This is a genomic window from Coleofasciculus sp. B1-GNL1-01 (assembly GCF_040220235.1).
GTDB lineage: Bacteria > Cyanobacteriota > Cyanobacteriia > Cyanobacteriales > Coleofasciculaceae > Coleofasciculus.
This window is the reverse complement of record NZ_JAVJTO010000053.1, coordinates 1-113,093: the sequence shown is the minus strand read 5'-3', so window position 1 is coordinate 113,093 and position 113,093 is coordinate 1. Positions and strand designations below refer to the sequence as shown.

Genomic DNA, 113,093 nt, shown 5'->3' with positions numbered 1-113,093 from the left:
TGACTACAATTGTCTCACAGATTTTTCCCCAAGACTATTAAGAAAATCTTAAATATACATGGGTACGATTTGAGGGGGCTAAATTGCTAAAATGCTTATGCAGTAGGGGTTCAGTCCCCTGTAGTACATCTGGACGGGGGGAACTTCAGTTTAGACTGAAGTTCCCCTTTGACAAATCGCTACACTGTATGCATATCCAGACTTAGGGCGATTTTACTTTCGGCTTCACTGGGTACATATCAGGCTTACGCCCAACAAATCTAAAGCCTTCCTTTGTACCGGAGTAGGTTCTGTTATAGCACTACGCACACAGGTTAGGACAAAAGAAGAAAAATTTAAATCGCTCAATCCCTTGATGAGTCAGTGTTTTTCTTCACTATTGCCCATTGCCTATTGCCCATTGCCTATTCCCTATTGCCTCTCCCCACCACAAGACTTATTCAGCAGACCCTAAGTATCTGTATTGACACTTCCCGCCCATGAAGAAAGCATGGACGAAGATTCTTGGTTCAGCGAGTCTCCTTGTTCATCCTCGCCCCACTATGATAAGCGATCTCGTCCACTTCACAGATTCATGACTCCAGCAATAATGTCGCGTGATTATCGATAAACGCAGGTTGACCCTGACTATCCATCGCGCTGAAGGTTTGGAAATAGCGGCGGACAGGCGGCGGAAAATCAGGAAAATCAAAATAGGTGTCACCCACAGCAATATCAGCCCAAAAGTTACGTAAACTGGGGGCAAGTTTATCCGCGTCGTGTTGGGGTAAACATAAAGGTGGGGCGGTAAGTAACTTTACCATAAACGGATAAGAGCGATCGCCCATCCATTTTCGCGAAATTTCCGGCAGATTTTCCCAACCGGGTACAGAGGTGATGTGATGGGATTCTATCTGTAACCAGCGATTTCCTAAATTATCGGTTCGCAGTTCTAAGACTCGGTAGGGATGGGGATAGCTGACTAATGATCCAGTGGTAATATCATAGATTCCCTGGTGATAGGCGATATCCTGGACATGAAGATGACCCGTAAAGATTAAATTCACCCCAGCCGCTTTGAGCAGATTTAACAAAATGGGGGCATTATCCAGCATATAGCGGCGTCCCAAGGGATGTTTGGCTTGATCCGGTAGATGTTCGATGACATTGTGATGTACCATGACCACAATCAACTTATCCTTAGTCTGGGCAAGTACATCCTCAAGCCATGCCAATTGCGGTGCATCCAGACAACCCCGTTGTTTACCCGTCTGGTCAAATTGGTTGGAATTTAAGCCAATAAGCTGCACACCGGGAAAAATTTCATGGGTATAGTAGATTTGGTCGGGATTGTCATAGCCAAATTGATGATAATAGTGGGGAAAGTCTTTCAGTCCAATCGAACGTTCATCGGGTAATAGCGTGGGGACATCATGATTACCAGGTACAACGTAAACTGGGTAGGGTAGCTGGGACAATCGCCTTTGTAGCCAGTCATGGTTAGTTGGTTCGCCGTGCTGGGTTAAGTCTCCTGGAAGCAGGATAAAATCTAGATCAAGACGTTCTAAATGGTTGAATACTAACTCTAGGGCAGGGATACTGATTTCCACTAAATGGAAGCGGGTGGGAGTATCCCATAAGGTTTGAGGTAGAGCAATGTGTAAGTCGCTGATTACTGCAAAGCGGGCATTTAAACTCATGAAATTTTTCCCTCTCTCAGCCCTTGGTTTCCAGGTTGAGTGTCGGATTTGTATTGGCTGCAAAAGTTTCTGTGAAACTTTAGATGTTTCTGGCATCTAGATTTTCACAAAAATTAATTATTCTGTGTATTTTCGAGCCAGATTCCGACACAATCGCTAGATTAGCAAAAAAAGCCGGAAGCCCCACGCCGTCCTGGAAGGCGGCGCTGGGATGGATAGGCGGGATAATTTGGGGATTGAATCCCCCCAAATTATCCCAATTGACCTAACGAGTAAGGTCATCACCCTTCAGGGTGTGGTTTCCTTCGCCAATGTTTATCGAGGTTTTGATGTTTCCACACTTTCCCTACCCAACAGAAATGTTTAATGAAAAACCGCAGAGCGTGGAGCTAGGAAACGGATAGTCAATCCTGCACCCCACGATGCCTATATATTCTCGATAAACGGAGTAGCTCTTACTATTAACGAACTACTAAGGTCCAACAACAGGGCTTAAGAACCCTTATATAGCCCACGCTGTACCGCTTTTATCGGTCAGCGCTGGGTTGTTGACCATCTATAAGCTAGTGCTTTGCCGAAATCGAGCGGCACTATCCAGAGTTGAAATTCATTATACCATTGTCAGAGGGGTAACAACCCTACTATTTACCAGGGTTTTGGAGAAAGTGGTTATGTTTGAAAAGATGCTGGTTGCCATAGATACCTCTGGTATGGGTGATCATGTTTTTGATCAAGCCCTAGAGTTAGCCAAAGCGGTCAAGGGTCATCTATTACTGTTGCATGTTCTGTCTCCGGAGGAAGAGACGAGTCCGGGTATGCCAGGATTTTCCGAAGCGGACTATTATCCGTGGCGATTAGATGATGTGAATATTGCCTACCGCAAGCAGTGGGACGAATTTGAAAGCGAATGTCTGGAGATTTTGCGATCGCGCACAGGTGAAGCAACGGCGGCTGGTGTCATGGCTGAGTTTACCCAGGTGCCAGGAAGTCCGGGGGAAACCATCTGTAAGGTGGCGAAGAATTGGCAAGCTGATCTAATTATTATTGGTCATCGGGGTTTGTCGGGGCTTTCGGAGTTACTTTTGGGGAGTGCCAGTAATTACGTTCTTCACCATGCTCCCTGTTCAGTCCTGACAGTGCAATTACCTACTGTTAAAACGTCTTAATCCTGTAAAAATGATGGAATGGAAGTCTGAATCTTTAGAAAGCCAAATTGGGATTCAATTTAAGCATAGTGATACACTTAGACTTGCTTTAATGCATCGCTCTTATGCTGAACAAATTGGAGAATCAGAACAAAACAACGAGCGATTAAAATTTCTTGGAGATGCTATTGTTAATCTAGTAATTGCTGACTATTTATATCATAACTGCCCCTATTTAGAGGTGAGTAATTTTAAAGGCTTACGGGACAAGTTAGTCGAAGGACAACGGTTAACCAAACTGTGGTATCAATTGGGGTTAGGCGAAGGGTATCCGTTTCTGGGACTGACGCAAGAACGGCATCGCTTGCGTTTACAAAATCGCAATCCCTTTGAAGAAGCATTGATAGCGTTAGTTGGGGCGATTCATCAGGATCGGGGGTTTTCTCAGGCACGGAATTGGTTGGTTAAGCAGTTGATTGCGCCGTTGCTGGAGCGTCATTTAAAAAAGATAAAAGAGCGTTCGTCACCGAATAAACAGTTAAGGTTTCTGGGAGATTCGGTATTGAAGGGGATAGTTGCGAATTATTTGTATAGCTATCTCCCCAATGTCAAAGTAGGCAATTTAAATGACTTATTTAAGGAATTAACCTCTAAAGAGAATCAAGCCAACTATAGCAATCAAATCACGACTGAAGAGTTGACAGCGCTAAATTTGGGGAATGAGAAAGTTTTAGGCAAATCATTTAAGGCATTATTAGCTGCCGTTTATCTGAATCGCAGTGCTGAAAATGATAAACGGGGATTGGCGGAAACCGAAAACTGGTTTGTTGAACGGTTTGTTGATCAGGAGCAGGTGTTAAGGAAAGCGATTCGTTTACTGATGGAGGATGGCAGATCACAAAAGTGGATTGTCCGGCATGTTATGGGGTATGAAAGTAAAGATTATCATGCGGGGAGAGATCGGTTTAATCAGGTGATGGAAGGTTAGGGTGGTAGCCGTAAAACTTATCGATATAACTCCCAGAGAGCAATTAGGTCAAGCAGATTCCCCCTACAGGTGGTTCATCGCCTCTACAGGGAACAGGGATTTGACCTGTAATTTGATTTCTATCTCCCCACATTGATGCAAAAATGCCCCGAATTCAAGGATTCGTCATTGTAAACGCCCCTCTGAAGGATAGTATTACTACTTGAGACTTCATCGTACACAACCATCATTATGAATATTCTGTTTGTTGCCGCCGAGGTAGCGCCCCTGGCAAAAGTCGGCGGTATGGGGGATGTTGTGGGTGCATTGCCTAAGTTCCTGAAGCGCTTGGGACATGATGTGCGGATTTTTATGCCGTATTACGGCTTTTTACCCGACAAGATGGAGATTCCCAAAGAACCTGTCTGGTGGGGATCTGCCATGTTTCAGTCATTCGCTGTCTATGAGACGGTATTACCCGAAACCGATGTCCCCCTCTATCTGTTTGGTCATCTCGCCTTCTCAGGACGCCATATTTACGCCGGAGCGGATGAAGACTGGCGATTTACCCTCTTTGCTAATGGCGCGGCTGAGTTTGCCTGGAACTACTGGAAACCGCAAATTATTCATTGCCATGATTGGCATACAGGCATGATTCCGGTGTGGATGAGCCAGTCACCCGATATTTCTACCGTCTTTACGATTCACAATTTGGCGTATCAAGGTCCCTGGCGCTGGCGCTTACAGCAGATAACCTGGTGTCCCTGGTATATGCAAGGTCATAATACAATGGCAGCAGCGGTACAATTTGCGGATCGAGTGACTGTCGTGTCGCCAACTTATGCCGAACAAATCTGCACGGCTGAATACGGTGAAACTCTAGAAGGGTTAATGTCTTTCATTAGTGGTAAAACCGTCGGCATTCTTAATGGCATTGACACGGATAGTTATGACCCAGAAACCGACAAATATATCGAGCAAAATTTCAGCGTCGATACGCTGGAATTACGTCGCAAAAACAAAGTGACCCTGCAAGAAGAGGTGGGCTTAGAAGTCAACTCCAATGCCTTTTTCATGGGCATGGTCACGCGCCTCGTGGAGCAAAAGGGGATTGACCTATTATTACAAGTCATTGATCGCTTCCTGGCTTACAGCGATGCCCAATTTATATTGCTGGCATCTGGGGAACGCTACTACGAAACCCAAATGTGGCAATTAGCATCTCGCTATCGGGGTCGTATGTCTGTCCAACTCCTTTATAGTGATCCTCTGTCCCGACGCATTTATGCGGGTTGTGATGCATTCCTAATGCCATCCCGCTTTGAACCTTGTGGCATTAGTCAAATGCTCTCTATGCGCTATGGTTGTGTCCCCATTGTCCGGCGCACAGGGGGTCTGGTGGATACGGTTTTTCACCATGAACCTGTTAGCCAAACTGGGACAGGTTACTGCTTTGACCGCTATGAACCCTTAGACTTTTATACCTGTATGGTGCGAGCGTGGGAAGGCTTCCGCTTTAAAGATCAATGGACAACACTACAGCAACGCGGTATGCGTCAGAATTTCAGTTGGGATAAATCAGCTAAACAGTATAGCCGCACCTACCGAGAGGTTTTAGGATTACCGCCAGAGGAGGAAACGGTTCAACCGCAAGAGACTGATTCAACCCTTACAGGTGTTGTCAGTTAAACTGACTTTCTCACCCCATCCCCGATTTAATTAAGGCGTCGGGAATCTCAGGGGAACAGGTGATTCGTGATACTTGTAGGGGCGGGTTTGGGGACTTTCTGTTGGCTATTGATGGTAACATTTGTGCAAAACCCGCCCTTACTCAGTTGGCAGATGAACTACGAGACTTCGCTGCGCCCCCTGTACCTGGAGTCCCTCAGCTTCCCTGCATTTCCACTGAACCACCAGCGTGATCAGTTCATGGTAAAATTCTAGTTAACTGATGCCCAATAAAAATCGGAATAGAAGCTTTTTGTCTGAATCGAATTTTTCACCTATCCATCCTACCAACGATATTGAGATTGACTTTGATCGCTTAGAGGAAGTGAGTCTAGGTGAAGTGGAGTTAAAAAGTGAACTGCTCGTCGCCTTATTGGAGGTCATTCGCCTTAACCTAGACGCGATTAAACAAGCTGAAGCTGTCAATGATTATCCAACGATCGCCAAATGCGCCCATCAGCTCAAAGGAGCGGCGGCTAATGTGGGTGTTTCATCTCTCCAAGCGATCGCCATGGAATTGGAGCGTCAGGCAAAAGCCGAGAACTTGTCCAGTGCTACCGATCTAATTATGGCACTAGAGAGTCAGAGGTTAGGGATACAATCTTATGTTTCTACTCAACTCCCCCAATAGAGCATTGCGGTTAATCGGCTATGGCGAAGATTTTAGTGGTTGATGACGATTTGACGGTTCAGCTTGTGCTGAAAAACCTACTCACGAGTCAAAGTCACGACGTTGCGATCGCCCCAAACGGAGAAGAAGCCCTACGCCAGGTTAAATTGTTCCATCCGGATTTGATTATATGTGATTGGATTATGCCACGTCTAGATGGACTAGAAGTCTGTCGGCAAGTGAAAGGCGATCCAGAATTGGCAACCACGTTTATTATTTTACTCACCATGCGCGATCAAATTACCGATCGCGTTCAAGGCTTAGATGCGGGTGCTGATGAGTTTATCTCCAAACCCATTGATATGGAAGAGTTATTAGCACGGGTTAGGGCGGGGTTGCGATCGCGCCAATTAACTCAACAGTTAAGTCAAGCCCTGCGACAGTTGCAACAAACTCAGGCACAATTAGTGCAAACCGAAAAAATGGCAAGCTTATGGCAGCTTGTCGCCGGATTAGCCCATGAACTCAACAACCCCGTCACCTTTATTTACAGTAATCTCAGTTACGCTGAACGCTACACCCAAGACTTAATTGAACTCCTCAATCTCTACCAAGGAATCACCCCTAACCCTCCCCCCGATGTGATTGACAAAATTGAAACCATCGATCTGAACTTTCTCATTGACGACTTGCCGAAAGTTTTATCATCAATGCGCCGAGGAACCCAACGCATCCAGAAGATGGTTCTTTCTCTACAAGAGTTTTCCCGGCAAAATCGTTCGGGTTTGCAATCGGTTGATATTAATCAAGAACTGGATAACACCTTATTGATGTTGCACTACCGCTTACAATCGAATCAACCGGAATTGAATATTGAGGTAGTCAAAGACTACGGCAACTTACCCTTAGTTCAATGTTATGCTTGTCAGTTAAATCAAGTGTTTCTGAATATTCTGAACAATGCCATTGACGCCATTAGAGATCAGCCAGGTACAATGCCCGCTCGGATTAGTCTCCGGACGGAACAATTCGACAATAAGCGTATTAGGATTCGCATTGCCAATAACGGGTCTCACATCCCCTCAGAGGTTAAAGCCCGTATCTTTGATCCCTTTTTCACCACCAAACCGATTGGTATGGGTACTGGCTTAGGACTAGCTATTAGTTACCAAATTATTGTCGGACAGCATAAAGGTTCACTTCAATGTTTTTCAGAACCCGGTAAGGATACAGAATTTCGGATTGAGCTACCTACCTCTATCACAGCCAAAACCGTGTCTAGTTAGGGCTTGCTGCACAAAGCCGAAACCTTTAGCTATCAAAACTTGGAGCCGTAGAGAAAATGCTCCCTCTGCTTCCTCTGCTTCCTCTGCTCTCTAACCCCACCACAAGACTTATTCAGCAGACCCTAGTTAGGCAACGGGGTAGCAGGCAACCTTTTGTCCGCCGGGCGACCCGCTGGCAACAATCAACAACTGTATTCCCTCAATTGGCAAGGAAACCCCCGTACTCAAAACCCTATGTCATTTTAGCCAAAGCTAGCTTACTATGGTTAAATTAACATTTAATCAGCCTGAAGGTGTCACACCAGATCAAAACGAAATCGGTAATTACGTTCGATAATGCTTGACATTTTAGCTATTATTGTGTATTGACATGGAGACTTCCCTTAAACCCTGTCGGGTTACAACAGAAGTATTCACGCTAATTTTTAGATAAATTAAGGCATTAATCAGCAAAACTCATGTACCTTTGAGTTAACAACTCAGCTTCGGGAGCATAGCAAAAGTGATGAGGAGATATAGGTTTAAGGGTTGTTTTCAGCCAATCGGCAAAACTATGCACCATTGGGGATATATTGTCATTGGTTCAGTGGTGGGCAGCACCTTACTCAGTGTGGCAACTAACATCGCCAGTCCTGAGAGTATTGCCCAAGCGCAAACCAACCCACAAGCCAATCAAAAAGGCTCATTAGGAGAATCACTCCTAAATAACATGCTGGGGGCTGATGCCCTGCGCCCCCAAAACTCTGCCCCAAATACAACTCAACCTGCCCAAACAGCACCGAAATCGACGCCTAGTCGGGGTAGGCAAATCGTTCAAGCTACAACCTTTCCAGATATTCAAGGCAATTGGGCGCAAGCCTTTATCGAAGGTCTAGCTTCACGGGGAATCATTCAGGGATTTCCGGATGGAACATTTCGACCGAACGCCCCCGTTACCCGCGCTCAGTTTGCGGCAATGATTCGTCAGGCGTTTAACCAACCCCTAGAACGTCCAGCCACTCAGTTTTCAGATATCCCAGCTAACTTCTGGGCATTGGAAGCCATTCAAGAAGCATATCGCATGGGATTTATGGAAGGATATCCCAATAATATTTTCCTTCCCGATCAAAATATCCCCCGTGTGCAAGTGCTAGTGGCATTAGTCAGTGGGTTGGATTTATCGGCTCCCGCTCAAACCACAGCCATATTGAATCAAACCTTTCAGGATGCTGCTCAAATTCCTGACTGGGCGCAGAATAACATCGCCGCCGCCACAGTGAATCAGATGGTGGTGAATTATCCGAATGTGGCGTTCTTGAATCCGAATCAGACTGCCACTCGTGCCGATGTAGCTGCCTTTATTTACCAATCCTTAGTCAGCCAAAATCAATTACCCCAAATTCCGCCCACCACTGTGGCAAGTCGTTACATTGTCGGGTACGAACCCATTGCCCAAGAACCACCACCACCGACACCGGAACAAGTTGCGGCTTTGCGACGGCAGTATCTCTTGCCAGCCCCGCCTGTGGAAGAACAATTGCGTCGGATTGTGCGCGGGGGTTCCAGTATTAATACTCCAACAGCGTTTGGCGCTCAAACGGGGAATATATTCTTCGGTGCTACCTATCAAGAGCAAGTGCGGTTTTTCGATGAAGACGATGGTGCTGTTGTGGTCGGTTTTGGCGTCGGTGATGCGAGGAGAATCGTTGCTCTAGAAACCGCTGTTTCAATTTATGACTTATTTGGCGATACCTTTGAAGATGGCGGAGTTAGTTTCAAACTTCACCGCTTAATTGGTGATGATCTCGCTGTAGCAGTTGGTGTAGAGAATGCCATTGTTTGGGGTAACACGGATGGCGACCAGAGTGTTTATGGCGTTGTCAGTAAAGTTTTCCGTTTGCGGGAAAATCCAAATGATCCCTTTGGTCGGCTGACTGCTTCCGTTGGTCTGGGTGGGGGACGTTTCCGTTCTGAAGAAGCTATTGAGGATAAAGACGGTACAACAAATGTCTTCGGTAGTGTTGGTCTACAAGTTGTAGAACCTGTTACTTTAATTGCCGATTGGACGGGTCAAGATTTGTATTTAGGCGCTTCAATTGTACCGATTCAGGGTGTTCCTCTGGTGATTACTCCGGCTGTGGCTGATGTGACGGGTAACGCTGGCGATGAGCCTCGGTTCATTTTGGGGATTGGTTATGGACTATCGTTCTAAAAAGAAAGTACAGATTGATTCACCTCCAATTCTTGGCGTAAGGGCATAGTAAGACTATCCGATTACCTTTCTACTCCCATCCCGCCAGAAGAATACCATTAAGTTTTCCTTCACAATTAGGGTTTGAGCTAGCGGGTGGGAGGTAATCTGAGACCGGGAAGGGAGTAACGATACAAACGTTAGTTAGATCAGGAGTAGAACAATGAGGCATTTTGCGTTTCAGTTTGGACTAGGTTTAGCTGTGGGAGTCGCAGGAATTTTATCGATGACGGCATCGAGCCAAGCCAAGCCTGTCCTATCAGATGTTACGGGCAATATTATTACCACCAGTGACATCGTGGGCGGTTTTGCTCCAGGTGAAGGTGGTGAACTCGTTATCGGATATAGAACATCTGAGATACAAGCGAATGTGGAAGACGCCGCTTGTCTAGTGAATGAACGACTTGCCCAGCAGAATTTGCCTGGTGTTGGTAATGACACGTCTCCCATTCCATCACCAGTTCAGGAAAACTTAGACCTTGTTTTGACTCGAACAGGCAACGTTAATGCAGGAGTCAACCAAATTCAAAATGCCCTAGTGAATGCCGGGGCGAATCCGACCCTGGCTCAGAATTTAGCGACTAGCTTAACCCGATTGACAGAAGGTTGCACCGTTGATCCTGAGCAGTTTGCGGCTGTGGTTGAAGCGTACAATGCTTTAATTAGTGCCAGTAATTTTGAGTTTTTACGGGAACCGCCGGAAGAACTGCGAGCGATTCGTTCTGTTCTGGCTATTTTGTTAAACGCGGCTTTAGCGACTAATTAAACCAGGAAGCCTATAATTTGTAGTGGACTGACACAGCTAAAGTTGTGGATTAGATTTTATCATTGAATCGGGCGCAAGTCTTTGCGCCCCTACAGTTTCCGGGCGTAATTCTAATTCATCAAATAAGGTGTGCTACGCCAGTAGGTTGGGTTCAGGAACTAAACCCAACTCTACTCATTTGGCATGCCTTCTTGGACTTAGTATTCTGAACCTCTAGGCATGTAGTCGTCCTCGTCTTCGTCCTCCAAGGGATCAATGGGTTTATAATCCACATAGTCGTTGGCAGGCGGTTCTACCTCTTGATCTGCCACAGATACCGTTGATGCTTGGGGAGGACGACGCTTTCTTCTGGGCGGATAGTCGGGGTCAGGTTCAGGATTGCGACTTGATGGACGTGAAGGGCGAGAACGACGACTAGGAGGAGTGGGTCTATCATCCCAGTCATTATCTACATCAGCCTCCCATCTGTCCGCAGGCGGTCTTGACGAACGAGTCACAGGGCGTGAACGGCGTTGACGGGTGCGTTCTTCTGGGGGGAAATCATCGTAGACGCTGCGACTTCTCGGACGACGATCCTCGGCTTCGTATCGGTCGCTGCGGCTATAGCGAGAATCGGCTGTTCCCCGCAGGCGACGCCCAATGTAGGGATCTTCCTCTTCTATCGGTTCGAGTTCATCGAGTTCAGCTACCTGACGATAAACGTTGCTCACCGGGCGTTCGTCATCGACAACTTTTGTATTGCGCTTGGCTTGTTCGGTGGTGATCCCCCGTAGACGCAGGGTTTCAACCGCGAAGAAAATCACAGAACCCGTTAACAGAAACTGACCAAACTGGAGAATCGGATCAAGTCGCCATCCCTGAAATACCAAAATAAAGCCGCACAAGAGTCCGACAGCGGCGAAGAATATATCATGATCTCGTGCTAACTCCGGACGTACCGATCGCAGGAAATAAAGCCCTGCTCCGGCAACTGCCAAGAAAATACCCAGAATACTGGCTGAGTTCAGCCCAAAATTTACCATTGCTGCTCTCCTAAGTCAGTCCTATGGTAGCGAGTTTTGCCGATAAATCTCTACCTTAACTGGCTATGTCAAAATTTGTTTACCCAATTGGGATGGTACGGCTTCCTGTCCTAGCTCATTTTACCCAAAAGTCTAGGTTCAGCTAGCTAGAGCGCGAAAACAGGGTAGCGACTGGCTGGGCTACCCTGTTCCTTGACGGGCGGTTAACAAATGACGCTCCCAAGCTTAAGAGCGTTGGATTTTATCCTTCTGGCTGATAAAGATCAAAGCAACGGTGGCGGGAACCACTACAATCACTCCACCCAGAACCAGACTCCATAAAAAATTGGCTAATGAGGGCGTCATAGAACTTTAATCCTTGTAACTATTGTTCATACTCATTTTACCCTAACGGGTTCAAGATGGTTTAGCGGCTACACAAAGCCTGGGTTGGGAGTCCTTTTCCATAACTTGAGAAGCGTAGTGACTTGATTTAGCGATATAAATGCCAAGTAAAACCACAGCAAACGCGAATCCGTTAAACAGACTTAAGTGTTCTGCAAACAGAACCCACGCCACCAAAGCCGCTAGTACCGGATCAAGGAGCAGGAACACACCCACTAAGCCAGAAGACAAGCGTTTGAGGCTATATGCCTGAAGTCCTTGACCAACAACTTGACAGACAACCGCTAAACCGATAACCGATAACCATCCTGAACCCGAAATCGGGAACAGTCTGTCTTCAGCTAGCAGGACAACGGGTAAGGTTACCACTGTTCCCACTAAGCAGCACCACATAATAATATTTGTGGCATCCCACTTAGCACGCAGTTTTTCAATCAGCATCAAGTTGGCGGCGGAAAACAGGGCGGATAACAACGCGGCAATATCTCCGGCAAAGTTATCGGTTGCGACTTGTAAATCATCAAGTCCTAGGGCAGTTGCTCCCACCATTGCCATCATCAACCCAATCAGAAACCGATTGTCAAAGTGTTGACCGAATATCAACCATACTCCCAGGGTCGTAAACAAGGGAGTCAGGTTATGTAAGATGGTGGAATTGGCAACACCTGTTTGGGTGAGAGACCATGCCCAAAGTGCCAAACATCCCCAAAACATAACGCCAGCCGCGATCAACATGATCCAATCGCGAAGCGTATACTCTGACTTAGGTATAGACGATTTTTCATCGTGTTGCGATCGCGCCTTTGACTGGTTCAATAGCCATAAGACGATAAAGGCAATCCAGAAGCGATTAAAGATGGTGGCAAATGGACCAAGTTCTCGTTCACTCAATCGGATAAATATAGCCGCAAGGGATAAAGCCACGATGGCGGTAAATATTGCAATGATCGCCATCATCGTTGGACTAGGATTGAGCTGAGATTTAGATAAGTGTAACGGTTGAGTTTTCTGTATCATTTCAAGTCCATAGAAAGTAATTTGATCGTTATAATTTCGATAAAAATAATTGATAAATTATCTAAATCACTCGTCTTGCTATAGCCTATTACTTAGCCTTTTTCATCGATTTTGTTGTGTTTTCAACATGCAGATATCTATATCCAATGAAATTTCCCTCAGTTGGGAAATAGCACCCTTTTCCGCTGCCTCTGTTTTCACAAATCATTTAAACTCACTGAAGTGGGTCTAATTGGCTTCGTGCCAGAAGGCGCAAAGAAAGACTATCTTTTCAGGAGGATAATCCTTTTTGAGTTTTTGGATCGTAGAAGCGTGGCTTTTCAGCTAACGCTACTAGGTATCTTAAGGTTTAAGAGTGACCTAAACTCCAATTATTTTGTATTTTGTTACTGAAATTAATATTTTGTTATATTACACTGTATTCCTTAAAATACTTGAGTTCAAGGCAAGACTAAAAGTCTGATTGTACAGTTACCAAGATCATCCTCTTCCAGCCAGAAAGTCGGCTCATTTCGCCAAGCCGCTTCTGACATAGAACAGGCGTATTGTTTTAATAAAAACCTGCGATCGCCGCTACAATTTAAACGAATGACAAATGACAATTCTAGCCATTAACGCTAGCCATTAACGTTAAGTATGGCATCACCTTGCTCAGGGAAAATGTACCCTTGCTTCCCCAGCTCCCCCAGCTTCCCCAGCTTCCCCAGCTCCCCCAGCTCCCCCAGCTTCCCCTCACCACAACACTTATTCAGCAGACCCTAATTATCCCCACCGACTGACTGAGCTGGATTATGGGATTGAATCATCACACCCTCTGGTGTATAAACCTCTACTCGCAATTGGGCATTATCGCTAATCACTTCCAACGCTTCTCCCAAGGTCAAAATGTGATTCACAAGACCTGCATGAGTATCTGAGTCGCCTTGGGCTTTAGCTATCATTGCCCCTTGTTGCACCATCTGGACGTAAGCAGGGGTTAACCGCACCTTGATCATCTGATTGTCAATGGTATAGGTACAGATTTTGGGTGTCCCTGAACAGGTTTGATTAAGATCCCGACGGGCTTGTTGCATCTTGACGGCTAACTGAAGCTGGTTTTGAGCCTGTTTAAGCGCACCTCGGTAGGGTTCAACCAAAGATTGTGCCTTAGCATAGTAATAGGTCTCTTGGGGTACCTGATTGACATAGGTTAAGGCATTGCGCCAGTGAACCAGAGCGACTGACCATTGCTTATCGCTTTGAGAATCCGTCGCCAGTTGAGCTAACCGCACGCCTTGATTATAGGCATTGGCAGAAATTTGTTCTTGAGTTTTGCGATCGCGGGCTTTGGCAAGTTTGGGTAAATACAGCGCCAATAACTCTTGGGCTTCTTCATAAGGAGTTGTCCCTTGGGGAATCTGTTTAAGACGCCGCATCGACGCTTGCCAAGTGGCATAAACTAATTGCCAGTCTGATAAGGATTGGGCAATACCTTGACGCACCTCAGCCATCCGCGCCGCTTCTTGAGCCGCGTTTAAATGTTCCTGAGCTTTTCGTTCCTTAAGGAGTCGCTGATTAATTTCCTCTAAATTCGTCTTATACGCCTTAATTTTGGCTTTGGCTAAAGGTTGAAGATTGCTATCGGTGGGTAGCTGTTCCAATTTCGCGATCGCGTCTCGCCAGAGGTTCTGAACTTCCCGCCACTTCGATTCCGGATGCGGCGGGTTTTGGCTCTCATACCCGGCTCTAGCTGCCGTTTTCAGTGCCTCCACCATATCCGCCACGGTTTCGGATTGAGACTGATAGACTTGGAGTTGTTGTTGTGCTTGGCGGCGGTAACCGGACCAAGGCGGAATCGCCGCTACTAATTGAATCGCTTCTTGTAACTGCTCCTGGGCTTCCAAAACCGCTTTTCCCGATTCTGGGTTTTGCAGGGTTTCTGCTGATGTCTGACTTAACTGTTCCGCTTCTGGCAAAACCGTGCATTTACCCATGACACAAGGACGAGTCAGGACATAAAGCGTACTAAAGAAAACCACCAGACTCAACCCAGCACCCGCTACTACCAAAGGTAACCAGGATGATTTTAACCTGAGCTTGACTGACGGCGGTTGTTCAGATTCTGACTCATCGGCTTCCTCTTCATCGTTTACCTCCGGAATCGGTTGATCCCACGGATGGGATGAGGCGGCTTGTGTTTCGTCCGAGTCTGAGTTTTGTGGAGTTTCCGTTTCAGACGGGGGGTTAGTCTCCTCTGTGGCGTTCGTTTCTACCGAATCCGCGTCAGAGGGGGTTGTGGTTTCGGGTTCACGCTCAGAGAAATCAAGGGAAAGCGATCGCGAAATGTAAGGTTTTTTTTCTCCAGCTCGCAGCAGGTTAACTCTTGCTTGTTGAGCCACCAATGGATATTGGCTGCGGATCGTTTGTTCTAAAAAGGCGAGAATCTCATCTTGATCCAGCGTCGCCTCGGCGGGATGCTGTACCCAAATCGCTAACCGTTTATCACTTCGCCGACACCGAACTTGAACAGGAATGCTCTCATGCAGGTATGACTGCAAGTCCTCCTGTAAGCAGTTGCCTAAATCCGTTAATTCCTCTGGGCGCGTCGCTGTTTTCATTTGCTCAAAGCTTGAGCGCTACTCTCAAAATTTACACCCCATTATGACGTATTAGTAATGGAGCTGGGGAAGAAGCGAGATCAGGGCACGATAGTATCGTGCCCCTACGAATCAATTATCCCTAAGCTTTGGTAGGGACACGGCATTGCCGTGTCCGATTATCACCATGGCTTTCCCATCTCCCCTATCTTCCCCATCTTCCCTATCTTCCCCATCTTCCCCATCTTCCAGACGTTCCACCGGAACGTCTCTACTTCTACAACTTAAGATGAAGCCTTCCCACCCCAACCGGGAGCCTTTTGAGCCGCTCTCAGGACAAATGCAGCTAACTTTTCAATTTGCTCCTGTGGCATCCAAGTGTCTGGGACTTGGCGACACCAAAAACTTGGGGCGCTGCCATCATAAGTCATGGGTTCTCTAAGAAAAGAGATAATCCCATCGACATTATCGCGAGGTGGGGTTGCTCCCGCTAATGTTTCTAGTCCCAGGGAAACTCTGGGATCTTGTAGGGTTGTTCCGCCAACATGACAATTGATGCAATGGGCTTTAAACAGTTCTTTCCCCTCAGCCAAATCTTCTGGGGTGAATTGCTGGGTTTGTCCCTGTCCATCTAAATCTAACGCAATGGGTTCAGTCACCTTTAAGAAGCGTTTAACGTAGTCATCTATCGCATAAGCCGGAGAGCTGGCGATAAAGACGATAGAGATAGCCATCAACGTAGCGAAAAGACCGCGAACTGAAAAAAATTTATATCGGTAGGAATGGCTAAGGCGAAATATTTTAATCCAATTAGTCAGCATTAGTTTTTAAGTTTTTTGTCTTTTGTTTTTGGTTTATGAAGGGTTGAATAATAGCCAATTAAACGTTGAATGCTTTTAACTCCAACCTTTTAATCGTCTCCTTTCAACCCTTCAATGAATCATTCAGAAAAAGCCGGATTTAATTGTAAACCTTACCGCCTCCCCACATGATACCTTGGACTTTCGGCTGGACTAGAATATAACCCGCGATCGCTTTGAGATCATCTTCCGTCAGATTTCTCATCTCAGGAAAGATATCGGCGCTGCGAGTACTGGGGTGGAATTCATAAATCTCCGTAAATCCATCGTAGGTTGTCGGGTTTTCCATGTAGTCTACGAGAGCGGCAATGTTGTCCCGAGGCGGGAATGCCAGTTTCAGATCTTCCAGACGTAAGGTTACGTTAGGGTTTGTCTTGGTTCTGCCGCCGATATGACATTGACTACAGCTATCGTTAAACAGACGTTTGCCTTTGGCGACTTCTTCTAGGCTGAGAACAGTGGTATCACCCTGTTCATTCACGGGAACGGTGCGAATGTCCTCACTGAGTTCAAGAGCGGTTGCGCTACTCACCGCTATTTGAAATACAAAGAATACCATTGCCACAGCCAGCAAGATCAATCGTTTCATTCGGGGTTCTCCTTGGAAAATTTGGCTCATTCGTTTTAAATGCATGAAAATTGCTCAACCTGTAGCTTATCCTCTACCTGAAGGGCATCGCCGTCAACCACTCCTGGGGATCAAACCGACAGTCTGCACGTTTAAAGATGTCACACTACGGATTTTCAGTGAACTCTTCACAGAAAACAGGGAATGCACAAGCCGCCCATCGTTTCTTACGTCACCCGCCTTGTCTCTGGCAATCCCTAACCTCAAGCGATAGCTAGGTTAGGGTTGTTGAATTTCAGTCTTTCAATGATTCCCAACGGTTTACCTGGATCGGGTATCTTTTTTGTGGTAACCGTGTATTCAGCAGTAATGTCCAGCTTTGATCGGTCTGAAAACCCCATAATAATTGACTGACGAAATTGAGATTGAGTCATTTCACTATGAATATGATGCCATCCTGGGGACGCCTTTCTCTCAAGAAGTTTTTTACGTCAAAGATTTATAAGTAAAAACTCACAAAACCCTCCCCCTCAAAACTCCGTTGTATGATCAGCGCCTTTCGCCATCAACGTCATCGGTTCTGAATGGGAAACCACAGTAGGTGAGGTGGGAAAGGGTTGATGGAGACGGATAAGCTGTGCTAGCGTCTTTTTCAACTGAGTGCGAGGGACGATCGCATCGACAAAGCCGTACTGGAGTAGATATTCAGAGGTTTGAAAGTCGTCGGGGAGTTTTTCGCGCAAGGTTTGCTCAATCACTCGGCGTCCCGCAAAGCCAATGGTAGCTTTGGGTTCAGCCAGGATAATGTCCCCTAACATGGCAAAACTCGCCGTAACGCCTCCGGTGGTGGGATGGGTTAATACAGGGATATAGAGTAGGTTAGCTTGACGATGCTGTTCCAGCGCCCCAGAGATTTTTGCCATCTGCATCAGGCTTAACATGCCTTCTTGCATTCTCGCCCCGCCAGAGGCGCAGATAATCACCACAGGTAAGCGTTGGCGGGTGGCTTGTTCGATCAGGCGGGTCAGTTTTTCGCCCACTACCGAACCCATACTCCCGCCCATGAATCTGAAATCCATGACGCCAAGGGCGATGGGTAATCCATGAATCTGTCCGATCCCGGTTTGCACGGCGTCAGTCAGTTGAGTCTTGGCTTGGTAGTCTTGTAGGCGATCTGTATAGGATTTGCGATCGCGGAATTTTAGCGGATCAGTGGGGCGAATTTGCTCATCCAGGGGTATCCAGGTATTCCCATCGATAAGCTGGCGAATCCGTTCATCGCTATAAACCCGGATATGATGACCACATTCCGAGCAAACCATTTGATTGGCTCTCAGGTCTTTAGTATAGGTGAGAACCGCACACGCCTCACATTTTGTCCACAATCCATCAGCAATCTCCCGTTCCCGTCGTTGTTGGGGAATCGGTTCTGATTTTCGTCGATTGGCAAACCAGTCAAATAAAGACATGAAATGTTTTAATTCCTTAATAATTATCCGATATTTCTGCTTATTCCTCGTCTGGAGAACTGAGCAATAACAAAGCTGTCCATTGATCGTAGGAGCGAACTTGCAACGCAGCCGGACTTCCCGCCCCAAAATAGGACGGGATACCCTGATCAATAATCCGACTAGGGATGTCGTGAGCTGCCAGAACCTGCTGCATCAGCTCGGCTTCCCAGCGGGTATGAGTTGTTTTCAGCGTGATCCAGGTGGTCAAAATTAAGCAGGATGATCACAAGACAAGAGTTATTTTACTCGTTTGCGATCGTTATTTGTCCTTTGTCTTATGTCATTCGTCATTCGTCTTATGTCATACTCGCTTCCCGAAACGATCAAAGTCCCCCTTTTGAAGGGGGATTTAGGGGGATCTAAACTGTGAAGCACTGCTAACATCCATAACGAAAATCAATCGGGGAGAGGGGTTGAGCTTAAGTTGACACGGGTGGGCAATGCCGTGTCCCTACCATAAATGGCATTTGTGCGTAAGTCCTGTTGAAAGAACTTGTCGGGTGTTGAGTTAATTTTCACCAACCCCCCCAAAGTATCGTAAAATCACAAAATCTCAAGTATCTTCTCGTTTCTTAGCGTTTTATTGCTTGTTGATTTAACCCTTGCCAGCGGGGAGTAAAATTCAACTGAATAGGTCTCAGGTGTATCTCATGAAATCTGCTCCATGGTACTTGAGCTTGCTGTCTGTTACTCCAGCTATTCTTCTGCCCATAGTGGGGAGTCTTGTTGGTTCAGAAACACTCGCACAATCAATTACCCCAGCATCCGATGGAACGGGTACAACTGTTGACCAACAGGGAGATACACATAACATTAATGGCGGCAGTTTGTCAAGTGACGAAACCAATCTATTCCACAGTTTCCAGGAGTTTGGCTTAGATGCAGGTGAAATCGCCAACTTTTTGGCAAATCCACACCTCAACAATATTTTCGGACGAGTGATGGGCGGAAATCCCTCGTTGATTAATGGTTTGATTCAGGTGACAGGGGGAAATGCCAATTTATATTTAATGAATCCGGCGGGAATCGTGTTTGGGCAAAATGCTCAATTAAATGTTCCGGCGGATTTTATGGCGACAACAGCTACAGGGATTGGGTTTGGCGAGAATGGTTGGTTCAATGCCTTTGGCACAAATGAGTATCAGCAATTCGTCGGAAATCCTGGACAGTTTATCTTTGATGTATCTCAGCCTGGAAGTATTATTAATGCCGGAAATTTAGCTATCTCCCAGGGTCAGAATTTAACTTTACTCGGTGGTACGGTTATTAATACGGGAGAACTAACAGCACCGGGAGGAAGAATTACCATTGCAGCCGTTCCCGGTTCTCATCGGGTCAAGATTTCTCAAGCCGGACAATTGCTGTCTTTGGAGGTTGAACCATTGGTGAATAGTTCGGGACAAGTTATTCCCTTTACACCCTTAGATTTAGCTGAATTGTTGACGGGAACAGAGGAAAACCTGGAGACAGGTGTTGAGGTGGATTCAGCCGAAACGGTGAAATTAACCGATTCTGACTTAATTCTTCCCAATGAAACAGACATTACCATTATCTCTGGCACTATTGATGTCTCTAATATTGAAAATGCATCGGCAAACGTCTATTCGCCCTCACCAGCCATTGGCGGCGAGATAAATATTATTGGCAAAACCGTAGGGTTAATTTCTGCCAATATTGACGCATCGGGGACAAATAATGGCGGAACTGTTCGCATTGGTGGCGATTATCAAGGTGAAGGAATAATTCCGAATGCTGATATCACATTAGTTGATGAAAATTCTACGATTCAGGCTGATGCTTTAACCGCAGGTGATGGCGGAACTGTGATTGTCTGGGCGGATGGGCAAACTGCATTTTCTGGCAACATTAGCGCCCGTGGCGGTTTAAACACTGGGGATGGCGGCTTAGTGGAAGTCTCCGGGAAAAAAGAGCTTAAGTTTGGGGGTACAGCAGATACCACTGCTGACAACGGTAACGTTGGTACTTTACTGCTTGACCCCACAGACATTTTAATCCGTGACGATGTGGGAGATGGTGATGACCTAGATACCTCACCTTTTACTTTTTCTGGCAATCCCTTTGGCAGTCCCGGTCAAATACTTTCCAATGACATCACACCAACAATCATTTTTGAGTCAGAGTTAGTTGCCTTAGCGGCTTTCAATGATGTTCTATTAGAAGCAACTAACACCATTACTATTGAAGGCTTAGGTGATGACTTTCTGGGACTTGATCCTATCAATTTTCCCGGTTTTAGTCTTCGGGGTTCAATTACTTTCAACTCAGGCGGATCTTTTTCGATGAATCCAGGGGACACTATCTTCACCCAAGGGAGGATAGAAATTTCAGCAGAGAGCATCAATGCTGGAACATTGGTATCAGGTAGTGGCATTAGCCTCACCGCCGATGGCAATATTACCACGGCTGACCTAGGTAGTTTAGAAAATATTGAAGTCAATGCTGGTGGTGAAATTAGCACAAATCGACTTTTAACGACCAGTAATGTCACTATAGGAGGGGTAGAGTTTAGCTCTCCAAGTCCGAATAGTGGTGCAATTCAACTTGAAGCGAACGGGACAATTACTACGGGAGGAATTAATGCGAGTTCATCAAAGGGTAATGGTGCTAATATTACCCTGATTAGTCAAACAGGAGAAATATTAATCGATTCAACAAGAGGAACTGTAGAAGACACGTCTGGAGCCGTATTTTCCTATTCTGAAAGTTCTGGCAGAGGTGGAAATATCACTCTGCGTGCTTTTGGTAATATTGCAACGGGTCCAATTGTTTCCAGTTCTGATCAAAGCAATGGGGGTCAAATTGAAATCATTAGCCAAAACGGTGCCATCGATACCTCAGCAGGTGAACTTAGAATCGACGATGAGATAGTTCGCGACACAGGATGGATTATTTCGGGTTCTGGAGAAGAGGGAACGGGTGGGGACATTACAGTTACAGCTAGGGATAATATTATTACTGGTCCAGTCGTTTCTGCCTCTCGACTAGGAAATGGAGGATCTATCAACCTCACCAGTACAGTTGGTACTATCAACACGCTGCAAGGACTGACTTCTATTGAAGCATTTGAGACGGCTCTGTCTCTGATCAATGTTTCTCCTGAAGAATTGTCACCACAAACACCTAAAAGTCTTTTTCCTCTGAGTGCAATAATAGCTGGATCGCTTGTCTCTGGATCTGAAGGGGCTGGAAATGGAGGAAATATAACCGTCACAGCCTATGGTTCTCTCTCCAATGGGGGAGTGCTTTCTGGTTCTAGGGAGGGGAATGGAGGTGATGTTCGCTTAACCAGTACGGTTGGTGATGTCGAAACTTTTGTCATCAATACTCAAAGCCTGGGTACAGGTAGAGGGGGAAATGTAGAAGTCAATTCTGCTGGCTTTGTCCAAGTTACAGGTTCTGTATTCGCTGCTTTACAGGAAATTCCTCCCGGTAGGATTGATCCAAACGACATACCACCAAACTTAAATCAAGAAGCTAGCATCTCCACGGCTGGCGGAGTAGAAGACGGTAATATTACTATTCGTCATGGTGGTGGCTTGCGTAACACTCCCTTTGAAGTGGGTAATGCGACAACAAACGGTACAACTTCTGCTATCAGCAGTGGTGACTTTACTATCTCCCCGTTCCAATCCTTTCCAGGTAATTATACTCTTGGCAACATTCGGATTATCACCGACAATCCTACTATCATCGGTCTAGACAATCTCTCTATCATCGGTCTATGTCCTCCATACTGTTATCAGATCAGAGAATCGGTAAATATCTTAGATGATAGTGTGATCAATAATTCCCCGGTTTTCAATTCGGTTTTAGCAATCGAAGGGTCATTCACCAATCAATATGAAAACTATTGGAAACTCAGCAATACGCCAATTATTACTCTGGCACAAACCCAAGCTATTCTACAAAGTATTGAACAGGCGACTGGGGTGAAACCAGCTCTGATTTATGCGGTGTTTGTGCCAGGAAATGGTGTTGGAGATGATGGTGGGAGAGTGGAAGTTGAGACGAGAAAACGCAGAGGTCAAGAGAGGGAAGCGCAGAGGTTCGCAGAGGGGGTTGGTGGTTGGGAGTCTATGGTTTTGGCTGAGGAGGTGTGGGAAGATGGGGCGCAGTTGGAGTTGATTTTGGTTACGGCTGAAGGGGAACCGATTCGATTTGTTGTTCCGGGGGCGACGCGGGAAAGGGTGATGGAAATGGTAAAAGGTTTCCGTCGTGCGGTTACGGATATTCGTATTCCTCGTCCGTATCTTCCTAGCGCCCAACAATTATATCAGTGGTTAATTGCTCCGTTGGAGGAGGAGTTACGAAAGAGGGAGATTAATAATTTGGCTTTTATTATGGATCAGGGTTTGCGCTCATTACCTGTGGCGGCGCTTCATGATGGGAATGGTTTTATTGTTGAACGCTATAGTATTGGGTTTATGCCGAGTTTGTCGCTAACGGATACTCGTTATGTGGATGTGAGGGATTTACAAGTTTTGGCAATGGGAGCGTCTGAATTTACAGAGCAAAATCCCTTACCTGCTGTGCCAGTAGAATTATCCGCGATCGCAGATAAACTATGGCAAGGTGAATCCTTCCTTAATTCTACGTTTACTCCCGCTAATCTAAAAGCAGCACGGGCGGATCAACCCTTTGGTATTGTCCACTTGGCAACTCATGGTGAATTTAAACCAGGTAAACCAGAAAATTCCTACATCCAGTTTTGGAATACGAGACTATCCCTGGATCAAATTCGCCAACTTGGACTACATAATCCACCCGTAGAACTAATGGTATTAAGTGCTTGTCGAACCGCATTAGGAAATCAAGAAGCTGAGTTAGGATTTACCGGATTAGCGGTACAAGCTGGAGTCAAATCAGCTTTAGGAAGCCTCTGGTATGTCAGTGATGAAGGGACATTGGGATTAATGACCACGTTTTATCAAAACTTAAAGCAAGTCCCAATTAAAGCCGAAGCGCTGCGACAAACCCAATTAGCGATGATTCAGGGTCAGGTGAGGATTGAAAATGGGCAATTGATTACTCCCAATAGCACGATTGATTTACCTGAAGAATTAGCGGGAATTGAGGATAAGGCGTTTACTCACCCTTATTTTTGGAGTGCATTTACATTAGTGGGAAGTCCTTGGTAAGGGTGTAGAGACGCGCCATGGTCAAGTATTCCTAGAAACCGGGTTTCTCGTGAGGATGACAACAATATTAACCTTTCACCCAAAGAAACCCGGTTTCTTGACTGATGTCCTACGATATATCCAGGGTTCCGGTGAACCCAAAATCCAGATTTTCACTGCCATTTGTTTTAAATTTGTAGGGGCGGGTTTAGGGACTTGCCTTTGATTATTGATGATAACATTTGTGCAAAACCCGCCCTGACTGAGTATTGACTAAGCTGTCATGCATTTAAATTGGGTATTAGTAGCGAGCAAGATGCTCGCACTAGCACTACAAGGCTTTCGCCGTTATTGATATTAAGGTTTAAATGCCGAACAGCTTACTACTCAACCGGATGCTGACGAAATTGCCAGAAGCGCCACAAAAGAGCGATCGCCAAAATCATAGCAGGTGTGAGTACAGCAATCAGGGCATTCCCAGACGTTGCCGGAATAGGGGGTAAACTAGGACTGGCGTACTTAATCAGCAGGGAAATGCCAAGGGAGAGAATTAAGACTTTGACAATGAAATTGAATTGAATACCCATAAGTTTTTATGCCATCTGGTATGCGGTTGTGATATTATTCCCTTTTTTAGCACCAATGAATCACCTCGACCGATTGGACAATCAAAACCTCCAACGTTTACAGCTATTTGCCTACCTGCTGCCCGTGATCGGGTTTTTTCCGGCACTGTGGACACTCTACCGTCGTCAAGGAACACGAGAACAGCAAGCCGTGAGTCGTTTGTCCGTAACCTTGGCTTTCGCTTGGCTAGTAGGCTACATTTTATTATTGTCAGGGGCGCAGCTCACCGAGTTTTGGAGCTTCCGCCTGTTATTTATGAATACCATGCTCACCTCTGGGTATTTTTTAGCCAGTGTTTGGCTCATGGTGCGCTTGGGGCAAGGGAAGTTACCCCGTCTCCCTGGGATTAGCCAGGTTGCGGAAGGAAAAGTGCGAAAGCATCTATCTGAGTAAACGATTTCAGCGTTTGGGTTGTCCAGTTATAGGAAAATGGTGATGGGCTTTTTGCCTGAAGTTGATCAACTGTTCTCATCTTTTGCCGTATTTGCCTGGTTTTGCCCCAAACGGTGAGAAAACCTGATATGAGTGTTTGTGTCAAACGCTCTAAATCAGACTCAGGGTAAGCAATGAGGGCATCGGCGTGTATCATCTGCCCAAACCCATCCTGATCGCTTATGTGTGTGTGAGGAAACCAAGTGCCAGCTCGAAAAACCTACGAACAACCCCGCCCAAGACAAAAAAAGAGGAGTCAACCGCCGAAAAAGAAATCGGCTAAAGCTAAACGAGGACATTGGCTTTGGCTGTGGTTAGGCTTTACTGGCGTCGCCATGTTATCCGCGACAGCCGGGGCAATGCTTGCTGTTTCGCTATCGAGTATGCCTTTACTGCAAAGCCAACTGAGTGATGATGAGGCAGCCGTCTTTAGCGAAAAAGGCAGTATTACTCGCAATAGTATGCGACTGCCCGAATTAACACGACCTGTCAATATATTAATTTTGGGGACAAAAGTTCTCACCTCTGACTTGGATGAACCCACAGAGGAGGACTTAGGTTACCATGCACTGGTAAATTCCTTTGATGGGCATTCCGACACCATGCTGTTGGTTCGGTTTGACCCCACCAACCAAAAATTAAATGTCCTTTCCATTCCCCGTGATACCAAAACCTACGTTGAAGGGTATGGTTTGATCAAAATCAACGCCGCGAATTACCATGGGGGACCCGCATTAACAGCAAAGGCAGCCAGTGAACTCCTCGATGGTGTAGGGATTGACCGTTATGTGCGAGTGAATGTTCAAGGTGTAGAAAAGCTCGTGGATGCCTTGGGTGGTGTCACCGTGTATGTTCCCCAGGACATGAAATATCAAGATGATTCTCAACATCTTTATATCAACCTCAAGCAAGGCAAACAGCATTTGAATGGCGAGCAGGCAATGCAATTTTTGCGCTTTCGCTATGACAAATATGGGGATGTCGGTCGAGTACAGCGTCAGCAAATACTGATGCGGGCATTAATAGAACAAGCACTCAATCCTACAACGTTAGCCCGACTGCCTAAAATTTTATCGGTGATTCAGTCTCACATTGACACCAACTTAAGCGTTGAAGAATTGGTGGCTTTGATTGGATTCGCTGTTGATAGTAAACGGTCTGATGTACAAATGTTAATGGTTCCGGGGCGGTTTAACGGTACCGGAGAAACTGAAGTCAGTTACTGGTTACCAAACCACCGCCAGATTCGACAAATGGTGGCTCAACATTTCGATCAAGGTTATAGCGAACTCTCCGATATTGATCCAGCTTATTTGCGGGTGGCGATTCAAGATAGTACCGATAATCCAGAAGCGGTTCAATCCCTAATCAGTACCCTAACAGAAGCAGGTTATCGAAATAATTATGTCGGCGAACCCTGGGCAGAACCCTTGCGCGTCACCCGCATCATCGCCCAACAAGGAGACGAAGCCAGCGCTGCGGCTATCCGCGCTGATTTGGGATTTGGTGAGGTTCGGGTTGAAAGTACGGGTTCTCTAGCCTCCGATGTGACCATTCAGTTGGGTCAAGATTGGCTGGAACACCAGGATTTCTCTTCGGATGAGGGATTTTTTAATTTCTAGGTCATTTGTCATTTGTCATTTGTCATTTGTCATTTGTCATTTGGTTGGGGCGGGTTTTGCTGCCAAGCTAGGGATAACAATCAATATTAGTCCCTAAACCCGCCCCTACAGACAGATGCTTCTGTCATCACGCCTGGAACATGACTCCTCTATCTCTCTCATCTCCCCCATCTCCCTCATCTCCCTCACCTTCCCCATCTCCCTCATCTCCCCCAGCTCCCAGACGTAGCATGCTACGTCTCTACACCGCTCCCCCATCTCCCCCTCACCACTAAGCGATCCCCCTTTTCTCGTAAATGTCATGAAACTATGACATTGCGATCCCCGGTAAGCTTGAAAATTCGTCAATTCTTGAAAATTGGCGTCTTGATCTCCTTGACCACACCTAAGGCTTTTCTGGTACATAGATAAATAACAGCGATCCCAAAGAAATACTCAAAGCAGTATTTCTGTGATCCTTACTGGAGAAATCTAAGTGTTATCGGGAGTAATCCCAACGTCAGCCTAAAGAGTAAGTCGTGCGTGAGTTTGTACCTGCCCAAACGAAAGACGAAAGCAATACGTCACCGAGACTGACTTACTCCAAGGCGGTAGGAATCATCAACCTTTATCAAATATCAAATGCGATGTTGTTAAATTATGATCCCCATTTTTTGATTCACCAGGAGAGATACAACCTACCGACCTAACAATTGGAGAGCATATTCATGGCAAAAGAACGCCCACCTTTAGAAGAGATGACCTTACGGCAACTGCGTAGAGTTGCGAGTGAATACGGCATCTCACGGTATAGCCGGATGCGTAAAGCACAGTTACTGGCAGAAATTCAAAAAGTCCAACATACCAAAATCTCACTCAGTCCAACTAGCACAGTGGAGGCACAACCAGAAGTGGAAGCATCTAAATTTGAACTCGGTCAAGACGATCGCACTGGCGGTGATCTAGCATCTGTAGACGAAGGATTACCTGATTTACCCGCTGGCTATGGAGAAAGTCGGATCGTCCTCATGCCCCGCGATCCTCAATGGGCGTATACCTACTGGGATATTCCGAATGAACACAAGGAAGATCTGCGGCGTCAGGGCGGACAGCAATTAGCGCTGCGGATTTATGATGTCACCGATATTAACCTGGAATACCAAAGCGCCCATAGCATTCAGGAATATCCCTGTGACGAATTAGCACGGGAATGGTACTTACCGCTACCCGTTAGCGATCGCGACTACGTAGTGGATATCGGTTATCGTTGTGCCGATGGTCGTTGGTTAATCCTAGCCCGTTCTACACCCGTCCATGTTCCCCCGGTTTATCCCAGTGACTGGATTGAAGATCAATTCATCACCGTTAACTGGGAGGAAGAACTCCAAGGCAAGACGGTATACGAATTGGTTCCTCCCAGCAAGCGCCAACCGATTACCGCAGATACCGCCCATACCGACAACCCCATCTACGACGAAATCTTTGGCATGGCAAAATCTGCCGAAGCTCAGCGCGTCGCGGGTTCTATGTACGGTTCAATGCAGCATGTTCCTGGATCGATGGCTCCGTCTCAATCCGTCAGTTCCTACATCTTCCCCTCTGGGGTAGGGATGTGGGCTGTACCCACCATGTCTGGCTTAACCATGTCCGGTGTTGGCATGTCCGGAGTCGGGATGGGGATGTCTGCTTCTATGCCACCCATTCGTCCTCGTCAGTTCTGGTTGGTTGCCGATGCTGAATTGATTGTCTACGGTGCAACCGAACCCGATGCCACCGTAACCATTGGCGGGCGTCCAATTAAACTAAACCCAGACGGAACCTTCCGCTTCCAGATGTCCTTCCAAGATGGTTTGATCGACTATCCCATCATGGCAGTCGCAGCAGATGGCGAACAAACTCGCTCAATTCAGATGAAATTTACCCGCGAGACGCCCTCACGCAATACCAACACCAAAGAAGAAATGGTTCCCGAATGGCTGTAACGATTACAGGGTGAAGCACAAAGGATAACGAATAACTATCGTCAATCTTGCCACTTCACACTTCATCCCGAATCTTTCATACTTCTAGAAGTGTCCCCTGACCACTGTCGGGGGATTTTTTTACGAAATTCTCTGGAAAAAACAAGATGAAACCCGAAGAAATTACTGTCAAGCTGACAGAACTTTTTAATTCCCAGGCGGTTCAACAGGTAGAATCAGGGACATGGCAGGTGGAAACACCTCAACTGAGAGTGTTAATCCTGCTATCCTCAGACCAGTCTTGGCTAAGAATTTTGGTTCCCATAGCATCAGCTCAAGACGCCCAACCCTTTCTGGAACAACTCCTAGAAGCCAATTTTGATGAAACTCAGGACACTCGCTATGCCCTGAATCAAAATGTGCTTTGGGGCGTCTTTCAACATAAGCGGGAGACGCTTGACCCTGATGATTTTGGTTATGCACTTATACGATTGGTTGCTTTGTGTCAACAGGGTTTAGACTCTAGCTTTGACCAGTTTGTAGACCGTCAAATTCGTCAAATCATTCGAGCGGCAAAGCAGCAAGGGCAATCCTTTGAGACAACCTTGCAAACTCTGGATCGCTTTTATCGGGAAGGTTTGATGGGTGAGATGGAATCCAGAGAACAAACCGAAGAAGTCTTGGCACAATGGCAACGGCGCTTAGAACGGCTTTGGTCAGAGGTAGAACCCTGAAGGAGTGACAAGAAAGCTAAAAGGAAGACTGGGTGTAGGGTATCGGGTGTAAGGTGTCGGGTATGGGAGAAATTCCTTGCTCCTGAAGGGATGACAATACCGCCGTCAAGACGTACCAGGGCGCGTCTGAACTTTGGTCATTGGTAAAAAAACTGTGCGTACAAATGACATAGAGGCGCAAGCGGTTTCTGCTTGGGCTAAACCCTCCTCGAAGAGTAGAGTAGAACATCAGACGCGATATTTAGGCGCTGGACTCTATAGTATGAGCTTAGGAGCAGTTATTCCAGAACAATTAGTCGCTAGGGGCGCTCAACGATGAAAGAGTCGGGGAGTAAGCTTTTCATGCAGATGTTTTTAAAGGGGCAGATTCTGGGACAACTGACACCTGTTTGGGTGGGGATTATGGGTTTACATGCACCAACGGCGCTGGGTACAACTCCGATGTCTGTGTCTCAGATGAGCCAGACACCCGTCAACCCACCCAATCTGATGGAACTCTCTCAGCAGCAATCTCAGGAGGCAGAAGGTTTTCAGAAGGCAGAGGGCAGAGGGCAGAAGGCAGAAGATGACTCTAGGACAGAGGGTAAATGGCTCCCAGGAAAAGAGTCAAGTGGCATAGTAGACGGCAATGATCTCTCTTTAGAGAAACATGAACTAACCCAAGACCTCCCATTCAATACGGTGGAAGTAAAACCCATCCCTATACACTCATCACTCAACCCTATTTTTACCCCAGATTACACTGACCTGGATGATCTCCAGATCGCACAAACCCCGCCCACGATTCCCAACCCCGAAACCATCCAACCCAATCCGGACGATCGTTTTCCTCAACCCACGCCTAGTCCTGAACCCTTACGTCCTGATCAGTCCCCACCATTGACCCAACCTGAACCCACTCCCTCTCGTCCCACGAATTCTAACCTGGAGATGATTCAAATCGAGAAAATCAATGTCACAGGTAGCACTATCTTTGAACCCGAGGACTTCAATCCCATTGTCCAACCCTTGGAAGGCGAAGCGGTTACCCTACAACAATTGCAACAGGCTGCCGATGCCATCACTCAACTCTATTTAAATCGTGGCTACATCACCTCAAGAGCCATTCTAGTAGACCAGGTTATTACTGATGGTGTCGTAGAGATTTTTGTCCTGGAAGGGAGTCTGGAAGAGATTAAAATTGAGGGGATTCGCCGCCTTAAACCCAGTTATATCCAGAATCGGATTCAGCTAGGCGTCAGCACACCCCTAAATACCGCTCGCTTGGAAGATAAATTGCGGCTACTGCGGGCGAATCCCTTGTTTGAGTCTGTAGACGCGAGTCTTCGTGCTGGTAGTCAACCGGGAAAAAGCAATTTAATTATTCGTGTGGTTGAAGCCAATCCCTTTGAAGGTAGCTTCACCGTCGATAACTATTCACCGCCCAGCGTGGGTTCAGAACGATTGGGCGTAAATGGACGCTATCGTAATCTAACCGGGTATGGGGATGAACTGACGGCTAGTTCCTCCTATTCCACCACGGGCGGCTCAAAGGTGATTAACATGGGCTATCGCCTTCCCCTGAATCCGAAAAATGGCACGCTGCAAGTGCAAGCCAGCGTTGATCGCAATCAAGTCACAGCCGAACCCTTTGCTCAATTCGGTATTGAGGGGGAATCAAAACAGTATGAGATTAGTTTTACTCAACCCTTAATTCGCACCGCCCGTGAACGATTCGCCCTATCCCTGGGTTTTAGCCATAGGGAAAGTCAGACATTTTTTTTGAATATGCCTAACCCTTTAAGTCCTGGCGCCAATGCAGACGGGATAACCCGCACCAGTGTGATTCAATTTGGACAAGACTACCTACGTCGTGATTCCAGAGGAGCCTGGTCAGTGCGATCGCTCTTTAGTCTGGGTACAGGCTGGTTGGATGCTACCGTTAATCCCGATCCCACTCCAGATGGACGTTTTTTGAGCTGGCTGGGTCAGATCCAACGAGTTCAAATTTTCAGTGATGGTCATTTTTTAATTATGGGGGCTGACATTCAACTAACCCCCAACACTCTTTTACCGTCGCAACAATTTGTCATTGGTGGCGCTCAATCCGTGCGCGGCTATCGACAGAACATTCGCCTCGGTGATAATGGGGTGCGATTATTCCTAGAAGACCGGATCACCTTAGAGGAAAATGCATCAGGTGCGTCAACGTTCCAAATTGCGCCATTTTTCAATGCGGGTTGGGTGTGGAATAATCCTGATAATCAGAATATTCTGCCTCAAGAACAGTTTTTAGCCAGTCTGGGTATGGGAATACTTTGGCAACCGCTACCTGGATTAGATTTGCGCCTTGACTATGGTTTACCTTTAGTAGAACTGGAGGATCAGGGTAAAAATGCTCAAGATGAGGGATTTCACTTTTCGGTTCGCTATCAGTTTTAAGTAAAAGTTTAAGTACTGGACTTTGGTTTTGAGCGAACAGGAGAAGTTTCATATCATGTCCGGTTGAATACTCATACTTAGGTGAAGACAAGGCAGAGGGCAGAAAGGAAGGAGCAAGGGTGCAAGGAACAACGGAATAATGAACTCCAGTTCTCCGCCTGGTAGGTTAATTCAAGCTAAGCTGTTCGGCATGTAAACCTTAATATCAATAATGGCGAAATCCTTGCCGTAGTGCGAGCATCTTGCTCGCTACCCATTCCCAATTTAAATGCATGACAGCTTAATGCTTAGAGCGACTAGGGGTTGACCCCTAAAATGCTTAACTTTCAACTCGTTTGGTTACAGAATCTAAAAATTTCCCAAATATTAGTAGTCATCTAAGTGAAAATATGTAAGTATATTTGGCTATATATGAAGAATTTCACTTTAACAACTCATACGAGTGTAGTCACAAAGACACAAAAATGAAGGCATTACAACATTCCTGACAGAAGTTTTAACCGTGACCACCAATCCACCCATCCTAAAATCTGCCCTCGAAGCCAGCCTGAATCTGCTAGAGGAGTTTGCTGCTACTGCTGATTTCTTACCCAAGCTCCGACTTGCCTATGGTCAGGATCTAGAGCTTGATGTGATGCAGTTTAGTCAGTTAATCAGCGAACTGCCAAGAATTACAGTGCTATCCTCCACGAAGCTTCATGGAGCGAGGGGAGCCTATGCTCAGACAACCAATCAAATTTATTTATCCTCTGAGTTACTGGCGGAGGGGAATCTAGATCTGATTGTCAGTGTGCTGTTAGAAGAGATTGGGCATTATTTGGATGCTCGCCTCAATGTTGTAGATGCGCCTGGAGATGAGGGCGCAATTTTTTCGGCTTTGGTACGGGGTGAAAGCCTTTCTGCTACAAAATTAGAACAGTTGCAATCCGAGAATGACCACGGTGTTATCCAGGTTAATGGCGAAGTAGTCACCGTTGAGATGGCGACTTTGACTGGAGATGCGGGCAATAACAATCTCACCGGAACTTCTGGCGATGATTTAATCGAAGGATTAGGAGGCAATGATACCCTAGAGGGAAGAGAAGGGAACGACCAAGTTTTCGGAGGGGAGGGAGTTGACTATCTCGATGGTGGCGAAGGGCACGACTCCTTCAGCGAAGGAGCTGAAGCCGACACCATTATTGGCGGAGCCGGACACGACTACCTTTCCCTTTACGCAGGTGATACAGGTTTAACCATCAACTTTATAGATACAACCGTTGAAACCAGTAACGGTGCTGGAGGAACCTTTAAAGAAATTGAAGTTTTCTATTTCGCAGGAGGAACTGGAGATGACAATGTAACCGCTACGGCTGCTCACTTCGATGCGAGCGGAGGAGCCGGAAACGATACCTTAATTGCGGGTGCGGGGAATAACAACATCAAAGGAGATGAAGGCAATGACTCAATTCAAGGGGGAGCCGGGAATGACTCTCTTTATGGCGACGCCGGAGATGACACCCTAGAGGGAGGAGAAGGGAACGACTATGTGTGGGGAGGGGAGGGAGTAGACTATCTCGATGGTGGCGAAGGAAACGACGGGTTCCACGACGGAGCTGAAGCCGACACCATTATTGGCGGAGCCGGATACGACCGCCTTTCCCTTTACGCAGGTGATACAGGTTTAACCATCAACTTTATAGATACCACCGTTGAAACCAGTAACGGTGCTGGAGGAACTTTTAAAGAAATTGAAGCTTTCCACTTCCGAGGAGGAACTGGAGATGACAATGTAACCGCTACGGCTGCAAGTTACTTCAATGTTCGAGGGGGAGCCGGAAATGATACCTTCATTGCGGGTGCGGGGAATGACTACATCGAAGGAGATGAAGGCAATGACTCGATTCAAGGGGGAGCCGGGAATGACCGTCTTTATGGTGAAGCCGGGAATGACACCCTAGAGGGTGTTGATGGTAATAGTCTCAATCCTGGACAAGGTGAACGGGACAATCTCTCTGGCGGAAGTGGAGGCGATCGCTTTATTCTGGGAACAGCAAACTGGATAGCCTACGACGATCGCAATCTCACCAGTGCTGGCACGAACGACTACGCTAAGATCACTGACTTCAACCCTGGTGACGGAGACATTGTTCAACTCCAAGGGTCAGCCAATAACTACCGCTTAGAAGTCTCTGGTAGTGATACGAACCTTTATTTGGATAAAGCAGGGAGTGAACCCGATGAACTCATTGCTGTCTTCCGCAATATCACGACTCTAGATCTTAGTTCGAGTGCCTTTGAGTACATTGCCCCAATTCAACAAATCAGTTTTGACAGTGATAGCTACAGTGTCGATGAAAATGGCACCATCAGCGTTACGATTCTCCGAACTGGGAGTCTCTTCGGAACAGTTAATGCAACCCTTACCCTCACTGATGGCACGGCTACGGCACCGTCTGACTATACCGAGACTCCCATCTCTATTGAGTTTGCCGATGGTGAAGACAGCAAAACCGTTACGCTTCCTATCGTTAATGATAGTGATTTTGAAGACGATGAAACCCTGAATCTGGCTTTAACCAACCTCAGTACAGGGACAACCCTTGGGGTTTACGGAACCGCTACCCTAACTATCCTAGATGATGATACTCCCGTACCGGGTGTCTTGGCTTTTAATCGAGCAACCTATCGAGTCAGTGAAGATGGAACACCCATTATTGCTGTTACCGTAGTTCGTACAGGTGGGAGTGACCTTGAAGTCAGTGCCACCATTTCCTTGAGTGATGGGACAGCCACAGCCGGACAAGATTATAATAATCAAGACTTGACGGTTACTTTTGCTGATGGCGAAACCAGTCAAACCGTTATCATTCCAGTTCTGGATGACACCGACTATGAACCAACTGAAACGATTAACTTAACCCTTTCTAACCCCAGCAACGGCGCAACATTAGGCACACAAACAACCGCCGTTGTTGAGATTATTGATAATGATGCTGTACCAGGAGTTTTAGCTTTCTCCCAAGCAGACTACAGCATTAATGAAGATGGCACACCTATCATTGCGGTGACTGTCAATCGCACCGGAGGAAGTGATGGTGCTGTTAGTGCCACGATTAGCCTCAGCGATGGCACTGCCACCAATCCCGAAGACTATACTAACAATGCAGTTACCGTCAGTTTTGCCGATGGAGAAACCGAGAAAACGGTTGAGATTCCGGTTGCCGATGATGGGGTATTTGAATCGGATGAAACGATCAATTTAAGTCTGGTTAATCCCACCAATGGTGCAACGATTGGGACTCAAGATACTGCGACTTTAACCATTGTCGATAATGACGGGGAACCTGGCAGTATTGCTTTTAGTGGTTCAATCTATAGTGTCAATGAAGATGGGACACCCATTGCAGGGGTGACACTGGTACGAACTGGCGGGAGTAATGGCGAAGTCAGTGTGACTTTAACGCCTAGTGATGGCACAGCGGTTGCCCCCGATGATTACACCAGTGATGCGATTACAGTAACTTTTGCTAGCGGGGAAACTGAGAAAACGGTTTCCATTCCCGTTAACAACGATAGTGTTTTTGAAGATACTGAGGTTGTTAATTTAACCCTTTCTAATCCTACCAATGGGGTGACATTAGGCACACAAACAACGGCGATTCTTAATATTGTTGATGATGATGCTGTCCCTGGAGTGATTGAATTTGATAACGCCAACTACACCGTTAACGAGGATGGCACTGTGGTTGCTGCTGTTACTCTCCTGCGTACCGGGGGAAGTGATGGAGATGTGAGTGTCCGGGTTACTCCTAGTAGTGGCAGTGCCACCGCTGGCAGTGACTATGTAAACAATAATCCCATTGTTGTTAACTTTGCTAATGGTGAAACGAGCAAAACTGTTACGATTCCTATTATCAATGATACGGTTCTTGAAGCTGATGAAACGATTAATTTAACGCTTTCTAATCCTAATGGTGGAGTCAGTATCGGCGGACAAAACACAGCAGTTTTGACCATCATTGATAATGACTTCAAACCCAAACTAACGGTTGATATTACCGCCAATTCAGTCAATGAAGGGGATGGAACACTCACCGCAACCATTACTCGCAATACACCCACTGATGCCGCCTTAGAAGTCTCCTTGGTCAGTAGTGATGAGAGTGAAATCACCACTCCAGCAACTGTTACTATTCCCGTTGGCGAAACAGCGGTTACGGTCGATTTAACTGTTGTTGATGACACCCTTTTAGACCCGACTCAAAGTGTCACTTTAATTGCAACAGCATCAGGCTTTAACAGCGGTTCTGATAATATTTCAGTTCTTAATAACGACACGGTTAATTTAACTCTTAATTTTGCTCAATCAGAAATTGGCGAAGATGGGAGAGTTACCACAGCCACGATTACCCGTGATTTTGTCAATGATCAACCCTTAGTAGTGCAACTGAGTGGAGATGATGGGGTCATTCTTCCCGATACTGTCACCATTGCTGCCAACCAAACCTCTGCTACCTTTAACGTTGAAGCGGTTGATAATGCTGATTTAGATGGAACCCAAACCGTTAATATTACCGCCACCCCGCTATACGATGGCACAAGTTTAGGCATCGTTGATCAAGCTGTTACTGCCACGCTGGACATTATTGATGATGAAAGTCCCAGTTTAACCGTAGACATTGACCGCAGCCTCATTGCCGAAACGGGAACTGCTACCGCCACCATTACCCGCAACACGGATACGACTGACCCCCTCACCGTTACCCTCTCTAGTAGCGACACCACCGAAGCTACAGTCCCCACCACAGTTACCATTGCAGCAGGGGAAACCTCAGTGACTGCCATTGTTACGGGAGTTAGTGATGGAGTCAGTGATGGCAGTCAACCTGTGACGATTAGCGCATCGGCAACTGGATTAAATAGTGGGAATGCCAGCTTAGAAGTCAGTGATATTGAAGTTCCTGATTTAACCGTTACCCAACTCAATGCCAACTCTCCTGCTTACACCAATCAACAAGCCCAGTTTACCTATAAAGTCGAAAACTTAGGGTTACAAAACCTCTCAGGAACTTGGATTGACCGAGTTTATCTTTCTACTGATAACAAGTTAGATAACAGTGATGAACTGTTAACGGAATTTGAAATCACTGCTGATATTCCAGTTGGACAGTTTTACGAACGCAATGTTAGTTACTTTAACCCTCGTACTCCGGGAGAATATTATCTCATTGCTGTAACTGATGAAGATAATCAAGTTGATGAGGGAACAGGGATAGGGGAAACCAATAATACTGTTGTTACGCCTTTTACCGTTGTTCCTGCCTACAGTGCAGAAGTTTTCACCGACACCACTGTAGGAATCGCCGGAGAAAGCCTCCTCTTCCAAGGAACAGCGCGGAGTAACGAAGACAATTCTCCTATTCCCTTTGAATTTGTCACCATTGAAGTTGAAAATAACGGCTTTACCCGTGAATTCAGCGGGTTTACCGATGCTGATGGTAATTTTGTTCGTTCCTTTACGCCTTTACAGGATGAAGGAGGTACATTTAATATTCGGGCTTATTTCCCAGATAATGTAGGGGAAGATGTAGGTTATGAAGATAGTTTCACGGTTTTAGGGGCAAAGTTAGATGCCAATAGTGCCAACCATGATATTATTGCCGATACCCCTTTTACTGCTTCAGTACAGTTAGAAAACCTCACGGATACAACCTTAACTGGGTTTACCTACGATGTCTCCAGTCTGCCGGAGAATTGGGATGTCCAGGTGAATTTACCAACACAATTAGATGGTAATGGCAGCAATACTGTTGGTTATACCATCACCGCACCTAACGATTCTGTCATCACCCAAGATACCTTTAATATCAATCTCACCAGTGCTGAAGGGGTAACGGCTAGTTTACCCGTAACAGTAGATTTAGCACGAATTGTCCCCAGTTTAGTAGCAGATACCAGCACGATTACCAGTGGAATGCTGCGGGGTGAGCAAACCTTTGTGGAGTTTGAGTTAACTAATGAAGGGGGGGCTGTTGCAGAAAATATTGAGGTTTTATTACCCAATGCACCTTGGTTAAGTTTAGCCACCACAGACACGATTGCCTCTTTAGCAGCGGGGGAATCTACGAGTGTTACTTTAGCTTTGACTCCTGGTAGCGATTTAGCATTAACCGAATATACAGGGAATATTGTCTTTGATGCAGCAGGAAATGATGGTGATTTATCGCTTCCTTTTAACTTCCGTGCAGTGAGTGATGCGACTGGAGACTTAACTGTTAACGTTGTTAATGAATTATTCTACTTTGCTGAAGGTTCTCCTAAACTAAGCGGTGCAGAAGTTATTGTTCGCGACTACTTTACCCAAGCTGAAGTTGCCAGAATGACCACCGATGATACAGGAATGGTCAATTTTGATGACTTAGCGGAAGGGTATTACAGCTTAGAAGTTAAAGCAGAAGATCATAGTACATTTCGTCAAACTGTTGAAATTAATGCTGGGGAAACGGAAAGCATTAGTTCATTTCTATCCCTTGAGACTGTTAAATACACTTGGACGGTAACGGAAACAGAGATTCAAGATCAATACAATATCACCGTAGAAAGTGTCTTTGAAACAGATGTTCCCATTCCTACCGTAACCGTTGATCCTCCCTCCGTTGACTTAGCAGATTTACAAGTAGTAGGTCAAGTTACCCAAATAGACATGACCTTTACCAATCATGGGTTAATTGCAGCGAATGATCTAGCTCTGAACTTTAGTAGTCATCCTTTCTATAAAATTGAACCCTTACTTGATGAAATTGGATCGCTTGATGCAAAAAGTTCCATTACAGTCCCCGTCAGAATTACCCGCATTGCTGACTTTGATACGTTAGGGACACTAGGAGGGGAATTAAGTCTTCAATCTACTCCTAACGTTCCTTGTAATATAAGTGTTGGACTAGATTACTACTATGATTGTGGTCCAGAACAAATCAAACGAGCAGTTCCCATTCCCTTCTTCAACGCAGAAGGAAATTGTGGAGATCCTGTGTCTTCATCAGGAAGTAGCTTTGGAAGAGGAGGAAGATCATCAGGAGAGCCAGGAGGAGTTTTTCCCGTTAGCATTCAAAGTACCCCTTCTAATTGTGATCCTTGCGTTGAGAAAAATAAGCAAGCTGCGGTGGCTTGTTCCTTAACCTTAATCGGTTGTGTTCCTAATCCGTTAAGTACCGCAGCGACGGTTATCGCTTGTTTAAGTGCGTTAGGAGATGGAGAACTTACTTTAGGGGATGGAGGGTGTATCCCTGGACCAGTTGGTTGTGCCTTCGGGGTCTTAGATTGTTTAAATAGCATTTGCTTTGGTAATGAGGAACAGGGTAATAACAATCTTGCTAATACCTTATCCCCTAGTGCCAGTGCATCAGGAACAATTGAAGCTCAACTCGATAAAATTGCAGTTTATCGAGATTACTGGCAAAGTTTAGCCAATTTCTACCTCCTCTACTTCGGGGATGAAATTTGGTTACAAGTTGACGAGGATCAGCAATCAACGGCTTGGCTAAACGCTTTTGGTGCCAGAACTCAAGGAACAACTGCGACCGAATTACAAATTTCTGAAACTGAGCGCATTGAACTATTATCCCTCGACCTTCCTCCCGCTTTGACAGGAAGTGATATCAATAAATTTATTGACCGTTGGAATCGGACAATTGAATACTGGAGTCAAGGGATTCAAAATGTCGCCGATGTTCCCAATGGACAAAGCACTGATTTTATTACCTTCAATGCGTTAAACAACGTTGAGACTGAAATTAATCAAGCCTTATTAGCGATTGAAATAGAAGGTTATACTGGCTTAACAGCAGCGACTCAAGATGCTCTTAGTGAATTCCAAGAAGCCTTAGAAAGCGACAGTAGTGGAGTTTGTGCTAAAGTTCGGATTCAAATCAACCAAGAAGCAGTAATGACTCGCTCTGCCTTCTTAGGAGAATTAATAATTGAAAATACCAGCGATACCATTGACCTTGAAGACATTACTGTCAACCTGGAAATCCTAGACGAAAATGGGAATTCGGTTAACGAACTCTTTGGCATTACTGACCCTATTCTACAAAATATTAGTTCCGTCGATGGTAATGGTATCCTCAACACCAATTCCTCTGGCAGCGCAGAATGGACATTTATTCCCACTCGTTCAGCAGCCGGAGAAACTCCCGAACAATATACTATTGGTGGCACTCTAAGCTACATCCAAGACGGTCAGTTAGTTACCGTCCCTCTACTTTCTACTCCCATAACCGTTAACCCCCAAGCAGAACTAACCCTAGACTACTTCCAGCAACGCAACGTTTACGGTGATGACCCCTTCACCGATGCTACCGAAGTCGCTGAACCCTTCTCCCTAGCCGTCTTAGTTCAAAACAACGGCTTTGGTGATGCCAGAAACCTCAGTATTACCTCCGCACAACCTGAAATTGTTGATAACGAAAAAGGCTTACTAATTGACTTTGATATCATTGGTTCGCAAGTTAACGGAGAAAACATCAATCCCTCATTAACCGCTGATTTTGGCGATATCGCAGCAGGGGAAACCGCCGTTGGAGAATGGTTACTTAAATCCAGCTTACAAGGCAAATTCATTGACTATGAAGCCACCTTTGAACATATCAACGACTTAGGAAATGAAGAACTTTCCCTGATCAAAGAAGTCAACATTCATGAACTAATCCAAACCGTCCAAGCCGACAGCGATGGACTCTCCGACTTCTTAGTTAACGACGAATTTGATGCCAACTTCTACCCCGACACCCTCTATTTCAGCGATGGCAACACCGCACCCGTCACCCCCATCGACACCGCCACCGTTGACGCACCTGTTACCATCCTTGACCTCGAAGCCGAGATTAGCCTCACTCCCACTTCAGGCTGGAACTACATCCGCCTGGAAGACCCCGCTAACGGACAGTTTGAGATTGAACAAATTCTCCGTTCCGATGGCACAGTCATTGACCTAGACAACATCTGGCGTACCGACCGCACTTTCCCCGCCACCGGACGACCCATCTACGAAAATATCCTCCACTTCCTCGACTTCGATAGCACTGGCAGCTATACCATCACCTACGACAGCAACGACTCTGCACCCCCAGAAGTTCGAGAAATCATTGATGTTGACCCCAACCCCCGCGATATTCCCATCGATAGCCTCACCGTCGTCTTCACCGAAGCCATCCGCGCCAACACCTTCGATTACCAAGACCTCACCCTCACCCTGGACAATGGTACTAACCTCATCACCGATACCGTCACGATTAGCCAAGTTGACCCCATTACCTTCCAAATCAATAACCTCACCTCCATCACAGGCAACATCGGACAGTATCAACTGAGTATTGATAGTACAGGCGTAGAAGACCTCAGTGGGAACATCGGTGCGGGGACTGTCACCGAAAACTGGCTATTTACCGGAGACCGACCTGCCGTTCAAGCCATCGAAGGCTTTAGCAGTAACCTCCTGAGTACCGCTGTTGATCAGTTTACCGTCATCTTCACCGAACCCATTCAACCGAATAGCTTTGACTACACCGATATCACCCTCACCCGTAACGAAGGCGGTAACTTAGTCAACGACACCATTACCATTAGCCAACTGGATAATCTCACCTACCAAGTGAGTAACCTGTCTCAATTTACCGACACAGAGGGAGACTACGAACTCCTCGTCACTGCTAACAATATTCAAGATACCGACAATAATAACGGCGTAGGGGGTAAAGGCTTCACCTGGGTACTGGATAACACCGCCCCCACCCTTACCGATATTGATGACGTAACCAGTCCCAGAAATACCGCCATCTCTTCAGTAGAAGTCAGCTTTGACCAAGCCATTGACCCCGATACCTTTGACTACCAAGACCTCACCTTAACCGTAGAGGGGGGGACAAACTTAGTGACTGCTGAGGTGGAGATAGATAAACGGAATGAAACCACCTACACAATCAAAGGCTTAACCTTCCTGCAAGATACCAATGGGGAATATACCCTCACCGTTAATGGTGCAGGTATTGAAGATAATGCTGGAAACACCACCACCAACGACCTTAGCACCACCTGGCAACTCGACCGAACCGACCCCCTCCTCGCCACCAACATCCAAGTCAGCGCCACCCCCACCACCAGCCAGCTAAACACGACCGCTACCTCCCTCACCACCCTCAACGAATACGGACAATACCGCGTCAACAGCCCAAACATTACCGTAACCGGAGACTTACCCGAAGCCAATCTCCGAGTTTATCTAACCGATGCAACCACCGGGGAAAGTTTAGGACAAGCGACGGTGACGAACACCAGCTTTAGCGCAGACATCCAACTATCCGGCGTAGGGTCTCGTACCGTTGAGTTACGCCTTGTTGATGAAGCCGGAAATGATAGCACCGGAACTATTGATATCTTCGCCGATGTCACGCAACCTGTTATCCTCGACTTCCTCAATGTTCCTGATACAGCCACCTTAGACCCCGTTACTTACCTTGATGTCCAGTTTTCCGAAATCATTGACCTCAACACCTTCGATAAAACCGACATCAGCCTGCTGCGAGACGGACAAGCAGTAACTTTACCGGATACTGTCACTATCAGCCAAGTTTCCGGTTCTACCTACCGCATCAATGGTTTAGACACCCTAACCACCACCCCTGGAACTTATAGCTTAGAGGTTAATGCCACTACCCTCCAAGACAATGCAGGTAACAGTGGCATTGCAGCGGAAACCGCTATCTTCACCATTGCTGAACCTCCCACCCCAGGGGTGACTCTCACCGCCACAGGAGGCAATACCACCGTCACCGAAGGGGGGAACACCGACACCTACAGCATCATTTTAGACACCCAACCCACTGCCGATGTCACAGTTACTCTCACCGTTGGCGCAGGAATTACCACTGATACCAACATCCTCACCTTCAACGATAGCAACTGGAATCAACCCCAAACCATCACCGTAACTGCCGTTAACGATACGACTCCCGAAGGCGACCACACTGCCACGATTACCCACACCACCAATAGTAGTGACTCCAACTACAATAACCTCACCCTCCCCAACATTAATGTCAGCATCAGCGATAACGATGCCGAAATTCAGGGCATGAAATGGCATGACTTAGATGGAGATGGGGTCAAAGATACAGACGAACCCGGATTACAGGGTTGGACAATCTATCTCGACAGCAACACCAACGGACAACTAGACGCAGGGGAAATCTCCGTTGTCACCGACGAAAATGGGAACTACACCTTCACCAACCTCCGCCCTGACACTTACACCGTCGCCGAAGTTATGCAAGAGGGATGGCAACAAACCTATCCCCAAGTTAACGTCACCACCACTGGGGCAGAAATCGAACTTTACATCCCCAATAGCCCCATCATCAGCAACGAAACCTATACCACCACATCTGCCACCAACCTCATCAACCTGGATGACTTCTGGGCAGATGCCCGCTTCACGGATATCAAAGGTACAGGATTCACCTCCGTCATTATAGACACAGGGATCGACCTCAATCACCCCCTCTTCGGGGCAGACGATGATAACAACGGCATTGCCGATAAAATCCTCTATCAATACGACTTTGCCGACCAAGATAATAATGCCAGCGATAAAAACAATCACGGGTCTCACATCGCCAGTATCTTCTCCTCCATCGCCCCCGATGCCAACCTGATTGTCCTCAAAGTCTTCTCCGATGAGGGTTCAGGTTTCTTCTCCGACCTAGAAGCCGCCCTGCAATGGGTCACGACCAACGCTGATGCATACAATGTTGCTTCTGTCAACCTCTCTCTCGGAGACAATCAAAACTGGATTACCCAAACCGCCCGTTATGGCATTGGGGATGAACTAGCTGCCCTTGCCTCCCAAAATATCCTCATCGCAGCAGCAGCCGGAAACAGCTTCTACCAATATGCCAGCACCCCAGGACTCGCCTACCCTGCCATTGACCCCAATGTGATTTCTGTGGGTGCAGTTTGGGCAGATAACTTTGGCTCCCGCACCTTTACCGGAGGGGCAGGAGACTATACCACCGATACTGACCGCATTGCCAGCTTCTCCCAACGTCATCCTGAACTTCTAGATACCTTTGCTCCTGGTATCTTAATCACGGGTGCCAATGCCACAGGTGGCACTATCTCAATGGGAGGTACTTCCCAAGCCACCCCCTATGTCACTGCCCTCGCCACCCTCGCTCAAGAAATTGCACAAGAATACTTGGGTCGCAAATTGAGTGTGACAGAATTCCGCACTCTCCTTGAAACCACAGGAGACCTCATTATCGACGGCGATGATGAAAACGATAACGTCAGCAATACCGGAGCGAGTTATCCTCGCATTAACGCCATTGCCTTAGCCGAAGCCATTTTGAATCTTGATGGTAGTGATTCCACTTCCACTCCTGATCACCCCGACAACAACAGCACCAACGACCCCATTTATATTCCTGAGAACACCTTCAGCCTCGTTCATACCGTTAACTTGACAGCAGGACAAGTAGCGACGGATATCGACTTCGGTAATCAACTGATTCCCCCGATCCTCTCGATCACTCCCACCGATGCCGAAAAAGAAGAAGGAGATAGTGGCACAACTGCCTACAGCTTCACCCTCACCCGCGCTGAGAATACCACTGGAGAAACCAGCGTCACCTATGAAGTAACAGGGAGCGGGAATAACCCCGCCAATGCCGACGACTTTGGTGGTACATTCCCCAGTGATACTGTCACCTTTGCTGATGGTGAAACCGAAAAAGAGATTACGGTAGAAGTAACGGGGGATTCTCAAGTTGAACCCGATGAAAACTTCACCCTGAATTTAACCAACCCCTCCGGTGGCGCACAAATCACCAACGGCACGGCTACAGGGACAATCCTCAACGATGACACCGAGAACACCCCACCCCAAGCCTTCTACTTCTCCACCGATGCCAACACCTATAGTCCAGGAGAAACCCTGAGTCTGACCAACGCTTGGGTATTAGACCCTGACGGCACCAGTGATATAGAACGTGTAGATATGTGGCTACTGGCTCCAGAGGGCGATTGGCGAAACGTGGAGGATGCCGAAGACTTTGAACCTTGGAGTGGCGGCAATCAATGGGCAAGTTTCGATGAGTACACCCTAGACCTCAGCGGACTCGAAAGTGGTGAATATACCCTGTGGGGAAAAGCCTATGACAGTGCAGGTAATGCCAGTGATGCCTACACCACTACTTTTGAAATCAACAACACCCCACCCCAAGCCTTCTACTTCTCCACCGATGCCAACACCTATAGTCCAGGAGAAACCCTGAGTCTGACCAACGCTTGGGTATTAGACCCTGACGGCATCAGTGATATAGAACGTGTAGATATGTGGCTACTGCCTCCAGAGGGTGATTGGCGAAACGTGGAGGATGCCGAAGACTTTGAACCTTGGAGTGGCGGCAATCAATGGGCAAGTTTTGATGAGTACACCCTAGACCTCAGCGGACTCGAAAGTGGTGAATATACCCTGTGGGGAAAAGCTTATGACAGCGCAGGTAATGCCAGTGATGCCTACACCACTACTTTTGAGGTGAGTAGCGTCTCCCAATCAACTCAGACTCAGAGTAACACTCAGACACTCTCCCAGGTGCAACAGGAAAGTTCGAGTACATCATCTGGTGATGAATTAACGGGCATGGCAGCCAATGACAGCCTAGTCACTCAACAAGATGGAGATAAGCTCACAAAAAGCGACAGCAATGACCCGTTTGTCTACACCAGCTTGAGTGAGTCGGGTGATGTAATCACTGATTTTCAAGTGGCTGATGACCAAATTGTCCTCACTGAGGTTCTTGAGAGCGTGGATTATCAAGGTTCTGATGCCCTGGCTGATGGCTATGTGCGCCTTGTCCAAGGCAGTTCAGCTACTCAGGTGCAAATCGACCCAGATGGTTTACAGGGTCAGGAAACTTTCAGCACCTTTATTACTTTAGAAGATGTCTCGGCGGCTGAACTGAGTGCTAGTAATTTTGTGTTCTAGGTTTCACTCCTGGCAATAGCCGCAGGATTCCAACTCTAGCGGCTATTTACTCCTTCCTCGGTGTCAGTTCCAGACGTAGTATGCTATGTCTGAACCATCCCCAATCCAGAATGCTCATTCCCGATGCACCAGCTTACAGTTACTGACTGAAAAGACTATGATTGATTGGGTATCGTGTTTATGCAAACCTGCCCTGTGACTTCATCTCATCCTTCCCATTCGTTGCCTGATCCGTTAAATGCATGGCATACCCACTCAATCGAAGAGTCGCTGACCCAACTGGATAGCAATCCCCAGATGGGTTTGAATTCTGAACAAGTCAGAGAGCGATCGCAATACTACGGATTGAATGAACTCGAAGAAACTGCGGGTCGCAGTTCTTGGGCTATTCTTCTGGATCAGTTCACCAACATCATGCTAATCATGCTGATTGTGGTGGCAATCATCTCCGGAGTCATTGATCTGATCGATTGGCGACAAGGAGGATTAGAGGCGGGTCAAGTTCCGTTTAAGGATACGATCGCGATTCTGTTAATCGTTATTCTTAATGGCGTCTTAGGCTATCTCCAAGAAAGTCGGGCAGAAAAAGCTCTCGCCGCCCTGAAAAATCTCGCCTCTCCTAAAGTCCGTGTCCTCCGCGAGGGTAGACCGATGGAGGTGGATAGCAAACAGCTTGTCCCTGGAGACATTATGCTCCTGGAAGCGGGGGTGCAAGTTTCTGCTGATGGACGGTTAATTGAGGAATCAAACCTCCAGATCCGGGAATCCGCTTTAACTGGAGAAGCGAACGCGGTGAATAAGGAAGCTGCCCTTACTTTAGCGGAAGATACCCCCTTAGGCGATCGCATCAATTTAGTCTTTCAAGGTACCGAAGTTGTTCAAGGTCGAGGCACCGTCCTAGTTGCAGCCACAGGGATGAAGACGGAACTGGGACGGATTGCCGAAATGTTGCAAGGGGTGGAAAGCGAACCAACACCCTTGCAACAGCGGATGACCCAATTGGGGAATGTCTTAGTCAGTGGTTCCCTAATTTTGGTCGTGCTGGTTGTTGTTGGTGGCTTAATTCAAAGTGGGGGAGATTTAGGCGTTTTCCAAAAATTAGTGGAAGTATCCCTGAGTATGGCGGTAGCGGTTGTGCCAGAAGGCTTACCTGCTGTAATTACTGTCACCTTGGCATTGGGAACTCAACGCATGGTGCGTCGCCATGCGCTGATCCGTAAACTTCCAGCCGTGGAAACCTTAGGGAGTGTGACGACGATCTGTTCGGATAAAACGGGTACCCTGACTCAAAATAAGATGGTTGTGCAATGGGTGATCACGCCCCAGCACACATTCCAAGTCACGGGAGAAGGCTATGCGCCTAACGGGGAGTTTCTCATCGCCGAGACAGCCGTTTCTACCCAAGAGTATCCCGAATTACAGGTCTTACTTCAAGGGTGCGCCCTCTGTAATGATGCCGTCTTGCAATATGAACAGGATGATTGGCTGATTTTAGGAGATCCCACGGAAGGGGCATTAATTACCCTAGCCGGGAAGGGGGGTGTTGATAAAGAACCCTTGCGGCGTCAGTTTCCTCGGGTGGGTGAAATTCCTTTTTCCTCAGAGCGGAAGCGCATGAGTGTAATCTGTCAAGGGTCAAATGGCTCAGCGGTAACCAATGATGGACAAGGAACCTACCTCATGTTTACCAAGGGTTCCCCTGAGTTAGTCTTGGAGCGTTGCCATTCTTTGCAGGCGGGCGATCGCACCGAGGTGTTGACCGATGAGCAACGAACGGATATTTTGCGACACAATAATCAAATGGCTGGGGCGGGATTGCGGGTCTTGGGGTTTGCCTATAAGCCTCTAGATGCTGCTCCTGATGATGGGGTAGATGCTAGTGAAACCACTGAGCAAGAATTAGTTTGGTTGGGACTGGTGGGGATGTTAGACGCCCCTCGTCCAGAAGTTCTGGATGCCGTGCAACGCTGTCGGAATGCGGGTATCCGCCCGGTGATGATTACCGGGGATCATCAGCTTACCGCTCGCGCGATCGCCCATGCGTTGGGGATTGCGGATCAACATGATCGGGTTCTCACGGGTCAGGAGTTACAAAAGCTGGCACAATCGGATCTGGATAAACAGGTCGAGGAGGTGAGCGTTTATGCTCGTGTTTCTCCGGAACATAAGCTGCGGATTGTACAAGGGCTTCAGCGTCAAGGTGAATTCGTGGCAATGACGGGGGATGGGGTGAATGATGCTCCCGCCCTGAAGCAAGCGGATATCGGCATTGCTATGGGGATTACCGGAACCGATGTGAGTAAGGAAGCCAGTGATATGGTGCTGCTGGATGATAACTTTGCCACGATTGTTGCCGCGACTGAAGAAGGTCGCACGGTTTATGATAATATCCGTCGCTTTATTCGTTATATCTTGGGCAGCAACATTGGTGAGGTGTTAACCATTGCAGCTGCACCGATTATGGGACTCCCCGATGTTCCCCTGTCTCCGTTACAAATTCTCTGGATGAACTTAGTGACCGACGGTTTACCCGCTTTAGCGTTGGCGGTAGAACCGGCTGAACCGGATGTGATGAAGCGTCCTCCCTTTAGTCCCCGTGAGAGTATTTTTGCCCGGGGGCTGGGTTTCTATATGGTGCGGATTGGGATTATTTTCGCCATTGTCACGATTATTTTAATGGCGCTGGCGTTTGACTATTTTCCCCTCCACTGGAAAACGATGGTATTTACAACGTTATGTTTGGCTCAGATGGGACATGCGATCGCGGTTCGTTCCAATACTCGCTTAACTGTTGAGGTAAATCCGTTCTCGAATCCCTATTTGATTTGGGCAGTCACGGTCACGACTATCTTACAATTGGCATTGGTTTATGTGCCATTTTTACAAAATTTCTTTGGTACAGAACCGCTCACACCGACTGAATTGTTGATTTGTTTAGGGTTTAGTACCTCTTTATTTATTTGGGTTGAGTTGGAGAAACTGTTTATTCGTTGGTACAAGAATCGGTAATTGGTCAGGGAACAGGGAACACCTCGACTTCGCTCGGTGTGTCACAGGGAACAGGTAATTGGAATTAATAGTCAACAGTCAACCATGACCAATGTACTTAAAATGCTTAAAGTTGCGCCAGTTTCGGAATTATCGGGATTGTTTGGTTAATTTTGAGGCACCGAAAACGATTTTGGTGGGAAATAATGCTCAAGGGAAGTCTAATCTGCTAGAAGCGGTAGAATTACTCTCGACACTGAAAAGTCATCGGTCAGGGCGCGATCGCGAATTGGTGTTGGAGGATGCCTCGATGGGTCAGATTCAGGCACTATTGGAACGGGCTTATGGTTCCGTTGAACTGGGATTAACCCTTCGCAGTCAGGGACGCCGCACTGTTGCTTTAAATCGTGAATCCTTACGTCGCCAGCTTGATTTTTTAGGGATTTTGAATGCGGTACAGTTTTCCAGTCTGGATATGGATTTAGTTCGTGGAAGTCCGGAACGACGCCGGAATTGGCTGGATTCGATTCTCACCCAACTTGAACCTGTCTATGCTTATATTTTGCAGCAATATAATCAAATACTACGCCAGCGGAATGCCTTACTGAAAACCATCCGGAAGCAGGAGGAAGAGGGGACACAAGATGGGGTAATATCAAAGCAGCCCCAGGCAGAACTTGCCCTTTGGGATGCACAACTGGCAACAGCAGGGTCGCGGGTGACTCGGCGTCGTGCTAGAGTCCTACAGCGATTAGCGCCACTTGCTCAATCTTGGCATAGTAGTATTAGTGGTAAGACAGAGGTACTGGAAGTGACCTACGCGCCAAATGTCAACCTGGAGAAAGATGACCCAGAAGGTGTTCAGCAGGCATTTTTAGATAAACTCCACCATCGTCGTTTTCCCGAACAGCGTCAGGGGATAACTCTGGTTGGTCCACATCGAGATGATGTGGAATTTACAATTAATCAAACGCCTGCTCGTTCCTATGGTTCTCAAGGACAGCAACGAACGTTGGTTTTGGCACTCAAATTGGCAGAATTAAAGCTGATTGAAGAGGTTGTGGGTGAACCGCCTTTGTTATTACTGGATGATGTTTTGGCAGAACTTGATCCTAACCGCCAAAATCAGCTTTTAGATGCGATTCAAGACCGATTTCAAACCCTGATTACAACCACTCACTTAGGCGCATTTGATTCTCAGTGGTTGAACTCCTCGCAAATTCTTTCTGTTCAAGCGGGTCAAATTCAATCCTTGGCATAAAGATTTTATAATCACCACTATATCAGCATATTAATGGCAAATTTAACATTATAGGGTGTATGACAAGTATTGCAGTGTAATCTGAATTGTTAGGGGTACAGTGTTGAAGTTTAATATTACTCAACAATTTCTTTAAGCTTGATAAAGAAGGCAGCGATTTGGGCGAAATTGCCATCGTATAGCAGTATAATCTTTATTAGTAAAGTCAGACAGGAAAATTTTGATAACGTTAAGGATTTTAAAATTTTGCGAAGTCCTATTAACATTTATTAGTACAGAGTACAAAATTTATGTCCAGGTACTTACAGTTTGAGGACGTTGGGTAGAAACGTAAATTTTTTCAAAGAAGGTTTATTCATTAACTATTAGGATTAAAGTAGAAAGAGAATCCATTAAAATTATCAATCCATTCAACTTTGCCCAAATCATAAATACTTAGTGGACGTTGTAGCTATGAACGTTAGACAACTTCTCAAACTGTACGAACAAGGAAATCGAGAATTCACAGGGATTGACCTCAGTGGGGCTAACCTCAGGGGAGTTATGTTAATCGGAGTTAACCTAACGGGGGCGAATCTCAGAGGAGCAGATTTGACCAGAGCATTTTTACTCAAATCTGATTTGAGTGGCGCTCAGATGAATTGGACGAATCTTAATTACGTTAAGATGAGCGATGCCAAACTGGTTGACGCTGATTTGACTAAAGCCAATATCAATGGTGCTTTTATGGTCAAATCAAAGCTCACGGGTGCTAAACTCAGTGGGGCAATATTGAATGGTACAAACCTCCGACGGGCTAACTTATGGGGGGCAAATCTTTGCGGAGCGCAGTTAGAACGGGTGAATTTGCGGGATGCGAATTTAACTGGCGTGAATTTCAAATGGGCGAATTTATCGGAAGCAAGGCTGATTGGTGCGAGAGTTTATGGGTCAGCCCTAAGTTTTGTCAATCTCAGCTACGCCTGGTTAAAAGATTTAGATTTAGCGGGTGCTGATTTAGAAGGAGTGAATTTCCAAGGCGCGAGATTAAGTCGGGCGAATTTAGAAGGCGCAAGTTTGATTGCCGCTAATTTAGAAGCGGCTAAACTGGATTGGGCGAATCTGCAAGGGGCAGATTTAAGCGGCGCTAATTTGGCTCAAGCGAATCTGGAGAATGCGAATCTAACCTGGGCAATCCTCAGAAGAGCTGAGTTGCTAGATGCCAATTTGGAAGGTGCAAAGCTCTATGGTTTAGATATTAACGATATGCACGTTAGTCATGGGGGGGGATTTCAAGCCAACAACCAGGGCGTGGGATTTCAAGCCAACAACCAATTTCTTTACTCAGCGGCTGTTTGACGAAAATTGATATCCTAGAATCGGGCGTACATCGGTGTGAAATCGGGCATACTGGACTGACACAGCTAAAATTGTGGAATAGGTTGTAGGTTGGGTTGACGACAGGAAACCCAACCGAATATAGGGCTAAAGTTCCCTACTACAAGCCGAATCTAATTCATCAAATAAGGTATGCCACGCCAGTACATTGGTGTAAAAAGGGGCGCACTGACGTGCGCCCCTACGGTTTCCGGATATAATGTTAATCCCTTGACATAAGACATAAGACATAGAGAATGACGAGTGACAAACGTCAACATAGATTCAGGGTTTTTCTCACATTAGGGTTGGTATTTAGTATTGTCCTACTGGTTGCTAAATCAATTTTATTTTCCCCATCCTTAGCCCGTTCTCAAACACCAACAAAAATCACAGAAATTCGAGGGGTTTGGTTGACAAATGTGGCAAGTGGTGTATTGTTTTCACCGTGGGGAATTAACCGAGCGATCGCGCAATTGTCTCAACTGAACTTTAACACGGTGTATCCGGTGGTTTGGAATCGAGGGCATACCTTTTATCCGAGTAGGGTGGCGACACAAGAACCTTTGCTGAGGATTATGCGACTCAATGGAGATGTTTTAGCAGAAATTGTACAGCAGGGACATCGCCAAGGGTTACGGGTCATTCCTTGGTTTGAGTATGGATTTATGACAACGATTCATTCTGAATTAGCGCGGCGTCATCCTAGCTGGATAACTCAGGGTTTAACTCAAAAATCTGATCCGGAGAATCCCCAACTCTTATGGCTGAATCCGTTACATCCAGAGGTACAACAGCTTATCCTGGATCTAATTAAGGAAGTAGTCAGCCAATATGATGTGGATGGGATTCAGTTGGATGATCACTTTGGGATGCCTGTGGAATTGGGTTATGATCCTTATACGCTTGAGCGTTATCAGCAAGAACATTATGGGAATCCTCCCCCGAATTCGCCATTAAATAGTGAATGGATGCGCTGGCGGGCGAATAAGATTAGCGAGTTTATGGGAGAGATTGTCCAGACAGTTAAATCGATTAAACCGGATTGTATTATCTCACTTTCACCTAATCCCCAAGCCTTTGCTTATCAACATTATCTACAAGACTGGCAAACCTGGGTACAACGGGGTTGGGTAGATGAACTCGTGTTACAGGTTTATCGGGATGAGTTGAGTCGTTTTACGGCGGAACTTAATCAACCCGCAGTACGCATGGCGCGGCGGACAATTCCAGTAAGTATTGGCATTTTAACGGGAACCTTAGGTGATCCGATTCCCTTTGAACAAATTCAAGCCCAAGTTGAAGCGGTTCGCGATCGCGCCTTTGATGGTGTATCCTTTTTTTATTGGGAAACCCTGTGGAGTTATTTGACTCCGGAGTCTCCACAACAGCGAAGGCAGGGATTTCGCGAATTATTTCCCTATCCCGCGATCGCAGAAGAATCCTGACTCAACAGGGACTCGAAACCATTGCCCATTGCCTAGTCCCTATTGCCCATTGCCTATTGCCCATTGCCTATTCCCACCACAACACTTATTCAGCAGCCCCTAGTTATAACTGAACCGGCTTTTTCTTTCCCCCAAATAATCCGCGAATCCAGCGATATAAGTTATCCACATAAGTAAATAACACGGGAACCACCACCAAGGTTAACAAGGTTGAAGTCGTAAACCCACCAATTACCGCGATCGCCATGGGACTGCGTACTTCACCATCTGCACCTAATTCTAAGGCGATGGGCATCATCCCCGCGATCGTAGACACTGAGGTCATCAAAATTGGGCGTAACCGAGACACCCCCGCCTCAACAACTGCCTTAAATTGGGGTTTTCCTTCTTTTATCCCCGCCAAAGCAAAGTCTACTAATAAAATTGCATTTTTAGTCACCAATCCCATCAGCAGTACAATCCCAATTAAGGCAAACAAGCCCAACTCTTTCTGCGTGACTAACAACCCCAGTAACGCCCCACCAATCGATAACGGTAGGGCGACTAAAATCCCAAATGGATACAAGAAATTGCTATACAGCAACACCAGAATCGCATAAATCGAGAGAATCGCCGCCCCTAATGCTGTCGCAAATCGGGTAAAAATATCCTGCATAATCTTGGCATCACCAGCCGGTTCCTCAGCCACATCGGGCGGGAGGGGATTCATCGCTGGTAATGCTTTCACCTTTTCTAACGCATCGCCTAGAGAAATCCCCTCTAAATTCGCTTCCACCGATACCTGACGATTGCGATCAAAACGGTCAATTTGCGCTGGACCACTTCCTAAACGAATATCAGCAACGGCACTAATCGGAACCAAATTCCCGGTTTGACTGGGAACCTGTAAATTTTTCAGCGTACTAATATCGGCGCGAGTTTCTGGATCAAGTTGTACCCGAATTGGAATCTGCCGATCCGCTAAATCAAACTTTGCCAGATTCGACTCATTATCGCCAATTAACGCTAACGATGCCGTTCGGGCGATCGCACCCACAGACACCCCCAAATCTGCCGCCCGTTCTGGATCAGGCTGAATCACAATTTCCGGCTTAACTAAACTGGTACTGGAAGTGACTTCCACCAATCCCGGAATATCGCGCATCTGCTTTTCCAACGTTTCCGCCGTTTGCGTCAGCGCTGGGGCATTTTCACTCTTGAGAACAATGGATAAATCCTTTCCTCCTCCCCCAGCACCTTGACTTTGGAAACTAATCCGCGCCCCCGGAATGGTTTGGAACACCTGGCGCATTTGTTGTTCAAATTCCTGCTGGGAAACCTCGCGTTCATCTTTAGGTACCAGGTTGGCGTAGACTGTACCCGAATTGATCTGATCCGCCGTCGTAAAAACCTTCTCAACCGCCTGATTTTCTTGCAACGACTGGTTGAGTTGTTGCATAATCGCTTCAGTTTCACTCAAGGTTGATCCAGGGGGAAGTTCAACCATCACTGTACTCAACCCCGTATCCCCACTATCAAATAACCCCTTGGGAATTAACGGCACCAGTTGTAAACTACCGATAAAGAAAGCAACCGCAATTAATAAGGTTGTAATCCGATGACGTAATGCCCAAGTGAGTAGATTGCGGTAAGGGTGAATTCGTTTTTTTCTAAGTCCCTGTTCCCCGTTCCCTGCCTGCCCTGAAAGGGTTCTCTGTTCCCTATTCCCTTTCGATTTCAGCAAATAGGCACTCAACATCGGTGTCATCGTACAAGCCACCAATGTAGAAAACATCGTAGACACCGCCACCGTAACCCCAAAGGGTTGGAAAAACTGACCTGGTACACCCCCCATAAATGCCACCGGAAGAAACACCGCCACAATCGTGGCAGTTGTCGCCACCACCGCCAAACCAATTTCCCGTGAAGCATCCAATGCAGCGTTAAAGGGCTTTTTGCCCATATCTAAATGTTGGTCGATGTTTTCAATCATACAAATCGCATCATCAACCAAGTTCCCCACGGCTAAGGCTAATGCCAATAATGTCATCCCGTTTAAGGTGTACCCCAACAGTTTCATCACCCCAAATGTGGGAATAATTGACAGGGGTAACGCTGTAGCCGTAATCAGTGTGACTCGCCAATCCCGCAAAAACAAACCGACGGCAATCACTGTTAAAATACAGGCTAAAATTAAGGCATCAATCGTGGCTTGATAGGAATCCCGAATCGCATCGGCACGGGTGAAAATCAGTTCCAGACTTACATCGTCTGGTAGGGTTTTTTCCAATTCTGAAACAGCTTCACGCACCCCTTCTTCCACGGTGACTAAGGTGCTACCCGTACTCCGCCGCACTGAAAAAGCCACCACGGATTCCCCATTCAACGACGCCGCCTGTCGCTGTTCGGCAAAACTATCTTCAACCTCCCCTAAACTAGATAAGGGAACCGTCGCGCCATTGGGGAGAACAATCCGATAACTTCGTAATTCCGCAACCGTTTCTGCACTTCCCAGAGTCCGAATATTTTGCTCACTTCCGCCGACATTTCCCCGCCCTCCGGGTAAGTCAATATTCAAATTGCGAATTTGATCATTGACTTGGGTGGCGGTAATCCCATAAGCTTGCAAGCGACTCGGATCAAGATCAACCCGAATTTCCCGATCCACACCCCCCAAACGGTCAATTTGCGCCACTCCGGGTACATTCAGCAGGGCGCGGCTAATCGTGCGATCGACTAAATCACTTAATTCTTCCACCGATCGCGTCTCAGACGCCACCGAGTATGTCATAACCGAACCGCCCGCAAACTCTAGGCGCTTGACAATCGGTTCATTCACATCTTGGGGTAAATCCTGACGAATTTGGGCAACCGCATTCCGCACATCATTCGTCGCGCGATCGCTATCCGTTCCCAGGACAAAACTAACGGTAGTGGTGGAACTCCCTTCCGTGACAGTGGAGGTGAGTTCATCAATATTTCCTAACCCCGCCACCGAATCTTCTATTTTCTTAGTGACTTGAGTTTCTAATTCTGTGGGTCCCGCACCGGCTTGGGTAACCGTCACCATCACGGCGGGAATATCGATATTCGGATTACTGTCAATTCCTAAGCGAAAAAAGGACACCAAACCAAAGATACCCAAAATTAGGAATAAAACAATCGTCGGAACAGGTTTTTTAATTGACCAAGCGGATAGGTTAAAAGACATAAACTTCGTTTGTACGTAGTTGCGCTTTAGCGCCGATCTAACGTTAGTATCACATCAGCCAGAGAGATGGATTCTTAATCATATTCACCAACGCTTCCAAAATTTGCTTATAACTTTGATTAATGTCTCGATTAATTTCTGGATTTATATAACCACATTTTACCGCAAAATCAAGTAATGTCTGAGTTTCAGACACTTCGGCTTCCAAGTCATTCAACTTAACAACAAATTCGTCTTCATAACGTCGTTTGCACCAAGCTTGTGCTAGATTGGCACAGACAGAACGTGAGGAACGGCGGATATTATCCGTTAATGAAAATTGTTCGTCGGCGGGAAATGTTTTGCTTATCTCAAAAATTTGCATCGCTGCATTGAAGGCTAACTGATAGACGGGCAAATCCAGATAACTCTGACTATTCATCTTCCCATGTACAAAACTGCGATATTTGTAGAGACGCGCCATGGCGCGTCTCTTAGCCGTGGAGTTCCTGACTGTATTAGCGCCGTTTAGCATCAAGGGCGGGTTTAGTTAAGTTAAAAGTTCCCTGCCAAACGTTATCCGTAAAACCCGCCCCTACAGCCTTGATTCCAAACGTACCATGGCACATTTGAAACATTATCCCCTACAACTTACACTAATTAACAACATCAACCTGATCACCATCTTTTAAATAAGCGGCACCCTTAACCACCACGCGATCGCCTACAGACAACCCACTTTTAATTTCCACCTGATTATCACTCAGAAGTTCACCCACCTCTACAGACTGGGCTTTAACCGTATTATCGGGTTGCACTATATAGGCGATCGCACTACCGTCACTTTGAGGCAAAATAGCTTTGGCAGGTAACGTTAACCCTTGGGCGGCTGAGGTGGTAATCGACGCCCGTAAAAACATACCCGGTTTTAATGATGCTGAGGCAGGTAAATCGATCTTCACCTGCGCCTGACGGGAGGCTTCATCAATCATCGGGTCAATTTCCCGAACTTTACCCGACAGTTGTAAACTACTATCTGCGTCAGAGGTAATCGTTACCGATTGTCCCGGTTTAATTTGGGGAAGTTGGGTTTCAGGAACAGTGGCAATCAGTTCTAAACGTCCATTTTCGATGATTTTGAATAGAGTTTGGGAACCAGAGGTGACATCTCCCACACGGGCATTGCGTTCGGCTATTTTACCACTCACAGGAGCCACGATGCGGGTGTTGTTGAGTTGTGCCATCGTGGATTGTACCTGTGCCTGTGCCTGGGCGAGTTGGGCTTCGGCTTGAGTAATCACTTCCCGCCTAGGTCCAGCCTGAAGTTGGGCAAGTTGCTGGTTGGCTTCTCGTAACCGGGCTTGTGCTTGTTCTAGTTGGGAACGGCTACTGCGTTCTTGATTGTAGACTTCATCTAAGCGATCGCGGGCAATCGCCCCTTCAGCTTGGAGTATTTTATTGCGATCGACCCGGGTTCTGGCTAATTCTAAGTCTGACTCAGCGGCTGCAACAGCAGATTCAGCGCTTCTCACCGCTTCTTTAGCCCGGGCAATTTCTTCGCTACGGGAACCCGCCCGGAGTTCCGCGAGGCGGGCTTCTGCTTGGGCGACGGAGGCTTGGGCTTGACTTAATTGTGCCTGGAGTACCGAATCATCGAGGCGGGCTAACAATTGTCCAGTTTTGACAACTTGTCCTTCTTCCACCAACACCTGTTGAATCTGCAACCCTGTCGCCTGAGACAGGACGGGACTCATTTCAAAAGCGGCGACACTTCCAGTGGCGTCTAAGCGGCGGTTGACACTCTCGGATGTCACTTGGGCTACAGTTACGCTTTGACTAGGGGCAGATGATGTGGCGACAGGGGGGGCTGCGGTTGGGGCGTCTGCTTGTTGAGACGAGACTAAGCGCGTCGCCCCTAACGCTAAGAGGACACCAATCCCGATGCCTAAAAACAGCCCTTTCCCGCCAGATAGCCAGCCTTTTTGGGCGTTCTCAGTTCCAGGTAGGGAAGAGGAACCTGCATCCTGTTCATAAGTGTCGGGTTCTGCTTCAGGTAGATAGAAGACGATATCGACATCCTGTTTGAGTTCGGCAGGCTTGGCGATAGGAGAACGATTTAACTGGCTTTTCTTGGGATTTGGTGCTGTCTGAGTCACTGTTATTCCTCTTGGACGGATCGAGGTCGCTAGTTTTGTAAAGATTAAGTTGATGAATATCTGGTTACTTTACTTAACACTACTTTACATTGTAGCGCAATCTTGACCAGGCGGTTGGTGGGGGAAGCTGGGAGAAATAGGGAATTGATGTAGAGACGTGCCACGATACGTCTGGCAGATAAGGGAAATGTAACCTTTCTTTACGATATGACAAGAGTAACGACTTCAACATCACCCATTGGACTCATCCAACAGAGTGATTTAGGTCATTTGTCATTGGTCATTGGTCATTGGTCATTGGTCATTGGTCATTGGTCATTCGTAAGGGAACAGGGAACAGGTAAGCATTTTGAGTTAACTTCCCTATCTCCCTCATCTCCCTCATCTCCCTCATCTCCCTCATCTCCCTCATCTCCCTCTGCTCCCCCAGCTCCCCCAGCTCCCCCAGCTCCCTCTGCCCCCCAGCTCCCTCTGCCCTCCCCCTCTCCCGCATTGGCATTGCTTATAACGATGAGGTACTTGTGTGGGGCGCACAAGTCTGAGTCCCTTTCAACACCTCTTTATATAAAATTTCTAATTGACTAATATTCCCACTCAGGGTATAGCGTTCTAAAACTCTAGCTCTAGCTTTTTGACCCAGAAGCGTTGTCCATTCCGTATGATCTCGTAACAAGGGCAATAGCGTATTCAATTGAGACGTGACCCGATGGGTATTAAGAATAATACCCGCACCACCTTCTAAAACCTCACCATCCGCCCCCGCATCGGTGGCGACACAAGCCAAACCACAAGCCATGGCTTCGAGTAATGATAAGGAGAGTCCTTCTAATAACGACGGCAAAATAAATACATCGGCGGCTTGCAGAATCTCAATCCGCTGCTGTTCATCTGCCACAAATCCTAACCAGAGAATCCCATCGTATCTATCATAAAAAGGTCTTAACGTGGGAACCAGAGGTCCATTCCCGACAATCAAAAGCTTACAGCAATCGCCCATTTCCGACTGTTTCCACGCCTTGAGTAACGCCTCTACATTTTTTTCTGTAGCAATGCGACCTTGATAAACAAAAAGACGTTGGGCATCAAATTTTAATTTCAAACTCGATGTGCCAGGAGCATATTTCTGCACATCAACTCCATTGGGAATTACGGCGAGTTTATGGCGAGGAACTCCCAAACGCACCAGCAAATCCCGTTGCAGTTGAGAAAAGATAATTACGCGATCATAATGTGCCAAAAACGGGGCATAGAGTTGATAAGCAACCAGTTGGGTACCCGACTTTAAATTGCGGCGTTTGCCATCAAAGGGGGGATGAAATGTGGCAACCAGGGGTAAATTCAGGTCTTCACAGATTTCTGGAAGCAGAAAATCTAAGGGAGACAAAGTAAGAGACGCATGGACTAAATCCGGGCGCAGTTGCTGTAAAGCCTGTTTTAAAACCTTACTCGCTTTGGGTGAGGGAATTGTATAAACTTGGGACTTGTACAAACAAGGGAGGGAGACCTCCTGACAACCCAAACACAGGGGATCTGCGGCGGTTTCCTCTTGGGCGAAATGGAGAAAACTAACTTGGTATCCTCGGTCTAGTAAAGCATTTGTCACTTCTCGACCATAAGTAACATTGCCACAAAAGGGTGATTTTTTTCCGATCCAGGCGATATGCATTCAAGTTGAATCGTGAGTCTCTATTGGTCAGCGTGGGTTCACCTCGCTGATCCTGTATCGGAAATATACCAGTTTATGCCCCCTCCCGCGATCGCAATTATGGCTAAACTGAATAAGACAGGGGTTAAACCCAGCCAGGTTTCGGCTAAACCCGCTAAGGCTAAGGGCAGACTCAGGGCAATATTCACGCCATTATTTTGCAGTCCAAAGACCTTCCCCCGCATCTCTTCCGGGGTTTCGGCTTGAATCGTGGTTTGCATGGGAATCCCTACCATCGCGCCACACATCCCCAACAGGGCGGTCATTCCTAACGCCATCCAGAGACTATGAGTAAATACCGATAATCCCACTAGCGCTGCTGACATGCCGATTGATCCATAGAGACTCAAGCGATTGTGGGTAAAATGCTGACCCCAATTCCCCAGAATCGCCGCACCAGCAGCCATTCCAATACCACCCATTGCCAACAAGAAACCAAATTGGGAGGCTTTCATCCCTGGAAGGGTTTCGGCGAGTCGTACCGCTAACACAGCTAAGGCGGCGAAAATGGAGAATAAAATGATTAATTGAATCATGGCATTGCGGACGCGCCGTTGCCGTTTGAGATAAAGCAGTCCATCCCAGATATCGGCAAAAACGTGAGGAGTTTCACCTTCAGTCGGTTCAGTGTTTTCACCTGTTCTCAGCACTAGCAGCAACAATCCCGCGATCGCATACCCCCCACCGACAACCAATTCCTTGCCAAATTGCCAATCAATCCCTAACTGCGCCACCAATTTATCGGTCAAGGCTAATAACGGATCACCTACGGCAAATCCAATAATCAAGGATGCCATCATCGTCGTGGTATAAAGGGAATTCGCCGAGAGCAAATGATGACGCTTGACAATCAACGGAATAACCGCTTGTTCAGCCGGAGCAAAAAACTGGGTTAAGGTGGACACCAAGAATGTAATAATCAACAAGCCATAGAAGCCGACGGGCAACTTATAGATGGGACTCCAATCCTGAGTCAGCCATAACACCGCCGGAACTGACCAAACCAAGACACCTCGCAGCAGATTCGTTGAGACAAGTACCGCCTTTTTTGACCAGCGATCCACGAATACCCCCGCCAGGGAACCAAACAGGACAGCCGGAATCGTGAAGGCAATCATCAAGGCTGAAACCCAACCACTGATACTGGTTCCCGCCGCCTGAAAGTGGCTAGCAATCAAGGCAATCATCAACACCAGATAGATTTTATCGGCAAGCTGAGAAAAAACCTGACCACTCCATAAGGTTAAGAAATTACCATTTTTCAGAACGGGTACAAACCCCCGTTTGCCTGCTTCAGCAGTCGGTTCAGCCGTTTTCGCTGGGATGTTCTCTGTTTGACGCGGCGGCTGGTGAGGTTCTCGATAATTGCGCTTAGTCGCAGACGATGACTTTTTTTGGACAGGATGTTGGTTAACTCGTTTGGATTCAGATTCAGATAATCGCATTCTTTACTCTTCAGTTGGCTGCTGTGGCTGATCAACCCCAATGGGTGAATCGTCCACTCCAGGTATTTTGATCGGTTTTGTATGAAACTACACTTTCTCTATCATCGCATGTGAACTACCCAGGGTTCACCTCTATCCAGGTAGAGTGTGGGCTTTTGACTTCGTGGAGGACGGCTTTCGCCGTAAAAACCGTCTATGTTCGTTTGTGGACAGATGCTAAATTAGACCACAAATTATTTATAGGGAATCGATTGCCATGATTTGCAGGATGTTCGGGATTAGTGCGGTTGTAGGGGCGAGTCGCTGCACAAATATGGCGGTGTGAGAATTAACCTGTCTCGACTCGCCCTTGTCTAAAGATACGCGGTGTCCGTAAATTATGTATGGCGGGTCTATGATTCGGCAGACATCGCCAAGGCGTCTACTAACGTAGCTGAACGAATGGAACGACCAAAGTGATACTGGGCATAATCCCGTAACATGCGCTCCACTTTTACCCAGAGGGGAGCGATCGCGCCTAGGGATGCCTGGGATAACTCCGCCGCCGCGAGTTGTTGTACTATTGTCAATTCAACGGCATTCAGTTTACAGGTTAAGCGGGGTAAAGGGGATTGAGCCACTCCCTGACTACGGTTAGTAACGGGATGGAACCGATTCTCAGGTTGAGATGCCTCTACTGCCAAAGTATAGGTTCCCCCCGCCTCCACACTAAACCCGACGTGCCAATTCTGATCCGTAAAATCAGGCTGAATCGGGTGCTGAGAGATACAACACTGTTGCACTTGCGGCGCAATCCCAGCTAACGCCAATAGGTGAAAAATCCCCTGGCAAAGGTGTGCCAAAAGGAGGGATGTACCGGAGGAACTGCTGCTTAATGGGGGTAACTGTTCCAATCGCCGCAGATGCTCATTAAATAAAGCGTACAATTCGGCTTGGGGTTGCTCACTTAGAGCATGACACAAGACTAATTCCGCTAGGTACTGACTAGCTGCTAGTTTCCCTAAATCCTTCGCCAATCCCGGATAGGATTCCAAGGTTTCAGCTTGAGTAATTTTATCAAGCGATCGCCCTTTGTAGATCAGTAACTGATTCACGACAAACAAGCCCATTCTACCCGCCAATTTCGAGTTCTGTTTGCGGGAACCTGGTGCCACTACCCGAATCAATCCCCACTCTGGCGTTAAAATCGTGACTAGGCGATCGGCTTCACCTAGCGGCATACTTTTTAGATTAATTCCAGTGGCGTTATAGGTTTTTGTCATGGTTCATGGTTTATTGTTCATGGTTCATGGTTCATAGTTCATGGTTTATTGGTCAGGGTGGGTTTAGTCACATCTGGGTGGCAAAAAATGTTAGTCGTCAAATCCCCCCTACACCTCGGTCAGGGCGGGTTTTGTAGAAACGTTGATAACAACAATCAATATTAATCCCTAAACCCGCCCCTACAGACTGTACCTTTTCATTCTTCATCTTTTTCCTCACGCTGTTGCAACAACTCTGGTCCACGAGAGGTTCCTAGTCGGGTTGCTCCGGCTATGACTAAATCTAACGCTTGTTCGATGGTGCGGATACCTCCTGAAGCTTTAATTCCGATTTGTCCTTTTGTCAAGTCTTTCAAGAATTTGACATCTGACACCGTTGCACCTCCATGCCAACCTGTACTGGTTTTGAGAAATTGCGCTCCAGCATCAATGCAAATTTCGGCGGCGAGTTGTTTTTCAGTGTCAGTTAAAAGCGTTGTTTCCAAGATAACTTTGACGGTTTGCCCGGTTTCCTCGCAGATTTGGGCAATTTCGCGATAGATAGCATCAGTGTTCCCCGTTTTTAATGCCCCTAAATGAAGCACGACATCCAATTCAGTCGCGCCATTTTCTACCGCTTCTTGGGCTTCGTAGAGTTTAGCCGCAGTTGTAGTAGCGCCAGTGGGAAAGCCAATCACGGTACAGACGTTGGGAGCTTTGTTATGTAAGAGTTCCGCCGCCAGTTTGACATAGACTGGATAGACACAGACTGTGGCAAACCGAAATCGATCTGCCTGACGACAACATTTTTCTACCTGTTCGGGTGTCGCCGTGGGCGAGAGGAGGGCATGATCAATCAGAGGAGCAATATCAATATCAGGATAATCCATTGCGATCGCGTTTCTACTCTATAAAACTTAACACTGAAATCGTCGCTTATCGTTGATTGTCCACGATATTGAGGGCAATTTCATCACTCATGGAGAACTACTGAGTTGGGGGAGTTTCCATCTCTTGACGCAGTTGATCGGCTTCTTCTAAAGTGGCTTCCGGATCTTCATCAGTTGAACGCTGCACATAATTAATTTTCAATTCTTCTAACAAGTCAGACAGCAACGACTGAAGTTCTAACTGGGTTGCCTCATCCTGTAGTTCTTCCCGCAGGACATGCTTAAAATTGTGACTCAGTTGGTCAAATAGTTGTCGCCCTTGCAGATCAGAGTAGGAGGTGGCTAAGACTTCATAAGTGGCTTGGGCTAAATAATTGGCAAGGTTTTCCATAACCTCTTTGGGCAACCCTTTCATTCCCGGAACTTGTCGCAATCCGGTGTAAAAATCTGACTGTTGTAGCGCTCCTTTGAGACTATGATGCAATAATGCCTGTAAATCGGGTTGAACTTGGGGTAAAACTTTATAAATAGAGAGTTCTAAGAGGCGATCGGTGATGGCATCGACTTTATTAATATCGCTAACTTGAACATACGTCTCAGGTTGCAAGATGGCACGCGCCATATCTCCTTTATCAACAGAATCTTTGGTTTGATTAATCAGTCGCACCATTAAAAACATGGATACCCGATCTGCCAAATATGCTGCTGGTTCATGGGTGACTTGTGCTAAAATTCGCTCCATATTGAACAATCCCGATTGATGCGATCGCACAGATACCGGAATAATCCGTAACCAGCGCCAGGTGGGAAGCAGCAGCAGCATGTCGTACCAGCGCCGCCAGAGGGCATCTCCCCATGTCAACTTCTCTTGGCGTCGAGACATGAAGAAGGTACGGAATAAAAGCTCAATCCCAAAAAAGGCAATAAAATAAAGGTCAATACGCCAGAAGTTATCCACGAGTTGACCATTTTCGTCGGTGGGTCGAAAATAATTACTATTCAGTAGCGGTCGAATATCGCTGTTAAAGAATGAGAGGGCGTTGTCCCAACCCACTTGCACCAGATACTCCTGTCGCCAAAATCGCGCAAAGGCTTGCTTGGCTGATTCCGTATTCAAATGATCCCGCATCCGCCGCTTCAATTTAGCGAATGTGCCAAACTTATTGGCTGCCAAAAATGGATTCTCTTCAATCAGGTCATTACTTTGTTGGCGCAACTCTTGCAAGACTTGCTCGGTTGGCGGTGCTTGTAGTCCTTGCTGGGAGAGTTGTACGGTTAAAGCATCAACGGTTTGGAGATAACGTTGGGTATCCGGATGAGGCTCAATACTTTTGACCGGATCATAGAATGTTGCGATCGCGGGAAATTCTCGCACATAAACATCCCGCAATGGAATATAGCTGAGATTGAATAATGCCAGCAGGATATTTGCCCATGCAATTAAGGCGGTGAGCTTATTCCACCAATTGCGACCCCGGTGTTTGTAGGAATCGGCATAGGTATCCTGCGTTAGAGCTTGTTCTGCCATTTTCCCGTTGGATAGTCACTGCAAACAAATCGGGGCAAGTAGGTTACCCCTATTGCAACTGAGCGTATCAGACGCTACAACAAATTAGTTATCTCGCTAGATAGAAGACAGAATTGGATTATATCATTCAAGAGATAGATGCATGAACTCGACAAGTCACTCTATAATGAGTAAGGAATTAAACATTTATGGTTGTATCCAGCCTTTTTGAGGCGTACCCAGCCTTTTTGAGGCAAATTTTTGACGTTAATGAGGTATTCTTATGGCTACCCAACCAGAACAGCAACAGGTATACCGAGAAAAAGTGCAAGCTGAGTTAAACAAGCTGAATGCTCAGGTTGACGAAATGAAAGCCAAGGCAGCCCAAGCCCAGGCTGATGCTAAGATTCAGTACAATAGCCAGATTGAGGAATTGCAAACCAAACAGGTTGCCGTACAAAAGAAACTGGAAGAACTCCAGGCGGCTAGTCAAGATGCTTGGGAAGATATCAAAACTGGAGTAGAAACCGCTTGGCTGGATTTACAGCAATCCTTCCAAAATGCTGTTGCCAAATTTGATCAAAAATAGTGATTAGAGATTAGGGAACCCTTAACTTGGCTCAGGGCAAATGATTTGTAGGGGCGGGTTGAGGAACTTTCTTTTAGCTGTGGATAATAAGGTTTGTTCAAAACCCGCCCTGACCGATGTGTAGGGGGCGGGTTTGGTTATTATCGTTTATTGTCACCCTAATGTTACTCAACCCACCCTCATCTTCCAGACGTGCCATGGCACGTCTCTACTTCCCCAGGCTCCCAGCACCCCTGCACCTCCGCCCATCTCACGCTCCCATTCCCGAATACTGCTTCAATCCCTTGCGCCACAACCAGCGATTGACGCCAAAAAATAACAATCCCCAACCCACCATAACCAAAATTCCTTGGATAAAATTAACAGGTAGCCCAACTAACAACGCGGCGGGAAAATGAGCCAAGTAAGGGAAAGGTGTCCATTCGGCAACGGCTCGGACTGTAGGAGGAAAGACTTCCAATGGTGCCATCATTCCTGACAGAAACAAATAGAATAAATACCAAAATTGTTCTAGTGAAGTGGCTCGCTCTGTCCAAAATGCAAATAAGGCAAAGGTATATTGGATTAAAAATCGTAGGGCAAATGCCATGGCTGTGATGAATATAAATAATAGTATATCACCCAAACCAGGTAACCAAAATGCTGGGGGATAGAGGAGAAAGAATAAACCTAAAAGTACAACCGATAAAGGTAGGCGAACAAAGCGTTCAGATAAATGACCTGCAACATGATGCCATACAGGATCAATGGGTTGCAGGAGTTTAGGAGATAGTCTGCCCTCTACCACTTCCCTTTCAAAATCAAAAATCATCCACACCACAGTAAACTGGCGAACGATAAAAACGGATAGGAAGTAACGCATAAATTCTTCAGGAGTTAGTTCAAACTCCCCGGCTTGAGATGCCTGCATCCAAACCCCCATAAGAATCAGCGGCAAGCTATTGGAAAGTATCCAAAAAAAAAGTTCTGCCCGGTATTCCAACATGTGAGCATAGTAAACAGACAGAAATATCTTACTGGTATTAATTAATCGCTTCATAGTAATTAGACGCTGCTGAATCAGTATTGTGGTGGAGGAGATGGGGAAGGTAAATAATTAATGACTAGAAAAAAGTTTTCTATGTAGGGGCGGGTTTCACTACTATCGTTTTTTGCTCACGCTAATGTCACTAAACCCGCCCTGTCCAAATGATTAATTTCTGGACAAATGACAAATGACCAATGACAAATGACAAATGACCAATGACCAAAAATCACGAAACAACTCCGGCTCGGAAAACCCGACCGATGACTTCTTCGATGGGGGGGTCACTAACCGTTAAATCTATCACCTCTAAATCCGCCAAAATCCGAGCCACGGTACTTGTCAGCTTTTCACGCTGTACGAGGAAACGTACTGCTAACCCATCGATTGCCTCTATTTCTGCATAACCTGATAACTCCTCTTTTGACAAAGGTTGAGCCAGTTCTACTTTCACCTCCCGATAGGGAGCAAAGCGATTGAGGAGTCCCTCCAAGCTGCCATCATAAATCATTTGCCCTTCATAAATTAGCAGCACTCGCTGACACAATGCTGTAATATCTGCCATGTAGTGACTGGTTAATAAAACAGTGGCTCCCGTGCGCTGGTTGTACTCGCGTAAGAAATTCCGCACCGCTAATTGTGCATTAACATCCAATCCCAACGTCGGTTCATCTAAAAATAAGACTTGGGGTTGATGCAAAAGCGCCGCCAACAATTCAGCTTTCATGCGTTCTCCCAGGGAGAGTTTCCGCACGGGTTGCGTGAGTTTGGCTTCTAAGGATAACATTTCTGCCAGTTCTCCGACGCGACGCTGAAACTGGTTGTGAGAAATTCCATAAACGGCGGCATTGATTCTCAGGGAATCCAATGCGGGTAAGTCCCAAAGCAGTTGTTGCTTTTGACCCATGACTAGGGTAATCTGCTGCAAAAAGTTGGATTCGCGCTGAAATGGCTTATGACCCACCACCTTAACCTCACCCCCTGAAGGGTGAACAAGTCCGGTGAGCATTTTCAAGGTCGTGGTTTTACCGGCACCATTGGGACCGAGAAATCCCACCACTTCCCCCATGCCAATTTCAAAGGAAACATTTTGTACAGCAACGACAGAGCGGTACTTTCGGCGCAGAAAGTGGGTGAGAGTACCCTTAATACCGGGTTGTTTGACCGCTACGGGGTAGATTTTGCTCAGATTTTGAGCCACAACAATAGACATATTGACACTCCCCGCACTAAAGTGACGGGGATTCTGCTGACAGATTAGACTGTGGTAAAGGCCACAATCTTACTCTCGCTACGGTCGTCGAACACCGCCTACCCAGTCGGATTAGGTCAATTCCTAACTTTCTGGCTACTTTTCTTAAAATATTGGCACTGCCGTTTAAATCGGCATTGACAATTGAGCTATCGCTGCTGCGATACAAACCACGCTTTATTCGTCTTCCTGATGCTTTCCACCCGTCTGGTTTTTCGCCAAACTTAGGCAGGGAGTCTCCATCAAGATAGCTGGCTTTGCTGGTGTAGGCTTCTTCAGTGACTACCATCTGAATACCGTAAATCTCACACAATTGCTGCAATCGGTCTTTAAGTTTACCCAGGGGTATTTGAACAAATTTCTGATTGTTCAACCTACCCATATTGGCATTATCCTTAAACCCTTCGTTCCATCCCAAAACAATTGTGCTTATGCCATATTTTAGGCAGTGATTGATAATCAATCGAGCCGCCTTGTTAATACCGTCCCTCATCCGGTGATTACGCTTGCGGGTCACTCGCTCAAGCCATCCATCCCAGTACCCTTGTGGCTTTTTCTCTTTCCTGGTCGAAACCTGTTTATTCCAATACTGATTAAATGCTTTCATGACACGGGCATCAATCAGAAAAGAGTTACCCAGGGTGTCAACACAGGCAGCCAGATTGTCTGCCGTACCTAAGTCAATTGCTAATGCTTGGTCATCAATACCTACGAATGTTTCCTGTTTGGGTAGTTTGTAGGAAGCTTCCAGGTAGAATACACCGTTTTTAGGCAAAATAGTCCATTCCTTGACCTTGTTGATATCAAGATTGGTTGGAGCAGGTAACTTAAAGCTGTCAATCCCAAACCAACGCCTAACGGTTAAACCCAGGGAAAACTGAAGTTGACAATCAACTAGCTTAGGCTTCTGTCCCCCTGAATTGGGATAAGCTACCTTGAATAGTTTTGACCCTTTCAGATAGCCGGGTGGCTTGGGTTTATTCGGCAATTGCCCTTTAAGCCAAAGCTTACGTAACCCTTTGTAGGATTTAAACACTTCAGCGACACTTAATAGTGTTTGCTGTGCTGGTGTTGAGGGTAGAGACTGGGCGATTTGACTCTTTCCTACACCTTCGGAGTAAATCAAGTCAAACTTTCCAGTTAGGAGTTTGCCTGCCTTAAAAAATGTTTGACGGGCAAAATACACACCCATATTATAGAGTTTTCCTGATTGTTCACATAGATACTCCAAAATTGCTTTCGTTTCTTCGTCAGGATGTAGTCGCATTTGCTGTACACCCCTAGGCTTTTTGTTCTTAGCCATAACCTTCCTTCTTTGTGGACAAATAGCCATTTTTTCTCAACTGCAGGCAACGGAGCGTGCTGAAAACATTCAGAGATACATCAATGACCCTCACCATACTTAAGGGCAGTAGGCGACTCAAGTCGCTACCGCGCGTTCCTCTCCGGTCTAAAGCTTGCCCTCGAGCGAAGCGAAGGGACACGGAGTTTCCTGCGACGGAGGATGTCTTATGATCTAGTCTACTTGACTCTCAGTGGAGAGTGATCGCGCATTTTGTAAATAACCCGCTTTAATACAGTCCGCCACAATTTGCTCAACCAATTCCCAAAGCTGAGGTGTACCCTCTTGCACAGGTGCCATACGTTGCATCACTTGGCGTTCAGTAATACCATGAACCTGCCAGGTTCCGCCATGATTCTGTTGATTTAGCAGCAGGGGTTGCAAACGGTCTAGAGCGACGGCAAATCGGGCTGTCGGCGTAGCAACGGCTTCAAATTCATCCCAGATTTCCCGCAACGATTGCCCTTGGTCTTCGGGTAACATGCCAAAAATCCGGGTAGCGGCTTTTTCTTCCCGAACCGCTTTATCCTGATTTCCCTGTACGTCATAGCAAAACGTGTCTCCTGCATCAATTTCCACTAAATCATGCAGCAGCACCATCGTTATCGCTCGTCCCAGGTCAACCTGGGGAGGTGCATACTCCGCCAGAATAATCGCCATCAATGCCAAATGCCAAGAATGTTCGGCGCTGTTTTCCTGGCGAGAATCATCAGTTAATCGGGTTTGGCGAAGAATTCCCTTGAGTTTGTCAATTTCAACAATGAATTGAATTTGTTGGTTAAGTCGGCAATTCATTTGTTATTTGTCATTGGTCATTTGTCCTTCGTCCTTCGTCCTTCGTCCTTCGTCCTTCGTCATTTGCTCCCCCATCTTCCCCATCTCCCCCATCTCCTCCTACTCCTGATAACTGATAACTGCTCACTGATAACTGATAACTCCCTCAGCATTATTCCTCCTCTTCTGGGTGTCGAATCAACCAATCCTCACCCACACGAATGGTTAAATCGGATTCAATATCGCCTGTGGAAGAGGCTTCGACGTGACCGAGTTGCAAAACCCTTTTTAATGTGGTTGCTGCTTTCAAATCGCCTTGTTGCACAATAATCTGAGTTTCGCGTACCTGATCGGGCCAATCCCGTATGATGTAGACATTATAGAAGTCGTTTTTTGCCAAATATCGAGCAACTTCGTGAGCTAATTGCGGGTCATCTGTGGCATTTTGAATCGCAATTCGCAACCGTTGGGGAGAACGACGAATCTCCGATGAACTCCAGTCAAGGGTTTGCTGAAAGTATTGTTGCATAACGCGATCGCGTCCGGCAGAATCCATAATCCAATAGCTGGCAACATATTCCTCTGGATCACTGAAGCGACCGGGCAAGAGTACCATCTGAAAATCGTCTTTGTCTAAATCTAAGCCAAAGCCTACCAGTGCCAGCATTTCTTCTAAGCTCAGATTCGTATCAATATATTGCTGCATCACCCGAATAATTTGGGGTAAACGCGGTAGCACCTTGGGACTGAGCAACCGTTGACGCAGCGCCTTGAGTAGCGTTTGTTGGCGCTGAACTCGACCAATGTCGCCGTAGCCGTCTTTACGAAATCGAGCAAACTGTTCGGCTTGGTCTCCATTTAAGGTTTGCCATCCCGGTTCTAAATCAATGTACAAATCCTGGGTGACATCCTCATACTGCATCGGATAGGGAACAAACACCTCCACTCCCCCCACCAGGTCTACCAGTTCCCGAAACGCATCCGTCGTTACCCGCACATAGCGATCAACGGGTGCATCATTCAGAGTACGGCTTACCACCCGTGCAGCTAACGCTGCACCCCCTTCAACATTGGCATCATTGATTTTGGCAAGTCCTACTTCCGGAAGTTCCACTTGGGTATCCCGAGGAATGGAAAGCATCGTCACGGACTCTTCTGTTGGGTCGAGGCGTAACAGCAGCATAGTATCACTGCGACCACTGAAAACGTCGGAGGAGTTTTTGTCATTATCGGAAACGCGGTCAATTCCCATGACCAGGATGTTGACCGGTCGGGCTAAATCATAGCGAAACGCTTGTCGCCAGGAATTTTCTTTCGCGCCAGGGACAAAATTTTGCGGCACGATTAAGGGGGACAGAGGGGTAATTAGGGCAACCGTTGCGCCCAAGGTAGCCGATACTGTAGCGGTTAAGATAAACGCCGCACTCCAGAGAAACCAGCGCATATAGCGACCACCACTGGATTTATTTGAATGATCATCGGAATGGGACTCTCCGCCATCACCCTCTGGCGGTGGGGGAGGCGGGGAATCCCCAGTATCATTTTCAGCGACATCAGAGTCGCCCTGCGATCGCGGATAACTTTCTGGATGGGAGACTTGAAAACTCCAGCTAGTTTGGGAACTGTTCGACACGTTGTTTTACCCTCACCACACACCAACTGTTCTGGATTCTTTGACGTTCACCGAATCTATTGCCGGATTATAGCGTTACCCAGCCCACTCCCCCTGCTTCCCCTGCTTCCCCTGCTCCCTCAGCTTCCTCCGCCCCTCGGCTCTCCCAGGCTAGGATGTAGCAGACAATCAGAATAGCACGGACAATGAGTCAATTAATACCTGTAATTTTAGCTGGCGGCAAAGGTGAACGGTTTTGGCCCCTCAGCCGCAAGCATCGACCCAAGCAGTTCTTAAGTTTAGATGGTAGTGGAAAGAGTTTATTACAAACCACGGCTGACCGTCTCAGTCAATTGGCGGGAGATTCAGCGAATGTCTGGGTGATCACATCGGCTCAATTAGCCGACGGGGTGCGAGAACAGTTACCCCAACTCGATAGTGAGCATATATTAGCTGAACCCGAAGGGCGGGATACCGCACCTGCTGTGGCGTGGGCAACCTTAGAAATTGCGCGTCATTATGGAGAAGATGCAGTGATCGGCTTTTTTCCAGCAGACCATTGGATTGCGGATCAGCAGGCGTTTCAGCAGACGATTGAGGCGGCGACTCAGTTAGCGACGACTGAAGCGGCGATTGTCACCTTAGGAATTGCCCCGGACTACCCCTCTACAGGTTACGGTTATATTGAACAAGGAGAACCCGCCGGAACCTTTAATAATTTACCAATTTATCGGGTGGCTCGATTCACAGAAAAGCCAGACCGAGAAACAGCCGATAAATTTCTGGCGACGGGAAAATTTAGCTGGAATGGTGGGATGTTTATTTTCCGGGCTGGTGTCGTATTAGCGGAATTGAAAACTCATGCGGCTGATATTATAAATCCGTTGCAAAACCAGGGTGTTGCTGCTTATTCTAAACTACCTAAAACGAGTATTGACTATGCCTTAATGGAGAAAACCCAACTGGCTTATGTTCTCCCGGTTGCGTTTGGTTGGGATGATTTGGGAGATTGGAATGCTTTAGAACGGTTGCACAAGGGAGAGGCGGCGAATGTGGAACTGGCAACTCATGTAGGGAAAGATACCCAAGGGGCGATTCTTTATACCAGTGATCAGGATGAGGTGATTGTGACAATTGGTTTAGAAGATGTGGTGGTTGTGCGAGATGGTGGGGTGACGTTAATTGTGAAAAAAGACCGCACCCAAGAAATTAAGCAGGTACTGAAAACCCTACAAGCGGATTCGAGATTTAGTCAGTTACTTTAATTGTAATTTGTCCTGGATTATTGCCAATCTATCCGTAGGGGCACCATCCTTGCGCCCTTGCTCAAGGCGTAAGTATCTGGACATAAATTCTGTCCGTTATAAAACATCGCTACCTAAATATCGGGAATGCATGTCAACTTTGTAGGTTGGGTTGAGGGACGAAACCTAACTTATCCGGTTAACTGGAGTATTGCGTGCTTTCCCTAACATGCTCCCAATATCGGTGGGTTACGGCGGATAGTCCATTAAAGGTTTATTGCCTGACTTTAAGTCCCGCCTAACCCACCCTACATAACGATTAATTAGCGCCATTCTCAACAATAGGTTTTCAGGGAAATAGGGCGCACGTCAGTGCGCCCATACGAGTGTTTGGCTAAGATTAGCCGATGTTAACTTTGACTACTTTGGTTTTTTCGGCTTCTGCTTTGGGCAGAGTTAGCATCAAGATGCCATCTTTGTAATCGGCTTCCACTTTATCGTTCTGAATTCGAGCAGGTAAGGGAATTACTCGTTGGAATTTGCCATAGCGGAATTCACTTCGCGTAACACCTTTTTGGTCAGTCTTGGTTTCAGCTTGGCGTTGACCACTAATGGAGACGGCTTCTGCGGTAACTTGCACGTCCAGATTTTTGGCGTCTATGCCTGGAACTTCAAGTTTGAGGTAAACCGCATCTCCATTTTCGTGCATTTCGGCGGGAGGAACAAAGTTTCCTGCCCATTCAGAACGGCTTGTCGGTGTGAGGCTGTCAAACAGACGGTTCATTTCAGTTTGTAAGGAATCAATTTCCCGGAACGGTTCCCAACGAATCAGTGCCATAATGTATAACCCTCTAAAAACGAAGTGAGTATTTCAGGGGTTTTGTAGAACCACCTCTTTACTATGGTTTTAGAATACAAAAACTAGATGGCTGGAGTGATTCGGTTCAATACCCTATTGGAGTAGTATTCACCGCACCTGTTCGGGGTGTGTTTATTGAGTTTTGGGGTCAAGGCAAATTCAAGTGAAGCTTAAAAGATACGTTGATCTGACCCCGCCCAAACCCACCCCATATCAATGGGAGGGAACCAATAGAGAACCGACAGAGAACAAAACGTTTTACGCTATGAAACCGTTCCCTGTTCCCTGTTCCCTGTTCCCTATCCTCACCACAATACTTATTCAGCCAACCCTATTTAATACCAAAAATCTCCGCCAGTTGGGGTAATATCCGCGTACTCTCTTCTAAAAAGTCATGGGCGTTGGGTAATTCGGCAATCATCCCGCGTAAAATTCTAATGGCGGTTTGGGCTTGTTCCTGTTTCTGTGGCGCTTGGGGATTCTTCCCGGCTTCGGCGAGTATCTTCACCTGTTCTAAGGCTTGGGCTTTGTCTTGGGGCGATAAGTTATCCTCCGCCTCAATAATACGCTGCAATTGTCTCAGGAGTTCTTTGGTTCCTGTAAGCTGCGTCTGTGTGGCTGTGGGGAGTTGGTTAATCGCGTTGGTGGCGTCAGTGGCGATCGCATCCAGATTGGCTTCATCTTCCGGAGTTGTCTGATTGTGTGTTTGGGCATTCTCCAGCATTATTCTCTCCTTAAATCGAATTTAAGTTCAGGTTACCGAAGGTGTGATTCTGGCACATCTCCCTATGGTTCAATCACCTCCACCCACGAATTCAGTCCTTTTCCAGGAACACAGCCGTCGATACTAGAAAACTCCACTAATGACTTAGAGAAAATTAATACATCACGACTTATTCTCTCAAGAATATAAAGAAAGTTTAACAAAAACCGGAAAATTTACGAGTTGTGGTGAAGTATCCAACCATTCAAGCTTTATCGTATAGTTCTGGATATCAAATGACTAGCCTTCAAACTCCGATTCCTCCTTCTCCTCCCCCGCGTTTTCTCAAAAGGCTGCTGTTTTTACTCAAAGATAGTTTCCGAAAACCGGACATTCAAGAACGTGGCAGTATGCTATTTTTCTCTTACTCCCACAAGGACAAAGTATTCGTTGAAAAACTCTACGCCGCTCTATCTCCGAATTATGAAATCTGGGTAGATTGGGAAGATATTCCACCAGCGGTTGAGTGGTGGGAGGAAATTAAGCGAGGGATTGAAGATTCTGATTATTTTTTATTTATGCTAACCCAAAACTCGGCAATATCTAAGGTTTGTGGTCAAGAGTTAGAGTATGCTTTAAGTCAAGGTAAACGGATTTTTCCGATTGTGATTGAGCAACCTGATCCAGTTCCCTTATCTTTGCGAGCCATAAACTGGATGTTTTTTACTCCAGAAGAGAACTTTGATGTTTGCTTAACCAAATTATTGGATGCTCTCAATATTAATCCAGAAGACGCCAGATTACATACTAAATTCTACGGACTCTGGCGGGATTGGGTCTCTCATGATAGAGATCGCAGCTATTTGCTACGCGGTAAACAATTGTGGGAAGCAACAGCTTGGTTAGCTGCATCGGATAACAATACACCATTGCCACTTCAAGAACACCGAGAATATATTTGGGCGAGTCAGCTTGCCCAGTTTGTACGAATTAAACGAATTGCTACAGGTATAATTGTCAGTGCGATTCTGGGTGTTTTGGCGACTCTGCATTTTCTCACTCCTAGCCTTTGTGAAAATGGAAGTTTTCCTTTTTAGATTTATTTAATAGAACTACGGATTAATTTTCTCTCATCACAATGAATTAGCCCTGGGATTAAGGGGAGTTAAGATTAAGGCAACGAGATTCAAACTCTGACAGGGAAAAATTTTTCACCTTAAGTTTACACAGATGACGTCAGTGCGCCCCTACGTTGATTTATTCCTTGACAACGTTGTTAATTTCTGAGTTAGTCGGAACGTCCGTCCGCTCTTGCAGGATAAAAACTGTACCGAGTAAAGCGGTGGCAATCATCAATAAAAATCCGGAAATTACTAAACCATTGGCAACAGTCCAAAGCGGATGTTTATGACGTTCTTGCTGAATGCGATCGCGACTACGTTTTTCCCTCCCCATCAATAGCACCCAGTAAAAGCCTCCTTTCGGAAATGGCATCGATAAGCGTAAATCAACAGCATGTTTTTTCGAGGCACGATTCCCGAATGTTTGCTTAAGGATATCCAGTTGATTAGGATTAAATGTAGCAGCGGTTTTAGGGGGGATGCGAGCGAAAAATTGTTCAATAAATGGATCAGGTTTTGACGATTTCATAAAATGTTAGTTTTTCTGAATGTAGTTTTTACAACAAGGTCATGTAAGTAAGCGGATAAATCTCAATAATAAAATACAAAAAACAGGTTAAAATAGAGGATTGTGTTCACTGTCCCAGCATTGTCCTTCTGACCAGGTTCTATTGGTTTTCTGACACTGTTCTGAGTTAGTAATCCAGGGCAGACTGGCGGGATAAGCGGTGGTGGGAAGACTGAAGGATTTAAAGGAAGTGAAAAAGACTGAAACTGTGCCATAGCCGGAGGTTAGCAATAACGAAAAAAAAGCTGTAATCAATACAATATTGGCAGGCGTCCATAGCGGAAATTGAGAACGTTCAGTATGTCGCCGTTGAGGAGAACGCGATTCTCGTCCGCCTAACAAAACGAGATAAAAGCGACATCCAAGAATCGGTAAAGTTAAGCGGATATCAACCGGATGCGTTTTCCAAGGGCGGGGACTAAAGGCATATTTAATCGCCTCTAACTGTTCTGGCGTAAATGTCTTGAGTGTTTCCGCAGGAATTTGGGCAAAAAAGGGGTCTGAAAAAGGGGTCTTACTCATCGGTTTTGGCTTATATCTCTCGTGTAGCAATCCAACTCGCGATCGCGAAAAACAAATTCGATAAATCCAAGCACCCCAAAATCGCTGGTGAATCAGTTCCAGTTAACAAATTTTCAACTAATTGAGCCTTGTCTTCCAGCGGAAGTTGCTCAACCAGTTGCTTCACTTCTGCCAATAAAATAGAATGTTGATGAACCCGCATAAAACATCACCTTGACTCTAAATCAATCCTAGAGATAGTTGGCTTATTTTTCCTCCGGGAAATTACACAAAAAAATAGGACTTATAATTTGCCGATTCCGCAATTACTCGGACATATAGCAACAGGTAGAAAGCAGAGAGTAGAAGGGAAGAGAAGTGATTCCGAACAAAGGACAAAGGGCGTAGTTGGCTTGGCACATCGCCAGTAAGCTGTTCGGCATTTCAACCTTAATGCCAATAATGGCTCCCACCCTTGTAGTGCGTTAAGCGAAGCCATGCCGCAGGCTTTGCATCTTGCTCGCTACATTGAGCATCTTGCTCGCTACTAATACCCAATTTAAATGCATGACAGCTTATAGCACTACGCGCCAGGAAATAGGCTACACCTCGACTTACCTTGACCCATAACCCATGACCAATGACCAATGACCAATGACCAATGACCAATGACCAATGACAAACCCTCAGAAAAAATACGGTGAATGAGGATAATCGGGTTCTCAGAGTCCGTAAACATACGGATGTCAAATCCAGTTGAGTTGACGTTTGATAAAAGATAAGACCCCAGACTCCTCTATCGTTACACTTCTGAAGTTTGCCATGTCACTTCTAGACCTCTCCCTCTCGTCATTACCGTTAGAGGCGGTAATTGATCCCTATCCCTTGAGTGTTGCACCTGAGACAACCTTGAGTGAGGTTATCCGTCTGATTGCTCAAGAAGCTGGATGTGATTGCACCACCTGTTTATCAGACACGTCTACCGAGAGTGACCATCCCTTACCGGATTGGCGTTTAATGAAGCAGGCGAGAACCAGTTGTGTTTTAGTCATGCAGGGAATGCAACTGCTTGGATTGTTGACAGAGCAAGATTTTGTCCGGTTAGCCGCGTTTGACATGAATTTAGACGCACTGACGGCGGCTGATGTGATGACTCCGCAGTTAATTACCCTCAACGCATCAGACTGTCAAGATGTAACAATCATCCTCAACTTGTTCCAGCAGCATAGTATTCATCATCTACCCATACTCAATGAGAGTGGTTATCTGTTAGGAATTGTCACCCCCCAGAGAATGCACCACCTCCTACAAATGACGGATGTAATGGGGTTACATTCTGTTGCTGAAGTGATGACAACTCAGGTGATTTGTGCGCCTCCTACAGCATCAGTGCAAAAGTTAGCTCAGTTGATGGCAACTCATGGTGTTGGTTACGTGGTGATTGTTCGACAGAGGGAACAGGGAAAAGGGGAGACGGTTACAGATTTAGACTTGTCCTATTTTTTATCGTTTAGTCAATCCCCTATTCCCATGGGGATTGTTACAGCCAACGATATTGTTCAGTTTCAAACATTACCCTTAAATTTTCAACAGCTTGATGCCCAAACGGTAATGAGTTCGCCGTGGTTTAGTATTCGCCCTGATGATTTTTTAGGTACAGCTTATCAACGGATGCAACAGTGGCACACTCAGCAATTGGTCGTCTTAGGGAATCGGGGAGAATGGCAGGGGATGATTGACCAGGACAGCTGGTTGCGGGCGATAAACCTTAATGGCAAAACGTTATCGTTTCTAAATCCAATTTTGCCCTCTATTTCTCCGGTTAACGCTGAACTGACTCCTCAAACTGATACCCAGTTGCAGTTAACACTGAGTCAGGGCGGGTTTTGTACAAACGATACCATCAATAGCGAAAAGGAAATTCCTAAACCCGCCCCTACGAACCAGGTTCCCTACGAGGGTGGCGAAGGATCAACACTCTACACTCAACACTCAACCAAAGAACACCTACTTTACAGCATATCGTCGCGAATTCGTCAATCTCTGCACCTTGAAGAAATTCTCAAAACCACCCTACAAGAAGTACGAGAATGGCTTCAAGTTGACCGGGTACTAATTTATCGATTTCACTCCGACTGGAGTGGTACAGTGATGGTGGAATCGGTGGGTGCTGCATGGGAGTCTCTGTCTGGCGTGGTTGTTCATGATCCCTGCTTTGAACAAACCAGTGTCGAGTCGTACAAAAACGGTCGTTTCCAAGCTACAGATGATATTTATACCGCTGGACTCTCCCCTTGTCATGTTGAACTTTTAGCCAGCTTAAAAGTTCGCGCCAATTTAGTGGTTCCTATCATTAAAGACGATGAATTATGGGGACTGCTGACGGCTCAACACTGTCATGCACCTAGACAGTGGCAAACGTCAGAAATTGAATTACTGCAACAGTTAGCGGTACAGGTAGGAATTGCGATTCAACAAGCTAGCCTATTTGAGCAGGTGCAAACGGAACTCATCCAACGTAAACGAGTGGAACTAGAACTGCAACAGGCGAAACAAGAACTAGAACGTCGGGTTGAGGAACGCACGGCTCAATTGCAGCAAAGTAACCAACAATTACAGCATGAAATTGCCGAACGTCAACAGGTAGAAACCCAATTGCGACAACAGTTAGCAGCGATTGAAGCCACCACAGAAGGAATTGCGATTCTTAACGCTCAGGGGGAGTATACTTATCTCAACCCCGCCCATGTTCAACTCTTTGGATATGATACCTCGGAAGCGTTGCTGGGGAAGTCTTGGCGACACCTGTATACTCCAGAGGAAATCACGCGATTTGAGCGCGATATTTTCCCCATTTTGCAGCAACAGGGGTATTGGCGCGGTGAAGCTGTGGCGCTACGTCAAAATGGGAGTACGTTTGCTGAGGAAGTGTCTCTAACGTTGACCCCAGAGGGTAATTTTATTTGTATCTGTCGCGATATTACCCAACGCCAGCAAACGGAAGCGGCGCTACGAACTAGCGAAGAACGATTTCGTTCCACCTTTGAACAGGTGACGGTGGGAATTACCCATACCGGATGGGACGATCGCTTTTTGCGGGTGAATCAAACGTTCTGTGATATCGTGGGATATACGCTGGATGAATTGTTGACAAAAACCTTTGTTGATATTACCTACCCTGATGACGTTGATGGGGATAAATACTATGTTAACCAGTTGTTAGCGGGTGAGATTAAGACATTCTCCATGGAGAAGCGCTACATTCGCAAAGACGGCTCAATTGTTTGGGTGAATCTCAGGGGTTCATTGGTGCGGAAATCTACCGGGGAATTGGACTATTTTGTCGGTGTGATCGAAGATATTAGCGATCGCAAGCGCACGGAAGCGGCGCTACAAGAGAGTGAACAACGGTTTCGCCAGCTTGCGGAGAACATTCATGAGGTGTTTTGGATTACAGATGTGGCAAAGTCCCAGATGATTTATGTTAGTCCAGCTTATCAACAGATCTGGGGTCGTAGTTGTCAAAGTATTTATGACAATCCTTTATCCTTTATCGAAACGATTCATCCAGAGGATCGAGATCGGGTAATCGCCGCGTTTACGAAACAGGCTAGGGGAGAGTATCACGAAGACTATCGGATTATTCAGCCAGGAGGTGAACAGCGTTGGATTCGCGATCGCGCCTTTCCGGTTTATGATGCGTCTGGACAGGTTTACCGGATTGTGGGAATTGCGGAAGATATCACCGAGGATAAGCAAGCTGAACAGGAAATTCGCCAAGCCTTAGCACGAGAACAGGAACTCAATGAACTCAAATCCCGGTTTATTTCTATGACCTCCCATGAGTTTCGCACGCCTTTAACCACAATCCTCAGTTCGACAGAATTATTAAAATATTATTCCTCGAAGTTCACAGAAGAGAAAAAACAGATTCATTTTGAGCGGATTCAATCGAATGTTCATCATATCACTCAGATGCTAAATGATATCCTCTTGCTGGGTAAAGCCGAAGCCGGAAAATTAGACTTTAACCCGGCTCAGATGGATGTACGACAATTTTGTCAACAGTTGGTCGAGGAGTTTCAACAGGGAATTGGTCGCCACCATTCGTTGTGCTTTACCCATCAGGGGCAATTGACACCCATTTCCCTTGATGAGAAATTACTGCGTCATATTCTGGGTAATTTATTATCAAATGCGCTGAAGTATTCCCCAATTGATCGTCCGGTTTGTCTGGAACTTACTTATCGCCGTAACGAATTAATTTTTCGCGTCAAAGACCAAGGCATCGGCATTTCTCAAACCGACCAACAACGCCTGTTTGAATCATTCCATCGTGGCACTAATGTAGGGAATATTTCCGGAACAGGCTTGGGACTATCCATTGTCAAAAAAGCGGTTGATCGGCATGGGGGTACAATTAGCGTTGAGAGCGAACTTGGTATGGGGACAACGTTTACCGTGGTTCTACCCAGTTCGGTCATTTCCGGATAACCGATTGAGGAGGGGTAAACAAGAATCGTCTCATTCTCCGTGACCAAAACATAAAAAGCTTAGAGGTAAAACTTATGAGTAAAATTTTAATTATTGAAGACGAAGAAGGGATTCGAGAGAACATTTATGAACTGTTATCAGCAGAAGAGTTTGAGGTACTTTTAGCAGAAAATGGTAAAACTGGCATCCAGTTGGCGCAACAGCAACGACCCGATTTAATTATCTGTGACATTATGATGCCAGAAGTGGATGGATATGGGGTGTTAACTCAGCTACGCCAAAATCTCTCCACTGAAGCGATTCCCTTTATTTTTCTCACTGCTAAATCAGCTAAAGCCGATCTGCGTCAGGGAATGGAATCTGGCGCCGATGATTATTTAAGTAAACCCTTTACCAGAGAGGCGTTACTGAGAGCGATCGCGGCGCGATTTGAGAAACAAGGGGTTCTGGAACGACACTCTCAAAAGAAGTTGGATGAGTTGCGCGGTCAAATCTGCCATTCCCTCCCCCATGAGTTATATACACCCTTAAATGGAATCATCGCTTCATCTAGTTTTTTTATCAATGAATACGATGATATTGACCGAGATGAAGCCCTAGAAATATTACAAGATATTCACACATCCAGTCAACGGTTATATCGGCTGACAAAGAATTTCTTACTCTATGCTGAACTGGAATTAATGGCAAATGATCCAGCACGGCTTCAGGCGCTACAGAGTCGTGAGGTTAAAAGTGAGAGTCAACCCCTAATTTTTGAGGTCGTTCATCAGAAAGCCAAACAAGTTGATCGAGAAGCAGATTTAGAGTTAAACCTGCAAGGAACAAAGATTTATATGTCGGAACCGAATCTGCGAAAATTGATTGAAGAACTGATTGATAATGCGTTTAAATTTTCGCCACCCGGAACAAGCGTTAGTATTCGCGATCGCGTCGAGCAAAATCGGGTCATTCTCACCATTACTGATCAGGGACGGGGGATGACATCGGAACAAATCGCCAATCTGGGAGCCTACATGCAGTTTGAGCGCAAACTCTATGAACAACAAGGGTCAGGATTAGGGTTAGCGATCGCCCAGCGTTTAGCTCAATTACATGGGGGAGAATTAACCATTGAAAGTAGTCCTGGCAAGGAAACAATGGTGCGTGTAAGTTTAGCTGGGGAATGAAAAAATCCCGTCCCCTTGTAGAGACATTGCATGAAACCCTTACTAGATGGGGGAGATGGGGGAGATAGGGGAGATGGGGAAGATGGGGAAGATAGGGGAGATGGGGAAGATGGGGGAGATAGGGAAGATGGAGGAAGAAGATTCCCCAATCAACAATAAACCATGAACCAATGACAAATGGCAAAGGACAGCGATACAATCATTTATCTTGGCTTTAGCTGACCCATCCGCTAATGTGATCTATCATGCAGCCCATCGGTTATTTTGCCGTTGAGCCTACTCATCCCGTTTTCTGCTTATGCAACTGTACACATCCCGGCGTCGAACCAAGATTGTAGCCACGATTGGTCCTGCTACCAGTCATCCAGAGGTACTCAGAGATCTGATTAAAGCAGGTGCGACAACATTGCGGCTCAACTTTTCCCATGGCACTCATGATGACCATCAGCGTAGCATTCGCCTGATTCGCCAAACGGCATTTGAACTAAATCAACCTGTGGGTATTCTGCAAGACTTACAGGGACCAAAAATCCGCTTAGGCAAATTTGAGAACGGTTCGATTACACTAGAACGAGGCGATCGCTTCACCTTAACCAGTGAACCCCTAATCGGGACTCAGGAGATCAGTTCCGTTACCTATCCCCCCCTCGCTGATGAAGTCCCCAACGGCGCCACGATTCTCTTGGATGATGGCAGAGTCGAAATGCAGGTCGAAGAGATTAATCGCGAGAAACGCGCCTTACATTGTCGGGTCGTTGTCGGTGGTAAACTTTCTAATAGCAAAGGTGTAAACTTCCCCGGTGTCTATCTCTCCATTCGTGCCCTCACCGATAAAGACCGCCGGGATTTGATGTTTGGCTTAGACCAAGGGGTCGATTGGGTCGCCCTTAGCTTTGTGCGTAATCCCCAGGATGTCCTGGAGATAAAAGAACTGATTACCAGCGCCGGGAAAGATGTCCCCCTTGTTGTCAAAATTGAAAAGCACGAAGCCATAGAACAAATGGACGCTATCCTCTCCCTCGCCGATGGGGTGATGGTGGCGCGGGGTGACTTAGGGGTAGAATTACCCGCTGAGGATGTGCCTATCTTACAAAAGCGGCTAATTACCACCGCCAATCGTTTGGGAATTCCAGTAATTACCGCTACCCAGATGCTGGATAGTATGGTCAATTCCCCGCGTCCCACCCGTGCAGAGATTTCCGATGTGGCGAACGCGATTCTCGATGGTACTGACGCGGTTATGCTGTCCAATGAAACCGCCGTGGGGAACTATCCCGTCGAAGCCGTATCCACGATGGCAAAAATTGCCACCCGTATCGAACAAGAGGAAATTGTGCGGAATCTAGAAGACACCCGCCGTTCAATTCCCAATGCGATATCTCAGGCGGTGGGTCAAATTGCTGAACAGTTACAAGCCTGTGCGATTATGACCCTCACCAAAACGGGTTCCACAGCACGAAATGTCTCCAAGTTTCGCCCCTCCACTCCAATTCTGGCGGTAACCCCCCATGTAGATGTGGCGCGACAATTGCAACTGGTGTGGGGAATTCGCCCCCTATTGGTGCTGGATTTACCCTCAACGGGTCAAACCTTCCAAGCCGCAATTAATGTCGCCCAAGAAAAACAGCTTGTCGCCGAGGGAGATTTGGTGGTGATGACAGCAGGGACATTGCAAGGGGTACCGGGTTCCACGGATTTAATTAAAGTGGAAGTGGTCACGGCTGTCCTGGGTCAAGGGATTGGCATTGGTAAAGGGTCAGTGAGTGGATTAGCGCGGGTGGCGTATAGTGCGGGAGAGGTGAACAACTTTAGTCCGGGTGAAATCCTGGTGGTTCCGTCAACCAGTGCGGATTTTGTCGATACCATGCGTAAAGCCTCCGGAGTGGTGACGGAGGAAGATAGTTTAACCAGTCACGCGGCGGTGATTGGAATGCGTTTGGGAGTTCCGGTGATTGTTGGCGTGAAAAATGCGACTCAGCGGATTCGGGATGGGGCGATTATCACTCTGGATACGCAGCGAGGTTTAGTCTATTCTGGGGCGATGGCGGCGAGTCCAGCTAGCAGTGGGGCGGTCATGGTTTGATTGCTGTAGGGGCGGGTTTAGGGACTTGCGTTTCGCTATTGATGATAACCTTTGTACAAAACCCGCCCTGAGATGGTGCTTCTGTGAAAATACCGCCTTCGAGTTAACATCGGTGGGTTACGGCAGATAGTTCATTGAAGGGCTATCGCTTCTGTGAAAATACCGCCTAACCCACCCTACTCATCCACAATTCAAGGCTATCGCTTTGTTTGATAAACTTGTACCGGTCGATCAATTCCTTTAAATCGATACTCGCCCATTTGCTGCAATCCTTGCTTGTTTGTCAGTAAAGCATAAGCATCTTCACTGATCACACATTCTCCAGGTGGGCAAATGGCTTCCATTCGAGCCGCCAAATTAATGGTTGCGCCTAAGGCAGTATATTCGACCCGTTGAGAACTCCCGACATCTCCCACTACGGCTTTTCCACTATTCACAGCAATCCGTAATTGTATGGGTTCGAGTAATAATCCATTCGTATTTAGTCTATCTAAACGATTCAGCATTCCCTTCGCTGTCGCCAAGGCGCGGTCAGCATGATCCGGTTGAGATTCAGGAGCGCCAAAAAATGCCATAATGCAATCGCCAATATATTTATCGAGGGTGCCATTAAAGGCAAAGAGTTCTTGTAGCATCTCCTCAAATAAACTATTGAGTAATTGAGCAATCTGGACTGGACTTAAGCGTTCTGAGAGGGCTGTAAAGCCGACAATATCGGCAAATAGGATACTGATTTCGCTTTCAGCGGCGGGTAAACGACCATCGGGTAAGGTACGATAGGCAATCAGTTGCTGAACCACGGCGGGGGAGTGATAGCGTTCTAGCCGTTGGCGAATCATTTCTTCGCTGGTGAGTTTCTGGGTCAAGAGCCAGCGTTGTACACTGGATGCCACGAGGTTGGCTAGAGTGGAAAAAAAGCTGAGGTCTTCTTCGCCTTCTTGCGTCCAATGGGTTGATGAGTGATGGGCGTCGGCATAGAGTACCCCAACTACCTTATTTTCATCCCAAAGGGGAACCGCGATCGCACTGCGAATTCCTTTGTACAGGATACTGACTTCTCCCTCAAAACGTTGGTCAGCTTGAGCATCGGCGGTTTGAATCGCGACTTTTTCGGTAAAGACTTTTTGACAGATACTCCGACTAATCCAATGACTGGACTCGGCTAAACTTTGCTGCTGATTGATGTTTCTGGATGCCGCATTGAGTAATTCGAGTTGCCTTGTACCCGTTACATCCACCAATAAAGCAATCCGTTCGATGCTTTCGAGATAGCGAAAGACCACATCCTTGACCCGTGAGAAAATGGCTTCGATGGATTCAGCCCCACTTAAACCCTTGGCTATCTCGACCAAATCCTTCAGCCGAGCAATGGTTGTGTCCTTAACGCTAAGTTCATCCCCTTTATCTTTGGCTTGTATCCATTGCTGTTGCAATTCTTTGACACTGCGAAGGATGGTGGCTTCTGCGGGTATCTGTTCGACGGGGACTGTGTTGGTTCGTGGAGACGGAGTTGCTAAAACAACCACAAGGCTGACATCCCCCAACCAAATCACATCGCCGTTTTTCACCAGTTGCGGCGAGGTAATCTGACGTTCGTTCAGTAGCGTCCCGTTTTTGCTCCCCATATCCTTAATCATCCAGTTGTCGGTTGCCGTTTTCAACAGCCGAGCATGATATCGGGATACTCCCTCGTAGGGCAAGGTTAGGTCGCACTCGGGTAAGCGACCAATAGTAAATACATCCTGATTTACTGTCACCGTTTTTTCGGTTTTTCCTTGGTGCAGGCGCAGTTTGAGTTCAGCCATACCTAGATACGTCCTGGAAGCGAATATGGGGCGAAAAACGTTTTTTTATAATCTCTCATCCCGTAGATTAATCTTAGTGCATTGATTTAGAAACACCTGTGAGGGGTGATCAAGCCGTCATACATCAGGAGGGACGCTCCCACAGAACCTCTGTATCCTGTCATAAAATGTAGTATTTTCTCGCATCAGTGACTTTTTTTGGATAGAGACGTACCATTTTCTGTCTTTTCAGCATACATTCAAATCCCCGTTCCGATCGCATGAGATAAAACCCTGCAATCCGGATTACACAGCTTCTACCTGAAAAGCTGATTAGGCGCAACGTTTACGTCCGGACAACATTCAACATTATAATGATAGGCGCATTACTAGACCAACGTTACCAAGTGGTTCAGGTTCTAGGGCAAGGTGGATTTGGTCATACTTATCTAGCACAAGACACCCACCGACCTGGCAACCCGACTTGTGTGGTTAAACATCTCAAACCTGCCACCAGCGAACCTGACTTTCTGCAAACTGCCAGACGCCTGTTTAATGGAGAAGCTGAAACCCTGGAAAAGCTTGGTACTCATGACCAGATTCCCCGGTTGTTAGCTTACTTTGAGGATAACCAAGAGTTTTACCTAGTCCAGGATTTCATTGCCGGACATCCCCTGAGTGTAGAACTGCAACCGGGTCAACGTTGGCAGGAAGACCAGGTGATTCAACTGTTACAAGAAGTTTTATCCATCCTGGAATTCGTCCATAGTAATCATGTTATCCATCGAGATATCAAACCGGATAATTTAATCCGCCACGCGATAGATAATAAGCTGGTTCTGGTTGACTTTGGCGCGGTGAAGCAAGTGCAAATGCCATCGATCATGGCTCAAGCCGCCGTCAGTGATACTGTGGGTATTGGTACGCCCGGTTATATGCCGAGTGAACAGGGACAAGGTAGACCCCGCCCCAACAGTGATATTTATGCGTTAGGCATGATTGCTATCCAAGCGCTGACGGGGTTAAGTCCAACTCAGTTGGTTGAAGATCAAGAGACGGGGGAGATCATCTGGCAACAATATGCTGAAGTTAGTCCAGGGTTAGCCATTATCGTGACGAAGATGGTGCGTCACTATTTTAAGTATCGCTATCAGTCGGCAACTGAGGCGCTGCAAGCACTCCAGGCACTCACCCATCCTCACGCCCCCCAAAATTGGGCAGTCTTGGTGAACCATAAAGGACGTTTTTATCTGACTGAAACGTTTCGTTTTCTAGGGAAACTGGCAAAACCTTCCCTGAACGCATCCCATCACGCTAATCCTACTCCTACTGCTCCGCCATCCACCATCCCAGCACCTCGATCTGCGAATTCCGACCAGAAGACAGTAACCGTTGCTCCGGTGAATCATTCCCCATCGCCTGTCAGTTCCTCGTCTTCCCAAAGTCCTATTGCTGACTCGCCTCGCACCGTATCCATATTAATTGGGGTAGGCGCTTTTGCCCTAGGCGCGATCGCGATTTCGGGGATTAACCGATTATCAACATCGCCAACGACGCCGCAAAACAATGTAGAACTCACCCAGAATCAACTTCAATCTGAAGCCACAAATCCACCTTTACCAAAACCGCCAACCCATCTCCCTAAATCTGAATCTGAAACCCATCCACCTGAACCTGAACCCGCCCAGAGTTGCGTCATTGTTACCACACCCACCAATTTACGCTCGTTGTCTGGACGCAAGAAAACGGGGACGGTTTTCCCAAAAGATACTCAACTTACTCTGACTGGAAAAGAAGAAGACGGTTGGATAGAAATTAGTGAACCTGAGCCAGGTTGGATCTGGAAGCGTCGAACCAAAAATACTTGTCCAGCCAATTAAGCTGTTTTTAGGGTTAATTTACTTATTTTATTATTTCTCTGGAGAATTTGTCTGGGTAATAAACGCTCCATAATAACTGCTGAAGCGCCAAAATTGTATTAGAGGAGCCATTATAAATTTATTAATTTTTTCTAAAATATAGTGTTGAATTGCTTCAAGTCTTAAAGAACTCGTAGCCGTCATGTCAATCGGTGTGAATACTTTCATGATTGAGTCTCCGAGATTTGCTGAAGAGAGCTGACAAGATTTTTGCATCCCTGGCGGGTTGTTGCTCTGGGCGTGCCAGACGTGAGGAATCAGGGACAGAGCGCATGATCAAAACCCCCTTTATTGTATTTTAGGTTAAATTCGTTACTTTTTTTCCTCAATCCATCGGCTAAAGGCGACGCGATCGCGTCTCTATCGCTAGTCTCCATGATTTGTGAAAACAGATAGAGACGGAAAAGCCTGTCCAGTAAGGATTTTCACGGACTTGGTCAGAGGGGGTATTGGGTCATATCAAGTCCGGTCAGTACCTAGACATAAATACTGTCCGTTGTGTTAAGAAATGTTAAAAAGCGTCAAATCCTTACCGTTCGCTATTTCCTGTACCCTTGTCCTCATGCTCACAAAGGACAGGGCAATTAAGTCTTCGTGCTGATTTTTTCCGTAAAATGGCGGATGCCTCTTGAGTCGAAAAAGGATAGGTTTATTATTTAATCGTTGAAATATCAGTAATTTTACGTAAATAGATCGGTGGGAATCGGGAGTATTTTATGGTAAGAGATAAATGCACTTAAGTAAGGGTATCAATAGGTATTGTGGAAAATACCTAAATCTTTATCCTGGCTTTATGGGAATTTCAGAAAACCTGTTAGATAATGGTCTATAAGTCGAGGCGGATCTTGCATTGTGTTTAAATTTACGATTGTCATCACCACCTACAACCGTTTGTCTCTGCTGAAACGAGCCGTTGAATCAGCATTGGCACAAACGTTACCCTGTGAAGTGATTGTTGCTGACGATGGTTCCTCTGATGGTACAGAGGCATACATCCGTAGTTTAGGCGATCGCGTGGTTTATCACCGCAATCCCGTTAACTTGGGACATTGCGCCACGATGAACGCCGCCGTTAAGCTAGCGCAAGGGGATTGGATTAAACCCATTGACGATGATGACTATCTTGCCTCTAATTGTATTGAGGAATTAACTAAGGCGATCGCCAGATACCCCCAAGCCGTTCTCTGTTCTAGTCAAGCGATACAAGTTAACGAGAATGGTAGAGAAGTATCACGTACCCAACCAATCAGCGATCGCAACATCAATTATGTGCCTCAGACTGAGGTTCATTATCGGATGCTTTTAGAGCAACTTCCCTTTGGGACACCTGTACAAGTTGCCTTTCGCAAAGATGCCTTTGTCAAATCGGGGGGATGGGATTCCAGCTTTGAAGTGAACTATGATGATATTGACTCGTGGGTGAAAATTGCCCAATATGGAGATGCCATCTTAGTCAATCAGCATTTAGCCTACCGGACGTTATGGCATCAAGGGAATCATCTCAAGTTTTCCCTCCAACAGCGTCTGCAAAAGCATATCTCGATTAAAGAAAAAATTTATAAATTTGTCCATCCCAAGTATCGTGATTCTCTGCCCTCGTTGCAAGATATTCAGGATTTTTTGACATTGTACTGGAGTTTAGTGGGCTTCAAGCAAGGGAAATTTGATCAGGCGCTTTCCCTGTTATTTCCCGCTTTGTTTTCTCGGAAAGGTTGGCAACTCTTAACTCAAGTTATTTACGCTCGCAAATTCTATCCCACGTCCCAGCAAGATTGCCAAGAACCCAGACCCAAGCCGATGCCTTTATTCTCTGAAATATAGAGACGTTGGCTGCAACGTCTCTACATGATTACTTACTCTCCTCTTTGGTTTTAGAGTTTGCCTGAGATTTCTTGAATTGCTTATGAGCGAACCAACCGAGTCCCAACAATCCAAATGCGGCGGACGAACCCGGTTCAGGAACCGACTGGGGTTCTGAATCTAGAGCTTCTAGTGCATCGTCGGCGAGTTGTGCATGGGCAACTGTGGTTGGGTGAATACCATCCCAGAACAAATACTCATCTGGGTTATCACAGACTTCAAACTCTTGTGTTCCATCTAATTTACCGTCATCCTTGAGGGGATGAATGCAAGGGTCGGTGACATTAGTGAAACCCTTGGCTTCTGGATTGGCGATGGTTTGATTCAGGAGCGAAAAAGCATCAAGCTGTGCAATATTGATGTTATCCAATTGGCTCAAGCTAGCTAGACTTGTGTCTAATAGAGTGTTATGGGTTTGAGATAAGAATGTCAGGGTATTGGATACATCCTCGCCAGCATCAAGTGCGCGAGGGGTTTTACCCAAATCTGGCAAGTTCGGGACAAGGAAATTACGCGCTCCTAAATCATAGAGTGTTTGTACCGCTTCGGCTAAATTTCCTACTGTTTCCATCGGGTCAGGGTCAGACACAAGCTGGTAATCGTTAGGACCTCCCCATACAATATAGAGTGCGTCCTCATTGGCTTGTTGATCCGCTACCGCTAGATCATCTTCAAACCAATCAACCTGAGTTAATATTCCCGGTATCAGTTCACCCAACTCACCAACCCCTTGGCTTCCAGTTTGCGCCGCACCGAAGGCGAAGTTCACGCTGTTGGTAGCTGTCGCACCATTAAAGAAGGGGCTAACTTGAGGTTGACCGTTAATGATTGTGATGGGAGAAGGGATAGGCAAATCGGGAGACAGCACAGATAATTCCGTAGAAGGTGTGAGATCTATGTCCAAAGCCTGTGCTAAATAATCGCTCCAAACTAAATCATTAGAAAACCGTCCCTCCTCGTCGTAGGGAGGAACAGGAGGTTCAACGGGCGGTATTTCAGTACCAGGAGGTATTTGTTCAGGCGGTAGGTTATTGGCAGCTGTTGTGGCATTGAAAATATTACCCGGATCTGAGAGACTATCACCAAAGACATACATTTTGCTGAATGTAGCCGCTAAAGTCTCTGTGGGCAACATGAAGGAAAATACAGTAAATCCTAGAGCAAAAATTGGTTTTTTCATGAGAGGTCTTAACCGTTGTGTCTAATTTGAACAATGAGGATGTGGCATAGACTCCTGGGGAAACCGAGGGATTGTCTGTGCCTCAATTGGTTTGTATGCAGATGATTTTGATGAATCTTGATGCGGTTATAACCAACCCAGCCTACCCACCATTTGGTCTGGGATTGTTATAGTAGAGAGTGATATCGATAAAAGGTACAAGGGTGATAAAGCATAAGCATCACCCAGTTGTACTAAAAATCCTATACCCGTACTTTGGACAAAATACCGACTATGAGCAAAAGTTTCAAGAGCAAAACTTTCAAGAGCAAAACTTTCAAATCAGTTTTCAACTTTACTCCTAAAACGCAAATGTTGCAGCGCTTGTTTAAATAAATGCATAATTCTTCACTAACAAACACCCTGCTTAAACTAACTACATATTACATTAGCTTAACAAAGCTGTAAAGGCAACACAACTGTCAAAAATAAATGTGGAAAAACATATAATAGTAATAATAATTTTAATTTTCGTCAACCCCCGATCAGGTGATGACATTTAAATATCCGGACATAGCCACGCAAGCCATCTCCAGAATCTTATCGGAAAAGCGTTCCGCCTATCATCGAAATGCGGCGATCTTGGACGTACAAGAACCCATTACCAGTGCGCCGCCAGAGGTACGTCGGATTATAGAGAGAGTGTTACAAGCCGAAAAAGATAAACTTTATATGAAGACCCCCCGCCATATCAATGATGACATCTTGAGAATTGTCAAGGAAGAAGTGCAATGAAGCTGAGGTCAATCCGGCTGTGCAATTTTCGCCAGTTTTATGGAAAGACACCCGAAATAACTCTGGCAACAGGCGATCGCAATACAACGGTGATTCATGGTAACAATGGTGCTGGAAAGACGACGCTATTAAATGGCTTCACTTGGGTACTGTACGAGAAATTCACGGCGGCGTTCGCGTCTCAAGAACAATTGGTGAATAAACGGGCAATTAGTGAAGCAGCTTGGAAAGAGTCGGTAGAATGTTGGGTGGAAATTGGGTTTGAGCATCAGAATAAACGCTATCAGGCAAAGCGACTCTGCCGCGCCTACAAGACAGAAGCAGGTGTGGAACAGGGGAAAAGTGAGTTATATTTGCAAATTGCCGATGATGATGGTCGCTGGCTGCTACCGCAACAATTGCCAGAAGATATCATTGGGCGTATCTTACCTGCAAGCTTACATCAATACTTCTTCTTTGATGGAGAACGCATCGAGAAAATTGCCCGATCTGATAAGAAAGCCGACATTGCTGAAGCGACGAAGACATTGCTCGGCGTTGAGGTGTTAAATCGCTCAATTAAGCATCTCAAGGAAGCCAGAAAAACCTTGGAAGCTGAGTTATCGTTAATCGGCGATTCGCAAACCAAAAAACTACTCAAAGAGCAAAAGCAACTGGAACAAAAAAGTCACACCCTGGCAAATCGCCAAGTTGAAATTGAACAGGAATTAGCCCACCATGATGAAGTCAAGCAAACCTTGAGTAGTCGCTTATTAGAACTCGGTGGCGCTCAAGAGTTGCAACAGCTACGGGATGAACTGGAAGCCCAACAAACATTACATCGAGAGCAGCTTAAACAGGCAAAAGATAACCTTAAACGCGCCCTGTCTACACGTAGCTATACTGTATTATTATCCCCAGTAATCACAGCGTTTCAGTCCATTGTCGAAGACTTGCGATCGCGTGGCGAACTTCCGGTTGGGATTAAACAGCAATTTGTCCAAGATTTACTGCATAGTCAGCATTGTATCTGTGGCACTCAATTACAGGAAGGAACCCCAGCCTATCAACAGGTTGCCGCTTGGATGGATAAAGCGGGATTAGCTGATGTGGAAGAAACCGCGATTCGCTTAGGGGTACAGGTTGGTGAAATTGAACGGCAAATCCCCGATTTTTGGGCAGAGGTGGATCAGCAACAGATCATTCTCTCTCAAGAACGAGCGGAACTCTCTCGCATTGAAACTCAATTGGATGATATTAGGAAGAAGCTGATCACGTTTCCGGATGAGGATATCAGTAAACTGCAACAACGCTTAGATGAAATTGATACAACCCTGCGGGATTTAACTTTAGAAAAGGGCGCAAATCAGCAGCAAATTGAACGATTGGCGACAGATATCCAAGCCATCGTCAAGCAAATCTCCAAGCATCAAATGAATGAGGCAAAGCAGGCTTTGGCACAGCGGCGGATTGCGGCAACTCAGGACGCGATTGAACGATTGATTGAAGTTAGAACTCGACTAGATAATCAGTTTCGCACGTCTTTAGAACGGCGAGTTCAGGAGATTTTTACAGGTATTTCGTTTACCCCCTATCTGCCTAAACTGAATCAGAACTATGAATTAATCTTAGTGGAAAAAACCTCTGGAAATGAAGAACTTGTGGCGGCGTCTACGGGAGAGAACCAAATTCTCAGCCTTTCATTTATTGGCGGAATTATTGATCGGGTGCGGGATTGGATTCAAGAACAGGCGCTGATGGGACCCGATAGCAGTACATTTCCCATTGTTATGGATTCACCCTTTGGTAGTTTAGATGAAATTTACCGCCGCCAAATTGCCCAAACCCTGCCCACGTTAGCCAATCAGTTAGTTGTGTTAGTCACCAAAACACAATGGCGAGGAGAAGTGGCGCAAGAGATGGAACCCTATATTGGGCGAGAATATGTCCTGGTTTACAATTCACCGAAACCAGAGTGCGATCGCGATCGCATGGAACTGGGAGGTGTTTATTATGATTTAGTTAAACCCAGTCCGAATGAGTTTGAATATACAGAAATTGTGGAAGTGGAGTATGTGTTTTAGGGTCATTTGCCATTTGTCATTTGTCATTTGTCATTTGTCATTTGTCATTTGTCATTTGTTAGAGAACATTGTAGGGGCGGGTTTAGCCGTTTAATTTGGGTATCTACCAATAATCTTTCAACAAAACCCGCCCTTTGTCAAAAGAGGGGATATTCACTACATTAGGTTACAGTTTTTCCGGAAGACTCCCATCGATTTCGATTACTGGATCGGTGTTCTAGGAAAACAACCCGCTTAAAAGTCGCCTAGCTAATCGCTTTGATCGGGGTTTTGAGGAGAGAAATCCAGCCATAATTCGCCGCATCATCCAGCGCCGGGCTGTGGGATGCAATAAATAAAATAGGCGTCGAAAACCAATATAAAATAACCCCACCATTATTAAAACAGCGATTAGCATCCAAGGGCTATTCAGGAAAACTGGGATAAAGGGAATAACTAGCAGCATAGCAATCAGCAACGCCAATCCCAAAGCTAGTCCATTGATTAACCGAGTTAACGGCAGAAATGAACCAAAACGCAACTGATGCATGATTTGTTCAATTAACCAATAATGCGCCGCTGAAATCTGATGGGAAAACTTGGGACGTTCTAGACAATTGCGCTGGATTTGATGCATAATATCACCATCCATACCAATCACACTTCGCATTAGCGCCTCTTGGGAGTTTCCGCGCTGATAGTAGGTACAAAAGCTGAGTCCCGATTGCCAACGGTTTTCGTCATCAATGAGAGCGAAATATCGCAAATCTGTGAGCAATTGGCGGGAAAGCTTCAGCGAATTCCCCATCTGTTGAGCCTGTTGAATGTGTTGTAAACTCTCTTTATCTAACGTGAAGCGAATTCCGTGAAACAGAACCTGAGAGCGAGAAATGCGTTCTACCTCGATTTGGATACAAGAGGCGATCGCTAAATTCTGACGTGGAGAAAGCAGGTGAGACGGCGATGCTAAACGAGGATGCTGATTCATAAACGTCAAACCCTGTTTCCTTTTCCCTGCGTGCAGCGCTATACCTTATGACTTATGTAGTGTAGCTTTGATTAGACCAATAATAAACTCCAACAGTCCGCGCCATTGGCGTTCACTGGCGATGACTCCTTCTCGGTGAATTTGCAGAATGACTTCTTTCTGGGGATGGTGAAACAGGGATTGATCATAACGGTTGATCACATCGCCATCGAGTTGAATCACGGTTTGAGCGCAAATCGTATCCGTGGCGATCATCCGTTGAATCATCTCAACTTGATCGGGTTGTTGAGAGACTAAACGTAGTACCGTCTGATTCCGATCATCCAAAGCGGTTTTGAGTTCCGCCAGTTTACGCAACCCGCGTAAAAAACGACAGTTCCCTAACAGGCGTTGAATAGCAACAATTGTTTCTGGACTTTTTAGATCCAGAGGATTGGGGAGACGAGTGGGAGTACGCTCAAAGTCATGGGCGAAACTGGAGTTATCCTGCTCATACACCGTCGGATCATGAAGTTCCGAGGTTGGATCATTCAACAGCCCTCGATACTCCCGTTCTAGACTGGTACGTAACTCCAGGTAGCGATCGCGTAATGATTCGTGGATACCTTGTTGTTCTAGATACCCTGGCGAAATCGGATAAATATCCCGGTAGGCTTCCCAGGCAATAAACTTATGACCACTAATATGATCTACCACGATCGTATTCACTTCTAGCGCTGTGAAGTCGATCAGTGTGTCACCCAACGACTGCAAGAAGTGATTGATGTTTCGATTCACACCCGAATTATTGCCTCGGGTTTTAGAGGCGGGTACATCTGAATGCTCTTGTCGATTGCGATTGGTCATCAACCCACACCTTTTTAGAACACCTGTTCAGTCATCCAATCATCTACCGAAATTTCCCCAAAATGGAAACCTTCGTGACTCAACATTCAATTGTATCGCTCTACGCCGTCGGAATCTCTCCCCCCGCTCCCAGACGTGCCATGGCACGTCTCTACATTGCTTCCCCTAGGGTTCATGTTTTTTATCCTGAAAGGAGCTAGGGGGTGGAGGTGGTGGTGGTTCTCCTTGCTGCGTTGATTTGGATTTCTCCTCCCAATTCTCCTCCTCTGGATGGCTTAGGGGATCAAAATCGTCCATGGAAAATTCGTCCAAGGAGAGTTCCTCGAATTCATAATCCGGCTCATTCACATTTTCGGCAGATTGGTTTTGATCCCCCAACAAATCCATGGGATCAGATGATTCTGACGTCAGTTCTTTTTCCTCAGCCTCTTCTGGTAAAGCACCTAACCCTTCCAGAGGATCACTGGTAGACTCAGTGGTTTGGCTTTCACTCAAGTCTGACCATTCAATCTCACTATCAACCTCAGTTAAATCAGAATAGGGTTCAAGTTCCTCAACGGCAAATTCATCCCAGTCTTCCTGAATATTTAACTCCGGGGGAGACTCCTCAACAGGTGGAGGTGCAGCAAAGGGGTCAAAGTCTTCTACTAAGTCACCCCAGTCTTCATCCGTCTCCATCTGGGCAAAAGAGCGATCGCCTAATTCTGGTTCATCGACTACCCAGTCATCCCAGTCGGTATCGTCGTCAGTATCTTGGAGTTCTGCTAAGGAGTCCAAACTGGGCATTTTTTTAGCTGATTCCGGTTCCCTCGGTGTGGGTTCAATGTCGGTTTGGGGTGGGATATCCGGTTCAGCCGAGGGGGGCGACTTCAATTCCTCAAGTTCCAATGTTCCCCAATCTTCGTTGAGAACTTGCCAGTCTTCCTCATCTAACTCCGCTTCGCGGCGATCCGATAGCGGTTCTGGTTCGGCTTCAATGAATTCATCTCTCGCATCCTCCTCAGTGATTGAGGACTCTTCATCCTCTAGCGGTGGGGGTGGAGGAGGGGGTAATGACTCAAGCAAATCTAGCACCGAGTCATCCTCATCTTCTTCCTCGTCTTCCTCTTGTTCCTCCCAAGCTGTTGTTGTCTCTGGCGAGGGAGTCGATTCAGGAGATACCTGTTCCTGAATATCCGGAGTCGTCAAATCTGGCGTTTGGGCGGTCAATTCGGCGGCGGCTACTCCCGCATCCGGTGGGGTGGCTGTCTCTGGCGGGGGAATGGATAAGGGCGGGTATTCTATCTCACTCAACCCTGTCTTTTGATCTTGCAGCGCGATTAAAATCTCAAATAGCTTTTGCAAACTTTTAAGATTATTCTCAACAAGCTGATTGCCTTGCGCCACCTGGTCTAAATGAAAGGGGAGGAGATCTCGATAGGGACCATTGCCAATAAACTGATCCCCAATCTCATTCGCGATCGCTCCCTCAATCGTATTAATTTGAGTCCGCAGGCGATAACCGGGTTGGGCGGCTGTTTCGGCGTGTTCCTCAGCATCAGACGCCACCCAGGTTGTAATTTTCAACTGAATGGCTTCCGCTAAAGCCCCAGCAAACGCTTCTTGAACCTTGCCTGCTTTAAGTTGTTGCCTAAAGTCCTCACTCGACGCCATAATACACTCACCGAAAAAATTAGGGTTGGTAAGGGGAAATATGGAAGCCCCTGTCATTTATGCATGGGGAAGAAATCTTTCCCCTTACGCCAACAACTGCCCGACAGGGCATCCTTTATATTCAAGATTAAGGTAAATTATCCTGACTCGAAGGCGACAACGCCGGATTGTTCTCCCGAAGTCGCGGTTGGGTTGACTGTTGGGGTTGATATTGCACACGAGTCAACACGGTAAAGAGTTGTTGCAAGTTTTCCAGATTATTCTGGATAATCTGGCGTCCTTCCTGAACTTGCTGGGTATGAAATTGGCGTAGTTCCGTGTAGGGACCATTACCGATAAATTGAGATCCTACCTCATTATCGATGGAGCCTTCCACAATATTAATCCGGGTACGCATACAGGAATTAGCCGCAGGCTTCTCTGTTTGTGGCGAATTGGCGGAAGCCACCCAGGTCGTAATTTCCAACTCAACCGATTCAGACAAGGCTAGGGTAAAGGCATCGCCAATGTTTCCTGACCTTAGTTTCTGTTTGAATTCTTCGCTGGTTGTCATGTAATTAATCTGCTCCAGCTATATCAGCTCAACAATATACTCAAAGTGCTTTGACTATAGCAAACTTCCGCCTCTACTCTCTACCTTCCCTGTTCCCTGTTCCCTGTTCCCTGTTCCCTGTTCCCTGTTCCCTGTTCCTTGACTACCAAAAATCTGTCACCTGATAACCCAGCTCACTCAGCATCTGATACAACAGGGGTAAACTGAGACCAATAACATTACTATGACAACCGTCTAGTTTTTCGACAAATAAGCCGCCCCGCCCTTCTAGCGCAAAGCAGCCCGCACACTTAAGCGGTTCACCTGTCGCCACATACGCTTCAATCGCGCGATCGCTAACATTGGCAAAGTAGACTCGTGTTATCCCACAACGGACAATTGTTTTGTCCTGGGATAAGTCAATTAAGGCATGACCAGTATAGAGTTCACCCACTTTACCCCGCATCATTTGCCACCGAGCGATCGCCTCTTGAGGATTGGCGGGTTTACCGTGGATCTCACCCTGAATGCTTAACACTGAATCACAGCCTAACACTAGCGCATCGTTAAATTTAGGCGCAACGGTTTGGGCTTTTTGCAATGCTAACGTCTTGACCAACTCTACCGGATCAGTAACCTTAACCTGAGATTCATCAAAATCACTCTGACAAACGATGGGTTCAATGCCAGCATTTTGCAATAAACGGCGGCGTGCTGGCGAAGCGGAGGCTAAAACGAATTTTGTCATTCGTCTTATGTCCTTTGTCATTTGTTGCATTAATCTTGACAAATACCCCCTCATCTAGTAAACGTTAAACGAACTAACGACTTGGGTAAACAAGTCTTGCACTTTATCCCAACGTTCTTCAGTGGTTGAAGCATTCAAGGTATAGAGCTTGTCATGACTGATCACGGCTGTGGCTAGGTCATGCCGATTTTGACTGGGAAGTTTGACGCTATATTCAAGAAGATAATAGGTTTTGTCTCCCGTATCGCGAGCTTTGGCATCAACTAATTCAACTTGACGATTGGAATTCGCCGCCGAAAGCACATTTTTCTGGAGTTGGTAACCGACTTTCCCAGGCGTTCCTAAATCGGTGAGGGTTGTATTCTCTGGAACGGGGTTAATCACCACGCTGACATTTTCGGTTGGCTCGATCAAATCCCGAAATACGACATCGGGTCCATCAGTGACTTTAATCGGCACCCAACCATTTGGATAGAGAAACTCATAACCGTCAGCCGTATCGACATAGCTTTTCAGTCCACTAACACCGACAGTGCAGCCATGCAGACTTAAGCTCAATACTAGCAGCAAAATGGCGGCAATGGTCTTGAGCATCTTTTTATCCTTTGAATTGGTGCATTCTTATTGTCTCATCTTCCGGGTACACTCATGATCAAGATAGGTCATGTTGGCTTGGACAGGGTTAAGGTTATAGCACTACGCATTGAGGTTAGGACAATACAATTGGGTGAAAAGGCAACAGGCAACAGGCAACAGGCAACAGGCAACAGGAGAATATCCTAATGTATCGCCGTAGTACTATAACGAGGAACCACTTGGGGAAGGTTTACGTCGGCAGAGTGTAAAACTCTCACGCTTAACCCTCTTAAGATTAAACCGAAAAACCAAAACAACGATGAACTCAACCTATCGCATACTGACCATTTTTGGATTAATAACTGTCCTGACGGGATTCTCCGAAGCGGTTCACGCTCAACAGCCAATCAGGGTTGTGCAAGAAGCCTCGTCAGAGGAGTTAACAGCCGTGGAACTGTATAACCAAGGCGTCGATAAATTGGAAAAGGGTGATTATGCTGGTGCGATTTCTGACTTCGCCGATGCATTACAACTGAATCCCGAAGATGCGGATACCTACTATAATCGTGGCTACGCTTATCATAGTCTGGGTAATTACGATGCTGCGATTTATGACTATACCCAAGCGATTGAGTTAAATCCCGATTTCAGTCAAGCCTATAGTAACCGAGGCTATACCCATTTTGTGCGCCGGGATTATCAAAAAGCGATCGCGGATTTCACGAAGGCGATCGAAATTAACCCGGAAAATGACACGGCGTATATTAGTCGCGGCAATGTTTACGACGAGTTAGGTAATTCTGAAGCGGCTCTCGACGATTACGCCAAAGCGCTGGAAATCAACCCCGAAAATGCTCGCCTTTATTATAATCGGGGGCTAACCCGCAATCGCTTGGAACAATATGAAGACGCGATCGCTGATTATACTAAATCAATTGAACTGCAACCCACCTTTGCTGAAGCGTATTACAATCGGGGACTGACTCAATTCCAATTAGAGAACATTGAAGAAGCCACGGCTGATTTGCAGAAAGCGGCTGAACTTTTCCAAGAACAAGGCAGATCAGACAGTTATCAAAGTGTTATGAATGCATTGCAAGCGATGCAAGGGGAAGCAAACCCCTGACCCTACTGATTTTGGCAAGTTAGGCTAAATCGAACGAATGTTTCGCGTAATCTTTGATCAGATTTCACTTCATTGTTAGTCCAAAATCGCTGGATTAACAGGGGTGTTCCCGATTTAGGGATTCGCAGAACTTAGCTAATGCTGGATACAGAGACAGCGACGTACATTAATCCACTAACTAAAACTAGAGCCGCAATTCCTAGAAATACATAGTTACGTTGCTCGGTTTTGGTTGGTGGTTCTGCTTGGTAAACTTTCGGTTCACGGGCAAAGTTATTTAAACGTCCGCCTTCTTCTGTGGTATATGGCATGAATGATAACCTTCTTTACTCAACTTATAGAATTGTAACAAACTCTCAGTATAAATACTCTCTTATTTGGATAAGAAATTGTTATAGTCGCTAAAAAGCGGTTCTAGCCCTCTAATAACCGTTGCACGTAAATCGTTACATCAGGAAATGCTAAGGGCTGAATTTCTCCCGTCGTCAGGGTTAATTGGCGGGTATAGTCACCATCGACAGGTTCACGAAACACTTTCAGGTGTCGGTTTTTTAAGTTGACAACCCAATAATCCTCAATTCCAGCAGTGGCGTAAGCCCTGCGCTTGATCTCCAAATCTTTGGCAAGGCTGGTGTTAGCAAACTCAATCAGCCAAAAGACATCTTCAGCGTAGGGATGGCGCTGGCGATAGATTCGTCCCAGAGGTCTGACGATCGCCAAATCAGGTTCAGGTTCAGAGTTATTCGGTAGGGTAATAGGACGACCTTCCCGGACTTTAGCGCGATCGCCTAAAAGTTGGCTAAGATAAGTCCCACTTTCATCTCCCAGGTAAGCATGTTCGGGACCCTCTGGGGGCATTTCAATAATTTCTCCGTTTAACAGTTCGACATGACGATTGTCTAAAAGACCCACTTCAATCATGCGGTGGTAGTCATCTAGCGTCCATTTGGCGGTAGTTACGGTCATCACAGTATCCTCCCGACTTTGGGGATTTGATTAATTTTGACGAAGTAATCCTCAAACCCTAACAAAGAACAAAGAACAAATGACAAATGACAATCTTAACTAATCGTCCCCGTCAACGGTGAACTCGCACTGGCATAACTTTTAATCGGAATCCGTCCCGCCAGAAATGCCAAACGCCCCGCTTCAGTCGCCATCCCCATCGCTTTCCCCATCGCCACCGGATTTTTGGCTAGCGCGATCGCACTATTCACAAGTATTGCATCTGCCCCCATCTCCATGGCTTGCGCCGCTTCACTGGGCGATCCAATCCCCGCATCTACGACTACAGGAATTCCCGCTTCTTCGATAATGATTTGAATATTTGCCGCCGTTTTAATCCCCTGTCCTGAACCAATCGGCGAACCCAAGGGCATTACTGTGACACACCCCACCTCTTCTAATCGTTTAGCTAACATGGGGTCAGCATTAATATACGGCAGTACCGCAAACCCTTCTTTTACCAGTTTCTCAGCGGCTTCCAGAGTGCCAATCGGGTCAGGTAATAAATATTTCGGGTCGGGAATCACTTCTAACTTGACAAAATTATTATCCTCTTGCCCCAATAACTTTGCCATTTCCCGACCTAACCGCGCCACCCGCACCGCTTCTTCTGCGGTTTTACAGCCTGCGGTATTGGGTAACATCCAGATTTTTGTCCAATCCAGCGCTTCTGCCAATCCTTCATGACCCGGGGCTTTGGTTTGCACCCGCCGCACGGCTACGGTAACAATCTGACTCCCACTCGCCGCAATCCCCTGTTGCATTTGTTCAATGGTGCTATATTTCCCTGTACCCGTCATCAGGCGGGAGTGAAATGTTCGACCTGCAATGATTAACGAATCAGATGTCGCTGGTTCTGTAACCGAGGTGGTTTGGGGAGATACGGACGTAATCGGAGAACTGATCATTAAATTTGAGGAAGATTTATGATAAAAGCGATCGTATCGAAAATGGTCTAATAGCGGATCAGCGGTTTGCGTTTCCATCCAGTCTGCCAGTAGCTGGGCTGTCACAGGGGCGAGGAGAATACCGTTACGATAATGTCCCGTCGCTAGGGTTAGATTTTCACAAGGGCTGACTCCCAGGATCGGACATTCATCTGGGGTGGCGGGTCGAAATCCCCACCAGCATTCCCGAATAGACCAATCCTGTAGGGATGGATATAACCGTATTGCCCGTGATAGTAAGGTGTGAATTCCTGCTGGCGTATTATCCGATTGCCATCCCACGTCCTCACTGGTTGCACCAATCAATAACCGCCCATCCCGACGGGGAACTAAGTAGGTATCGGGTCCATACAACACCCGTTGCAGGGGTAAGGGCTGATGGGGATTGACTGGTATTTGTACCGACAGCATCTGACCCTTTTTCGGATACACGGGTACAGGTAGCAACTCGTTTGACCAAGCCCCCGTTGCTAAGACATACTGGTCAGCTTGAAATTCACCAATCGAGGTTCTGACACTACAAACGCGACGATTTTGCTGCTCAATTGCCTCAACTGTAACGCCTTCGCGCAGGTCAATCCCTATTTCTTGAGCCGCTAATCGCAGGGCTTGTGCTAATGCTCGGTTATCGACTTGACCATCTTCGGGATACCACCAACCACCAATCACATCTGCCCCTAAACCAGGTTGATATAGATGAATCGCCTGTTTATCTAACCAATTTCCGCGATCCGGGTGAGAGGCTGAACCCTCTTCATAAACTGGGGCGAGAATCCCACAGGGCAAATATCCTGTTGCCACACCCGTAAGCTGTTCCAGTTTGTTACACCATTGGGAATAGAGCGATCGCGATCGCCCACATAATTCCCGCATCGGACTGTCGGGAATGGCTTCCGCATGAGGGGCTAACATCCCAGCGGCAGCTAGAGTCGCTGCTTGTTTAAAGTCGCGGGTTAATACCGTGACTGTCGCCCCCCGCCACTTCAACTCTAGGGCGAGTGCCAAACCAATCACGCCACCGCCCACAATTAAAATATCACTGGAAAAGTTCATTAGATAAAACGTTAGACGCGCCCTAGCCAGTCCGTACAGATTTGATCAATCAGGTTACCAGAGAGCCGTAATCGGTTCGGACTCCTCGGTCGCTTCACCCGCGCCTGTATCCGCTTGACCCACTGTGGTTTGAGGGGCTTGAGCTGTACCCTGATTATTTTGGGCTTGATTAATCGTCGCCGGCGCCTGAGCCGTTGGCTGAGTTGGCTGAGTTCCCGTTGCTGTTTGAGGTTGTTGTGTTGCCCCTTGGTCGGTTGCCGTGTCTGGAACTGACTCAATGATTTGGTTCGCTGTGCGGTTTTCACCCCCAAAGAGTCCTCCCAAGAACGGAAGGGATATACCCTGCCAACCTAAAGCTGCTCCGACTACAACGGCAGCAATGATCACTAATCCAATTAATTTATTCATCTTTGTTTCCCTGTAAATTCTACAGGACTTATGTCCCACCTACATATTAGATAGTTTTTGTACTGGCTTTTTTTTACTAGACTTACACCCTCTCCAGCTAAACGTTGTCTGCTGTGGCAACCTTCTCAGGAGATTATATCTAGTGAAGTGAGCGACCTACATGAAATCAAAGATCATCATAATGTAGGGCTTCTTGCCGGATAAGCTAACGCCTTCCCAATTATATCGCTCCCCCTGCTCCCCCTGCTCCCTCTGCTCCCTCTGCTCCCTCTGCTCCCTCTGCTCCCTCTGCTCCCCCTGCTCCCTCTGCTCCCCCTGCTCCCTCTGATCACAAATATTTCTGCACCACCTGCCATCCGGTATAAGATACCCAGGCAAATCCGACAAATAAAGCAATATTGGTTCCCAGATGAACTGCCCGCGCCCAAGGGTGTTGGGGGCTAATCTGGGTTGAACTTGCGGCAGACACCGCAACCAACGCTACGACAGCTAATCCGGCAATCAAGTGTCCAGAATGTCCGAGATTGCCATAATGACCGATAGTACCCACTAAACCAATTCCCAGGAGCAGCAAGACCAAACTGACCATTACCCATCCGATGATGTAGTGTAAAGGTCGCAACCATTTTGGTTTGGGGTGTTGAGAGCGCCGTTTCGTGAACAGAACACTGCCCGTCACCGCCAACAGACCATAAGCCGCGAGGGACAAACCCATTGACCAAGCGGCTATTTTCCACAACCAGATAAAGTCGGGCAGATTCACAACTTGATGCCTCAAATTTAGCCTGTTTACTGCCCCAATCGTAACGTAAGAGGTTGCTCGGCTGAACAACCCCCTTAATCTTTGTTTTTTAATAGCTTTTGTTATCTAATGAGCTGTTGCCACAGCTAAACGCTCTTTGCTGGCTGGGCTATTATGACTAATTGTTTTTTCACTGGACTTGTTATCATCAGTCGGTGGTACAACGGCTTTAGCGTCAGAAGATGACGCCGGATTACCGTCTTGAGCGACAAGCAAGCGAGTACAGGGTATGGTATCCGAGAGAATCGCACTTGCCATCATGCCTGTGTGAATCTCCAATAGCGCTTGGGGTAGGGCTTCAAAGACTAAGCGCTGTCCTGGAAAAACCACGCGCTCAAAATACCAATTGGGAATATTTGTAATCCGAGCAATTTGAATCTGGCTCGTGGCGTTTACGTAGCAACAGACAATGTGAGTTTGATTATCAGAAGGTAGGGGATCAAGTATCTGAGTCATAACTGCTGAGTGAGGTACTAAATGAATTCTGATTGTTATTACTTCACCTAACTTAGCACTTGTGATCCAGTCCCTGTTGTAAACCCGACTACCAATTGTGCGGGTTTTTCGCCAATCGCGTCCCAGCGATCGCCGCTAAATGGCTAATTGATCCCATCCCTGGGGATGAGAACTTCTACCTAGGGTTAAGACCCTCAATTGGAACGCCTTAGGTAAGATTGCTTAGACTACCTCCCTCAGACTCTCAGATATGAACCCCACGAAAAAAAATAGCATACGCTTGAGGTCAGAACCCAATCTTGTTAAAGTAAAGTTAAGTTATGTGAAAAAGAAATCAAATATCTGAGAAAGCTGGACTGGGGCTGTGTTCTTATCTCCCGGTCGGTGAGGGCTTAAGCGTCTACGTACACCGGGTTTTCATCCAAGTTGGGTTGGAGATTTGCCCAGTTCAACCGAGCCAATCCTGTTCATAAAAGCCGATTTACCCCAGATAAAATTTATAATGTCACCCAAAATTCTTTATGTGCGCCTCCCCTGCAACCCAATTTTCCCGATTGGTGTTGTCTATCTAGCCGATCACGTTCACAAACTCTTCCCAGAGGTAGAACAGCGCATCTTTGACTTAGGCACTGTACCTCCCCTGGATTTTTCGCGATCGCTCGACGCCTGTATTGACGAATTCCAACCGACGCTGTTGGTATTCTCCTGGCGCGATATTCAAATCTATGCGCCAGTTGGTGGTAGAGGGGGGAACCCTTTGCAAAATGCCTTCGAGTTTTACTACGCCAGTAACCCCTTTGTCAAGTTACGCGGGGCGATCGGTGGATTACGTTTAGCCGCCGCTTATTACAATGAACTGTGGCGTAATTTAGGATTGATTCGCCGGGGACTTAAACGCGCTCGTACTTACAACCCAGAGGCACGTCTGATGGTTGGCGGCGGTGCGGTTAGTGTATTTTATGAACAACTGAAGACGAAATTACCCAATGGGACAATTGTCTCCGTTGGCGAAGGTGAAACCCTGCTAGAGAAACTCCTGCGGGGTGAATCGTTTGCTGATGAGCGCTGTTATGTGGTGGGTGATACGCAGCCGCGCGATCGCATGATTCATGAACGCCCAACTCCCCTAGAAAAAACCGCTTGTAATTACGACTATATCCAAAGCATCTGGTCGGCGTTTGATTATTATTTTCAAGAGAGCGACTTTTATATTGGGGTGCAAACTAAACGGGGTTGTCCCCACAACTGCTGCTACTGCATCTACACCGTCGTCGAAGGTAAACAAGTACGGATCAATCCCGCTGATGAAGTAGTTGCCGAAATGCGCCAGCTTTATGACCGAGGTATCCGCAACTTCTGGTTTACCGATGCTCAGTTTATCCCAGCGCGGAAGTTTATCGACGATGCGGTGGAACTGTTGCAGAAAATTCTCGACTCCGGGATGACAGACATTCACTGGGCGGCATATATTCGCGCCGATAATCTCACCCCGGAATTATGTGACTTGATGGTGAAAACCGGGATGAACTACTTTGAAATCGGTATTACCAGTGGTTCCCAGGAATTAGTTCGCAAGATGCGAATGGGGTACAACCTTCGCACCGTGCTGCAAAATTGTCGGGATTTAAAAGCAGCGGGATTTAATGACTTGGTTTCGGTCAACTATTCCTTTAATGTAATAGATGAGCGACCAGACACCATTCGCCAAACCATTGCCTATCACCGGGAGTTAGAGCGAATCTTTGGTGCTGACAAGGTGGAACCCGCGATCTTCTTTATCGGATTACAACCCCATACTCATTTGGAAGCCTACGCTTTTGAGAACGATATTCTCGAAAAAGACTATGATCCAATGAGTTTAATGCCTTGGACGGCGAAAAAGCTACTCTGGAATCCCGAACCCCTAGGCTCGTTCTTTGGAGAGGTTTGTCTGCAAGCGTGGCGGCAAAATCCCGATGATTTTGGTCGCGAAGTGATGAAAATTTTAGAGGAACGCTTGGGCTGTGCGGATTTAGAGGATGCATTAGCGGCTCCGATTGAAGCCTCAGCTAAGACGCCGCCTAAACAACTGGTTACAGCGGGGTAGTTGATTCTATCCGTTTATCGTTAACTCGAACAGCTTGGAGAAATTTAACCCTAAAATGTATCATAATTAACATAAAATCATCGGTTAAAATTCTCCCCTGCTCCCAGACGCGCCATGGCACGTCTCTATTACACCCACTTTCCCCTGAACCCCTCAGACAAGGTTTGATCATGCTGCAAGGTTCGATATTACAAAAGTTAGACACAGCTCATCGCGGTGGTAAGCGACCGCTGAATTTTGGCGTTTATCACAAAAACACCCTGATTGCCCTGTGTCATGCCTTGGAAGACTTCATCTTAGAGTCAGAGGGAAAACCTCTGCTAATTGCAGCATTTCAACAGGGAAAATGGTATATGCAAGAGGCAGAACGCTATGGCGATTTAGCGGAACAGTCGTCTCAAGTGGTAATTCTGGCGACAGCGGAAACTGGTTTTGGGGAACATCCCACCAGCCAGCGCTCTAATGTGAGACTATTGGATTTAGATGCGTCTGATCCAGTGGCTCAAGAATGGCATTTGATCATTATGTCAGAGACATACACAGCAATGGTCTTATGTCAAGAGTTATCGGCTGAGGATTATGGCAGTAAAGGACCACCCAAAGATGATCGGGAGCGCAAGTTTTATGGGTTCTGGACATTTGAGCCGGAATTGGTTCGGGAAACAGTCGATTTAGCGATCGCACACATTGGCGGTTACGATCAACAGTTACAACAGCGCCTAACCGACCAAGCACAACAGATCACGGCAGCCTTCGGTAGCAAAAAACGCGATGATATTGGGGAGGTTGTGTCTCGCGTCGTCGAATATCTCGAAAGCTTTGAACAAGAATTACACCAAACTGAGGATGAGCCACTTCAGAACTTGCCCCTTGCCGAGCAAGACTTAGATAATAATTTAGTGTCTAATAAAGTGCAGGCATTTTTGCGGATGGCACAGCTCATCGATCAAGCTGATGTAACTAATCCCATGGCAGCGGCGGAAGTGGCAACCCTTTGTGAAGCGATGGGTCAATTGCTTGATTTACCTGCGTGGCAAATCAAACGGCTGCGATTAGCGGGATTGCTGCATCGCCTCGCGCCGTTACAAGGGGTAGATGAGGATCTAGAACCGACAAAATCCACGGTGCAGCAACAGGCGATTTCTCAACAAGAGGCAATGCCAAAATCCACGGTTTTGCGGGTCATGCCCCAATTACAGGCAATTGCTAATATTATTACCCACCAAACCGAACATTGGGATGGCTCCGGACAACCGGATGGTTTGGCTTATGATGAAATTCCCTTGGAGTCGAGAATTTTAGCACTGATGACCACATTTCAACAGCGGCTCAAGGACTATCAATCCCAAGAGACTCCTTTGGCAAAAGCACTTAACGACTGTCAGGCGTCAGCGGGTACAGTATTTGACCCAAAACTGCTTGAGGCTCTAGAACTACTGGTGATGGGAATGCAACAGGGTATGAGTTTACAGGCAAATCAACCTAAAATAGCCGCAGGGATGTGGTTGCTTGATTCCCATTCCCCCCAGGAAGCCCAATCCAATGTTTCGTCTTAAGGTTTAAGTCACGCAGGAAAATTGATGGAAATCGAAGCAATTCGCGCAGGAAAAATTAAGCAGCTCTCAGGTGCTAATCTAGACGACGAAGATTTGTCTGGGAGCCAACTGGAACAGATTAATTTGGCAGGCGCTAGTCTGGTGGGTACGAATTTGTCGAGAGCTAATCTCAACGGTGCTCGTCTGGATGGCGCTAAACTTCTGTGCGCTCAATTGGTGTCGGCTGATGTGCGGGCAAATTGTTTGGGCGCTAATCTGATGCAAGCCAACTTGACTGGGGCGGATTTGCGCGGGAGCAATCTCCGAGGCGCGAATTTAATGGGCGCGAATTTGACACAGGTATCCTTGGCGGGAGCATTTTTGAGTGGCGCGAATCTTATGGGTGTCAACCTTCAGGGCGTCGATTTCCGAGGTGCTGATCTGCGGGGGGCGAATCTCAACAGTGCTAATCTTAAGGGGGCGGATTTATCGCAAGCGGATTTACAAGGCGCTAGCTTGTGTGACGCCAATTTTGAGGAAGCGGATTTGCGCGGGGCGAATCTGGGAGGGGCGAATTTAACGGGAGCGAATTTGCTTTGTGCTGAACTCGATGACGTCAATGTAAATGGTGCGAAGTTAGAGCGGACTTGTGTGGTGGGAACGTCTCTGGAAAGTAGTTCCTAGAGTGTTGCCTGAGCATCGCGAGTTATTGTTCTTAGAACAAAAGCAATACAAAGGACAAAGAGGCAGCAAATGATAATATTCTGACATAGAGGCTTGGATTTAGGCTTCACTCCTGCTATGATTCATGATTATCGAGTTGCGCCCAAAAAACTCTTCCATCTCGACAGGATGGAGGAATATTTGGTATTGGAGTGATGGGGAGAATAGGGAAAAAGGGTTAATGACCCTGATAAAATTAGGGGCGTTTCATCTCCTGGGAATCTGTCCTGGCTCACCTCCTCACCTCCTCAACCATCCCCGTTAACGAAAAAGGCATCGTGCCAGACTAGGGGATTGGGAGGATATCTATCCCCAAATCAGTTCGGTTATTTCCCCGATTCAACTCTATCCGTTTCTCGGTGTTTTAGGCGATGATAGTAACTAGGAGAGAATGCCAACCTGTTAAACCATGTCGGTGTCAGGAGGAAAAGTAGCAGATGCGACACCCGGATGATTTTTCCGAAATGTTGAACCTTTACCTCTTTACCGTCGTCTAAAGGTGTAATACTATAGAGTTAAGGCAAACTCATACTGACTTCGCATTCGCCTTGTTCCTAGCCCAGAGCTTAGTCAGCTAGGAAACGCCGCAGAATCAACGAAGAGACAATTAACTGAGTCAATCGCTTTAACTCCTGATCTACGGTTCGATCTCCTGCCCAACTCAATACAGGTAGGAGTCTATACATCTTTTAGTAGATGTAAACAACCGCTTCGCGCACGTATCCTCAAGGTGAGAGATGGCTATAGCTTTTGCTTTTGAGGTCAAAATCCGCGACAGATTTATTGCTCGTTTACGGAGTCACTACTCACAGATGCCCACTGTTAACACCAAACCCAAAACGACCAAGCCCACATTTTCGGCAGATATGGTTCGCACCTATCTGCATGAAATCGGTCGCGTGCCACTACTGACCCATGAGCAAGAAATTGTCTATGGTAAGCAAGTGCAGCAGATGATGCCGCTCTTGGAGGCAAAAGAAGCCTTAGCGGAAACCTTAGAGCGCGAACCGACGATGCAGGAGTGGGCAGATCACGTTGATTTAGAGGAATCAGCCCTTAAGAAAATTATAAACCAGGGAACGCGAGCTAAGCGTAAAATGATCGAAGCGAATCTGCGCCTAGTGGTGGCGATCGCGAAAAAGTATCAGAAGCGTAACATGGAATTCCTGGACTTGATTCAGGAAGGCACCCTGGGATTAGAGCGAGGGGTGGAGAAATTCGACCCAACGCGAGGGTATAAGTTCTCTACTTATGCGTACTGGTGGATTCGTCAAGCCATTACTCGCGCGATCGCCCAACAAGCCCGGGCGATTCGGTTACCGATTCACATTACCGAAAAGCTGAATAAGATCAAGAAAGTGCAACGGGAGTTGTCTCAGAGATTGGGGCGTAACGCGACACCAACGGAGATTGGTCAAGAGTTAGATTTAGAACCTGCCCAAATTCGCGAGTATTTGAGCATCGCCCGTCAACCCGTATCATTGGATGTGCGGGTAGGGGATAACCAAGATACAGAATTATCTGATCTGTTGGAAGATAGTGGACCGACTCCGGTTCATTACACCACCCAGGAATCCCTGCGCCAAGATTTAGATAATCTCCTGGCAGAATTAACCCCCCAACAACGGGAAGTCTTAGCACTGCGCTTTGGCTTAGAAGATGGGAATGAACTCTCTCTGGCAAAAGTCGGACAGAGACTCAATCTCAGTCGCGAACGAGTACGCCAGTTAGAGCATCAAGCCTTAGCCCAACTCAGACGACGCCATGCCACGGTACGGGAATACATCGCCAGTTAGTTGGTTTGTAGTTGCGCTTTAGCGCCCTAAACGTTGGCATAGCCAAGAACTCAAGTTCTGGCTTAAAGCTTAAACCCGTTAAAACTCAAAGACTATTTCCGAACGTTCAAGTTGGCGACATTCGATGAAAGTGGTAGCACAAATTCGCTACCACTTTTTTTTGTAAAAAAATATTAATTTCTTCAGCAATCCCCAGACTAGCGATTGAAGCTCCTGAAAATACTGTGTCCGTAGAAAAACCTTCTGCGGGGTGAGTTAACTTTCATTCCTTCGAGGGAATCGCCACTGAAGCATCATCCATTATTGTTTAACTAGAGAGAGATGAATAGTTCAATCCAATTACAAACCCGCGTAATTTTGCCCATACAAACTGTGACGGTTGAGAAACCGGATAAAGGCAGCGCAAACCAGAGACAGGTTCACGGTTAGATAGAAAGTAAGGATGCCTGCTAACGTCTACTTTAGCTTAAATCTACTTTAACAAATTAGGGCGGCTACCAACTGTGTAATAAAATTCCAAATTTTTTAAGGGTGTTTCGATATTATTTTAAAGGAGGTAACCACGGTGATTAGCCGATTCATTGAGTTTTTTCAGTCCCAACGTCAACCATCTTTTTCTTGGCGTTTACCCCTAACCGGGTTACTGCTCACAGTAGGACTAACAATGAATGTCTCTAGTAGACCTATAGCCGTCGCTCAACAACTCAAGCAAACCGTGGACTCTACAGGAGAAACGAATCCATCTACTGTATCCGCTTCAGCCACTTCCATCCCAGATGGCACGTACCTTTACGGTCAATCTTCTCAACCCAATCAGATTGGTCAAGAATATATTGTATTTCAAGCCAATGAAGGACAGCTAGTTGGGGCACTTTACTTACCTCACTCTGAATTTAGCTGTTTTCATGGCACTCTAGAATCTAAACAGATGAATCTCCGAGTTGTCAACCCCTACGACCAAACCGCTTTAGCTCATACGATTGAGAATCAGCAAGAAACTGCGGTAGCGGCGGCGGGGAGCCAGCTTAATCTCGATCGCACTTACGAATCCTTAACCTATCCCTACACCGTTAAGCTTGATCAGTATCAACCTGTGGGTCAACTGAGTGAGAATGATCAGCGGATGTTGAATATCTGTCGGGAAAACTTGCTCTGACAAAGGACAAAGGACAAATGACCGGAAAACCGGGATACAAGCCCCGTCCTTCTAGGACGGCTTTTATTTGATAAATCGTTCTGACGTTTTGTCAAATAGCTGTATAATGGATTAAGGAGGTGATGCAAGTTGTTTAATCGGGTCTACGAATTTAAGCTAAAACCGACTAAAAGTCAGATAAGTAGGTGGACAAGAAAAAACTCAACAATGTAACACAATGTTAAGACTGAGGTGAAGACTACGGTGTTAGAATTTGCAACCAACAGAACAATTGGTGCGACCTTTTTTTTCTTATTTAAGGTAAACCTCTGCTCCCAATACTGGGATAGAAAAGAAAAGAGCAAAGAGGGATTTTATTTGCGTATGTTTTACGCAAATAAAAATCGCTTTTATACTGAAGTTTCTTCGGTGCAGATGTACTACACCCAGGGGAAAGCCTTATCCCGTAATGGTTTTAGCGCCCACCCCCTGAGAATCGTCCCCATGTAACCCTGGCAAGAGTTTCGCGATACGTTCCTTCTTAACTGGAGTTTAGACTACGAGTAAGGAGATCAGTCTGTGTTGAGTTTATTCATCAGCCTGGGTGCGCTCGCCGTTCACGCAGTAATGTGGGAAAGGGAATCAAGTCATATCGGCGAGTGTGCCCAGGCTATTTTTAGACCTCCCTATATCACTGAAGTTGCCACCTTCCAAAGGTACTACAGGGAACTCAATACCTACTCTGAGCCTGATTTGACAAGAGTGAAGCTAAAAACCCAATCGCCCTAAGCCAAGATAGGTATACGGTGTAGCAATTTGTCAACAGGGAACTTCAGTTGTATGCAGCGCCTCCCCTATATACGATACTGCTGGCGAATCAGGGGTCAGACCCCTCACCCCCATCAGTCTGCTGCTCTATTCCTTCACGTCCATTCATGGTTCACGTTGAGAGGAACCCCATCAGCTTGCGCCCTCTAGGGGGTAATGGGGGGTCAAACCCCAAAGGGGGCTCAGAGCAATAAATACAGCGCTTTCCTCTGCTATGAGGTATAACATCAATCTAGAAGTTTCAGGGATAGGGGGCTAATACTGTACTCCATAAGAGGGCGAAGTATAAAGACAAAGACTTTGTGGATGTATTTCCCGTCCGATGTGGACAATCAGCCATCTCACCAGCTCGATTAGCAATAATCACCATAATGCAATTTGCGGAAGGTTTAACTGATCGACAAGCCGCCGATGCAGTCAGGAGTAGAATAGATTGGAAATATGCTTTGGGATTAAACTTAACGGATTCAGGATTTGATGCAACGGTACTAAGTGAATTTA

The 113,093-nt window shown here is 46.5% G+C and carries 84 protein-coding genes and 1 pseudogene; 39 read left to right on the top strand and 46 right to left on the bottom strand.

The window, feature by feature from the left end:
• Window positions 1-572 precede the first annotated feature (572 nt).
• Window positions 573-1,679: a metallophosphoesterase family protein gene (locus RID53_RS13890; RefSeq protein ID WP_446388665.1), complete on the bottom strand. Its 1,107-nt coding sequence runs from the start codon at window positions 1,677-1,679 to the stop codon at window positions 573-575.
• 671 nt (window positions 1,680-2,350) lie between these two features.
• Here RID53_RS13890 and RID53_RS13885 point away from each other — a divergent pair.
• The 7 genes from RID53_RS13885 to RID53_RS13855 all read left to right on the top strand — a co-directional run bounded on the left by RID53_RS13885 (window position 2,351) and on the right by RID53_RS13855 (window position 10,411).
• Window positions 2,351-2,845 (top strand): universal stress protein, encoded by a 495-nt coding sequence (locus RID53_RS13885; RefSeq protein WP_446388664.1) that lies wholly within the window; start codon window positions 2,351-2,353, stop codon window positions 2,843-2,845.
• Between the two features lie 13 nt (window positions 2,846-2,858).
• Window positions 2,859-3,812 (top strand): ribonuclease III domain-containing protein, encoded by a 954-nt coding sequence (locus tag RID53_RS13880; RefSeq protein WP_446388663.1) that lies wholly within the window; start codon window positions 2,859-2,861, stop codon window positions 3,810-3,812.
• A gap of 231 nt (window positions 3,813-4,043) precedes the next feature.
• Complete coding sequence (gene glgA / locus RID53_RS13875) at window positions 4,044-5,480, top strand: glycogen synthase GlgA (RefSeq protein WP_446388662.1); 1,437 nt, start codon at window positions 4,044-4,046, stop codon at window positions 5,478-5,480.
• Window positions 5,481-5,742: 262 nt separating this feature from the next.
• Window positions 5,743-6,150, top strand: coding sequence for an Hpt domain-containing protein (locus RID53_RS13870; RefSeq protein ID WP_446388661.1), 408 nt, complete (start codon window positions 5,743-5,745; stop codon window positions 6,148-6,150).
• Between the two features lie 20 nt (window positions 6,151-6,170).
• Complete coding sequence (locus RID53_RS13865) at window positions 6,171-7,415, top strand: hybrid sensor histidine kinase/response regulator (RefSeq protein WP_446388660.1); 1,245 nt, start codon at window positions 6,171-6,173, stop codon at window positions 7,413-7,415.
• Window positions 7,416-7,968: 553 nt separating this feature from the next.
• Complete coding sequence (locus RID53_RS13860) at window positions 7,969-9,606, top strand: S-layer homology domain-containing protein (protein ID WP_446388659.1); 1,638 nt, start codon at window positions 7,969-7,971, stop codon at window positions 9,604-9,606.
• A 202-nt stretch (window positions 9,607-9,808) separates the two neighbouring features.
• Complete coding sequence (locus RID53_RS13855) at window positions 9,809-10,411, top strand: hypothetical protein (RefSeq protein ID WP_446388658.1); 603 nt, start codon at window positions 9,809-9,811, stop codon at window positions 10,409-10,411.
• Between the two features lie 197 nt (window positions 10,412-10,608).
• Here the strand turns inward: RID53_RS13855 and RID53_RS13850 are convergent, their stop codons facing one another.
• The 7 genes from RID53_RS13850 to psbV all read right to left on the bottom strand — a co-directional run bounded on the left by RID53_RS13850 (window position 10,609) and on the right by psbV (window position 16,859).
• Window positions 10,609-11,433, bottom strand: a complete 825-nt coding sequence (locus RID53_RS13850) for a Ycf66 family protein (RefSeq protein WP_446388657.1) — start codon at window positions 11,431-11,433, stop codon at window positions 10,609-10,611.
• A 225-nt stretch (window positions 11,434-11,658) separates the two neighbouring features.
• A complete protein-coding gene (gene psbX, locus RID53_RS13845) occupies window positions 11,659-11,778 on the bottom strand; it encodes a photosystem II reaction center protein PsbX (RefSeq protein ID WP_446388656.1) in 120 nt (39 codons plus the stop codon).
• Between the two features lie 51 nt (window positions 11,779-11,829).
• A complete protein-coding gene (locus RID53_RS13840; protein ID WP_446388655.1) occupies window positions 11,830-12,834 on the bottom strand; it encodes a DMT family transporter in 1,005 nt (334 codons plus the stop codon).
• 758 nt (window positions 12,835-13,592) lie between these two features.
• The gene (locus RID53_RS13835) at window positions 13,593-15,431 is read right to left on the bottom strand and encodes a hypothetical protein (RefSeq protein WP_446388654.1); all 1,839 of its coding nucleotides are present in this window, start codon (window positions 15,429-15,431) and stop codon (window positions 13,593-13,595) included.
• 111 nt (window positions 15,432-15,542) lie between these two features.
• A complete protein-coding gene (locus RID53_RS13830; protein WP_446388653.1) occupies window positions 15,543-15,671 on the bottom strand; it encodes a hypothetical protein in 129 nt (42 codons plus the stop codon).
• A 23-nt stretch (window positions 15,672-15,694) separates the two neighbouring features.
• Window positions 15,695-16,144: a photosystem II cytochrome PsbV2 gene (gene psbV2, locus RID53_RS13825; RefSeq protein WP_446388652.1), complete on the bottom strand. Its 450-nt coding sequence runs from the start codon at window positions 16,142-16,144 to the stop codon at window positions 15,695-15,697.
• Between the two features lie 226 nt (window positions 16,145-16,370).
• Complete coding sequence (gene psbV, locus RID53_RS13820) at window positions 16,371-16,859, bottom strand: photosystem II cytochrome c-550 (RefSeq protein ID WP_446388651.1); 489 nt, start codon at window positions 16,857-16,859, stop codon at window positions 16,371-16,373.
• Between the two features lie 43 nt (window positions 16,860-16,902).
• On the opposite strand from psbV, the gene RID53_RS13815 reads away from it, so the two are divergent.
• Window positions 16,903-17,112, top strand: a complete 210-nt coding sequence (locus tag RID53_RS13815) for a hypothetical protein (protein ID WP_446388650.1) — start codon at window positions 16,903-16,905, stop codon at window positions 17,110-17,112.
• A 256-nt stretch (window positions 17,113-17,368) separates the two neighbouring features.
• Here RID53_RS13815 and accD read toward each other — a convergent pair whose 3' ends face one another.
• Together accD and RID53_RS13805 are read right to left on the bottom strand one after the other, a co-directional pair.
• Complete coding sequence (accD, locus tag RID53_RS13810) at window positions 17,369-18,307, bottom strand: acetyl-CoA carboxylase, carboxyltransferase subunit beta (RefSeq protein ID WP_446388649.1); 939 nt, start codon at window positions 18,305-18,307, stop codon at window positions 17,369-17,371.
• A gap of 40 nt (window positions 18,308-18,347) precedes the next feature.
• The gene (locus RID53_RS13805) at window positions 18,348-18,557 is read right to left on the bottom strand and encodes a hypothetical protein (RefSeq protein WP_006100380.1); all 210 of its coding nucleotides are present in this window, start codon (window positions 18,555-18,557) and stop codon (window positions 18,348-18,350) included.
• 442 nt (window positions 18,558-18,999) lie between these two features.
• Between RID53_RS13805 and RID53_RS13800 the strand changes: the two genes are divergently transcribed.
• Complete coding sequence (locus RID53_RS13800; protein WP_446388648.1) at window positions 19,000-23,508, top strand: CHAT domain-containing protein; 4,509 nt, start codon at window positions 19,000-19,002, stop codon at window positions 23,506-23,508.
• Window positions 23,509-23,870: 362 nt separating this feature from the next.
• On the opposite strand, the gene RID53_RS13795 is transcribed toward RID53_RS13800, so the two are convergent.
• Window positions 23,871-24,074, bottom strand: a complete 204-nt coding sequence (locus tag RID53_RS13795; RefSeq protein WP_446388647.1) for a hypothetical protein — start codon at window positions 24,072-24,074, stop codon at window positions 23,871-23,873.
• Between the two features lie 55 nt (window positions 24,075-24,129).
• Between RID53_RS13795 and RID53_RS13790 the strand changes: the two genes are divergently transcribed.
• The 11 genes from RID53_RS13790 to RID53_RS13740 all read left to right on the top strand — a co-directional run bounded on the left by RID53_RS13790 (window position 24,130) and on the right by RID53_RS13740 (window position 52,342).
• Complete coding sequence (locus RID53_RS13790) at window positions 24,130-24,507, top strand: hypothetical protein (protein ID WP_446388646.1); 378 nt, start codon at window positions 24,130-24,132, stop codon at window positions 24,505-24,507.
• 242 nt (window positions 24,508-24,749) lie between these two features.
• Window positions 24,750-26,168, top strand: coding sequence for an LCP family protein (locus tag RID53_RS13785; RefSeq protein ID WP_446388645.1), 1,419 nt, complete (start codon window positions 24,750-24,752; stop codon window positions 26,166-26,168).
• Window positions 26,169-26,875: 707 nt separating this feature from the next.
• Window positions 26,876-28,129, top strand: coding sequence for a DUF4912 domain-containing protein (locus RID53_RS13780; RefSeq protein ID WP_446388644.1), 1,254 nt, complete (start codon window positions 26,876-26,878; stop codon window positions 28,127-28,129).
• Between the two features lie 146 nt (window positions 28,130-28,275).
• Window positions 28,276-28,842 carry a hypothetical protein gene (locus tag RID53_RS13775; protein WP_446388643.1) on the top strand — a complete coding sequence of 189 codons (567 nt, stop codon included), beginning with the start codon at window positions 28,276-28,278 and terminating at the stop codon, window positions 28,840-28,842.
• A gap of 154 nt (window positions 28,843-28,996) precedes the next feature.
• Complete coding sequence (locus RID53_RS13770) at window positions 28,997-29,161, top strand: hypothetical protein (protein WP_446388642.1); 165 nt, start codon at window positions 28,997-28,999, stop codon at window positions 29,159-29,161.
• Window positions 29,162-29,184: 23 nt separating this feature from the next.
• Window positions 29,185-31,263, top strand: a complete 2,079-nt coding sequence (locus RID53_RS13765; RefSeq protein ID WP_446388641.1) for a ShlB/FhaC/HecB family hemolysin secretion/activation protein — start codon at window positions 29,185-29,187, stop codon at window positions 31,261-31,263.
• A 502-nt stretch (window positions 31,264-31,765) separates the two neighbouring features.
• A complete protein-coding gene (locus RID53_RS13760; protein WP_446388640.1) occupies window positions 31,766-45,289 on the top strand; it encodes a Calx-beta domain-containing protein in 13,524 nt (4,507 codons plus the stop codon).
• Between the two features lie 180 nt (window positions 45,290-45,469).
• Window positions 45,470-48,298, top strand: a complete 2,829-nt coding sequence (locus RID53_RS13755; protein WP_446388639.1) for a cation-translocating P-type ATPase — start codon at window positions 45,470-45,472, stop codon at window positions 48,296-48,298.
• 91 nt (window positions 48,299-48,389) lie between these two features.
• Window positions 48,390-49,538, top strand: coding sequence for a DNA replication/repair protein RecF (gene recF, locus RID53_RS13750; protein WP_446388638.1), 1,149 nt, complete (start codon window positions 48,390-48,392; stop codon window positions 49,536-49,538).
• Between the two features lie 453 nt (window positions 49,539-49,991).
• Complete coding sequence (locus RID53_RS13745) at window positions 49,992-50,876, top strand: pentapeptide repeat-containing protein (protein ID WP_446388637.1); 885 nt, start codon at window positions 49,992-49,994, stop codon at window positions 50,874-50,876.
• A 275-nt stretch (window positions 50,877-51,151) separates the two neighbouring features.
• Window positions 51,152-52,342 (top strand): glycoside hydrolase family 10 protein, encoded by a 1,191-nt coding sequence (locus RID53_RS13740; protein ID WP_446388636.1) that lies wholly within the window; start codon window positions 51,152-51,154, stop codon window positions 52,340-52,342.
• A gap of 103 nt (window positions 52,343-52,445) precedes the next feature.
• Here RID53_RS13740 and RID53_RS13735 read toward each other — a convergent pair whose 3' ends face one another.
• From RID53_RS13735 to RID53_RS13695, 9 genes are all read right to left on the bottom strand, one after another.
• Window positions 52,446-55,532 carry an efflux RND transporter permease subunit gene (locus RID53_RS13735; RefSeq protein WP_446388635.1) on the bottom strand — a complete coding sequence of 1,029 codons (3,087 nt, stop codon included), beginning with the start codon at window positions 55,530-55,532 and terminating at the stop codon, window positions 52,446-52,448.
• A gap of 49 nt (window positions 55,533-55,581) precedes the next feature.
• Window positions 55,582-55,995 carry a four helix bundle protein gene (locus tag RID53_RS13730; protein WP_446388634.1) on the bottom strand — a complete coding sequence of 138 codons (414 nt, stop codon included), beginning with the start codon at window positions 55,993-55,995 and terminating at the stop codon, window positions 55,582-55,584.
• A gap of 172 nt (window positions 55,996-56,167) precedes the next feature.
• The gene (locus RID53_RS13725; protein WP_446388668.1) at window positions 56,168-57,616 is read right to left on the bottom strand and encodes an efflux RND transporter periplasmic adaptor subunit; all 1,449 of its coding nucleotides are present in this window, start codon (window positions 57,614-57,616) and stop codon (window positions 56,168-56,170) included.
• A 359-nt stretch (window positions 57,617-57,975) separates the two neighbouring features.
• The gene (locus tag RID53_RS13720; protein WP_446388633.1) at window positions 57,976-58,203 is read right to left on the bottom strand and encodes a hypothetical protein; all 228 of its coding nucleotides are present in this window, start codon (window positions 58,201-58,203) and stop codon (window positions 57,976-57,978) included.
• Window positions 58,170-59,333 (bottom strand): glycosyltransferase family 4 protein, encoded by a 1,164-nt coding sequence (locus tag RID53_RS13715; protein ID WP_446388632.1) that lies wholly within the window; start codon window positions 59,331-59,333, stop codon window positions 58,170-58,172. Before RID53_RS13715 ends, RID53_RS13720 begins: the two co-directional genes overlap by 34 nt.
• A gap of 38 nt (window positions 59,334-59,371) precedes the next feature.
• Window positions 59,372-60,817, bottom strand: a complete 1,446-nt coding sequence (locus RID53_RS13710) for an MFS transporter (protein WP_446388631.1) — start codon at window positions 60,815-60,817, stop codon at window positions 59,372-59,374.
• A 392-nt stretch (window positions 60,818-61,209) separates the two neighbouring features.
• Window positions 61,210-62,079, bottom strand: coding sequence for a DNA repair protein RecO (gene recO, locus RID53_RS13705; RefSeq protein WP_446388630.1), 870 nt, complete (start codon window positions 62,077-62,079; stop codon window positions 61,210-61,212).
• Window positions 62,080-62,276: 197 nt separating this feature from the next.
• Window positions 62,277-62,954 carry a deoxyribose-phosphate aldolase gene (deoC, locus tag RID53_RS13700; protein ID WP_446388667.1) on the bottom strand — a complete coding sequence of 226 codons (678 nt, stop codon included), beginning with the start codon at window positions 62,952-62,954 and terminating at the stop codon, window positions 62,277-62,279.
• 91 nt (window positions 62,955-63,045) lie between these two features.
• Window positions 63,046-64,476 (bottom strand): hypothetical protein, encoded by a 1,431-nt coding sequence (locus RID53_RS13695; protein ID WP_446388629.1) that lies wholly within the window; start codon window positions 64,474-64,476, stop codon window positions 63,046-63,048.
• 262 nt (window positions 64,477-64,738) lie between these two features.
• Here RID53_RS13695 and RID53_RS13690 point away from each other — a divergent pair, with 262 nt between their 5' ends.
• The gene (locus RID53_RS13690; protein ID WP_446388628.1) at window positions 64,739-65,044 is read left to right on the top strand and encodes a hypothetical protein; all 306 of its coding nucleotides are present in this window, start codon (window positions 64,739-64,741) and stop codon (window positions 65,042-65,044) included.
• 250 nt (window positions 65,045-65,294) lie between these two features.
• Here the strand turns inward: RID53_RS13690 and RID53_RS13685 are convergent, their stop codons facing one another.
• The 5 genes from RID53_RS13685 to RID53_RS13665 form a co-directional block, all read right to left on the bottom strand.
• Entirely contained in the window at window positions 65,295-66,083 is a 789-nt protein-coding gene (locus RID53_RS13685) for an ABC transporter permease (RefSeq protein WP_446388627.1), read from the bottom strand.
• A 214-nt stretch (window positions 66,084-66,297) separates the two neighbouring features.
• Window positions 66,298-67,281: an ABC transporter ATP-binding protein gene (locus RID53_RS13680; protein ID WP_446388626.1), complete on the bottom strand. Its 984-nt coding sequence runs from the start codon at window positions 67,279-67,281 to the stop codon at window positions 66,298-66,300.
• A gap of 16 nt (window positions 67,282-67,297) precedes the next feature.
• Window positions 67,298-68,623: an RNA-guided endonuclease InsQ/TnpB family protein gene (locus RID53_RS13675; protein ID WP_446388625.1), complete on the bottom strand. Its 1,326-nt coding sequence runs from the start codon at window positions 68,621-68,623 to the stop codon at window positions 67,298-67,300.
• A 213-nt stretch (window positions 68,624-68,836) separates the two neighbouring features.
• A complete protein-coding gene (locus tag RID53_RS13670) occupies window positions 68,837-69,457 on the bottom strand; it encodes an HD domain-containing protein (RefSeq protein WP_446388624.1) in 621 nt (206 codons plus the stop codon).
• 151 nt (window positions 69,458-69,608) lie between these two features.
• Entirely contained in the window at window positions 69,609-71,069 is a 1,461-nt protein-coding gene (locus RID53_RS13665) for an LCP family protein (RefSeq protein WP_446388623.1), read from the bottom strand.
• 185 nt (window positions 71,070-71,254) lie between these two features.
• Between RID53_RS13665 and RID53_RS13660 the strand changes: the two genes are divergently transcribed.
• Entirely contained in the window at window positions 71,255-72,313 is a 1,059-nt protein-coding gene (locus tag RID53_RS13660) for a mannose-1-phosphate guanylyltransferase (RefSeq protein ID WP_446388622.1), read from the top strand.
• A 379-nt stretch (window positions 72,314-72,692) separates the two neighbouring features.
• Here RID53_RS13660 and RID53_RS13655 read toward each other — a convergent pair whose 3' ends face one another.
• Window positions 72,693-73,130, bottom strand: a complete 438-nt coding sequence (locus tag RID53_RS13655; protein ID WP_446356908.1) for an Hsp20/alpha crystallin family protein — start codon at window positions 73,128-73,130, stop codon at window positions 72,693-72,695.
• Between the two features lie 352 nt (window positions 73,131-73,482).
• Window positions 73,483-73,875, bottom strand: coding sequence for a hypothetical protein (locus RID53_RS13650; RefSeq protein WP_446388621.1), 393 nt, complete (start codon window positions 73,873-73,875; stop codon window positions 73,483-73,485).
• A 275-nt stretch (window positions 73,876-74,150) separates the two neighbouring features.
• Between RID53_RS13650 and RID53_RS13645 the strand changes: the two genes are divergently transcribed.
• Window positions 74,151-74,951: a toll/interleukin-1 receptor domain-containing protein gene (locus RID53_RS13645; RefSeq protein ID WP_446388620.1), complete on the top strand. Its 801-nt coding sequence runs from the start codon at window positions 74,151-74,153 to the stop codon at window positions 74,949-74,951.
• A gap of 160 nt (window positions 74,952-75,111) precedes the next feature.
• Here RID53_RS13645 and RID53_RS13640 read toward each other — a convergent pair whose 3' ends face one another.
• From RID53_RS13640 to RID53_RS13625, 4 genes are all read right to left on the bottom strand, one after another.
• Complete coding sequence (locus RID53_RS13640; protein ID WP_446388619.1) at window positions 75,112-75,504, bottom strand: hypothetical protein; 393 nt, start codon at window positions 75,502-75,504, stop codon at window positions 75,112-75,114.
• Between the two features lie 87 nt (window positions 75,505-75,591).
• Entirely contained in the window at window positions 75,592-76,065 is a 474-nt protein-coding gene (locus RID53_RS13635) for a hypothetical protein (protein ID WP_446388618.1), read from the bottom strand.
• A 10-nt stretch (window positions 76,066-76,075) separates the two neighbouring features.
• Window positions 76,076-76,267: a hypothetical protein gene (locus tag RID53_RS13630; RefSeq protein WP_446388617.1), complete on the bottom strand. Its 192-nt coding sequence runs from the start codon at window positions 76,265-76,267 to the stop codon at window positions 76,076-76,078.
• Between the two features lie 227 nt (window positions 76,268-76,494).
• Window positions 76,495-76,794 carry a hypothetical protein gene (locus RID53_RS13625; RefSeq protein ID WP_446388616.1) on the bottom strand — a complete coding sequence of 100 codons (300 nt, stop codon included), beginning with the start codon at window positions 76,792-76,794 and terminating at the stop codon, window positions 76,495-76,497.
• Window positions 76,795-76,866: 72 nt separating this feature from the next.
• Between RID53_RS13625 and RID53_RS13620 the strand changes: the two genes are divergently transcribed.
• The 4 genes from RID53_RS13620 to pyk all read left to right on the top strand — a co-directional run bounded on the left by RID53_RS13620 (window position 76,867) and on the right by pyk (window position 83,790).
• Window positions 76,867-80,538: a PAS domain S-box protein gene (locus tag RID53_RS13620; RefSeq protein WP_446388615.1), complete on the top strand. Its 3,672-nt coding sequence runs from the start codon at window positions 76,867-76,869 to the stop codon at window positions 80,536-80,538.
• A gap of 74 nt (window positions 80,539-80,612) precedes the next feature.
• Window positions 80,613-81,707 (top strand): hybrid sensor histidine kinase/response regulator, encoded by a 1,095-nt coding sequence (locus RID53_RS13615; RefSeq protein WP_446388614.1) that lies wholly within the window; start codon window positions 80,613-80,615, stop codon window positions 81,705-81,707.
• A gap of 30 nt (window positions 81,708-81,737) precedes the next feature.
• Complete coding sequence (locus RID53_RS13610; RefSeq protein ID WP_446388613.1) at window positions 81,738-81,866, top strand: hypothetical protein; 129 nt, start codon at window positions 81,738-81,740, stop codon at window positions 81,864-81,866.
• A 139-nt stretch (window positions 81,867-82,005) separates the two neighbouring features.
• On the top strand, window positions 82,006-83,790 hold the full coding sequence (gene pyk / locus RID53_RS13605; RefSeq protein WP_446388612.1) for a pyruvate kinase: 1,785 nt from the start codon (window positions 82,006-82,008) through the stop codon (window positions 83,788-83,790).
• 197 nt (window positions 83,791-83,987) lie between these two features.
• Here the strand turns inward: pyk and RID53_RS13600 are convergent, their stop codons facing one another.
• Window positions 83,988-85,595 carry an adenylate/guanylate cyclase domain-containing protein gene (locus RID53_RS13600; protein ID WP_446388611.1) on the bottom strand — a complete coding sequence of 536 codons (1,608 nt, stop codon included), beginning with the start codon at window positions 85,593-85,595 and terminating at the stop codon, window positions 83,988-83,990.
• Between the two features lie 353 nt (window positions 85,596-85,948).
• Here RID53_RS13600 and RID53_RS13595 point away from each other — a divergent pair, with 353 nt between their 5' ends.
• Window positions 85,949-87,454: a protein kinase domain-containing protein gene (locus RID53_RS13595; protein ID WP_446388610.1), complete on the top strand. Its 1,506-nt coding sequence runs from the start codon at window positions 85,949-85,951 to the stop codon at window positions 87,452-87,454.
• Between the two features lie 30 nt (window positions 87,455-87,484).
• Here the strand turns inward: RID53_RS13595 and RID53_RS13590 are convergent, their stop codons facing one another.
• On the bottom strand, window positions 87,485-87,661 hold the full coding sequence (locus RID53_RS13590) for a hypothetical protein (protein WP_446388609.1): 177 nt from the start codon (window positions 87,659-87,661) through the stop codon (window positions 87,485-87,487).
• Between the two features lie 684 nt (window positions 87,662-88,345).
• On the opposite strand from RID53_RS13590, the gene RID53_RS13585 reads away from it, so the two are divergent.
• On the top strand, window positions 88,346-89,314 hold the full coding sequence (locus tag RID53_RS13585) for a glycosyltransferase family 2 protein (protein ID WP_446388608.1): 969 nt from the start codon (window positions 88,346-88,348) through the stop codon (window positions 89,312-89,314).
• A gap of 28 nt (window positions 89,315-89,342) precedes the next feature.
• Here RID53_RS13585 and RID53_RS13580 read toward each other — a convergent pair whose 3' ends face one another.
• Window positions 89,343-90,533: an SGNH/GDSL hydrolase family protein gene (locus RID53_RS13580; protein ID WP_446388607.1), complete on the bottom strand. Its 1,191-nt coding sequence runs from the start codon at window positions 90,531-90,533 to the stop codon at window positions 89,343-89,345.
• 531 nt (window positions 90,534-91,064) lie between these two features.
• On the opposite strand from RID53_RS13580, the gene RID53_RS13575 reads away from it, so the two are divergent.
• The gene (locus RID53_RS13575; RefSeq protein WP_446388606.1) at window positions 91,065-91,307 is read left to right on the top strand and encodes a hypothetical protein; all 243 of its coding nucleotides are present in this window, start codon (window positions 91,065-91,067) and stop codon (window positions 91,305-91,307) included.
• Window positions 91,304-93,370, top strand: a complete 2,067-nt coding sequence (locus RID53_RS13570; RefSeq protein ID WP_446388605.1) for an AAA family ATPase — start codon at window positions 91,304-91,306, stop codon at window positions 93,368-93,370. The genes RID53_RS13575 and RID53_RS13570 overlap by 4 nt, the downstream gene beginning before the upstream one ends.
• A 217-nt stretch (window positions 93,371-93,587) precedes the next feature.
• Here the strand turns inward: RID53_RS13570 and RID53_RS13565 are convergent, their stop codons facing one another.
• The 6 genes from RID53_RS13565 to psbP form a co-directional block, all read right to left on the bottom strand.
• Window positions 93,588-94,337: a hypothetical protein gene (locus RID53_RS13565; protein ID WP_446388604.1), complete on the bottom strand. Its 750-nt coding sequence runs from the start codon at window positions 94,335-94,337 to the stop codon at window positions 93,588-93,590.
• Window positions 94,338-94,382: 45 nt separating this feature from the next.
• Window positions 94,383-95,183, bottom strand: a complete 801-nt coding sequence (locus RID53_RS13560) for a hypothetical protein (protein ID WP_446388603.1) — start codon at window positions 95,181-95,183, stop codon at window positions 94,383-94,385.
• Window positions 95,184-95,348: 165 nt separating this feature from the next.
• Window positions 95,349-96,836: a hypothetical protein gene (locus RID53_RS13555; protein ID WP_446388602.1), complete on the bottom strand. Its 1,488-nt coding sequence runs from the start codon at window positions 96,834-96,836 to the stop codon at window positions 95,349-95,351.
• Window positions 96,837-96,963: 127 nt separating this feature from the next.
• A complete protein-coding gene (locus RID53_RS13550; protein ID WP_446388601.1) occupies window positions 96,964-97,389 on the bottom strand; it encodes a hypothetical protein in 426 nt (141 codons plus the stop codon).
• Between the two features lie 142 nt (window positions 97,390-97,531).
• On the bottom strand, window positions 97,532-98,116 hold the full coding sequence (locus tag RID53_RS13545; protein ID WP_446388600.1) for a Maf family protein: 585 nt from the start codon (window positions 98,114-98,116) through the stop codon (window positions 97,532-97,534).
• A gap of 54 nt (window positions 98,117-98,170) precedes the next feature.
• Window positions 98,171-98,710 (bottom strand): photosystem II reaction center PsbP, encoded by a 540-nt coding sequence (psbP, locus tag RID53_RS13540; RefSeq protein WP_446388599.1) that lies wholly within the window; start codon window positions 98,708-98,710, stop codon window positions 98,171-98,173.
• A 301-nt stretch (window positions 98,711-99,011) separates the two neighbouring features.
• On the opposite strand from psbP, the gene RID53_RS13535 reads away from it, so the two are divergent.
• The gene (locus RID53_RS13535; protein ID WP_446388598.1) at window positions 99,012-99,818 is read left to right on the top strand and encodes a tetratricopeptide repeat protein; all 807 of its coding nucleotides are present in this window, start codon (window positions 99,012-99,014) and stop codon (window positions 99,816-99,818) included.
• Window positions 99,819-99,949: 131 nt separating this feature from the next.
• On the opposite strand, the gene psb34 is transcribed toward RID53_RS13535, so the two are convergent.
• From psb34 to RID53_RS13505, 6 genes are all read right to left on the bottom strand, one after another.
• Window positions 99,950-100,129, bottom strand: a complete 180-nt coding sequence (gene psb34 / locus RID53_RS13530) for a photosystem II assembly protein Psb34 (RefSeq protein WP_446388597.1) — start codon at window positions 100,127-100,129, stop codon at window positions 99,950-99,952.
• A 103-nt stretch (window positions 100,130-100,232) separates the two neighbouring features.
• Window positions 100,233-100,784, bottom strand: coding sequence for a Uma2 family endonuclease (locus tag RID53_RS13525; RefSeq protein ID WP_446388596.1), 552 nt, complete (start codon window positions 100,782-100,784; stop codon window positions 100,233-100,235).
• 95 nt (window positions 100,785-100,879) lie between these two features.
• On the bottom strand, window positions 100,880-102,823 hold the full coding sequence (gene thiO, locus RID53_RS13520) for a glycine oxidase ThiO (RefSeq protein ID WP_446388595.1): 1,944 nt from the start codon (window positions 102,821-102,823) through the stop codon (window positions 100,880-100,882).
• A gap of 54 nt (window positions 102,824-102,877) precedes the next feature.
• Complete coding sequence (locus RID53_RS13515; protein WP_446388594.1) at window positions 102,878-103,231, bottom strand: hypothetical protein; 354 nt, start codon at window positions 103,229-103,231, stop codon at window positions 102,878-102,880.
• Between the two features lie 328 nt (window positions 103,232-103,559).
• Window positions 103,560-103,994 (bottom strand): DUF4079 domain-containing protein, encoded by a 435-nt coding sequence (locus tag RID53_RS13510; RefSeq protein ID WP_446388593.1) that lies wholly within the window; start codon window positions 103,992-103,994, stop codon window positions 103,560-103,562.
• A gap of 105 nt (window positions 103,995-104,099) precedes the next feature.
• Window positions 104,100-104,489, bottom strand: coding sequence for a DUF1830 domain-containing protein (locus RID53_RS13505; RefSeq protein WP_446388592.1), 390 nt, complete (start codon window positions 104,487-104,489; stop codon window positions 104,100-104,102).
• A gap of 502 nt (window positions 104,490-104,991) precedes the next feature.
• Here RID53_RS13505 and RID53_RS13500 point away from each other — a divergent pair.
• The 7 genes and pseudogenes from RID53_RS13500 to RID53_RS13470 all read left to right on the top strand — a co-directional run.
• Window positions 104,992-106,575, top strand: a complete 1,584-nt coding sequence (locus RID53_RS13500) for a photosystem II high light acclimation radical SAM protein (protein ID WP_446388591.1) — start codon at window positions 104,992-104,994, stop codon at window positions 106,573-106,575.
• Between the two features lie 170 nt (window positions 106,576-106,745).
• Complete coding sequence (locus RID53_RS13495) at window positions 106,746-108,131, top strand: DICT sensory domain-containing protein (RefSeq protein ID WP_446388590.1); 1,386 nt, start codon at window positions 106,746-106,748, stop codon at window positions 108,129-108,131.
• 24 nt (window positions 108,132-108,155) lie between these two features.
• Complete coding sequence (locus RID53_RS13490; protein ID WP_446388589.1) at window positions 108,156-108,794, top strand: pentapeptide repeat-containing protein; 639 nt, start codon at window positions 108,156-108,158, stop codon at window positions 108,792-108,794.
• 851 nt (window positions 108,795-109,645) lie between these two features.
• Window positions 109,646-110,629 (top strand): RNA polymerase sigma factor, RpoD/SigA family, encoded by a 984-nt coding sequence (locus RID53_RS13485; protein WP_446388666.1) that lies wholly within the window; start codon window positions 109,646-109,648, stop codon window positions 110,627-110,629.
• Between the two features lie 565 nt (window positions 110,630-111,194).
• Window positions 111,195-111,785, top strand: coding sequence for a hypothetical protein (locus tag RID53_RS13480; protein ID WP_446388588.1), 591 nt, complete (start codon window positions 111,195-111,197; stop codon window positions 111,783-111,785).
• A 243-nt stretch (window positions 111,786-112,028) separates the two neighbouring features.
• Entirely contained in the window at window positions 112,029-112,274 is a 246-nt protein-coding gene (locus tag RID53_RS13475) for a hypothetical protein (protein ID WP_446388587.1), read from the top strand.
• A gap of 602 nt (window positions 112,275-112,876) precedes the next feature.
• Window positions 112,877-113,093 (top strand): annotated as a pseudogene (locus RID53_RS13470) (transposase); the annotation flags it as partial.

Coding starts and splice junctions, on each gene's coding strand:
- RID53_RS13890 (WP_446388665.1), bottom strand. CDS start 1,679: ATGAGTTTAAATGCCCGCTTTGCAGTAATCAGCGACTTACACATTGCT.
- RID53_RS13885 (WP_446388664.1), top strand. CDS start 2,351: ATGTTTGAAAAGATGCTGGTTGCCATAGATACCTCTGGTATGGGTGAT.
- RID53_RS13880 (WP_446388663.1), top strand. CDS start 2,859: ATGGAATGGAAGTCTGAATCTTTAGAAAGCCAAATTGGGATTCAATTT.
- glgA (WP_446388662.1), top strand. CDS start 4,044: ATGAATATTCTGTTTGTTGCCGCCGAGGTAGCGCCCCTGGCAAAAGTC.
- RID53_RS13870 (WP_446388661.1), top strand. CDS start 5,743: ATGCCCAATAAAAATCGGAATAGAAGCTTTTTGTCTGAATCGAATTTT.
- RID53_RS13865 (WP_446388660.1), top strand. CDS start 6,171: ATGGCGAAGATTTTAGTGGTTGATGACGATTTGACGGTTCAGCTTGTG.
- RID53_RS13860 (WP_446388659.1), top strand. CDS start 7,969: ATGCACCATTGGGGATATATTGTCATTGGTTCAGTGGTGGGCAGCACC.
- RID53_RS13855 (WP_446388658.1), top strand. CDS start 9,809: ATGAGGCATTTTGCGTTTCAGTTTGGACTAGGTTTAGCTGTGGGAGTC.
- RID53_RS13850 (WP_446388657.1), bottom strand. CDS start 11,433: ATGGTAAATTTTGGGCTGAACTCAGCCAGTATTCTGGGTATTTTCTTG.
- psbX (WP_446388656.1), bottom strand. CDS start 11,778: ATGACGCCCTCATTAGCCAATTTTTTATGGAGTCTGGTTCTGGGTGGA.
- RID53_RS13840 (WP_446388655.1), bottom strand. CDS start 12,834: ATGATACAGAAAACTCAACCGTTACACTTATCTAAATCTCAGCTCAAT.
- RID53_RS13835 (WP_446388654.1), bottom strand. CDS start 15,431: ATGAAAACAGCGACGCGCCCAGAGGAATTAACGGATTTAGGCAACTGC.
- psbV2 (WP_446388652.1), bottom strand. CDS start 16,144: ATGGCTATCTCTATCGTCTTTATCGCCAGCTCTCCGGCTTATGCGATA.
- psbV (WP_446388651.1), bottom strand. CDS start 16,859: ATGAAACGATTGATCTTGCTGGCTGTGGCAATGGTATTCTTTGTATTT.
- RID53_RS13815 (WP_446388650.1), top strand. CDS start 16,903: ATGAAAATTGCTCAACCTGTAGCTTATCCTCTACCTGAAGGGCATCGC.
- accD (WP_446388649.1), bottom strand. CDS start 18,307: ATGTCTTTATTTGACTGGTTTGCCAATCGACGAAAATCAGAACCGATT.
- RID53_RS13800 (WP_446388648.1), top strand. CDS start 19,000: ATGAAATCTGCTCCATGGTACTTGAGCTTGCTGTCTGTTACTCCAGCT.
- RID53_RS13795 (WP_446388647.1), bottom strand. CDS start 24,074: ATGGGTATTCAATTCAATTTCATTGTCAAAGTCTTAATTCTCTCCCTT.
- RID53_RS13790 (WP_446388646.1), top strand. CDS start 24,130: ATGAATCACCTCGACCGATTGGACAATCAAAACCTCCAACGTTTACAG.
- RID53_RS13780 (WP_446388644.1), top strand. CDS start 26,876: ATGGCAAAAGAACGCCCACCTTTAGAAGAGATGACCTTACGGCAACTG.
- RID53_RS13775 (WP_446388643.1), top strand. CDS start 28,276: ATGAAACCCGAAGAAATTACTGTCAAGCTGACAGAACTTTTTAATTCC.
- RID53_RS13765 (WP_446388641.1), top strand. CDS start 29,185: ATGCAGATGTTTTTAAAGGGGCAGATTCTGGGACAACTGACACCTGTT.
- RID53_RS13755 (WP_446388639.1), top strand. CDS start 45,470: ATGCAAACCTGCCCTGTGACTTCATCTCATCCTTCCCATTCGTTGCCT.
- recF (WP_446388638.1), top strand. CDS start 48,390: ATGTACTTAAAATGCTTAAAGTTGCGCCAGTTTCGGAATTATCGGGAT.
- RID53_RS13745 (WP_446388637.1), top strand. CDS start 49,992: ATGAACGTTAGACAACTTCTCAAACTGTACGAACAAGGAAATCGAGAA.
- RID53_RS13740 (WP_446388636.1), top strand. CDS start 51,152: ATGACGAGTGACAAACGTCAACATAGATTCAGGGTTTTTCTCACATTA.
- RID53_RS13735 (WP_446388635.1), bottom strand. CDS start 55,532: ATGTCTTTTAACCTATCCGCTTGGTCAATTAAAAAACCTGTTCCGACG.
- RID53_RS13730 (WP_446388634.1), bottom strand. CDS start 55,995: ATGGCGCGTCTCTACAAATATCGCAGTTTTGTACATGGGAAGATGAAT.
- RID53_RS13715 (WP_446388632.1), bottom strand. CDS start 59,333: ATGCATATCGCCTGGATCGGAAAAAAATCACCCTTTTGTGGCAATGTT.
- RID53_RS13710 (WP_446388631.1), bottom strand. CDS start 60,817: ATGCGATTATCTGAATCTGAATCCAAACGAGTTAACCAACATCCTGTC.
- recO (WP_446388630.1), bottom strand. CDS start 62,079: ATGACAAAAACCTATAACGCCACTGGAATTAATCTAAAAAGTATGCCG.
- RID53_RS13695 (WP_446388629.1), bottom strand. CDS start 64,476: ATGGCAGAACAAGCTCTAACGCAGGATACCTATGCCGATTCCTACAAA.
- RID53_RS13690 (WP_446388628.1), top strand. CDS start 64,739: ATGGCTACCCAACCAGAACAGCAACAGGTATACCGAGAAAAAGTGCAA.
- RID53_RS13685 (WP_446388627.1), bottom strand. CDS start 66,083: ATGAAGCGATTAATTAATACCAGTAAGATATTTCTGTCTGTTTACTAT.
- RID53_RS13680 (WP_446388626.1), bottom strand. CDS start 67,281: ATGTCTATTGTTGTGGCTCAAAATCTGAGCAAAATCTACCCCGTAGCG.
- RID53_RS13675 (WP_446388625.1), bottom strand. CDS start 68,623: ATGGCTAAGAACAAAAAGCCTAGGGGTGTACAGCAAATGCGACTACAT.
- RID53_RS13670 (WP_446388624.1), bottom strand. CDS start 69,457: ATGAATTGCCGACTTAACCAACAAATTCAATTCATTGTTGAAATTGAC.
- RID53_RS13660 (WP_446388622.1), top strand. CDS start 71,255: ATGAGTCAATTAATACCTGTAATTTTAGCTGGCGGCAAAGGTGAACGG.
- RID53_RS13655 (WP_446356908.1), bottom strand. CDS start 73,130: ATGGCACTGATTCGTTGGGAACCGTTCCGGGAAATTGATTCCTTACAA.
- RID53_RS13650 (WP_446388621.1), bottom strand. CDS start 73,875: ATGCTGGAGAATGCCCAAACACACAATCAGACAACTCCGGAAGATGAA.
- RID53_RS13645 (WP_446388620.1), top strand. CDS start 74,151: ATGACTAGCCTTCAAACTCCGATTCCTCCTTCTCCTCCCCCGCGTTTT.
- RID53_RS13640 (WP_446388619.1), bottom strand. CDS start 75,504: ATGAAATCGTCAAAACCTGATCCATTTATTGAACAATTTTTCGCTCGC.
- RID53_RS13635 (WP_446388618.1), bottom strand. CDS start 76,065: ATGAGTAAGACCCCTTTTTCAGACCCCTTTTTTGCCCAAATTCCTGCG.
- RID53_RS13630 (WP_446388617.1), bottom strand. CDS start 76,267: ATGCGGGTTCATCAACATTCTATTTTATTGGCAGAAGTGAAGCAACTG.
- RID53_RS13620 (WP_446388615.1), top strand. CDS start 76,867: ATGTCACTTCTAGACCTCTCCCTCTCGTCATTACCGTTAGAGGCGGTA.
- RID53_RS13615 (WP_446388614.1), top strand. CDS start 80,613: ATGAGTAAAATTTTAATTATTGAAGACGAAGAAGGGATTCGAGAGAAC.
- RID53_RS13610 (WP_446388613.1), top strand. CDS start 81,738: ATGAAACCCTTACTAGATGGGGGAGATGGGGGAGATAGGGGAGATGGG.
- pyk (WP_446388612.1), top strand. CDS start 82,006: ATGCAACTGTACACATCCCGGCGTCGAACCAAGATTGTAGCCACGATT.
- RID53_RS13600 (WP_446388611.1), bottom strand. CDS start 85,595: ATGGCTGAACTCAAACTGCGCCTGCACCAAGGAAAAACCGAAAAAACG.
- RID53_RS13595 (WP_446388610.1), top strand. CDS start 85,949: ATGATAGGCGCATTACTAGACCAACGTTACCAAGTGGTTCAGGTTCTA.
- RID53_RS13590 (WP_446388609.1), bottom strand. CDS start 87,661: ATGAAAGTATTCACACCGATTGACATGACGGCTACGAGTTCTTTAAGA.
- RID53_RS13580 (WP_446388607.1), bottom strand. CDS start 90,533: ATGAAAAAACCAATTTTTGCTCTAGGATTTACTGTATTTTCCTTCATG.
- RID53_RS13575 (WP_446388606.1), top strand. CDS start 91,065: ATGACATTTAAATATCCGGACATAGCCACGCAAGCCATCTCCAGAATC.
- RID53_RS13570 (WP_446388605.1), top strand. CDS start 91,304: ATGAAGCTGAGGTCAATCCGGCTGTGCAATTTTCGCCAGTTTTATGGA.
- RID53_RS13565 (WP_446388604.1), bottom strand. CDS start 94,337: ATGAATCAGCATCCTCGTTTAGCATCGCCGTCTCACCTGCTTTCTCCA.
- RID53_RS13560 (WP_446388603.1), bottom strand. CDS start 95,183: ATGACCAATCGCAATCGACAAGAGCATTCAGATGTACCCGCCTCTAAA.
- RID53_RS13555 (WP_446388602.1), bottom strand. CDS start 96,836: ATGGCGTCGAGTGAGGACTTTAGGCAACAACTTAAAGCAGGCAAGGTT.
- RID53_RS13550 (WP_446388601.1), bottom strand. CDS start 97,389: ATGACAACCAGCGAAGAATTCAAACAGAAACTAAGGTCAGGAAACATT.
- RID53_RS13545 (WP_446388600.1), bottom strand. CDS start 98,116: ATGACAAAATTCGTTTTAGCCTCCGCTTCGCCAGCACGCCGCCGTTTA.
- psbP (WP_446388599.1), bottom strand. CDS start 98,710: ATGCTCAAGACCATTGCCGCCATTTTGCTGCTAGTATTGAGCTTAAGT.
- RID53_RS13535 (WP_446388598.1), top strand. CDS start 99,012: ATGAACTCAACCTATCGCATACTGACCATTTTTGGATTAATAACTGTC.
- psb34 (WP_446388597.1), bottom strand. CDS start 100,129: ATGCCATATACCACAGAAGAAGGCGGACGTTTAAATAACTTTGCCCGT.
- RID53_RS13525 (WP_446388596.1), bottom strand. CDS start 100,784: ATGACCGTAACTACCGCCAAATGGACGCTAGATGACTACCACCGCATG.
- thiO (WP_446388595.1), bottom strand. CDS start 102,823: ATGAACTTTTCCAGTGATATTTTAATTGTGGGCGGTGGCGTGATTGGT.
- RID53_RS13515 (WP_446388594.1), bottom strand. CDS start 103,231: ATGAATAAATTAATTGGATTAGTGATCATTGCTGCCGTTGTAGTCGGA.
- RID53_RS13505 (WP_446388592.1), bottom strand. CDS start 104,489: ATGACTCAGATACTTGATCCCCTACCTTCTGATAATCAAACTCACATT.
- RID53_RS13500 (WP_446388591.1), top strand. CDS start 104,992: ATGTCACCCAAAATTCTTTATGTGCGCCTCCCCTGCAACCCAATTTTC.
- RID53_RS13495 (WP_446388590.1), top strand. CDS start 106,746: ATGCTGCAAGGTTCGATATTACAAAAGTTAGACACAGCTCATCGCGGT.
- RID53_RS13490 (WP_446388589.1), top strand. CDS start 108,156: ATGGAAATCGAAGCAATTCGCGCAGGAAAAATTAAGCAGCTCTCAGGT.
- RID53_RS13485 (WP_446388666.1), top strand. CDS start 109,646: ATGCCCACTGTTAACACCAAACCCAAAACGACCAAGCCCACATTTTCG.